Genomic DNA, 113596 nt, shown 5'->3' with positions numbered 1-113596 from the left:
CACCGACATCCGCGCCTACACCCAAGGCAGAGACGCCACCTGCCGCTGGCCCGGCTGCACCATCCCCGCCACCAGGTGCCAACTCGACCACCGCATCGAATACCACCTCGGCGGGCCTACCAGCCCAGATAATTTAGTCAACCTCTGCCAACACCACCACAACATCAAAACCGACCGCAGAATCCACTACATCCTCGACCCCATCACCGGAACCATCGCCTGGCTACACCGAGACGGCACCTACCAACTAGACCACCCCACCGGACCACTAACCACACACCACACCCACTGGAACCACACCTGGGCCCAATACCTCACACACCAACAACAAAAAGAGGGAAGGGCTAGAGGGTAGGCCGGAGCCCCGCGGTGTGTGACCAGGAGAACGGTCGTGCCAGGCTTTTGCATGCCGTTTTCCTCCTCAGGGATGATGTTGGACGGAGGCCACGGTCGCTAGACTTAAATAGGTAATTTCCCATTTACAAGGAGAATTTGTCTCATGACTGATGCTGCGGCTCGCGCCGTTGACTTGTTTAAGCAATACGGAAGCGATGACACAGCCGTCGTCGCTCTTGATCATGTATCCATTGAATTTGGCAAGAACGAATTTACTGCGATCATGGGCCCGTCGGGTTCCGGTAAGTCGACGCTGATGCACACCATGGCTGGTCTCGATTCAGCGACTTCCGGATCAGCATTTATCGGTGATACCGATATGTCGGCGCTCAACGACAAAGACATTACGGCGCTGCGTCGTGACCGGCTGGGCTTTATTTTCCAGTCCTTTAACCTTGTGCCCACGCTGACTGCGGCGGAAAACATTACGCTGCCCACGGATATTGCGGGCAAGGGCGTCGATAAGCAGTGGTTTGAGGAGGTTACTAGCCGCCTTGGCCTAGCGGAGCGCCTGGAACACCGCCCAGCTGAACTGTCTGGCGGACAGCAGCAGCGCGTGGCCTGTGCTCGTGCATTGGTTTCTCGGCCGGAAATCATCTTTGGCGATGAGCCAACGGGCAACCTGGATTCGAATTCTTCGGCCGAGGTGCTCGATATTCTGCGAACCGCGGTGGATAAGGACAACCAAACAGTGGTCATCGTCACACACGATGCCAAGGCCGCCTCGTATGCGGACCGGGTGGTTTTCCTTGCTGACGGCAAGCTTGTGAATGAGTTGCACAATCCGACGATGGAGGCCATTCACCAGGTAATGGCGGAGATTGAGGGCTAAATGGCACGCGGAAACGCAATGCGCAGAGTATCTCTGCGTAATATTGTGGCGCATAAGTTGCGCCTTGGGCTGACGATTCTCGCGGTAGTTTTGGGCACTGCGTTTATTGCCGGCTCGTTTATGTTCACCAATTCGCTGAAGTCGACGTTTGACTCCGCTGTGGATAATCAGTTCCGCGGCGTGGATGCAGTGGTGAGCCAAAAGGACGACAATGGCGCGAAACTGGATGACAAGCTGCGTCAGAAGCTGGCTGACGATAAGGATGTTAAAAACATCAATATCGCGGATTCGGAGACCGTTGTCGCGGCCGATGAGAACTCGGAAGCCTATCAAACCCAGGGCGGCACGGCCAGTGTTGTCCCGTTCTATCCAGAAGACAAGGTCGTTGGCGGCGCCGATGAACTGAAGGAGGGCGAGGAGCCTAGCGGTAAGGACGAGGTCCTCATCAACTCTTCCGCGGCCGACAAGTACGACATTTCCGTGGGCCAAAAGCTGACTGTGGTTCACCCCGATGAGCAGGATACGGTTACCGTTTCTGGCATCTCGGAGCCCGCGGTAGACCAGGGCGAGAGCATCGTGCTGAGCATGGCTGAAAAGGATTACCTGGAGCGCTACGGTGAGCCGAGCCAGCTCAAGGTTTCTGCAGCCGATGGAGTGGATGCGAATGCCTTGGTGGATCACCTGAACGAGAAGTATGAAGTCAAGGCGGAGTCGGGTGAGCGCCTGGCTGAGGAGACTTCGGAGATGATGTCTTCTGCCTTGAAGTTCATCAATTACTTCCTCATCGCGTTCGGCCTGATTGCGCTGCTGGTGGGCACCTTCATTATTGCGAATACTTTCTCGATGATTGTCGCGCAGCGCACTAAGGAGTTCGCTCTCTTGCGTGCGCTGGGTGCTTCCCGTCGCCAGATTACAAACTCGGTGGTGGTGGAGTCTGCCATTGTTGGTGTTCTGGGGTCCATTGTTGGCGTGGTTGCCGGTATGGGATTGGTCGCAATCATTAAGGCAGTGATGAGCGCGCAGGGAATGCCTCTCGATGGCGGCTTGGGCCTGAGCGTCTCGGCCATCGTAGTTCCAATCATTTTGGGCACTATCGTGACGGTTGTATCTGCATGGGCGCCGGCACGGCGCGCGGGCCGCGTGCAGCCGGTTGAGGCCATGCGCACTACCGAATCTGCTTCCGGAACTTCCCTGAAGGTACGCACGATTTTCGGTGCCATTATCTTGCTGGTAGGTATTGTTGCGGCGTTGGCAGGCGTGCTTTCCGACGGCGAGACGAACGTCCGCGCCATCCTTGTCGGCGTCGGCGCATTCGGTGTCATCGTGGGATTCTTCCTGGCCGGCCCTGCTTTGTCGCTGCCTTTGGTGCCGACGGTGGGCAAGGCAATCGGTGCACCGTTTGGCGCTATTGGTTCACTGGCGGCGACTAACTCGCGACGCAATCCGCGCCGCACCGCCGCCACTGCCTTCGCGCTAACTTTGGGCGTGGCTCTGGTGACCGCCATTGGCATGCTCGGCGCAACGATGAAGTCTTCCGTGGCCGATACTGTGGAGCAAAACATCACTTCTGATTACCTGCTTTCCGGCCCTAGCTCCGGTGAGTTCCCGACGCCGAAGGACACGGGTAAACGCGCGGCGGAGGCCGAGGGCGTCGATAAGGTGATTACCGTCGGTATGGCTCCGGTGGCCGTCGATGGTCAGGCATCGATGGACTATGGTCCACAATTCCAACAAACGATGACTGCGGATGGAGATCCGTCGTCGATGATTGCGCTCGATATGGTCGAGGGCGATGCCAACTTGGAGAAGGGCTTCATTGCTTCCGAGGACTTTGCCAAGGAACACGGCTGGAAGGTAGGAGAGACCTACAAGGTTACTTCTGCGGAAAAGGACAAGAAGGCCGATGCCAAGCTGGTCGGTACCTTTAAGCCCACCGATGTGGTCCAGAATATGGTCCTTTCGCAGGATGTGGCGGAAAAGGTCGCACCGAAGAAATCCTTTACCGTCCAAATGGTGGGCGTCTTGGGCCAGGAAGACTATGACAAGGAAGAACTGCGCCACAACCTAGAGGACTCGGTCAAGGATTTGGTCGTGGTTCAGGTTAATTCTGGCGAGGAGTATGCGGGCCAAGCCGCCGGATTCATCGACCAGATGCTTTCCATCCTGTATGGCCTACTTGCCCTAGCGGTGATTATTGCCGTTCTGGGTATTGTCAATACCTTGACCCTGGGTGTTATTGAGCGACGCCAGGAGATCGGTATGCTGCGTGCCGTGGGTACGCAGCGTCGCCAGATCCGCACGATGATCACTCTTGAGTCGGTGCAGATTGCGCTCTTTGGTGCGGTGATGGGCATCCTTATCGGCCTCGGCTTGGGCTGGTCCTTTATCAAGATTCTCGGTGATGAGGGATTGGATTCCGCGCAGATTCCGTGGGCGATGGTGCTCATTATGCTGGTGGGCTCGGCCATCGTCGGCATTATTGCGGCAGTATGGCCGTCGAACCGTGCGGCAAAGACACCGCCATTGGAGGCAATCGCAGACTAGGTATACAGCTAATGGTCTCATTCTTCGCGCGGAGAATGAGACCATTTTGCTTATATGCCGTGATAAATGCGTGCCGCCCAGATGGTGCCGCGCCAGGCTAAAACGATGCCGAGGCCGATGGTCCAGAAGAGATATTTGCTAAGCCGCCACCACTCCTTGCGTTTGATCATTTCTCCCAGTTCCTTCGCCAATGTGGACCAGGTGGACAGGCCGCCGGCTAGGCCGAGGGCGAGGAAGGGGTGGATAAGGGGGGCGTCGGCAAGCTGGGCGAAACCATAGGCCAGGCCAAGGGCTAGGGAGCCCAAAATATTCGCCACGAAAGTGCAGTAGGGGGCGGGCACAAGCCGAGTAAAGCCATAGCGCAGGCTGCCACCAACGAAGCCGCCGAGAAGGACCCAGATAAGATTCATCGCAGCTTGTCACCTGCCAGGTAGCCGCCCACGCAGCCGATAATGGTGGCTAGGGCATAGACTAAAGCGATGGTCCAATGGGCCTCGGAAGTCAGGAAAGCGAAGGTGGCAAAGCTAGTGAAACCGCCGAGCACGCCGGTGCCCCAAAAAGGGCCGGGGCGGAAGTAGCCCATGAGCGCGCTGCCGAGAATATTAATGATGAGCAGCGGGATCATGCCGCCGCCGAGCGCTACGGAAAGCAAGTATCTGGCAGCCGCACCGAGCGCAGCGCCAGCACCCACGACGAGGAATTGAGGCATGCGGCCTATGTTACTTCCAGTTCATCCCTTGGGACTCTACGAACGCGCGCACCTCATCCACTGGCTTATTGAGCTTGGGGTCGAAGGCTAGGTAGGCCTTGGTCTCGCGGGCCACAAGGCCGGAGAGGAGGAGCAAGCCAATGAGGTTCGGGATGGCGATGAGACCGTTAGCCAGATCGGAGAAGGTCCAAGCGAGCTCGAGTTCCGAGACGGAGCCGACAAAAAGGAGACAGGCGAAGAACATGCGGTAGGGGATGGAAGCTTTGCGCCCGCACAGGGATTCCAGGGAACGCTCGCCGTAATACGCCCAGGCCATGATGGTGGAAAAGGCAAAGAAAATAATGGAGAGCGAAACGATGGTGCCGCCCCAATCTCCCGGCAGTACGCGGGAGAAGGCCTCGGCCGTCATGATTCCGGCCTCGTCGCGGCCCATATCCCAGGTGCCGCCTACAACAATGACCAAGCCGGTGATGGTGACCACGATGATGGTGTCGATGAAGGTCTGGGTCATCGATACCAACCCCTGGCGCGCTGGGTGCGGGGTCTTGGCGGCCGCGGCGGCGATGGCGGCGGAGCCCATGCCGGACTCATTGGAGAAAATGCCGCGGGCAACACCGTATTGAATGGCCATCATGATGGTGGAGCCCACGAACCCGCCACCTGCGGCGGTGCCGGTGAAGGCATCGCTGAAGATCATGGCGAAGGCTGCGGGGATCTCCGTGGCGTGCGAGAAGATCACATAGAGCCCGCCCAGGACGTAGACGATGATCATCAACGGGACGAAGGCGGCGGTAATGCGCCCAATAGCCTGGATTCCGCCGAGGAGTACGGATCCCACCAAGACGAAGAGGATCGCGCCGGTGGCCGCCGGGGCGATGCCGAACGTCGATTCCATATTGGTGGCCACAGCATTGGCTTGGGCGAGGTTGCCGATGCCAAAGGACGCGCAAATTGCAAAGATGGCAAAGAATACTGCTAGTACCGAGCCGAGTGGTCCGGGGATGCCACGCTTCAGGTACTGCTGCGGCCCACCGGACATCTCGCCCTTGGAATCCGTGGTGCGAAAACGCACGCCCAGGTAGGCCTCGGTGTACTTGGACGCCATGCCCACGAGGCCGGTAATCCAGATCCATACCAGTGCGCCAGGGCCGCCGATGGACAACGCGGTGGCCACGCCCACGATATTTCCCACTCCCACGGTGGCGGCAAGGGCGGTGGTCAGCGCCTGATAATTGGAAATATCACCCTCAGTGGAGTCGTCGCCGGAGTCGCTGGCGAAGACGTGGCGCAGTGCGCGGCCGAGTGCGCGAAACTGGAGTCCGCCCAAACGAATGGTCAGCCACAGGCCGGTGCCCAACAGGAGGGGAATGAGGATGAACGGTCCCCACACCACGGTGCTGATGGCGGAGAGGATGGAATTAAGCGAGTCCATTCTGTAAATCTAGCGAACTATAGAAATGGAGTAAATTTGCCCATACCCCCAGCCGGGGGAATATTCGTCCTGCGCAACTACGGGAGAGCAGGCAAGCTGGGATGGCATACCACCCCAACCCTTCAAGGAGTACGCCATGGCCCACGAGCGCGCCGGCACGCTGGCACGGCCCGCGGATCTTATTGATATCGCAGAATTGGTCACCGCCTACTACACCCGTACCCCGGACGCCGATAACCCGGATCAGCAGGTGTCCTTCGGTACCTCAGGCCACCGCGGCTCCGCGCTGGATCGAGCCTTTAATGAGGCTCATATCCTAGCGATTACCCAAGCCATTGTGGATTACCGCGCGGAACAAGGCGTTGCTGGGGCGATTTTCATCGGCCGCGATACCCACGCGCTGTCCGAGCCTGCCATGGTCTCCGCCCTTGAGGTGCTGCTGGCCAATGGGGTGGAGGTTCGCGTCGACGAGCGCGGCCGCTACACGCCGACCCCAGCGGTCTCCCATGCCATCCTGACCCACCCTGGCGCCGATGGCATCGTGATTACCCCGTCCCATAATCCTCCCCGCGATGGCGGCTTCAAGTACAACCCGCCTACCGGTGGCCCGGCCGACGCTCAGGCCACGGATTGGATTGCGGGCCGCGCGAACGAGTACCTGCGCGCTGGGCTGGAGGGTGTGAAGCGGACGTCTGTCGCGGGCGTGCTGGACGAGCGCTGCGTGAAGCACGACTACGTGCACAACTACGTGGCTGACCTGAAGAACGTGGTGGATATGCAGGCCATTAAAGAATCCGGCCTGCTCATCGGCGCCGATCCCATGGGTGGCGCTTCCGTGGATTATTGGCAGGCCATCGCTGACCATTACGAGCTCAACGTGACCGTGGTGAATCCGGAGGTGGATTCCACTTTCCGCTTTATGACCTTGGATACGGATGGAAAGATCCGCATGGATTGCTCCTCGCCGGATGCTATGGCCTCGCTTATTGACGCCCGCTCTAAGTTCGACCTTGCCACCGGCAACGACGCCGACGCGGACCGCCATGGCATTGTCACTCCCGATGCCGGACTCATGAACCCCAATCACTACCTCGCCGTGGCTATCGAGTACCTCTTTAGTCACCGCCCGCAGTGGGGGAGTGCCGGTGTGGGAAAGACCCTGGTGTCTTCCTCCATGATCGATCGCGTGGTGAAAAGCCTAGACCGCGAATTGGTGGAGGTGCCCGTCGGCTTTAAGTGGTTTGTACCGGGGTTGCTCGAAGGCACCATTGGTTTCGGTGGCGAGGAGTCTGCCGGGGCGTCTTTCCTGCGCTTCGATGGCTCCGTGTGGTCCACCGATAAGGACGGCATCATTATGGATCTACTCGCCGCGGAGATTACCGCCGTCACCGGCAAGACTCCGTCCCAGCGCTACGCAGAACTGGCGGAGAAATTCGGCGCCCCAGCCTATGCCCGCACCGACGCCCCCGCGAACCGCGAGCAGAAGGCCATCCTCAAGAAGCTGTCTCCTGAAAAAGTTTCCGCCACGGAGCTAGCAGGCGAGGACATCGTGGCCAAGCTGACGGAGGCACCCGGCAACGGTGCGGCCATCGGCGGCCTGAAGGTAGCGACGAAAAATGCCTGGTTCGCCGCTCGTCCTTCCGGCACTGAAGATAAGTACAAAATCTATGCCGAATCTTTCTTGGGTGAGGAACATCTCAAGCAGGTGCAAGCGGAAGCACAGGCAGTTGTTTCCCATGTATTAGGGGTTTAACGCTACACTCAACCTCGTGAGTAGCAAGATTAATGGGAAGCTGGTGCTTGATGTCATCAGCTTCATTGCCCGCTTTGGCATGGCCTGGGTGTGGATTGACGCCGGCGTGCATAAGCTTGGCAAGACCCTAGACATGACCCAGGCCATCAAGGGCTATGACATCTTTACTCCCGATTGGGCCGGCTACCTCGCCATTGTCATTGGTCCGCTCGAAATCATCGGTGGCGTGCTGCTGCTGCTCGGGCTATTCCTGCGCCAGTCCTCCATCGTGGCTACCTGCGTGATGCTGCTCTTTATGGTGGGCATCGCACAAGCTTGGGCCCGTGGACTGGATATTGACTGCGGCTGCTTTGGCTATGACGCCCAAAACCCTGACCGAGGAATGGATTATGCGAAGACGCTGCTGCGCGACGCCGCATTTCTATTCCTGACCCTATGGACCATCAAGCGCCCCTTCACTAAGTTTGCCCTTCACCCCTAGCAGGTGGGCAAGGTAGGCTGATCGAGTCCGAAGAATTGCAAAGGCAAGGTTCAAATGAGCAAAGTAACTGACCCGAACGCCAAGGGTGGCAACGGTTTTATCTGGGGAGTCGGAGTACTCCTCGTTATCATTGCCGTAGTTATCGGCTACATCGTGTGGAATGGCAAGCAGTCGTCCACGGATTCTGTCGATGCCCTTGACGCCAAGGACGTAAATATGTCCATGGAGTACAACGACGGTGCTATTACCCTTAAGTCTGAAAGCGCCAAGAAGGGCACCCCTGAGGTGGATCTCTACGAAGACTACTCCTGCCCGCACTGTGCCGAACTGGCTCAGGCCACCGACGGTGACATGCAGAAGGCCATCGAAGACGGCAAGCTGATCGTCCACGTGCGTACCCTCAACTTCTTGGATGGCGAGGATATTGAGAACCAGGAGGGATACTCCACTAAGGCGGCAGCCGCTATGTCCGAGCTGGCCAAGTCTGGTGATATCAAGACCTACTGGAACCTGCGTGACTACATGCTGCAGAACCAGCAAAAGGTGGCTACTTCGTGGGATATCAAGGATATTGCTGACGCCGCCAAGGAGTTTGGCGCGGACGATGATGTCGTTGATTCCATGAAGGATGTGGACGTCAAGCAGGGCAATAAGGTGGCGAAGACCAACTACGACAAGCTGGATAAGGAAACCGGAACCGTATCTTCGCCGCGCATCATCAAGGATGGCAAGGATGTTCCATCAGAAAAGGATCAAAAGGCCGGCAAGAACCTGGGTGACTGGGTAGAAATCGTCACCAAGTAGCAGGCGATTTGGAGAGTTAAATACCCTCCATGTATATTTAAGCGAGTTGCAGCCCACAGGGTTGCACCTCGTTTGAGGGGCTATGGCGCAGCTGGTAGCGCACCACACTGGCAGTGTGGGGGTCACGGGTTCGAATCCCGTTAGCTCCACAATATAGGGGAGAGGAACATTAGTTCCTCTCCTTTTTCTTGTTGCGGTGGGCTAGAGCTCCGCTAGATCCTCATCGAGCATGCGCTGATCGATGGCGATGCCCACGGCCGCGCCGCTGCCCATCGCTTGCGAGACTTGGTCCGGTGAGCTGACCACATTGCCGGCCGCCCACAGGCGCGATACCGAGGTCTGGCCATGCTCTACGCTGACCCACCCGTTGGCTGATTCGCAGCCAGCATCCTGCAGCAGTGCGTCATTGGGCAGAAAATCGGGCCCAGTAAAGCATGCTTCGTAGACGTCTTCACCAGTAGTGCTTTGCACTACTACGCCGGTTGACGATGTCTCCTCTGGCCGGAGCTGTGTCACTTTCGCATCGTTTACCTTTACGCCTAATCCGGCGAGTTGAGTGCGATCAAGATCGGTGAGCTCAAGGCCATTGGGGTAAAAGGTCAGCGTGTCCGTCCACGTGGACAGCAGCTTGCTGATCCGGATGGTAAAAGGCGGATTCGCGCCGCCGATGAGCGCAACCTTCTTTCCGGTGACTTCGTAGCCATGGCAGTAAGGGCAGTGAAAGACCCTGGTGCCCCACAAATCGCTCAGGCCGGGAACTGCAGGGAGCTTGTCCGTGAGCCCCGTCGCGACGAGAACGTGGCGGGATTCAAGAACCTCGCCGCTGCCAAGCTTTGCTTGCCAAGGCTCGCACTCAGAATCCCGGGTGAGTTTCTCCACCGAGCCCTGGGTAATGGTTCCACCGAATTTCCCCACCTCCGCGTGGCCGCGCTGAAGCAGTTCGGCGGGAGCCGCGCCATCGAGGCCAAGGATGCCGTGGGCATGTTCGCTGAAGCGATTCCGGGGAGCGCCGGAATCGATTAACCGAATTTTTCGGTTAGCGCGGGCCAAGGTGATGGCCGCAGCGGTGCCGGCAAAGCCACCGCCGATGATGATGACGTCCGAGTACATTGCTCCTCCTTTATAGGAAGTGGGTAGCATGGTGCGCAGCCGAGTATATGCAGTCAACATCGAAGGGGCTCGCGCGCAGAATGACTGATGATTCCACCGAGTTCTTTACACGCGAAGCGATCTATGGGGCGTCGCCTGTACGGGCGGTGGGCAGGTTCTTTGTAAAGTATTTCGACTTCCGTGGCCGTGCGTCCATGAGTGAGTTTTGGTGGGTTTTCGGTTTCCTCGTGCTGAGTTCTGTGGCAATCGGCATTATCGATCGGCACTTTGGCGTGGATTTTGAGACTATTGCCGAGGCGGTACTTGTGATTCCAGTCGTTTCTTTGATGTGCCGGCGGCTGCACGATTCCGGGAGGTCGGGGTTGTTATGCCTGATTGGGCTCATTCCGGTGTTCGGTGGAATCGCCTTGCTCTTTATGATGGCTCTGCCCACGCGCGAGTACGCGGCGCTTTAAAAATTTCCTTGCCAGATTAGGCTGGGCGGCATGCAGACTTTTTCAAAGCGAGTACGCGACAGAGATCAAGCAGGTGCCGAGGCTGCCGGGCTGCGGTGGCTCGGGGAAGCCACCGACGCGGTGGTCAACGTCGTGAGCTCCGACGGGCTAGAAATCGTTACCGAGCGCGTGGACGAGGTCATGCCTACGCCGGAGGCGGCGCGGACATTTGGTGCGGAGCTGGCGCGCATGCACCGTGGGGGAGCCGAAGCGTTTGGCGCGCCTCCTACCGGGTGGGAAGGCAAGAACTTCATCGGCAGTATCGAACAGGACTGCATCCCGACGGATAATTGGGGCGAGTTCTATGTTGAACAGCGAGTGCTGCCCTTCGCGGAACTAGCGGGGATTAGTGCAGCGCAGTTGGACTTGGTAAGGCGTGCCTGCGATGCCATCGCCGCGCGCAGTTGGGATGTGGCGCCGGCGCGCATCCACGGCGATCTATGGGCGGGCAACCTGCTTTTTGGAGCGGATGGCGGCATCATGATTGACCCCGCCGCCCATGGTGGGCACCCGCATACGGATTTGGGGATGTTGGCGCTTTTCGGGGCACCGTACCTTGAGGAGATTTTCCGGGGATATGGTGCGCCTAAGGACATCGAAAAATGGATTCCCATGCACCAGCTGCATCCGTTGGCAGTGCATGCGCTGACGCACGGCGCCAGCTATAACCGGCCGCTGGAGCGCGCGGCGGCCGCTACCTTGGAGGCGCTGGGCTAAAGGTTCGGCCCCTGCGGCATGATGCGCTTATGGGCACCGCGGCGCCATAAGGTTTCGATGCGTTCGCGGGCGGCGTCGGGAACCGCCTTGCCCTCTAGGTAGTCATCGATGTGGGCGTAGGTGACGCCGAGGGCCTCTTCGTCAGGAAGCTGAGGCTTATCGTCCTCCAAGTCCGCGGTGGGAACCTTTTCCCAGGTAGAGCGCGGGGCGCCGAGGTGCTCTAGGAGGGCGGCGCCTTGGCGCTTATTGAGGCCGGCCAAAGGGAGGAGATCTGCCGCGCCATCGCCCCACTTGGTAAAGAAGGCGGTGACGTTTTCCGCCGCGTGGTCGGTGCCGATGACTAGCGCGCCTACCTCGCCTGCGATGGCGTATTGGGAGATCATGCGCAGGCGCGCTTTGGTATTGCCGCGGTTGAAATCGGTGACGTCGGCAAGCTGCAGCGCATCCGCCACCTGTTCGTCGAGGGCCAGGGTGGCCGGCTTGATATCGACGGTGGCGCGGTGATCGGGCTGGATGAAATCCAAGGCAATCTGGGCATCGTCCTCATCGGCCTGCACGCCATGGGGCAGGCGCACGGCCCAAAACTCCGCGCCGTCGACGCGGTCCACCGCCAGCTGCGCAAGCTTTCCCGCCAAGGTGGAATCCTGGCCGCCGGAAATTCCCAGCACGTAGCCTTTAGCACCGGTGGTGCGCAGGTAGTCAACCAAGAAATCCACGCGGCGTCGCACTTCGGCTTCTGGATCGATAAAGGGGCGCACACCCAGGGCCTTTATGATGGTTTGCTGCAGGTTTTCGGCATCGTTCGACATGACGTTCATGGTAGCCGCCTGACACAATATTGTGCTGTGAATAAGGAAGTTTATGTCAAGGTAGTAGCTGGAATAGCGGCCCTGGGCGGGCTGCTATTTGGATACGACACCGGCGTGATGTCTGGTGCCTTGCTTTTTATTAGTCCCGCATTCGACATGAGTGCCCACCAAGAGGGTTGGGTGACCTCGATGCTGCTCGTGGGTGCTGCAGTAGGTGCGCTGACGGCGGGGCGCATCGCCGATAGATATGGACGCCGCTTCACGCTGATTGCAGGCGGCATCATTTTCGTGTTGGGGTCCATCTGGTGTGCGCTTTCCGGCTCGGTGGGAATGCTGGCCGCGGCGCGCACCTTTTTGGGCTTTGCCGTGGGTGCAGTGTCCATCGTGTCTCCCATGTACATCGCGGAGATCGTGCCCGCCAAGGTGCGCGGGCGCATGGTCTCGCTCAATACCCTCGCGATTGTGGTAGGCCAGTTGATGGCCTACCTGGTCAATTCCGCGCTGGCCTCTACCGGCAGCTGGGAGTGGATGCTGGGCCTAGCCGCGGTGCCGGGCCTAGCGCTGGCGCTCGGAATGGCTTTCCTACCAGAGACGCCGGTATGGCTGGCCACTAACGGGAAAATGCCCCGCGCCCAAGAGATCGCCGGGCGCGCCGGGATGGATATTTCGGATCTGACCTCGCAGGAGACTGCGCGAAAGTCCAGCGGATCCGAATGGAAGGCTCTGAAAGCTCATCGGTGGATGCAAATTACGGTGTTGCTTGCCATGTTGATGGGGCTGACGCAGCAGATTACCGGCGTCAACGCCATCGTGTACTTCGCGCCGACCATGATGAACCAGGTGGGGATATCCACTGCCAACTCGGTTTATACCTCCATCGTTATCGGCACGGTATCCGTGCTGGCTTGCTGGGTGGGGCTGAAGGTCGTGGACCGCATTGGGCGAAAGCGATTGTTGCTGATCGGCCTGACCGGCAACGTGGTCTCGCTGTTTATCCTCTCCTTTGCCTATTCTCATGCGCAGGACTCCACTGCTATGGCCATGGTCTCGTTGGTATTCATGGCGCTGTTTATCGCCTTTCAGCAGGCGGCAGTGTCGCCCACTACCTGGCTACTCATCTCCGAGCTGGTGCCGCTGCAGGTACGCGGCCTAGGCATGGGCATTGCGGGGCTCTCGCTATGGGCCACCAACTGGGCAGTGGCCCAGTACTTCCTGCCGCTAGTGGAGTGGCTGACCGGCCCAGTGGCGTTTATCGTCTTCGGAGTCTTCGGCCTCATCGCCATCGGCTACACCAAGGTTTTGGTTCCAGAGACTATGGGACGTAGCCTGGATGAGGTAGGCGAGGAAATGAAGTCGCGCTACGAGCGCGAGTCCGCACCCGTGAAGCCTTAGTGTTTTGGTATTGACGGCCGTGTGAGGTAACATTTTTCCTCGTGTCATGGCTGGGGATTCCCAGTCCGTGCTTTACTTATTCAACCGCATGTAGATTGCGCATAACGAAAGGAGCGCCCGATGAAGGTCCGTAAGTCCCTTCGGTCGCTGAAGAAGAAGCCGGGCGCCCAGGTTATTCGCCGCCACGGTAAGGTCTTCGTGATCAACAAGAAGGATCCCCGTTTCAAGGCTCGTCAGGGCTAATTGAGACGCGATTCCATCCGCTCCCTCCGGACTCCCGGAGTGGGGCGGATTTTTTCATGCGTGAGCTCCGGCACAAAGGATAAATTCTTTTAAATCCAAGTGAACATAAAGACAAATGTATGAATATAATTATTTTGTCTATCCATGCCGTGAGAAAGAAGAATAATGTCCCAGCGAATCGTTGCCGCGCTCACTGCCGCCGCACTCGGATTGTCTGCCCCAGTGGCGCATGCTGCAGAGCCACAGTGGGAATCCTCTGCGCCGGAGTCCCTTGGTATCAATGACCCGTCCTGTGTGCCTTCAGGGGACATCACTGAGCCCGTTGTGTTGCTGCATGGAACCTCGAATAATGCTTCCGTGTGGGGAAACTTGGTTCATCTCCTGCAAGATCAGGGGGCGTGCGTGTGGGCCTTTGACTACGGCGCCGATGATGTCACCTTGCAGAATATGATTCCGAGCGTCAAGGCAATTGCTGACTTGGATGATTCTGCTGCGGAAATTGCAGACCAGGTGGACTATGTACGCGAGGTCACTGGCGCGGAGAAAGTGAACTTGGTGGGCCATTCCCAGGGTGGTATGCACATCAAGACCTATACACAGATGCACGATGGGGCGGACCATGTGTCCCATGCAGTGGCGCTGGGTGGTAACTTCCACGGCACCACGCTCAATGGGCAGGGGGAGGCGCTCTCTAAAATCATTGCCTTCGCGCCCCGCCTCGCCGCCTTCTTGGCTAGCACGGCCGGCACCCAACAGGTAGTGGGGTCGGAGTTTATGCAACGGCTGAACGCCTTGCCGGACACCGCGCCAGGTGTGCTCTACACCTCCATCTACTCGCCGGCGGATATGACGGTAACTCCGAATAGTTCCTCGCAGCTGGCGGCCGTTGACGGCGCCGATGTGGTCAACCTCGACCTTGGCGAAGTCTGCGGCGTGGCCCCTCGTCACGACAAGCTGCCGACCGACCGGACGGTGTTGAGTCAGGTCATTTTTGGGCTAAAGCGTGCCCCGGGGGAGGGGCCGGACCCGGCGACCTGTGCCTCTGGTGAGCCTTCGACAGTCGGCTCTTAAGGTGACATGCCAGCCCTAAAATGTGAACTTTGACACATAAAATGGTGAACTCCAGGTAAACCTGCAGGAATTCCATTGGTGTAGTTTCATGGCTGTCCGTAGGTGTGGACAACATGTGGGGCCTGGGGGTGTGCCATCCTGGGAATACCACGGCTGTAACTACTACATATTGTGTTAGTTGCGGGCATTTCCCCCAAAGTATAGTGTCGTTGATGTTGCTCAGAGCGGCGCAGGAAGCGCCCGCATAGGCGGGAAAACGCGCCCCGCTCTGACGAATTTTTCAATGCAGGAGCTTTAAGGATCTATATGTCTATCACCGTTTACACCAAGCCAGCATGCGTCCAGTGCAATGCCACCAAGAAGGCCCTCGACCGCGCCGGTCTCGATTACAACTTGGTCGATATTTCTGTTGATGATGAAGCCCGTGACTACGTCATGGCACTGGGCTACGTTCAGGCCCCGGTAGTTGAGGCTAATGGCGAGCACTGGTCCGGTTTCCGCCCTGACCGTATCAAGGGCTTGGCTTCCGTAGCGGCATCCGCCTAAGAGGTAGGGGAGGCCAGTAGCCATGTTGGTCGTGTATTTTTCCTCCGCGACGGAAAATACGCACCGGTTCGTGCAGAAACTGGGCTTTCCCAGCGCGCGCATTCCGCTGCGCCGCACGGAGGAGCTCCTCAAGGTCAACGAACCTTATGTCTTGGTGTGCCCCACCTATGGCGGGGGCGCTTCCATCAGCCACCAAAACTCCCGGCCCGTGCCAAAGCAGGTTATTAAGTTCCTCAAAGATGAGCACAACCGCAGCCTCATTCGCGCGGTAATCGCGGGTGGCAATAGCAATTTTGGTGCCGACTTTGGCAAGGCTGGTGACGTCATCAGCGCCAAATGTAAAGTGCCCTATGTGTATCGTTTCGAGTTGCTGGGAAACGAAGACGATATAAAAATTTGTCGTGAAGGCTTATTGGCTAACGCCGCCGAGCTTGGGCTCGAGGCCGCGGCCTAGCGCCTACCACGACTTAAATAAAGATCCTGATTTTTAAGAAAGGCCTTGTCAGCTGTGAGTACGCAATTGGGGAAGACCGTCGCCGAGCCAGTAAAGCCAGAAGAGCAATTGGATTACCACGCTCTGAACGCGATGCTGAATCTCTACGATGCTAATGGCAAGATTCAGTTTGAAAAGGACCGCGAGGCCGCTAACCAATTCTTCCTGCAGCACGTTAATCAAAACACGGTCTACTTCCATGATCTGGAAGAAAAGATCGATTACCTGATTAATAACAAGTACTACGACCCGCAGGTCATTGAGCAGTATGATTTCTCCTTTATTAAGGAGCTATTCAAGCGCGCTTATTCCTATAAGTTCCGCTTCAAGTCCTTCCTGGGTGCGTATAAGTACTACACCAGCTACACGCTGAAGACCTTTGATGGCCGCCGCTACCTCGAGCGCTTTGAGGACCGCGTGTCCATGACGGCCCTGTTCTTGGCGGACGGCGACGCAGGCTTGGCCGAGCACCTCGTAGACGAGATCATGACCGGCCGCTTCCAGCCGGCTACCCCGACCTTCCTCAACGCCGGCAAGGCCCAGCGCGGCGAGCTCGTCTCCTGCTTCCTGCTGCGCATCGAGGACAACATGGAGTCCATCGGCCGCTCCATCAACTCCGCGCTGCAGCTTTCCAAGCGCGGCGGCGGCGTGGCCCTCCTGCTGTCTAATATCCGCGAGTCCGGTGCACCAATTAAGCACATTGAGAACCAGTCTTCCGGCGTCATCCCCGTGATGAAGCTGCTGGAGGATTCCTTCTCCTACGCCAATCAGCTCGGTGCCCGCCAGGGTGCCGGCGCGGTCTACCTCAACGCGCACCACCCGGACATCATGAACTTCCTGGATACCAAGCGCGAGAACGCGGATGAAAAGATCCGCATTAAGACCCTCTCGCTGGGCATCGTCGTGCCGGATATCACCTTTGAGCTGGCTAAGCGCAATGATGATATGTACCTCTTCTCGCCGTATGACGTCGAGCGCGTCTATGGCAAGGCCTTCGGTGACATCTCCGTCACCGAGCACTACGAAGAGATGGTGGAAGACCCACGCATCCGCAAGAAGAAGATCAACGCCCGCCACTTCTTCCAGACCGTGGCCGAGCTGCAGTTCGAGTCCGGTTACCCGTACATCATGTTCGAGGACACCGTAAACCGCGCGAACCCGGTGAAGACCTCGTGGATCAACATGTCCAACCTGTGCTCGGAAATCCTGCAGGTCAACTCCGCATCCGAATTCAACGCGGACCTGACCTACGAGGAGCTGGGCAGCGATATTTCCTGCAACTTGGGTTCCCTGAATATCGCAATGACCATGGATTCGCCGGACTTCGCCAATACGGTGGAAACCGCCATTCGTGGCCTGACCGCCGTGGCGGATAAGACCTCCATCGATTCCGTGCCGTCCGTGCGCCGTGGTAATGACGAGTCCCACGCCATTGGCCTGGGCCAGATGAATCTGCACGGTTACTTGGGCCGCGAGCATATCGAGTACGGCTCGGAAGAGGGCCTGGACTTCACCAACGCCTACTTTGCGGCCGTGCTGTATGCGGCGCTGCGCGCCTCCAATAAGATCGCCCGCGAGCGCGGCGAGTACTTCACGGAGTTCCCGCAGTCCGAGTATGCCTCCGGCGAATTCTTTGACCGCTACGATCCGGAAGAGTTCAAGCCGAAGACCAAGAAGGTGCAGGAGCTTTTCGACGCCTCTTCGATCCACACCCCGTCCGCCCAGGACTGGGAGGATTTGAAGCAGGACGTGGCCAAGTACGGCCTATACAACCGCAACCTGCAGGCGGTGCCGCCGACGGGCTCGATTTCCTATATCAATAACTCCACCTCGTCCATCCACCCGATTGCCTCCAAGATTGAGATCCGCAAGGAAGGCAAGATCGGCCGCGTCTACTACCCGGCGCCGCACATGGATAATGACAACCTGGAGTACTTCAAGGACTCCTATGAAATCGGCTACGAGAAAATCGTCGATACTTATGCCGTAGCCACCAAGTATGTGGACCAGGGCCTATCGCTCACGCTCTTCTTCAAGGACACCGCGACCACTCGTGAGGTCAACCGCGCGCAGATTTATGCGTGGCGCAAGGGCATTAAGACCTTGTACTACATCCGCCTGCGCCAGATGGCGCTGGAAGGTACCGAGGTCGAGGGCTGCGTATCCTGCATGCTCTAAACCGCAGGTAGGGCGCCTCGCTGCACGTCGCGGGGAAGGACGTGCATCGAGGCGTTTAGCCGTTTTCGGCCCTAGTGCGGTCGAGAATGGTGCGGGAGGTTTCTTCGGCGGCGTCGGCAAGCCCGGCATCAATGGCGCGGGCCAGTTCCATGTGCAGCTGTGTGGTGCCGCTGATGGGGTCGCGTTTGCGGGAGCCGAAGACGGACTTGCCCTTGAGCATCGCCACTAGGGAGGGGGCGAGCGCGGCGAGCATTTCATTGCCGGAGGCCCGCAGGATGAGGGTGTGGAAGCGCAGATCGGTTTCCAATTCTTCGCCTACGCGCGGAGACGGGGTGGATTCCAGCTCGGCCAATCGCGCGGCGAGGCGCAGCAATTCCGCCCGCTGCTGGGCGGTGGCGTTGCCGGCAGCCAGACGCGCGGCCACCGGTTCGATGCCAAGCCTTAGCTCGTTGAGCCGGGCCACTTGCTGCCCGCACGTTTTATCGTTGTCTAAGCGCCAGGCAATGATCGCTGGGTCATATACCGCCCACTTCTCCATCGGTAGCACCGTGAGGCCCACGCGGCGCCCAGAGCTCACCATGCCGAGATGCTCCAAGGCACGCATGGCCTCGCGGGCCACGGTGCGGGAGATGCCAAAGCGCTTTTCGACGTCCCCCAGCCGGAACCGCTCGCCCTCCGCGAGGTCTCCGCGTACTATATCCGCGCCGAGTTGATCCACCACGGAACCGAGTAGGGGAGGGGTAGCGCTCATGGTGGGGGAATCCTCTCTGTGCAGGCACTCGGAATAGCTGGGATCAGTATAGGCATGAGGCATCCACCACAATGATTTAGAGGGCGGGCGAATTGGGTATGCTGGGGAGCTAAAAGTGTCCGTTTTGAGTATTGGAGTGACGCCGCGTGTCGCACGAGTATGATGACTACGTTTCTAGTCATGAAAAGCCAGTTAAGGCCATTAACTGGAATAGCATCCCGGATGAAAAGGACCTCGAGGTATGGGATCGCCTCACCGGTAATTTCTGGCTGCCGGAAAAGGTCCCCGTCTCCAATGACCTGCCTAGCTGGAAGACGCTGACGGAGAAGGAAAAGGAAACCACCATGCGGGTCTTTACCGGCCTGACGCTGCTGGATACCATCCAGGGCACCGTGGGTGCGATTTCCCTCCTTCCGGATTCCCAGACTCTGCATGAGGAAGCGGTCTACACCAATATCGCCTTCATGGAGTCCGTGCACGCCAAGTCCTATTCCAATATCTTTATGACCCTGGCGTCCACGCCGATGATCAACGATGCCTTCCGCTGGTCCGAAGAAAACGAGAACCTGCAGAAGAAGGCCAAGATCATCTTGTCCTACTACAAGGGCGATGATCCGCTGAAGAAGAAGGTGGCGTCCACGCTGCTGGAGTCCTTCCTGTTCTACTCCGGCTTCTACCTGCCGATGTACTTCTCCTCCCGTGCGAAGCTCACCAACACCGCCGATATCATCCGCCTGATCATCCGCGATGAGGCTGTGCATGGTTACTACATTGGTTATAAGTTCCAGCAGGCGTATAAGCAGCTGGATGAAGAGCACCAGGCAGAGCTGAAGGAATACACCTTCGACTTGGTCTATGACCTCTATGACAATGAGATCGACTACACCGAGGATCTCTACGATGACCTGGGCTGGACCGAGGACGTTAAGCGCTTCCTGCGGTACAACGCCAATAAGGCACTGAATAACTTGGGCTTTGAGGGGCTCTTCCCAGCCGATGAGACCCGCGTTTCCCCGGCTATCTTGTCCTCGTTGTCGCCAAATGCCGATGAGAACCATGACTTCTTCTCTGGTTCGGGTTCGTCCTATGTCATCGGCAAGGCTGAGGACACCACGGATGATGACTGGGATTTCTAAGCATTCCCGCTGATCAGCGTGGTCTTGCAGCACACCTTCTGCTCGAACTCAACCGAAAGGTTGATAACGAGCGGGGGTGTGTTTTTGCGTTTTGGGGCCGCACAATTCGGCGCGGCTGTGACATATAGCACGGTGTATTTCTGGCGAAAACCGTAGGTGGAAATAGTGGCCGCGCCACGTGCAGGGGCAATGTGGCAGATGTGGTCAATGGTGAGGCGTGTCTTCGCATCCGAGTATTGGGGGAAGCTGGAAAGAACAGGGGAAAATGGCCTAATATAAGGCGAGTAAACCTAGGTGTAGGTGGAGTCTGTCCACAGACACTTTGTTATTCAGGAGGATTTTATGACCGCTGTGGCGCCACGGGTCGACGATTACGTCGCCCCCACACGTCCAGAGCCAACCGGTAACGCGAAGACCGGTTCAAAGGCTTGGGTATTTCTAACCACCACCGACCACAAGCAGCTGGGCATCATGTACTTGATCATGTCCTTCAGCTTCTTCTTCCTCGGTGGCTTTATGGCACTGTTGATCCGCGCGGAGCTGTTCACCCCGGGTCTCCAGTTCTTGTCCAATGAGCAGTTCAACCAGCTGTTCACCATGCACGGCACCGTGATGCTGCTGCTGTTTGCGACCCCAGTCGTGTGGGGCTTTGGTAACTACATCCTGCCGCTGCAGATTGGTGCGCCGGACGTGGCCTTCCCGCGTCTGAATGCCTTCGGCTTCTGGGTTACCCTGCTGGGCGGCATCGTCATGCTGTTGGGCTTCGTTACCCCAGGTGGTGCGGCTGACTTCGGCTGGACCATGTACATGCCGCTGGCTGATGGTGTCCACACCCCGGGCATCGGCGCGGATATGTGGATTGTCGGCGTGGGCGCTACCGGTGTCGGTACCATTGCCTCCGCTATCAACATGATTACGACCATCCTGACCCTGCGCGCACCGGGCATGACCATGTTCCGTCTGCCGGTCTTCAGCTGGGCTGTGTTTACCGCATCCGCCATCGTGCTCATGATTTTCCCACTGCTGACCGCTGCGGCACTGGGCGTTCTGTATGACCGCAAGCTGGGCGGCCACATCTACGATTCCGCTAATGGTGGCGCCATCCTGTGGCAGCACCTGTTCTGGTTCTTCGGCCACCCTGAGGTCTACGTCTTGGCACTGCCATTCTTCGGCGTTATCTCTGAGGTCGTTCCGGTCTTCTCCCGCAAGCCGGTCTTCGGCTACATCGGCCTGGTCTTCGCACTGCTGGCCATCGGCTCCCTGTCCATGGCTGTGTGGGCACACCACATGTTCGTCACCGGCGCTATCCTGCTGCCGTTCTTCTCCTTCATGACGTTCCTGATTGCGGTTCCAACCGGCGTTAAGTTCTTCAACTGGGTGGGCACCATGTGGAAGGGCCATATCACCTGGGATACCCCGATGATCTTCGCCATGGGCTTCATGACTACCTTCCTGTTCGGCGGCATGACCGGCGTTATGCTGGCATCCCCGGCCCTGGACTTCCAACTGGCTGAGTCCTACTTCCTGATTGCACACTTCCACTACACCCTGTTCGGTACGGTTGTATTCTCCGCCTTCGCCGGCCTGTACTTCTGGTTCCCGAAGATGACCGGCCGCATGCTGGACGAGCGTCTGGGCAAGATTCACTTCTGGTTGACCTTCATCGGCTTCCACGGCACCTTCCTGGTTCAGCACTGGGTCGGCAACATGGGTATGCCGCGTCGCTACGCTGACTACCTGGAGTCCGATGGCTTCACGGTCTTCAACCAGATTTCCACCATCTTCTCCTTCGTTCTCGGCGCTTCCGTTATCCCGCTGGTGTGGAACGTATTCAAGTCCTGGCGCTACGGCGAGATCGTCACCGTGGATGACCCATGGGGCTACGGCAACTCCCTCGAGTGGGCAACCTCCTGCCCGCCGCCGCGTCACAACTTCGTGTCGCTGCCGCGTATCCGCTCCGAGCGTCCGGCCTTCGAGCTGCACTACCCACACATGGTTCAGCGCATGCGCGAAGAAGCACACGTGGGTAGCCACTAAAGCGATATAACTCGCTAAAGCACTCCTGACTTAAGCCGCCTCCCAGCCCGCCAAAGGCCGTGGGAGGCGGCTTTGGCGTATCTTATTTGCCCTACGTGCGATAATGGGCGGCGTGAGTACCCAAGCTGATACCTATGCCGTCATTACCACCACTGGGCCGGACAAGCCCGGGGTCTCGGCGGCCTTTTTCCGCGTGTTGGCGTCTTATAGCGCCGCGCTTGTCGACGTCGAACAGGCCATCTTTTCCGGCCGCATCACCCTCGCTGCCCATACCCGCATTCCCCGTACGCGCGCCGAGCAGATTGAACAAGGTTTGCGCAATACCTTGAGCATCTACGGGCAGCAGGTATCCGTGGACGTGCGGGAGGAGGAATCTAGCGCGCGAGCTCGCTCCACGCATGCGGTGGTCCTCATGGGAACGGAAGTAACCGCCCACCACGTAGAGGAGGTCGCCCGCGTATTGGCCAATTTCGATGCCAATATCGATCGCATCCGCGGGCTTTCCACTTCTCCGCTGACCGGGCTGGAGCTTTTCTTGTCCCTCCAAGGTTCCGCGGCACCCGTTCGCCAGGCGCTAGCAGAGCTCGCACAGCAGATTGGCATCGACATTGCCATCGAGCCGGCGGGTCTGGGCCGGCGTTCCAAGCGTCTCGTTTGCTTCGACTGCGATAGCACCCTCATTCAAGGCGAGGTCATCGAGATGCTGGCCGCGCACGCCGGCAAGGAGGAAGAGGTTGCCGAAATCACGGCCCGGGCTATGCGCGGCGAATTGGACTTTGAGGAGTCCCTGCGTGAGCGCGTGGCCGTTTTGGCCGGCCTGGATGCTTCCATCATTGATGAGGTAGCCCGCGAGATTCAGCTGACCCCCGGCGCCCGCGAGACTATTGCCACGCTCAACCGCATCGGTTATCGCACCGCTGTGGTCTCCGGTGGCTTCATTCAAGTCCTGGAGGGACTAGCCGCAGAAATGCAATTAGATTACGTCCGCGCCAATACCTTGGAAATCGCCGATGGCAAGCTCACCGGCCGCGTAACCGGCAAGGTGGTTAATCGCAAGGCCAAGGAGGAATTCCTGCGGGAATTCGCCGCAGATTCCGGGGTAGGCATGCGCCAGACGGTCGCCGTGGGCGATGGTGCCAATGACATTGATATGATTATCGCCGCGGGACTGGGCATCGCCTTTAACGCTAAGCCGGCGCTGCAAGAAGTGGCGGATACCTCGGTAAATCACCGGCGGCTGGATGAAGTACTACAGATTTTGGGAATCCCGGCCGAGGAGGTTGTGCGTGGATAAGTTTGAAATCGCCCACCAGCGCTTGGTAGAAGCTTGTGACTCGCGCTCGTGGCGCGATGACCCAGAAAACCCTGACGAGCCCTCCACCATCCAAGCGATGCAGATTGCGCTTAACCTGCCAAAGCAGGAGCCGCCGGCGCGCACGGAGGTGCTGGAGGCGGCCGCCAGCGCCGTTGTGGCCGTGTGCTTGGACGAGCGCGCGGGGGAGGACGGGGCCTTCGCCCACGCCCTGGACCAGTGGTACGGCCACCGCATCCGCAAGATCGCCCGCCGGGCCCGCAATAAGGCCTGGCGCGATGTGCAGAGCCTGCCCGGCGTGACCGTGGCGGACCGTGCCCGGGCCTTCGCGCCTTCGGCTGTGGGGGAGGTGGATCCGCTCATCGGCAAGCTGCAAATCGGTCACACTGACCTTGCTTATGATGAGCCGGGAGCCCCGCTTGGCGATGCCCCCGTTATCTACGTCGACCGCAGCCTCGACATGTCTGCGGGCAAGGCCGCAGCGCAGGTGGGCCACGGTTCGATGATGCTCGCCGCGGCGATGTCGGTGGGAGAGGCCCGTGCCTGGGCCGACACCGGTTTTAAGCTTTCGGTTCGTGAGGTGTCCGGAAAAGATTTTCGCACCGCCTGTGCGCAGGACGGCGCCGTGATCATCGTAGACGCCGGCTTTACAGAGATTGCGCCGGACTCGGCTACCGTGTGCGCCCTGCGGCGACTAATCGCTTAAGCGCGCCGCGCACCGTATCCGGGTCGGTGGTTTGCCAAAAGCGCGGCATGGAGGCCTTGAGGAAGCTGCCGTAGCGCTTATACTCCAAGCGGTTATCGAGCACGGCCACCACTCCGCGGTCGGTCACGTGGCGCAGCAGGCGGCCTGCGCCCTGTGCCATGAGCAAGGCGGCGTGGTTGGCGGAAACCTCCATGAACCCGGAGCGGCCCGCAGCATCGGCTGCCTGGGCGCGCGCCTGCATCAGGGGATCGTCCGGCCGGGGGAACGGAATGCGGTCGATGATGACCAGCGAACAGGCCGGCCCCGGCACGTCCACGCCTTGCCACAGGGTAAGTGTGCCGAAGAGGCAGGAGTTTTCCTTCTGGGAGAATTTTTCTACCAGTGCGCCGATGGAATCCTCGCCTTGCACGAAGAGGTCAAAGGGGATGCGCGGCTTGAGGGCGGTGGCCGCCTCTTCCGCGGCGCGGCGGGAGGAGAACAGACCAAGCGTGCGCCCGCCGGCGGCCATAATGAGCTCGTAGACCTCATCGATGGTTTCTTTGGGCAGGCCATCGCGGCCCGGCGCGGGTAGGTGTTTGGCGGTGTACAGGATGCCGGATTTGGCTGGGTCGAAAGGCGTGCCCGCGTCCAAGGTGTCGTAGGTGCCGCTCGGCATGCCCCACTGCGCGGCCATGGCATCGAAGCGGCCGCCGAGGGCGAGGGTGGCCGAGGTCAGCACCACCGTCTGCTCCCCAAAGAGGTTCTCGCGCAGCATGTGGGCGATGGATAGGGGCGCCACGGCGAGGGTCTCGGCGTCGCTGCGGGGATCGCGCTCGAGCCAGACGACGTCATCTTGCTTGGCCGGGTCATCGGTGGCGAAGACCTCCAGCATGCGCGCTACGGCTTGCGCGAGGTCGGAGAAGTGGTTGCTCAAGTTTTGGCGCTCGGCGTTTTTCTCCGGATCGTCGGTGGCTTCGCCTTCTGGTGCGCGAGAAATGAGGGACTTAACGCGCAGGAATTCGTCGGCAAGCGCGCGCAAGTGGCCCTGTGCGGTTTCATCTAAGTCCGTCCAGCGGCCTGGCTCTTGGATTTTCATCAGGTCATCAAATTCTTCGGCCAAGTCCGCGAGGCTGCCGGCATTGCCCAGCGACTTCGCGCGGTTCGCGGCCATCTTGATGGCGCGGGTAGTAATCTCCGCTGTGGACACCGAGGTGATGCGGCCGTCGAGCTCGTGGGCCTCATCGATAATAGCGACGTCGTGCTCCGGCAAAATATTTGCCTCAGAAACCGCGTCGATGGCGAGCATGGCGTGGTTGGTGACCACGATATCGACGTCGGCAGCCGCCCTGCGAGCCTCTTCCGCAAAGCAATCCGGCCCGTGCGGGCAGCGCGAAGCGCCCAAGCACTCGTTGGAGGTTACCGATACCGCCCGCCACACCACGTCCGGCACGCCCGGCTCTAGATCATCGCGGTCACCAGTGTCAGTTTCCTGCGCCCACTCGTGGATACGGCGCACGGCCTTGCCGCGGTGGGAGATCTCGGATTCGTCGATAAGTGCTTCCGGATCATCCGGGGTAGCCGCAATCTTATTCATGCACAGGTAGTTATTGCGTCCCTTCATGATGGCGAAGGTGGGCGTACGCTCCATTACAGGGGCGAGCGCCTCAGTAAGCCGCGGCAGATCGCGCTCCACCAGCTGGCGCTGCAAGGCTAGGGTAGCGGTAGAGACGATGACGGTGGACCCCGAGTTCATCGCATGCCGGATAGCCGGGACCAAGTAGGCCAAGGATTTACCGGTACCGGTACCGGCCTGCACTGCCAGGTGGCGCTCCTTTTCGAGCGCAGCCGAGACGGCGGTGGCCATGCGCACCTGGCCTTCGCGCCGGCTGCCGCCCAGCGCGTCAACGGCCTTGCCCAGCAGCGTTTCCGTGTCGAGGTTTAGGGGCTCATCTGCGTGCTCACTCACCCCACACAGTCTAGCGGCCTACTTTTTAAAGCCCACCATCCGCGTGGGTACGGCCGCCTCATCGCGCGAGAGCGCCAGGCCTTCCCATGGCAGAGTCTTGCGGGCCTGATCCAGATACTCGCGGGAGGCATGCAGATCCGGCAGTCCGTCGACGATGTGGCCATCGCGCATGAGCGGAATGGTCATCTCGCGGGTCTCGAGCTGGCCGGTATCCGGCGCCGGTGCCTCAAAGGGGTAGACGATTTCCTCCACGGCGACGCCGGAGGAACGGTAGGTGCGTAGCGCGCGCTTGGCACCGCCGACGGATTGCTTGGAAGTAGAGCGCTTGGCCACTGGGATGCCATCTACCTCCACTACCTTGTAGACCATGCCGGCTGTAGGCGCGCCGGAGCCGGTGACCACGGACGTGCCGACGCCGTAGACATCGACAGGATCGCCGCGCAGGCCAGCGATGGCAAACTCATCGAGGTCAGAGGAGACCACGATATTGGTATTGTGGTTGCCCAAATCATCCAGCTGCTTGCGTACGCGGCGGGTGACGGCGCCCAAGTCACCGGAATCTATGCGGACCCCACCTAGCTGCGGGCCACCTACTTTCACTGCGGTTTCTACGCCCTTGGTGATGTCATAGGTATCGACCAGCAGGGTGGTCTCTACACCCAGCGTGTCGATCTGGGAGCGGAAGGCGGCCTCTTCATTCGGGGTACCATCCGGGTTGGTATGCGCCAAGGTCCAAGAGTGCGCGGCAGTGCCGGAGACCGGAATACCGTAGCGGTAGCCAGCCTCCAAATTGGAGGTGGCTTCGAAGCCAGCCAGGTAGGCTGCGCGGGCGGCGGTTACCGCCGCATACTCGTGGGTGCGGCGCGAGCCCATCTCGATAATCGGGCGGCCATCGGCAGCCGTGACCATGCGGGAAGCAGCCGAAGCCACTGCGGAATCGGCGTTCATGATGGACAGGATGACGGTCTCCAAAACCAAGCACTCCCCAAAGGTGCCGCGCACCGTCAGGATGGGGGAGTTGGGGAAATAAAGCTCACCCTCGCGGTAGCCGTCAATCTGCCCGGAAAAGCGGTAGTGACGCAGGTATTCCTTGGTTTTGTCATCCAGGAAGTCCATCTCTGCTAGCTGATTGGCTGAAAAGCGAAAATCCTCCACCGCACGCAGGACCCGCTCGGTGCCGGCAACCACGCCGTAGCGGCGCTCATTGGGCAGACGGCGGCCGAATACCTCGCAGGTGACCTGGCGGTTTGCCGAGCCGTCTCGCAGCGCGGCCTGGAGCATAGTGAGCTCGTATTTATCCGTCAGTAGAGCAGTGGAGCGATCATTAGGAATAGCTTTGTCATTCACGGGAGTGATAATACCCACTGACTAGGTGTTTTTCAGAGGTTTAGATTCTTTGGGCCTAGATTGTCCGCAGCTAGATTGGGCTGGCCCACAATAAATCCCCAAAAGTGGTTAGGCTAGAAAGCATGAAGGCGCAATTTCCCGTAGTCCGCATGAGCTCTCCTATGGCTACGCCCGAATTGGATGAAGAACTCGACGTAGATGTGGCCACGAGTGAGAACCTCCCGTGGATGTGCATCGTGTGGGATGACCCAGTCAACCTAATGAGCTACGTGTCTTACGTATTCCAAACCGTTTTGGGATATGACAAGAAGCGAGCCAATGAACTCATGATGCAGGTCCATACTGAGGGCAAGGCTGCCGTCTCCAGCGGCGAGCGCGACAAAATTGAGGCAGACGTGAAAAAGCTCCAGATCGCGGGTCTGTGGGCAACGATGCAGCAGGCAGGTTAAATATATGCAACCGTGGAAGAAAAAGAAGTCCCTCATGCGCGCGCCGAAGATAACGGCCGTTTTTGAGCCAATGGAGCGCGAGGTATTAGGTGATCTCACCGCTACCGTCTCCGAGGCGATCATCGGGCGCGCGCAGTCCGCACCTAAGGATGAGCTAGCAGAGATGCTGGACATGCCTACCGGCCACACCGAAGCCCCGGACGATCCCTCTCTGGCCCGTCTCTTTCCGGACTTTGAGATGCCCGGCGATGAGGAATACGAAGGCGATGCTTCTTTGCTGCGCTCGCTGCACGAGAATGACATTGCGCGCGCCAAGCTAGAAAACCTTCAGGTCATCGGTTCGGCCCTTGGCCCCACCGGCGGGGTAGAGGTCACCATCAGTGAGCAGGAGGCCCAAGCCTTTGTTGCCGGCCTTAATGATTTGCGCCTCTATGTTGCGGCAGGCGATGTTTCCGATGAAAACCTGATGTTGGACCGCGACAGCCTCGTGGAATGGTTGGCTTTCTGCCAAGATTCGCTGCTGCAGGTGCTGATGGACTAATGCTAGACGGCATGAGCATCGGGCACTATAGCGGTGCCGATACTGGAGTCACGGTGCTCTACTGCGGGCCGGGTGGCGCGCTCGGCAGCGTCGACGTGCGCGGCGGCGGCCCTGGCACCCGCGAAACAGACCTTTTGCAGCCGCATAATACGGTCGAGCGCGTCCACGCCGTGGTGTTGGCGGGCGGTTCCGCCTTTGGCTTGGCGGCTGCCGACGGCGTAATGAATGAGCTGGCGCACGAGGGGATTGGCTTCCCTGTCTTTGGCGAGGATAAGCCTGGCCCGCGCGTGCCCATCGTCCCCGGAGCCGTCATCTTTGACCTCTTGGTCGGGCCTTCCCGCCCTGGGCCGAAAGAAGGCGCAGCCGCGCTGCGAGCTGCCCTTGCGGGCAACGATGAATCCATGGGGTCGGTGGGAGCCGGCGTGGGGGCTACCGCTGGCAAGCTGCGCGGCGGGTTTGGCCTCGCTTCGCGCCGAGTGGGTGAGTATGAGGTCTCCGCCGCGATGGTCGCCAATCCCGTAGGCGAGGTCATCGATCCGCAGTCCGGCCGGCTGTACGGCGCGCCGGGTCGCACTCCGGTCAATGCTGCCGCCTACCGCGCCTTGCCGCACCCAGCGGAGTCCAAGCTCAATACCACCATCGGCGCCGTGCTTACCGACGCCCCCGTAACCACCGCCCAAGCCCAACGACTGGCAATGACTGCCCACGACGGCATCGCTCGTGCGGTGCGGCCTGCCCATTCACCGCTAGACGGCGACACCATCTTTGCCTTGTCGACCGCGCAGCGCCCAGCTGAACTCAGCACGCAGGAGATCACCCAGCTATGCGCCGCGGCCGCCGATGCCGTGGAGGAGGCTATCGCCAACGCGGTTACCGCCGCCGATCCCGGCCTAGGCTTGAGCGCGTACCGCGATCTGCTGGACTAAGATAAAGCGCATTATGACTTCAGGCGGAATATCTAACTACCGGCCGGCGCCCTCGGGGCCGGTCAATCGCGGCGATTCCAAGAATTACACCCGCAGCGGCCGCATCACCACCGGCTTTTCCATAGCCTTTGGCTTCCTTGTCGTGGAGTGGGCAGTCCATATTGTCAACGCCTTCCTCTTTGGCGGCCAGCTATCCAATTACGGCATCCGCCCGTTAGATTTCAACGGAATTTGGGGGATTTTTTCCGCTCCACTGCTCCACGCGAACTTTGAGCACTTGATGTCTAACTCGGTGCCCGGCGCCATCTTTTGCTTCCTCATCGGTCTTTCCGGCCGCAAGGCCTGGTGGGAGGTCACGCTGATTACCACGCTGGTGGCTGGCCTCGGAACCTGGTTTATCGGCGGTCCCGGTACCTCGCATATCGGTGCCTCCAGCTTGGTCTATGGCTGGCTGGCATATCTGATTGTGCGCGGAATTTTTAACCGCTCACTCCTCCAGACCATCTTGGGCATCGTGCTCGGCTTCGCTTACTCCGGCTTGGTATGGGGCGTGTTGCCCGTCTACGAGGGCGTGAGCTGGCAGGGCCACCTCTTCGGCGCCATCGGCGGAATCCTTGCCGGCATGACCATTACCTCGGACGACCCAGTTAAGGCAGTGAAGCGTTAATGCCAACTGCAACCTCTCCCATCGGCATTTTTGATTCCGGCGTGGGCGGGCTCACCGTGGCCCGCGCGGTGATGGAACAGCTGCCGCACGAATCCGTCATTTATACCGGCGATACCGCTCACAGCCCTTATGGCCCGCGGCCCATCTCTGAAGTCCGCGCCTTTTCTCAAGACGTGGCCGATCGGCTGGTGGAGCGTGGCTGCAAGATGTTGGTCATTGCCTGCAATACCGCCACCGCCGCCTTCTTGCACGATGCGCGCGAGCGCTACGATATTCCCATCGTGGAAGTCATCCGGCCTGCGGTGCGCCGCGCCATGTCCACCACGCGCAACGGAAAAATCGGCGTCATCGGCACTGAAGGCACCGTCAAATCCGGTGCCTATCAGGATCTCTTCGCGCTCAACCCCAAGGTGCAGGCCTTTGCCACCGCCTGCCCGGATTTTGTTCCCTTTGTCGAGCGCGGCATTACCGCCGGTCGCCAGATCCTCGGCGTTGCCGAGGGCTACCTGGCCCCGCTGCAGGAACAAGGGGTAGACACGCTGGTTCTAGGCTGTACGCATTATCCGCTGTTGACTGGGATCATCCAGCTGGCGATGGGAGATAATGTCTCGCTGGTGACCTCTTCGGAGGAGACCACCAAGGATGTGATGCGGATCCTCACGGAAACGGATATGTTGGCCCCCGCAGAGAATCAGCCGGTCCACACTTTTGAATCCACCGGAGATCCGGAGGCTTTTGCCCGCCTTGCCAGGCGCTTTCTCGGCCCCCAGATTGCATAAGGAAGTGGAATTTCTCCCCCGTTTGCACGTTGAATACGCATGCGGGGTGATTTCATGGAACTATTGAGCCCATGAAGCTGACCATCCTAGGCTGCTCCGGTAGCGTCCCCACCGCCCAAAATCCCGCCTCCGGCTATTTGCTGTCCTTCGATAATGCGCCGTCCATCGTCCTCGACATGGGCCCTGGCACCTTGGCGCAGCTGGAACAGCAGCAGGATCCTTGTGATGCGCACGTGGCCTTTAGCCACCTCCACGCCGATCACTGCCTTGATTTTCCTTCCTTGATGGTGTGGCGCCGCTTCCATCCCACGGCGCCGGCGGCTTCGCGCAATATGTGCTTCGGGCCGAAGGCTACGCCCACGCACCTGGGCCGCCTGTCCTCCGATGAGGTCGATGGCATCGATGACATGTCCGATACCTTCGCCTTTAGTGCCTGGGAGCCGGGCGAGCGCCAGCTGGTAGATGACGTCTATATCACCCCCTTCGCGGTAAACCACCCGGTAGAGGCCTATGCCTTGCGCGTGGAGCACACGAAGACGGGCCAGACTATTACCTATTCCGGTGACTCTTCGTATACGCCCGCGCTTGTCGAAGCCGCCCGTGGCGCCGATATCTTCCTCTGCGAGGCGGCCTGGGGCGAGACCTCTGAGGGTAAGGCGCCGGACATGCACATGTCGGGCGCGGAAGCCGGTAGGGCGGCGCGCGAGGCGGGTGTGAGCAAGCTGGTGCTCATCCACATTCAACCGTGGGGCGATGCGCAAGCTACTTTGGAGGCAGCCCGCTCCGAATTCGACGGCGAGATTGTCCTCGGCGCCGCGGGGATGGAGTTCTAAGATACGCTGGACGGCATGACTGAATTTACTCGTGCCGATGGGCGCGCGCTGGACCAGATGCGCAGCGTCCGCATTACCCGCAATTTCACCACCAACCCGGCCGGCTCGGTGCTGGTGGAGTTTGGCAATACCCGCGTCATGTGCACCGCATCCGTGGAATATGGCGTGCCGCGCTTCAAGCGCGATTCGGGCGAAGGCTGGCTTACCGCCGAGTACGCCATGCTGCCTTCCGCGACCCATGACCGCATGCCGCGCGAATCCATGAAGGGCAAGGTCAAGGGCCGCACCCATGAGATTTCCCGCCTCGTCGGCCGCTCCCTGCGCGCCGCGGTGGACCTGGAGGAGCTGGGCGAGAACACCATCCAGCTCGACTGTGACGTCCTCCAGGCCGATGGCGGCACCCGCACTGCCTCTATCACCGGCGCCTATGTTGCGCTTGCCGACGCCATCGCACACCTCAAGGCCGAGGGCGTTGTCCCCGGCGAGCCGCTGCTCGATCCCATCGCTGCGGTCTCGGTTGGCATCATTGATGGCGAAATCTGCCTCGACCTGCCCTATGAGGAAGACTCCCGCGCCGAGGTCGATCTCAACGTAGTAATGCAAGAATCCGGCGACTTCGTAGAAATCCAGGGCACCGGTGAGCACGGACTCTTTGGCCGCGAGGAGCTCAACGAGATGCTAGACGTAGCGCAGAAGGGCTGCCGTGAGCTCATCGCCGCACAGAAGGCGGCGCTGGGGTGGTAATTCTCGTCGCGTCCAATAATCCGAAGAAGCTCGCCGAGCTCGAGCGCATCCTGGCCGATGCCGGTATCGAGGGCGTCGAGCTGCGCCCGCTTTCCGCCGTGGAACCCTACCCAGAGCCGGTAGAAGATGGCCGCACCTTTGCCGATAACGCGCTCATCAAGGCCCGCGCCGGCGCGGCTGCGACCGGCTTTGCTACCGTCGCGGATGATTCCGGCCTAGCCATCGAAGAGCTCAACGGCATGCCCGGCGTGCTTTCCGCCCGCTGGTCCGGACAGCACGGCAATGACCAGGCCAATAATGACCTGGTCTTGGCGCAGATGGCCGATGTCCCCGATGAGCGCCGCGCCGCCGCTTTCGTCTCCGTCTGCGCGCTCGTGACTCCCGATGGCACCGAGCACGTGGCCGAGGGCCGCTGGGAGGGCAGCTTCCTGCGCGAGCCGCGCGGGGACAACGGCTTTGGCTATGACCCGCTCTTTCAGCCAGAAGGCGAGTCCCGGTCGGCTGCGGAGATGTCCCCAGAAGAAAAGAACGCGGTCTCGCATCGCGGCCGCGCTCTAAGTCAACTGGTCCCCGCCATCGCGGAGCTGGTTCGCAGTTCCTAAAGCTGGAACTCCTCCTTAATCTCCTTGCGGCGTTTGTGCTCCATCCAGAAGGACAGGAAGGGCACCACGCCGGCAAGGGCGGTGGTAAAGAGCTTGCCCACCGGCCACAGGGCGCGCGGGCCGAGGATGAGGATGGACAGCAGGTAGGTCATGTACGCGATGCCGTGCACGATCGCGATATAGGTGGCCCACTCTGGGATCTCCATGCCGATGAGGTATTGGCAGACCATGCGGATGACCAGGATAATCAGGAAGACACCGGTCACGGTGGCCGCGATGGAGAAAAACTTCAAGGGGCCGCGGATACGGGCCTGGCGGGCGGGGTGAACTTTATTGGTCATAATCAGCTTTCTTCATTCTCGCCGCGCCGGCGGCGCGGGGTATTCATGGCGTTAAACGTTTCCACATCTATCTGCGGCCGCTGGGGCAGGAAATCATCATCGATTTTGGTTTCCGCCTGCGGCTGAGCGGGGGATTCAGCCGGGGCCTCAGTGACGGTGCTATCCATGTCGCGGGCTTCTTCCTCGGCCGCGAGGCGCTCGTTTTCATAGCGCAGCGTGGTGCGATAGGCGTAGACCACGAACACGGCGAACAGTGGCCACTGGAAGGCATAGCCCAAGTTTTGGAAGGTGCCCGAGCCGGAGCGGAAGCGCGTCCATTGCCAATAGGCCAGGAATAGGAAGAGCACGACGAAAAACGCGATGAGGAGGATGTGCCACCACCGCACCTGCATGCGCTTGTTCTTCTTTTCCTCTTGAGTGCTCACGCGTTCCACCCTACCCACCAGCGGCCGGAAAACAGAACACCCCTGGTTTCTGGATTGACGGCGTGCCGTGTACACTATGGCAAGTCCCCCGCGCCCGTGGCGGAATTGGCAGACGCGCTAGATTTAGGTTCTAGTGTCTTATGACGTGTGAGTTCAAGTCTCACCGGGCGCACAATCGGCGCCGTCGGCTCGCAGAGTCGGCGGCGCTTTCGCATATCACCGCCCGCATAGTCGTCCTAAGATGGTCATCATGAAAAAGCTGCTTTCCACCCTTATCGCCGTCATTCTCATTGCCACCGTGGCTGCCGCCGCGGTGTTCATTTGGCAGGTACGGGAACCGGTGGAGGTGGAGACCGAATCGAGTAATACCAAGGTCATCAAGGCCGTGGAGCGCGAAGAGCAGGTGGTGCTCGTCTCGCTGGGTATCGAGGGCCTATCGGAGGAATCCGCCACCAGCAAGCTGTGGAATTGGCAGGTCCCGGGCAGCGAGCGCACCCAGTACATCAAGTACTCCTACCGCGCGAAGCTCGGCATCGAAGGTTCCCAGGTGCGAGTGGAAGAAGAATCCCCGCACCACTTCCGCGTGGAGATCCCGGAGTTCATTTTCATCGGGCACTCGGATGAGAATTTCGAAACCGCGGTGGAGGACAACGGCGCGCTGAGCTGGATTACCCCGGATATCGATAAGGCGGAAACCATCACTAAAATCCTCAATGAGGACAAAAAGAAAGAGGACATCGCCGATAATCGCGATGTCCTCCAATCCCAGGCCAAGCAGTTCTACACCGGCATTATTTCCGGCGTGGACCCAGAGGCCGAAGTGGACTTTTCCTTTCGCTAACTAGTCCACCTCGGTGAACTTGCGGTCCCACGAGGAGCGGACTGGGTTGGCATCGGCCAGCAGGATATCGAAGCGGTCGTTGGCAATTTCTACGATTTCGCCCAGCGCGGTGCGGTACTCCTGCTCCGGGGAGTTGGCCAGGCGGCGCACGCCGGCATCAATGACGCGGTCGACGGTGTCATTGGTATCCAAATAGGCCACAAACGGCATATCAAAGCGCTCGCGGTAGGCGGCGGAAAGCTCGGTGATGCGCTCGGTCTGCACGTCATCCAGGTCGGTCAGACCGAGGGAGCCGCGGTCGGCGGAGATGGTGGCGGCCTCGTCGGCGTCGGCAAGCAGCAGCTTATCCATGGCCGGGTAATCGTGGATGAGGGCGGCGCGGCGGGAATCATCCGCGGTTAGCACGGCCACCTGAATGGCCGCGCGCAGTTCATTAACATCGCCGAAGGGCCGCGACTCCCACGCCAGCTCCAGCGGCCAAGTCTCGTTATTAAACAGAGGGCGCAGCGCGGAGACGAATTCCTCGCGGGAGGCGGCATTGAGCTGCTGCAAGCTCACGCTCTTGCCGACGGCCCGAGACACCTGCGTTCCCTGCTTGCCCCCTGTGTGGAAGAACAAAAGGTTGAGCACGATGGCGGTAATGGCGCCGATGGACATGCCAGAAGAGACGAAGGTTTGCGCCCACTCCGGGAAGGCGGTGGCGATATCCGGTTTGAAGGTCACCAGCATGGCCAAGCCCAGCGCGGAGGTGACGATGACGGAGTTGCGGCCATCGGAAAGATCGGCCTTGGCGATGGTCTGCAGGCCCACCCACGCCACGTTGGCAAAAAGTGCCAGGGAGGCGCCGCCGAGAACGGGGGAGGGGATGGAGGCCACGACCGCGCCGGCCTTAGGCAAAATGCCCAGCACCATCATGAACCCGGCGGCGGCAACGGCCACCCAGCGCGACTTCACGCTGGTCAGGCGCACCAGGCCAACGTTTTGGGCAAAGCAGGTATAGGGGAAGGAGTTCATCACGCCGCCCACCAGGGTGGACAGACCATCGGCGCGAATGGCACGCACGACATCATCGCGGCGGATGCGCTTTTTTACAATCTCACCGGTGGCAAAGACGTCACCGGTGGTCTCCACCATGGTGATGATCATGACGATGATGAGCGAGAAAATCGCTACCAGGTCAAACTTCGGCATACCGAAGTAGAACGGGGTAGTAATGCCGAGGGCGGGGGCGGAGGAGACCTCGTCAAAGGAGGCGTCGCCAAGCACGAGCGCCACGCCAGTGCCTAAGACTAGGCCGATGAGCACGGCCAGGGTACCCAGGAAGCCGGAGGAAAAACGCTGCACCAAGATGATGACTGCGAGCGTGCCAAAGCCATAGAGCAAGTCGCGGGTGGCCGGCACGCCCTCGGCGTAATTGACAAAGTCATTGGCCGACACCCCAAGCAGCGACGTACCCATGACCAGTAGAACCGAGCCGGTGACCACCGGCGGGAAGAAGCGCAGCACCTTGCCAAAGACCGGCGCCGCAAAGAAGGTAAAAAGGCCGGCGACAATAATGGCGCCATAAATGGTTGGCAGCGAGGCCACCCCGCCCGCGCCGTCGGTCGCGCCCAAGCCAATGGCAATAATCGGGGAGACGGCCGTTGTAGTCACGCCCTGCACGATGGGCAGGCGCACGCCAATGCGCTTGCCGACGCCCAGGGATTGAATGATCGTCGCTATGCCACAGGTCAACAGATCCGCATTAATGAGGTGGATGGTGGTTTCCGCATCCAGATTGAGCGAGCCGGCAATAAGCAGCGGGACGATGACTGCGCCGGCATAAAACGCCAGCACATGCTGTAAACCCAAGGCAGCTAGTTTGGGGGCGGGTGGGACGATATCTACTGGATGCTTGGGCTGCGAAGCCACGAAGTCCTCCTTTGTGCGGAAGCGAAGCTGAACGGGATTAACAGTAGAGGTTCGTGCAGGTAGGGACCAAAATCTTAGGGTGATGAGGGACACGTTCGGGGCTAGTTCACCCCCGATAAAAGACGTACGTGCGTTCTGCATGAAATCACTAACCAGCTAAACAACACGACCGGTTTATTACTTGGCTTTCAAACGTTTGCGAGACTTGTTATTACCAGGGAATTGGTCAACAATTGAGGCCAGAGGGGCTTGGTGCTGTGGCTCGAAGAAAGCGGCATTTATCCCCTGCTAGAAATTCGCCCGAAAGAAGGGAATTATGACTACCGCAACGCAGCCTCAACAGTTTGAAGCTTGGAAGGGTTTTGAGTCCGGTCCGTGGACCGAGGGCATCAACGTCCGCGACTTCATCCAGCGCAACTACACGCCGTACGACGGCGACTCCAGCTTCCTGGCGGGCCCGACCGAAAAGACCAAGCGCGTCTGGGAGACCCTGGAAAAGAACTACCTGTCCGTCGAGCGCGAAAAGCGCGTTTACGACGTCGACACCCACACTCCGTCAGACATTGACGCTTTCCCGGCCGGCTACATCTCAGAGGACGACGACGTCATCGTCGGCCTGCAGACTGATACCCCGCTGAAGCGTGCCATGATGCCATTCGGTGGCTGGCGCATGGTCAAGCAGGCTATCGGCGAAGCGGGCAAGGAAGTAGATCCTGAGGTGGAGAAGATCTTCACCCGTTACCGCAAGACTCACAACGATGCGGTCTTCGATATCTACACCCCGCGCATCCGCGCTGCTCGTTCATCACACATCATCACCGGCCTGCCGGATGCTTACGGCCGTGGCCGCATCATCGGCGACTACCGTCGTGTTGCACTTTATGGTGTGGATTACCTGATCGAGGAAAAGCAGGCTTCCCGCGATTCTGTCGCAGATGCTGGCTTCTCTGAGCACTGGGCACGCTACCGCGAGGAGCACTCTGAGCAGATTAAGGCCCTGAAGAAGCTCAAGAAGATGGCCGAGTCCTACGGCTTCGACATCTCCCAGCCGGCTAAGACCGCTCACGAGGCAGTGCAGTGGACCTACTTCGGCTACCTGGCTTCCATTAAGTCCCAGGATGGCGCCGCAATGTCCATCGGCCGCCTGTCCGCCTTCTTCGATTGCTACTTCGAGCGCGACCTTGCCGCAGGCATCATCACTGAGGAAGACGCCCAGGAAATCATCGACTCCCTGGTTCTCAAGCTGCGTATCGTTCGCTTCCTGCGCACCATCGACTACGACCAGATTTTCTCCGGCGACCCGTACTGGGCAACCTGGTCCGACGCCGGCTTTGGCAATGACGGTCGCCACATGGTCACCAAGACCTCCTTCCGTCTGCTGCAGACCCTGGTGAACCTTGGCCCATCACCTGAGCCAAACATCACCATTTTCTGGGATCCGAAGCTGCCAGAGGGCTACAAGGAATTCTGCGCCCACATCTCCATTGAGACCTCCTCCATCCAGTACGAGTCTGACCGCCAGATTCGTGAGCAGTGGGGCGACGACGCCGCAATTGCTTGCTGCGTTTCCCCGATGGAAGTTGGCAAGCAGATGCAGTTCTTCGGCGCTCGTGTGAACGCCGCAAAGGCACTGCTCTACGCCATTAACGGTGGCCGCGATGAGGTATCCGGCAAGCAGGTTGTCGAAGGCTACGAGCCCATCAAGGGCGATGGCCCGCTGGACTTCGATGAGGTCTGGCAGAAGTACGAGGAGATGCTGGACTGGGTTGTTGGCACCTACGTTGAGGCCCTCAACATCATCCACTACTCCCACGACAAGTACGCCTATGAGGCAGTCGAGATGGCGCTGCACGATTCCAATATCGTCCGCTCCATGGGCTGCGGCATCGCCGGCCTGTCCATCGTTGCCGACTCCCTGGCTGCTATCAAGTACGCCAAGGTCACCCCGGTACGCGACGAGACCGGTCTGATTACGGACTACATCACCGAAGGTGAGTTCCCGTTCTACGGCAACGATGATGACCGCGCCGATGATATCGCCGCTACCATTGTCCACACTGTGATGGAAAAAATTAAGGCCATCCCGATGTACCGCAATGCCATCCCAACCCAGTCCGTGCTGACCATTACCTCGAACGTGGTCTACGGCAAGGCAACAGGCGCCTTCCCGTCGGGCCACAAGGCCGGCACGCCGTTCTCCCCAGGCGCTAACCCTGAAAACGGTGCTGACAGCCACGGCATGGTTGCTTCCATGCTGTCCGTCGGCAAGCTGGATTACAAGGACGCCTTGGACGGCATCTCGCTGACCAACACCATTACTCCTTCCGGATTGGGCCGCACCCCAGAAGAGCGCATCAATAACTTGGTGGGCGTTCTGGATGCCGGCTTCATCATGGAGAAGTAAAAACCACCAACCCTCAACCATCCCGAAAAGGAGAAAATCATGGCAACCCCAACTTTCGAAGACCGCATGTCAGCAATGAAGGCAAACCGCGATGCACACCAGATGAACTCTGGTCTGTACCACGCAAACATCAACGTGCTGGACAAGTCCACCCTGGAAGATGCCGTTGAGCACCCAGAGAAGTACCCGAACCTGACCGTTCGCGTCTCTGGCTACGCAGTCAACTTCGTTAAGCTGACCAAGGAGCAGCAGCTCGACGTTATCTCCCGCACCTTCCACCAGGGTTCCTAATCATGGCTGATGGCGTTACTGGTGTCGTTACCCTCTCTCCTGAAGAGGGAGAGCGAGTCCGCGGCGCGGCCGCGGGCCTGGGAAACGACGTTCAATTCGATGACATTACCCGCCCCGAACTCATGGAGGCGCGCCGTACCGGCGATATTGCCCTCGTGCACTCTTGGGAGCTCGTGACCGCCGTCGATGGCCCGGGTACCCGCATGACGATGTTCATGTCCGGCTGCCCACTGCGCTGCCAGTATTGCCATAACCCAGACACCTGGGAGATGAAGACCGGCACGCTAGAGCGGGTCGAGGATGTGGTCAAGCGCATTAAGCGTTATAAGCCAATCTTCAACGCTTCCGGTGGCGGTCTCACCATCTCCGGTGGTGAACCCCTCTTCCAACTTTCTTTCACGCGCCGCGTGCTCAAGGAAGTTCACGATGCGGGCATCCACACCACCATCGATACTGCCGGTTATCTCGGTGCGCGTTTGCGTGACGAGGACCTGGATAATATCGACCTCGTGCTTCTCGACGTCAAGTCGGGTGACGAGGAAACCTATCGGAAGGTCACTCAGCGCGAACTCCAGCCCACGCTGGACTTCGGCGACAGGCTGAACAAGATAGGCAAACCGGTGTGGATCCGCTTCGTGGTGGTGCCAGACCTCACGGACTCGCCAGAGAACGTGGAAAATGTGGCCAATATCGTGGCGCGTTGGAAATCCAACGTTGAGCGCGTTGAGGTCCTGCCTTTCCACAATATGGGCAAGGACAAGTGGGATAGCTTGGGCATGAACTACCAGCTAGCTGACACGAAGCCACCAAAGCCGGAGGATGTGGAGAAAATCCGCGACGTCTTCCGCTCGAAGGGCTTGGAAGTCTACTAGCCTGGGAGGACATGACCTCCTATCGCCGCTTCGGCCACACAATTAAAGAGCACCACCTAGAAGTCCCGTGGGATTATTCCAATCCCCACGAGACTTTTGGGCTCTACGCCCGCGAAATAATCCCGCCCGGCGGAGAGGACCTGCCCGCATTGCTCTACCTGCAGGGCGGTCCCGGTTTCCCGGCGCCTCGGCCATTGGCGCCTACGGGGCTGATTGGCAAGGCGCTAGAGCGCTACCGGGTTATCCTCATGGATCAGCGCGGCACCGGCCGCTCGCACCGCATTGATGCGCTTAGCCCGGCGGCTGAGCGCACAGCCAAGCACCTGGCGTTGCTGCGCCAGGACAATATCGTCCGCGATGCCGAGCGCCTGCGCGAGCACCTCGGACTCGAGAAGTGGTCGCTGTTCGGGCAGTCTTTTGGCGGCTTTTGCATCACCGCCTACCTATCCCAGGCGCCCGAGCGCGTCGAGCATGCTTTCTTCACCGGCGGCATCCCCACGTTGAAGGGTGCGGACGAGCTCTATCGCGCTACCTTTAGCAAGCTTAAGGCCCGCCAGCAGCGTTTCTACCGCGAATTCCCGTGGGCACAGGGCCGTATCGAGGAGATCATTTCCCACCTGGACAATTCAGATGAGCGGCTTCCAACTGGCGAGCGCCTGTCCGCGCTGCGCTTTCGTACCATCGGCATCGAGCTCGGCCGCGGCACCGGCTTTGATTCGCTGGCCTATCTGCTGGAAGAGCCTTTCCGCACCGTGGCGGGGGAGAAGCGGTTGCGGGGTGATTTCCTGGCGGACGTCGGCCAGCGCGTGAGCTTTGCGGACGCTCCGTTGTACGCCGCAATACATGAGTCGATTTATGGCGGCGCCGGTGGCCAGGCCGCTACGAACTGGGCGGCGCACCGCGTGCGCGAGGAATTTCCGGAGTTTGCAGAGGCGGGCACCTGGCTGACCGGCGAGCACATTTTCCCCTGGCAGTTCAACGAGGACCCGGCCTTGCACGCGTTTGCCGACGCCGCCCATGACCTCGCCCGCCACGAATTCTCCCCGCCCTACGCGTTGGGCGAGGTGCCGTCTACGGCCGCGGCCATCTACGTCGATGATATTTTCGTCCCGCTCGAGGAGTCCTTGGCTACGGCCGCGCACCTGGGAGATCTGCGGCCGTGGATTAACAATGAATTCCAGCACAACGGCATCCGCGAGGATGGTGCGACCATCTTGGGGAAGCTCTTTTCGCTTATCGACGATCACTAGCATTTCGCTATTTCCTATGCGAAAATATTAGTGATCATCACGACTTTTAGGGAGACTCAATGATTGCCACCATAGTAATAGTCCTTATCCTGCTGATTATCTTGGGAACGCTCTTCGATGGTTATTTCATCGTTCGTACTCGCGAAGCTGCCATTCTGGAGCGCTTGGGCAAATTCCAAAAGGTGGCACATGCTGGCCTGCACTTTAAAATGCCGTGGATAGACCGCGTGCGCGATAAGATTTCGCTGCAGGTGCGGCAGCTGGACGTGATGGTGGAGACCAAGACGAAGGATAATGTCTTCGTGCAAATCCCTGTTGCCGTGCAGTACGAGGTAGTCCAGGGCCGCGAGCGTGAAGCGTACTACATGCTCTCCAATCACGAGCAGCAGATTGTGGCCTACGTCCAGGACAATGTTCGTTCCTCCGTAGCGAATATGAACCTAGATGATTCCTTCTCCTCCAAGGACACCATCGCCCGCAATGTTGCGGCCTCCCTGCGCGACAATATGGCCGAGTATGGCTGGAATTTTGTCAATACCTTGGTCACCGATATCCGCCCTGACTCCCGGGTGCGCGAGTCCATGAACTCCATTAACGCTGCGCAGCGCGAGCGCGAGGCGGCCGTCGCCCAGGCGGAGGCTGAGAAGATCCGCGTGGTGAAGGAGGCCGAAGGCGCAGCCGAAGCGAAGAAGCTGCAGGGTCGCGGCGTTGCCGACCAGCGTAAGGAAATCGTCGAGGGCATTGCCCAGCAGTACGAGATGCTTCGCGACGCCGGCGTGGAAGAATCCCCCGAAGCCCTCATGCTGGTCTCCCAGTACCTCGACGCTATGGTCGACGTTTCCCACAATGGCCAGGCGTCCGTTCTTTATATGCCCTCTAACCCGCAGGGGATGGGCGATCTTTTCAGCGGCATGCGCGACGTGCTCATGGCCAACCGTGCCCTCGACTCCGCCGAGGAGCCGTCGCAACGCCGTCGCCCGCAGCCTAAGAAGCCTTCCCGTGCCGAGGAAATCGAGCGCGAATCTAAGCGTCAGGCCGAACGCGCTAAGCGCGAAGCCATCGCCGCTTCCCAGCGCGCTGAGCAGCAACGCTCCGAGAACCAGCAGGCAGAGCCGCACCCGCAGCAGGGCCAGCACTCCACCGCGCAGCCCCAGGCTGCACGCGAGTACTTCCAGCAGCTGCGCGAGCAACTGAAAAACGAGGACTAGTCCTGAGCATCGATAACCTCTTTGATGCCTATACCGCGCAGCGTGGCATAACCCGCCGCGCGGAGGTGATCCCCGATCACGAGTGTCAGGTCTTCGCCACCGACGACCATCCTGACTCCGACCGTGATGCGTTAAGCGCCGCGCGCGACCTTGTCCACGACGTCCTTGTGGTCGATGACACGCCAAGTAGCGCTACCTCGCAGAGGCAGCGCTAACGAACCCAGCGGACCTTGCCATTGACTCGGGCAAGGCGCCCGCGCAGCGGTGGGGCATTTGGATCATCTTGGTTGACCCCGTTGTGGTAAGGGCAGCACACGGTCAGGTTTTCCATGTTGGTCAACCCACCGTGTTTCCACGCCTTGAGGTGATGGATCTGGGCCTTGTCCGCCGGATGGTTGCACGGTGGCCACGGGCAGGTAGGATTTTCGGCGGCGGCCATCTGTCGCTGTTTCTCGGTGGCGTAGCGCGATGTGCGATATAGGTTGACTGGGCCCTTGACGGGGTGGATAAGGGTGGCTAGGCCGTGCTCGGTGAAGGTGCGCTCAACGAGCTCGGCGCCGGTAATGGTGGCGCCATTGCTAAGGCGTAGCGTGACTTCGTCGCCGTCGCCGTCCAGGATTTGGTCTAGGGCGTTGAGCGGGATGATGACGTTAGTGGTGGTGCGCGCGGAAGGTGCGCCGGTGCCGCGAAGGAGGTCGCGGAGGGAATCGAGTGGGCGGTCGGGGTCGAGCGCGGCGTCGAATTCAGCAAGGAAGGCCGAGGGCGCGGTAATCCGCATAGTCCACGGGCCGTTCGGCCGGCGAAGGAGCTGGACGCCTTCGCGGGGTGGCATGCGGCGCGGGCGAAGTTCGCGCAGGCGCTGCTTGGCGCGGCGGGCGATGTCAGAAGCCGGACCACGCAGGCGGCACAGCTCCACGCGTAGGTTCCACGCCTCACGCTTAGTGCGCACCCGGGAGACGTACTTTTCAATCAGCTTGAGCGTTACGAGGTCGTGGTGTCGGGCAGCCGCGGCTGCGTGGCGTTGCTTGCGGCTGAAGCCGGTCGGGCCGAAGTAGACTGCGGCCAGCGCGCGGAGGTCGCGGGCCTCGACATCCGGCAAGCCCAGCTCGACAAGGGCGCGCTCAGACGCGCCGTGGGCCTCGGCGAGGATGTCCATCGCCGAGGCAATATGGGTGGCATAGGCCTGCAGTGCGTTCATGGTTGCAAATTTAAGCAGAGCCGGTGGGCGAGCCGAGGCGAAGACGTCCGCAGCCTGTGGATAACTTGTTTAAGCGTCAACTGCCCCAGTGGGCCGCAATGGCAAAGAGATACGAAACGAGCATGCGCTTAATCTCTACGACCACGGCGTCAAAGTCGCCTGGGTCGCCCGCAGTTGCGTAATTGAGTTGCGAGACCACACTGTGGATAAGGAAGCCGGCCAGGTCAATGCGTTCGTCATCGCTCATGGACGGCGCGAGTGGGGAGAGGATTTCTGACAAGGGGAAAAGCAGCTGCCGCTCGGTATCTGCGGCCGTCGCGCGGGTGGCGGGGGTGGATTGCACGGCATGCCACACGGCGCGCCGGGAGGGATCGTCGCGCCACATACGCGCCAGGTGATCGATGGTTTCATCCAACACATCGGGCCATTGCACGTCCGGGGCGCGGCGGGAGAAGCGCTCGATTTCGGCCCGGCTGGCGGCCGTGTCTTGGCGGTCGAGCTCGCAGACGAGCACGTATTTATTGGCAAAGTACTGATACAGCGTGCCGATGGGCACCCCGGCGCGGTGGGCGACCTCGTCGACGGTGAAGGATTCAAAGCCGACGTCGACAAGCACGGCGCGTGCGGCCTGCAGAATGCGCTCGAAGCGCTCGCGACTGCGCGCCTGCGCTGGCCGACGCCGCGGTAGCAGAATCTCTCCCACGTGCTAGCTTAGCCCCTTCATCACGCGGGCGACGTGGCCGGTGGCCTTGACGTTGTAGTGCGTTTGGCCGATGGTGCCATCCGGCTCGACCAAGAAGGTGGAGCGGATTACGCCCTGGACGACCTTGCCGTAGTTCTTCTTCTCGCCAAACGCGTCGTAGGCGGTCATGACAGACTTATCCGGATCCGAAAGCAGCGGGAAGTTCAGCTCGTGGTCCGCGCGGAACTTCGCCAGCGCCTCCGGCTTATCTGGCGAGATGCCTACGACGGCAATATTGAGATCGTTGAGCTGTTCCAGGGAATCGCGGAAATCGCAGGCTTCCTTGGTGCAGCCTGGGGTATTGGCGCGGGGGTAGAAGTAGACCAGTACGCGCTGGCCTGCGTAATCGGCGAGGGAAACGGTGTTTCCGGCGTCGTCGGCAAGCGCAAAGGCAGGGGCGGTATCTCCAACGTTCAAACGGTTTTCAGTCATAGTTTCCACCTTACTTACCGCCCGGGCTGCACGCTTTTGGGCCGGCGGGGTAGAATGACCCCGTTAAGAGCGAACCTAAGTTAAGAGGAGAACTTCGTGGCACGCAATATTGAAGACATTCAGCGCGATATCGAGCGCACCCGCCGCCAGCTGGCCGGCACCCTGGACGAGCTGGCACAGCGCAGCAAGCCGCAGAACTTTGCCAACGAGGCTAAGACCGCGGCTACCGATAAGCTGCAGGACCGCAACGTGCAGATGGCCTTGGGCGGCGTCGGCGCCGCTGTGGTTGGACTGATTGCTTTCTCGGTCTTCCGCTCTCGCCGCCGCAAGAGCGACCTGAAGGAGCTGCAGCGCCTGCTGTCCGAGCGCCACTAATTGTGAAGTCCCCGCACACCGCGGGGACTTTTTTCGTAGGCTGGGTTGGGATGAAGACACCAATCCCTTTTTATTTGCAGGAAATCCTCACCAAGGTGCGCGATAATCGCGACGGTGCCGTGGCGGATTATATTCCGGAGCTGGCCAAGGCAGAGCCCGAGTATCTCGGCGCCGCGATGTGCACCACCACCGGCCACGTCTACTCTGCGGGCGATGATGAGGTGGAATTTACCCTGCAATCCTTGTCCAAGCCTTTTGTTTATGCGCTGGCTCTCCAGGAGCTTGGTCTTTCCGCGGTGCGCGAGATTGTGGGTATGGAGCCTTCGGGCGAGGCTTTCAACGAGCTTTCGCTCAACCGCGATGATCACCGGCCGGTCAACCCCATGATTAATGCGGGCGCGATTGCGGTCACGCAGCTGATTAATGGCGTGGATTCGGAGCCTGCCGCGCGCGTGGAGCGTCTGCGCACCTATTTCTCGCGGCTGGCGGGGCGCGATTTGCTTATCGACGACGCCATGCGCTCCTCCGAGCTCGATGTCAGCGAACGCAACCTCTCGCTGGCGCACATGTTGCGCAACTACGACATCATCCAGGACGAGGCGCACGATGCGGTGTCAACGTATGTTGAGCAGTGCTCGATTGTGGTGACGGTACGGGACTTGGCCGTGATGTCGGCAACGTTGGCGAACGGTGGCGTGCAGCCGGTGACGGGCGACAAAATTTTGGACGCGGACGTGTGCCGGTTGACGCTATCGGTGATGAGCTCGGCCGGCATGTATGACGGCGCCGGCCGTTGGATGGCCGAGGTGGGTATCCCGGCGAAGTCGGGCGTCTCGGGTGGCCTGCTGGGCACGCTGCCGGGCCAGTTGGGCGTGGCGACATTCTCGCCGCGGCTGAACAAGGAAGGCAACTCAGTGCGCGGGGTGGATGCGTTCAAGCTGCTGTCGAAGGACATGGGTCTGCACCTGATGTCTACAGACGAGCGCTATGGCGTGAACCCAGTGCGCAAGGTGGAGCAGGATGCGGAGCTGACCGTGATCTACCTGCAGGGCCTAATCAACTTCAACGCGGCCGAGACCATCTTGTACGAGTTGATGGAGTCGGATTTTGGCGAGGGCACGGTGGTGCTCGAGCTATCGCATATTACGGGCACGAACCGCATGGGCCGGCGCATGCTGAAGGAGGGGCTACGCCGAATCCGCGAGTCTGGCTTCGATATCGCCATCGTGGATCCGGATGGAGAGCTGGAAGATCGCACCATGTCGGACGGAACCGAGGTGCCCAAGGGCGAGCCGGAAGACTACGCGATCAACGGCGAACCCGTTTAGGTTTGGGTTACCTTACCTAGTCAGGTTAGGATGTCCTATGTAAGGCCCTTCGCGTTAGCCGCGAGGGCATCCAACGATCAAGGACTGAAAATGGCTCATACTCCCCTTAAAGTGATGGCGGTTGTGGCGGCGTCGGCAATGGCGCTGGTCGGCTGCGGTGCGGCCGAGGAAGTAACTGGCGGCTCCAGCGGCGATGCTGAGTTCTCCTTCACCGATATCATCGGCCGTGACGTGGAACTGGATAAGGCTCCCGATCGCGTGATTTTGGGCGAGGGCCGATCGCTTTTTGCTACCGGCGTTCTTAATACCGATAATCCGCTGGACAAGGTCGTCGGCATTGGCACGGATCTTAAACAGACCGTGCCGGATTACTACGCGGCGCTGGAAAAGGAACTGCCGTCCGTAAACGAGGTTCCAGAGATCGGCGGCTTTGCCAAGGGCGATGTCACCGTAGAAAAACTCGTGAGCCTAGACCCGGACCTCATTGTGCTCTCGCTGGATCAATACGATGCCTCCCGCGAAGCTGGCCTGACCGACAAGATGGATCAGGCTGGCTTGAAGTATGCGGTCACCGACTTCCGCCGCGACCCGCTGGAGAGTACGCCTAAGACTATGGACATCTTCGGTGAGATCTTTGGCCAAGAGGACCGCGCTGAGGAATTCAACGCGGATTGGCAAAAGACGGTGGATCTGGTTGAGGACCGCGCGAAGCAGGTAAAGGACAAGCCAAGGGCCTTCGTCTGGCGATCGGCCGGTGTGTCCGATTGCTGCGGCTCCTGGAACGATTCCAATATCTCCCAGCTGGTCAACGCGGCCGGCGGCGAGAATATTGCGGATGAAATCATCCCGGGCGAATCCGGCACTATCACCCCGGAGAAGGTTTTGGAATCTGACCCGGACATGGTTATTGCCACCGGTGGCGATTGGTCTGAGATGAAGGACGATGAAGGCCACCCTGTCGGATACGCTGCAGTGGGTTACGGCATTGATGAAAAGGAAGCCAAGGGCAGCATTGCGAAGCTTCCGGAGAAGCAAGCCGGCTTCGATAAGCTGCGTGCGGTCAAGGAACACCACTTCCACAGCATGTGGCACCAATTCTATAATTCGCCGTTTAATTACCTAGCGCTGCTGCAGATCGCGGAGTGGATTGACCCGGAGGCGTATGCCGATGTGGACGTCGCCAAGCAGTGGATGGATGCGCAAGAAAAGTACTCGCCGGTTTCCGGCGAGGGAACCTTCTTTAGCACCAACTAATGGAGGGCGCAGAGGTAGCCGCGCTGGCGCGGCAGCACAAGAAGTTAACGTGGCAACGCATCGGCATTGTTGCGGGCCTGACCCTGATCGCAGCCGTGGCTTTTATTATCAGCAACTTCGTGGGTGCGATCGATATCAGCCCGGGCGAGGTTATGAAGGGCATAGTCAATCCCGCGGGGCTGGATGACCAGACGCGCACGGTGCTATGGCAGCTGCGCCTGCCTATGGCCGTGATGGCCGTGCTCATTGGCATGGCGCTGTCTATGGCTGGCGCGGAGATGCAGACCATCCTTAATAACCCGCTAGCCGAGCCCTTCACGCTGGGCATTTCGGCGGCCGCCGCGTTTGGCGGCGCCAGCTCCATCGTGCTCAAATGGCAGCTGATTGCGCAGCCGCAGTTCAATCTCGCGTTGGTGGCGTGGCTTTCGGCCGCGGTAGCCACTGCGATCATCGTGATTGCGGCCGTTATTCGCGGCGCTAAGGCGGAAACTATGGTGCTGCTGGGCATCGGCCTGGTGTTCTTCTTCCAAGCCATGCTGGCGCTTATCCAATACCGGTCTTCGGCCGAGGCGCTGCAGCAGATTGTCTATTGGTCCATGGGTTCTCTGACTCGCGCCAACTGGGCGGCCAATGGCGTGCTGGCGGCCGTGCTCATTATCGCCCTGCCTATCCTGTGGGTGCTGGGCTGGCGCCTGACGGCCTTGCGGCTTGGCGACGCCCGCGCTACCGCCATGGGCATCAATACCTCGCGCCTGCGCGTAGTGGTGCTTATCGTGGTCTCGCTGGTCGCGGCGACGACCGTGGCCTTCGCAGGCATCATCGGCTTCATTGGCTTGGTGGGCCCGCACATCGCCCGCATGCTGGTAGGCGAGGACCAGCGTTACTTCCTGCCGGCCTCCATGGCGGCGGGTGCTGCCGTGATGTGTGCAGCGCATGCGGTGAGCCTGATGATTAAGCCGGGCCTGGCCATTCCCATTGGTATCGTTACTTCGCTTCTGGGCGTGCCATTCTTCATTGCCATCGTTATGACCCGAAGGAGGGCACTGTGGACGTAGAACTGACTATTTCCGGGCTGAGTGCGGCCTATGGCAAACACTGCGTGCTGGAGTCCGTGGATGTGGAAAAACTCCACGGCGGGCAGCTGGTGGGATTGTTGGGGCCGAATGCCTCCGGCAAGACCACGCTCATTAAGTCCCTGGCCGGCGTGCACCGCGGCTGCGACGGAGACGTGGATTTCCGCGTCGATGGCACGGCCCCGCGCGGCAAGCGCCGCCGGCAGCTCATCGGCTACGTGCCGCAGGATCTCACGAGCACGGCCGCGCTGCGGGCGTTTGAAGCCGTGCTGATCTCTGCGCGCCGTGAAGCCTGCGAGGACCCGATTACGCGCACCGGTGAGGTGCTGCACTCGCTGGGGCTGGACGCGATTGCCTCGCGCTACCTCAACGAGCTTTCCGGCGGCCAGCGCCAGCTGGTGGCGGTGGCGCAGATGTTGGTGGGCAACCCAGGCCTGATGCTTCTCGACGAACCTACCTCCGCCCTCGACCTCCATCACCAGATCTTTGTCTTGGATGAGGTCCGTGCCAAAGCGCAGCGCGATGGCAGCCTGGGACTTGTGGCCATCCATGACATCAACCTGGCCGCGCGCATGTGTGACCAGCTGGTGGTGCTTAAAAAGGGTCATATTCGCGCTCAAGGTAGGCCTGCGGACGTTCTCACGGGGGAGCTCGTGGAGGGCGTGTATGGGGTAGAGGCGGACGTCGTCCAGCATGGCGGCGCTCCACTCATTGCCCCGTTGCGGGTGAGATAGCACAGGGCCGGGTAATCACCCGGCCCTGTTTTAGTGGTGAGCCATCAGGCGTCTGGTTTCTTGGCGCTGTGAGCACATAAGTCATGCGCAGCGCGGTGACAGGGACTGGCTCGTAAAAAGAAAAATCTCGAGGTATCGTTCTAAGAACAACGCCTCGAGATTTATATTGTGCGCCATCAGGGAATCGAACCCCGAACCCACTGATTAAGAGTCAGTTGCTCTGCCAATTGAGCTAATGGCGCATTGTTGACTTCCTGCCGTGTGGCTCTCTGTGCAACGAGTAGATACTCTAGCAGCCATTCTTTAAAAGTGTAAAATCGCCTGGTCAAAGCGGTTTTTGAAGGGTGTATAACAAATTGGTTAATGCCTGAAGTGGCTTCTGGTAATTGGCGAAGGGAGACGCTAATCTATGTTGGTCTTTGAAAGCAGCAATTACGTGTCTAAGGGCAACTCAGTGAAAAATTCCCTCCCTATCGCGCGCCGTCTCGTAGCGGCCGCAGGCGTTGCGTGCATTTCCCTAGCCGCCGCCTCCTGCTCCTCTGATTCCTCAGCCGAGAATCAGGCTGCCGACCAAGAATCCACCGCCGCCGCACATGCGGATGGAGACAGGGACGGCGGCAAAGAGTCCGAGAAAAAGAAAGGCGGCCTTGTAGCCTCCGTAAAGGACGGGGCGACGGATGTAGATCCGTCCAAGCCAGTCACCGTGGAGACCACGGGCAAGCTCAAGAGCGTCACCATGACCAATGAAATGGGCGTGGAAGTTAAAGAAAAGCTCTCCAAGGATGCCAAGACGTGGTCTACGGCGGAGGACCTGGGCTATAACCACACCTATTCCATCGTGGCCTCCGATGTAGATGGCAACAAGAAGAACCTCAGTTTTTCCACTCCGCAAGCAGCGGGTGTTGCCGAAGTCTCGCTTTCCCCTATCCCGGATTCTGAAGTCGGCGTCGGTCAGGTTATTGGGGTGAATTTCGGTGTGCCAATTACGGACCGGAAGGCGGCTGAAAAGACCATTACTGTGAGCACTAACCCCAAGGTGGAAGGTGCTTTCCACTGGGTCAATAACCAGGAGGTGCGCTGGCGTCCGAAGGATTACTGGGAGCCGGGCACTAAGGTTGAAGTAAAAGTGGACCAGTATGGCAAGGACCTAGGTGGGGGAATCTATGGCGGTGAAAACGCCAAGACGAATTTCACCATCGGTGACCGCACGGTGGCCATTATTGATAACGTCACCAAGACGATGAAGGTCTTTAAGAATAAGAAGTTCTTGCGTGCCATCCCGGTCTCGCTTGGCCGCGATTATCAGTACGATACGCCCAATGGCCGCTACGTTATCGGCGATGAGCACCCGCAGCTAGTCATGGACTCGGAGACCTTCGGCCTAGCCCATGACGCTGGCGGCTACCGCACGACTGTGGACTGGGCTACCCAAATGTCTTATTCCGGCATCTATGTCCACTCCGCTCCGTGGTCCGTGTGGGCACAGGGAAATACCAATACGTCCCACGGTTGCGTCAATGTGACGCCGGAGGCTGCGCAGTGGTTCCAGGAGACGATGAAGCGTGGCGACGTGGTGCGGGTATTCAACTCCTACGGCGAGACGCTTAATGCGTTGGACGGTCTCGGTGACTGGAATATGTCCTGGGATGAGTGGTCGAAAGGTAACGCGGACGCTAATCAGTAGCGCCTGACGTCCGCACAAGGCACAAGCGCATGGCTACAGTGGTGGCCATGCGCTTTTCTGTTTTGGACCGCGGAGCAGCCGGCCCACTGGATCAGGTGGCCGAACACGCCCGGCACGTAGAGAAGTTAGGGTTTCAGCGCTTTCTAGTGGCCGAACATCACGGTGTGCCGGGAATACCAGCGGGTCAGCCGGGGATGCTCGCGGCGCACGTTGCGGCCCAGACGCAGCGCATTCGGGTGGGGACGGCCGGCATTATGTTGCTCAATCACCCGCCGTTTCTGGTGGCCGAGCAGATTAATTTCCTCGAGGCGCTGTATCCCGGGCGCATTGATATAGGGATTGGCTCCTCCGTCGGGTTTACCGCGCCGGTGCGAAAGGCGCTGCGCCAGGGGGAGCCGGCCGAGGTGAAACAGCGCTTCGAGGCGGAGCTAGCCACACTCTTGCGCTACCTGCGCGGCGAAGAGGCGGTGACGGTCAGGCCTGAGTATAGGGGCACCCCGCTCTATGTTTTGGCGGGCTTTCGCTCGGCAATGGTGGCGGCAAAGTTGGGGCTTGGTGTCATTCTGGGCGGTCCTGTAGCCACGCAGGAGGCCGCTGCGCGAGTGTATCGCGAACATGCGCTTGCCGACGCCCCGCCCATTATCTCTTCGCTCAATATCGCCGTTGCCGAGACGTCCGCGGCCGCCCGTGATCTCTTGTTGCCGGAAGCCTATGCGAAGGTGCGAGCGCAATCGACCGGCGAGTTCGCGACCTTGCGGCCAGCGGGCGAGCTGGACATGGATGCCCCCACGGGGCAGCAGCGCCGGCGCATAGAGGAGGCGTTGGCCCATGACGTATGGGGAACGGTGGAGGAAGTGAGGGAGGAACTAAGGGGCGTCGGCAAGCGGCTAGGCGTTAGTGAGTTTGTGGTCACCGGAGATATGCCAGATGTTGCTGGTCGGGCTCGTTCGGAGGAGCTGCTGGCGAGCCTGCAGGTAGAAAACTGAAAAAGCCCGAGCGCAAGGCTCGGGCACTTGGGGTGGCTGACGGGACTCGAACCCGCGACACCCAGGATCACAACCTGGTGCTCTACCAGCTGAACTACAGCCACCATCGCTGCGTGAAAGCAACGAGATATAGGTTAACTCACGCCGCCTAAATTACAAAAACGCCTGGTAATCTGCGGTGGTTTCGGCCTTGATCTCCTCCGCCTCGGGAGAGGTGGGGCCCTCGTCGGTGCGGAAGACGCTGCGGCGGTAGAAGTCCAACTCGCGGATGGATTCGATGATGTCCTGTAGTGCGCGGTGGGCCATGCCCTTATCGGGCTGGTTGAAGTAAGCGCGCGGGTGCCATCGGCGAGCAAGCTCCTTGATGGTGGAGACGTCGATCATGCGGTAGTGCAGGGCGCTGTCGAGCCGCGGCATATAAGCGCGGATGAAGGTGCGATCCGTGGCGATGGAATTGCCGGCTAGGGGAGCGGGGTGCTCGGGATCGCAATGCTCATTGATGAGCGCGAGTACGGCATCCTCGGCTTCTCCGATGGAGGTGGTGGACTCGCGGATTTCCTTATCCAGCCCGGACTTAGCGTGCATCTGCGTGACAAAGGAATCCATCTGTGCCAGCTCATCCTCGGTGGCGTGGACGACGAGGTCGATGCCTTCGCCCAGGATGTTGAGGTTGCCATCGGTGATGACGGCAGCGACCTCAACAATGACGTGGCGCTCGGGATCGAGGCCCGTCATCTCCAAATCGATCCAGACGAGGCGGTCGTGTTTTGCGGCTATCTCGGAATGTGGCATGCGGCCCATTCTACTCCCGCGTGCTTTTACCCCTGTATGGGGTACGAACCGGGCTGCCCTGGAGGGGCGATTGCTACTGGACAACGCAACCTTTTAGAAAGTGTGGCACTGTGCTGCATAAAATTAATCGGTGATTTGCCTCACTCGGATATGTGAGTTAGGGCATACTCTGGTTAATCGCTCTTCATTCGGGAGGCGCGACAGACTTAGGAGAGACCAGATGGCAAACTTTCTCGATGCCCTCAATACCGCAATTTGGTCCCCCGTCTTGGTGTTTTTATGCCTCGGCGCGGGTATTTATTTCACCGTGGTGACACGCGGCCTGCAGGTGCGCTGCATCCCGGACATGCTCAAGCAGATAGTTAACGGAGAAAAGTCCGCAGATGGCGTTTCTTCCTTCCAATCCTTGATGGTCTCGCTCTCCGGCCGCGTGGGCGTGGGCAATATCGCCGGCGTGGCCACAGCCATCGCCTTTGGTGGGCCAGGCGCCGTGTTTTGGATGTGGGCAGTGGCGCTTTTGGGCTCGTCCACCTCGTTCATCGAATGTACGTTGGCTCAGATTTACAAGGAAAAGGATCAGGACACCGGTGAGTACCGCGGAGGGCCCGCGTACTACATCGAAAAGGCCTACAAGCACACTAAGGCCGCGCCTTTCATGGTGGTCTATGGCATCGTGTTTGCCGTCGCCATGATCTTGGCTACCAGCTACTTCTTGCCTGCCATCCAGGCCAATGCGGTGGCCGCTGCGGCCGATACCGCGTGGGGAATCAACTCCACCTGGGCGGCCGTCGTCCTCGCAGGCATCCTGGCCATCATCATTATTGGTGGCGTCAAGCGTATTGCGAACTTCGCCACCATTGTCGTGCCCTTTATGGCGCTCATTTATATCGTGATTTCCGTGGTGGTCATGTGCATGAACTTCTCCCAGATTCCGGAGGTCTTTGGGCTCATCTTCAAGTCCGCATTCAATATGGAAGCCGGATTCTCCGGCATGTTGGGCGCGGCCATCATGTGGGGTGTTAAGCGCGGCATCTACTCCAATGAGGCCGGCCAGGGTACCGGCCCGCAGTCCGCTGCGGCCGCCGAGGTTTCCCACCCCGCTAAGCAGGGCTTCGTGCAGTCTTTCGCGGTGTACGTTGATACGCTTTTTGTCTGCTCGGCCACCGCGTTCATGATTATTTCTACGGATATGTACACCGTCTTCCGTGGCAGCTCCGAGGACGGCGAAGTGGTCTACAACGGCTCGCTTCCTGGTGGCGTCGAGGTCGGCCCCGGCTACGTGCAGTCCGGCCTCGATAGCGTCTTTGCCGGTTGGGGCCCAACCTTCATTGCCGTCTCCATTGCCTTCTTCGCCTTTACGACGGTCCTGGCGTACTACTACATGTCCGAGGTGAACTTGACCTACTTCAACCGCTGGGTCCGCTCCCGCACGGCCCGCCGTGGCCTGATTTGGGTGCTGCGCGCGCTGATTATTGTTTCCGTCGTGGTTGGCGCCACCACCACTCCGGGTGCGGCGTGGGCGCTGGGCGATATCGGTGTCGGCACGACGGCATGGCTCAATATCATCGCCATCCTCTTCCTGCAGGTTCCTGCCATCAAGGCACTCAAGGACTACGAAAAGCAGAAGAAGGCCGGCAAGGATCCGCAGTTCGACCCAGAAGCTGTGGGCATTAAGAACGCGGACTTCTGGGTCGAGCGCAAACGAGCACGCGGCGAGGGCAGCGTGCTCAAAGACAAGGACTTAGAAGGCGCCGGGGCCTAGCCCATCTTGGCGTAGAAGCTGCCTACCAGCGGTGCAATCACCGGGGTGGGCAGCACCTGGCTGAGGGTATTCATCGCCTTAGACAGCGGGCCGGGCACCACGCGGCGCTGATTGCGGCGCATGGCCTCGATGGTTTCTTGGGAGCACGACTCGTAGGTGGTCCACAAAAAGTCCGGGACCACCTTGTCCACGATCGACTGGTCTTCCTCTGCGATGGTGGCCTCGCGCACGGGGCCGGGGGCGAGCAGGGTGCACGAGACGCCGGAGCCCTTCAGCTCGTAGTGCAGGGCCTCCGTAAACGCATTGACGCCCGCCTTGGTGAAAACGTAGGTGGCGTTATTAGGGATGGGGATATTGCCCGCGGCAGAGCCGACATTACAGATAGCGCCGCTGCGGCGAGGCAGCATCTGTTCCAAGGCGGCTCGCGTGAGGTGGTGGACGGCAGTTCCGTTGAGCTCGAACTGTGTCGTCTCGTACGACCAGTCTTGGTCCATGAAGGGGCCGAAGCTGGCGATGCCGGCGGAGTTGACCAGGATCGACACCTCGCGGGTGGCGATGGTCTCGGCCACGCGGGCGACGTCGTCAGCCACCGCTAGATCCGCCGGCAGGGCAATGGCCTCGATACTATGGCGCTGTTCGAGCTCGGCGGCGATGGACTCCAGGAGCTCGCGGCGTCGGGCCACAAGGATAACGTTATAGCCTAGGGCTGCGAAATCTTGCACCATGGCCTTGCCAATGCCTTGGCTGGCGCCCGTAACGAGGGCGTAGGACGTTCGGGAAGGAGCGGGAAGTGACATGGTTAAGCCTTTCCGGAGTGGGGGCATGGTGAGTCCTAGCGTAAACAAAAAGCCCTGAAGCGGCGAGAAACTCGGCGCCTCAAGGCTTTCGCGCGGTGCCCCCAGCAGGATTCGAACCCGCGACACATGGGGTAGAAACCCACTGCTCTAATCCACTGAGCTATGGGGGCTTACAACGCACTTATAGTAGCCCACGAGGGCGGCGAAACCTAAGCCAGGGTGCGCTGCGGCGAGCGCAGGATGTCCACCAACTCTTGGGCGGCTGCGGTCAGCTCGCGATCCGTGCGGTAGGCCACGATGGCGTAGTAGCGGGGTAGGTCATCAGCAATCGGGCGGGTGATGATGCCGTGTGGCTGCACAGCGGGTGCGCAATTGGGCACGATGCTGACGCCGAGGCCACTGGAGACCATGGGAATTGCGCTATTGAGGCTGGCGACTTCCTGGGTCTTTTCCGGCTTGAGGCCCGGGCGGCTATTCCATAGGTCTTGATAGAACTCGGCTAGTTCAGGAAGTTCGCGGCTGCGCGGTGGGACAAGCCATGTTTCCTTCTTCAGGTCAGCGAGGGAGACGGGGGGTTCCAACTCGGCGAGGCGCTGGGGAAGGGCGACGGAGTAATCGAACGTGGCCACCTGGTGGACGGTGAGCTCGGGGGAGTGGCGGCGAATGAAGGCCTTCGGATCGGACGTCGGCAAGAGCGCTAGGTCCACCTGGCCATCCAGTAGGTGCTTGATAGCGGTAGCCGGCTCGGCGTCATCCAGCGAGATATTGGCGGTGGGGTAAATCCGCTTGAGCTCAGCGAGGGCGGCAGGGGTAAATTCCCAGTTCAAAATGGCGCCGGAGGCGAGGGATACGGTGCTGGCCTTGTCGCCGGTGATTTCGCTGATATGGCGCTGGGTTTCGCTCAACAACGCATCAACCTTGACGGCCGTTTCGTAGACATAATCGCCAGCCTCAGTGGTGGAGACACCGGAGCGACCGCGTGAAAGTAGCTGAGCGTTTAGCTCCTTTTCTAGCTTCCGGATGGAAAGGCTCAGAGATGGCTGGGTCATATCGAGGGATTCGGCAGCGTGCGTGAAGGAGCCATGGTCTACAACGGCGCGAAAATAAAGAAGTTGACGGGTGTCCATAAGGTCCATGATGGCACATGTAAAGACAAAATGGGTGTTATGTGAGTAACTAGGTCGCGCTATACAATGCGCACTATGGCGAATGAGCAGGTTAACAGTGTGAACGCGGCGGGTAAGAAGCCCCGCCCTTCCTGGGGAATTTATATCGCAGCGATGCTTATTGCCGGCCTGATTGCCGGTTTTATTTCGCTGTTCCTTTTAGCCGATTCCCTGGCGGCCCTGGGTATCCCGGATCCCGGTCGCATAACTACCTTTGGCCTGCCACTTTTTCGTGGCATGGCGTGGGTGCTTATGGCTTTGTCCGTGGGCTCATTTTTGGCCTCGTCGTTCCTCATTGCACCGCGCGGGGACAATGCCACGCTTATCGATGCCCCCTTGTCCGTCGACGGCCACATCGCCGCGCGCACCGGTACGTGGGCTTCCTTTGGTGTGGCGGCCGTGGGTCTCGTGGAAATTCCACTCATTATGTCCGACCTCACCGGCGCGCCCTTTTCCCAGGTATTCGAGCCTTCCATCATGAAAATGGCGCTGACGGAAATTTCCACCACCATCGTGTGGGCAATCTCCGTACTCATCGCTCTCGTAGTGGGCATTCTCGGTCTCGTGGGCCGCGGCTGGTCCATGCAGCCGGTCCTGCTTTTCTTGTCCATAATGCAGGTCGTACCAATTGGCATGGAAGGCCACTCCGCGGCGGGCGGCGACCATGATTACGGCACCAATTCGCTCCTGTGGCATTTGGTCTTTGTCATGCTTTGGGTAGGCGGGCTTATGGCGCTTATCGCCCATGGTCGGCGCCTTGGCCCCAACCTCGCCTTTGCGGTGAAGCGCTACTCCGGCATCGCCTTTATGGCCATTGTGGTGCTTGCTGTTTCGGGCTTGATTAACACGCTCATCCGCATGAATGTCTCCGATCTGGTGGATTCTGCGTACGGAATCATTCTGATTACCAAGTTCGTGCTGACGATTTTGCTGGGCATTTTCGGCCTTGCTCACCGCGAGCTCACCATCCCGCAGCTGGGCAAGAATCCGCGCCTTTTCCTTCGTATTGCCATCGTGGAAGTAGCGGTCATGGCCGCCACTATTGGCGTAGCCATCACGCTGGGCCGCACTGTGCCCCCGGCGCCGCGGGATCCCAACCTCAACTCGATGCAGATTCTGATGGGATATGAGCTGTTTGAAAAGCCCACGGTGCTCAACGTGTGGACCATGTTCCGCTTTGACATCATGTTTGGCACCATTGGCCTGCTTTTGGCTGCGGCCTATGGTTACTGCGTCTACCGCGTACACAAGCGTGGCCTGACCTGGAGCAAGGGGCGTACTGCGTGGTTTATGTGCGGTGCGCTGGGCCTGACCCTTGTGATGTCCACCGGCCTAGGCCTGTATATGCCGGCGATGTATTCCATGCACATGTTGGTGCACATGATTTTGTCGATGGCAATACCGCTCCTGCTCGTCCTGGGTGCGCCATTGACCCTGCTCATGGAGGCCTTTGAGGCGGGACCGAAGGGAAAGCCCAGCCTGCACGACTATGCGCTGGCGGCCACCCAGTCCAAGATCGTCGCGTTTATTACCAATCCGTTTGTCAACCTCGTGCAGTACCTATTTTTCCTCTACGTGCTGTATTTGTTCCCGGGCCTGTATCAATTCGCTATCTCCGAGCACGCCGGCCACCTCATTATGAACTTCACGTTCATCATCTCCGGCTGCTTCTACTTCTGGGAAATCATCGGGCCGGATCCGCTTCCCAAGCGCCACTCCACCCCGTTCCGATTGGCCGTGTTGTTCCTTTCCATGCCATTCCACCTCTTTGCCGGCGTGTACCTGATGCAGCTGCAAAGTGTGTTGGGTGCAGACTTCTACCAGTATTTGGAGCTGCCCTGGGATCAGGATCTGCTCCAAGATCAACGCGTGGGCGGCGGCATCGCGTGGGGCTTTGGTCAATTCCCGCTGGTTATTGTCTTTGGCAAGCTCTTCCTGGATTGGCTCAGCGATGATCGTGCTACCGCCCGCCGCCACGATATGCAAGCGGATGCGGACGATGATGCCGAACTGGAACGCTATAACGCGATGCTGCAGGATATGGGCCACGGCGATGAATCGAGCTTCCGCGGGCGCTAGCCTGTGGATAACCGGCCCAAAATCGCCCCCAAACCCGAGTTTTGCTGACGGGTACAACAAGTTATTCACAGGGTAGTGGTCGCCGGCATGGTGTGGCTTGCGCGCCGGTATCAGGATGTGGAAGCGAGCGAGGAAAACCGAACTCGCCTATCCAACTATCCAGCAAAGGATTTTCTAGCACCATGTCCCAATACCCAATTACCTTGACCGGTCGCCTTACTCGCGATCCCATCCTGACCAAGACTTCAACTGGGGCCTATAAGGCCAAACTGCGCGTAGCTTCCTCGCGCCGAATTCCGGACCGTCAGGTCGATGCCGGCGCCAATGATCCGGAAGGACACAACTCCAAGGCCCCGCAGTGGCGCGACGTAGACCACCTCTACATCGATGTCGAAATGTGGAATCAATTCGCCATCAATGTGCGCAAATCCCTGGCTAAAGGCATGCCGCTGGTCATCGTGGGCTCCTTAGTGACAGAACAATGGCGCGATGACCAGGGCACCGATCACTTCCGCACATTCATTAAGGCGCAGTATGTGGGCCTGGATCTGAACCGCCACGTTATCGGTACGAAGCGGCTCGCTCCGCAGTACAACCAGGAAAATATTGCGGTCCCAGAACTGGGGGACAATGCCATCGAACCGGACGTGGACCACAGCCTGCCGCCGCAGCAGGCGGGGCAGGGAGATACCGCTGCCGATACCGCAGCGGACCGCTATCTAGCCGAACGATCCGCACCTGGACGCGGTGGGGAAGAAGATACTTTCGACGTCGAAGTGGAAGAGGAGGCTGCCGAGGCAGAATCCGCCCCAGTAAACGCTTAAGCGTTTCCTCCCCGGCTTGATCGCCTCGGGTGTACCTGACCCGAGGCACTTGGGCGGTGGTTCTGATGTAGTGTTTGTGTAGATAAATACGTCTCCCAAATTTTTGCAAAGGGGTAAAAGTGGGCGAATTCATCTACACGATGAAAAACGTGCGCAAGGCAATTGGCGATAAAGTCATCCTTGACGATGTAACAATGGCGTTCTACCCAGGTGCCAAGATTGGTGTGGTCGGCCCTAACGGTGCCGGTAAGTCCTCCATTCTGAAGATTATGGCCGGCCTGGACCAGCCTTCCAATGGCGAGGCTTTCCTGGATCCGGGTGCCACCGTGGGCATCCTGCAGCAGGAGCCGCCACTCAATGACGAGAAGACCGTGCGCGGAAACGTCGAAGAGGGCTTGGGCGATATCTTTGAAAAGAAGCAGCGCTTCGAGCAGATCGCCGAGGAAATGGCCACCAACTACAGCGATGAGCTCATGGAAGAGATGGGCAAGCTGCAAGAAGAGCTGGACGCCGCCGATGCTTGGGAGGTTGATTCCAAGATCGAGCAGGCCATGGAAGCTTTGCGCTGCCCGCCTTCCGACGCCCCAGTGACCAACCTTTCTGGTGGCGAGCGCCGTCGTGTAGCGCTGGCTAAGCTCCTGCTCACCGAGCCGGACCTGCTGCTGCTCGACGAGCCTACGAACCACCTGGACGCCGAGTCCGTGCAGTGGTTGGAAAAGCACTTGGCCGATTACCCGGGTGCTGTCTTGGCCGTGACCCACGACCGTTACTTCTTGGACCACGTCGCGGGCTGGATTTGTGAGGTTGACCGCGGCAAGCTCTACCCGTATGAGGGTAACTACTCCACCTACCTGGATAAGAAGCAGGAGCGCCTGGAAGTTGCTGGCAAGAAGGACGCGAAGCTGCGCAAGCGTCTGAAGGACGAGCTGGAGTGGGTACGCTCCGGTGCGAAGGCTCGCCAAGCCAAAAACAAGGCTCGTCTGGAACGCTACGAGGAAATGGCTGCAGAGGCCGAGAAGTACAAGAAGCTCGACTTCGAAGAGATCCAGATTCCAACCCCGCCGCGCCTGGGCAATAAGGTCGTGGAGGTCAAGGACTTGCAGAAGGGCTTTGATGGCCGCACCTTGATTAAGGGCCTCTCCTTCACCCTGCCGCGCAACGGCATCGTGGGCGTTATCGGCCCGAACGGCGTGGGTAAGACCACCCTGTTTAAGACCATCGTTGGCCTGGAGCAGCCGGATTCCGGTTCCGTCGAGGTGGGCGATACCGTCAAGCTGTCCTACGTGGACCAGAACCGTGAGAATATCGACCCCGAGGCAACCGTGTGGGAGGTCGTCTCCGGCGGTCTAGACTACATCCACGTGGGCCAGAACGAGATGCCTTCGCGTGCCTACCTGTCCGCCTTCGGCTTCAAGGGCCCGGATCAGCAAAAGCCGTCCAAGGTGCTCTCCGGTGGTGAACGCAACCGCTTGAACCTGGCTCTGACCCTGAAGGAAGGCGGCAACCTGATCCTCCTTGACGAGCCGACCAACGACTTGGATGTGGAAACCCTCGGCTCGCTGGAAAACGCGCTGGAGAAGTTCCCGGGTTGTGCCGTGGTCATTTCCCACGACCGTTGGTTCCTGGACCGCACCTGTACCCACATCCTGGCCTGGGAGGGCAATGTGGAAGAAGGCCAGTGGTTCTGGTTTGAGGGTAACTTCGGCGACTATGAGAAGAATAAGGTCGACCGCCTCGGTGAAGAGGCAGCTCGTCCTTCTCGCGTGACCCACCGCAAGCTGACCCGCTAAGTAGCTGAAGCCTTTATTGAGGAGAATGATGGCAACCCCAAGTGTGCACACGTATCGTATTCAAACCCGCTGGTCGGACTTTGATATGTACGGCCACATGATGAACGCAAACTACATCGAGCTCGCCCAGGAAGCGCGCTTGGCCTTTGCGAAGGAGCATATCTATTCCAAGGGCCTTGACTTCATCGCATTCGTGCGCCACCTCGATGTGGACTTCCTTCGCCCGATGGAGTTTAAGGACACCACTACGGTGGAGGTAGAAACTACCATTTCGCAGATTGGCACGACCTCGTTTACCACTACCCAGCAGGTCAAGGATGACCAAGGGGAAGTCGCGGCAACTGTGGAGTGCGTGCAGGTAGTCATCGACCGTCAGCAGCAGACTCCTCGTCCGCTGACGGACCAGGAAAAGGATATTCTGCAAAATACCGCCGCTAACTAGCAGCGGAGCAGAGCACAGATTAGAAAGGCAGGGCCCGAAGGTATGGTCACCGAGACTCTAGAAATTGGAAGCGGTGGACCTGGCCTTCGGGCCCTTGTCACGCGCGCAGTTGGCTTGGACGCGGGTGCTTCGGTGCGGCTGCGCCAGCTGACTGACGACGTCGTCGATGTCTTTGTCACCACCCCTTTCGAGGTGGTTGCCTCCCGTCGCGTGCAGGGCGTCGTTTCCCGCGATGGGGCAGTGGTTTCTGCTGCCACCCTTGCCGAGCATCTCAAAGAGCATGAATCTAGCGGCACGTTAGATTTGGGTCCAGCCCGCGATCCATCCTGGCCGGGAGCCTTGCCGCCGGCGACTGGCTACAGTGTGGTCGATACCTTGCCGGTCACCGTTGTTCGTGAACTTTCCGATAAAGGTCAGCAATTGACCCGGCAATTTTCTGGCCCCATGGGCCCGCCGTCCAGCCTCTTGAATCAAACCGTCGTTACCGTAGAAAGCGATGGCGCCACGGTGGAAATTCCCATGCGCATGATTTTTGCCTGCACCAATCTGGGCCTTATTCCTGGATTTTCCGCCCCGATGGACGTGCCACGCCACTTGCGCGTGGCTCAGCTGGGCCGCTGGGTGCGTCTCGACGCCCCCTTCGGCAGCATTTATCGGTCCACCCGCCTCTCGCTGTTTTAAGCCCATCCATCTACCGCAAGACTCGGCGAGGGCCTCCTCCTCGGAGAACATGGACCCCCAAAAGCGGTCCACCTTTGGGAGGGTGAGGAGTGGTGCTTATCTCGCAAAACACTCGTCTAGCAGGACAATAACGGTAGTCATATAGGTTCGTGCTTTTTCGGCTATGTGAGTTTTAGATTAGACACCCAGCTAAACGTGTGCTGCGTTACTCTAGAAATGTAAAAGTAATTTCCTGCACCTACAAGGAGACGGTGTAATGCGTATTGCGGTACCAAAAGAAATCATGAATAACGAGAACCGCGTGGCTCTCACCCCTATGGGAGCGCAAACCCTCGTTGCTGATGGCCATGAAGTGTTCGTTGAAACCGGTGCCGGTGAAGGCGCATCCTTCCCCGATTCTGCCTACAAGGATGCCGGTGCCACAATTGTGGACTCAGCGGAAGAGACGTGGTCGCAAGCGGAACTGCTGCTCAAAGTCAAGGAGCCACTCGAGTCCGAGTACAAGTACCTACGCTCGGACCTTACCGTCTTTACCTACCTTCACCTCGCTGCGGACCGCCCGCTGGCGGAGGCACTGGTCGAGGCCAATACCACCTCGATTGCCTATGAAACGGTCACCGACCGCCACGGTACTTTGCCGCTGCTGACTCCAATGTCCCAGGTGGCTGGTCGCCTTGCCGTTATCGAAGGCACCCACCACCTGCTGTCCACCCAGGGCGGCCGCGGTTTGCTGGTCTCTGGCGTTCCGGGCACCCAGCCGGCACGCGTCGTCGTGATCGGCGGCGGCCAAGTTGGTGCCTCCGCCGTTGCGATGGCCCACGGCCTGCGCGCCGAAGTCACCGTGCTGGACCTTGATCCACACGTCTTGCAGCGCTTCGATGACCAGTACGCCGGTGGCGTGCGCACTCTGATCTCGGATCCGGCCACCATCGAAAAGGAGCTACAGGAAGCCGACCTCGTCATCGGTGCCGTGCTCATTCCAGGTTCCGCTGCGCCGAAACTGGTGCGCGAGGAGACCGTGAAGAAGATGAAGAAGGGCGCTGTTCTCGTGGACGTGGCCATCGACCAGGGCGGTTGCTTCGAAAACTCGAAGAAGACCTCCCACGATGATCCCACCTTTAAGGTGCACGACACCTTGTTCTACTGCGTGGCTAATATGCCAGGCGCGGTGGCTAATACCTCGACCCGCGCGCTATCGTCTGCGACGCTGCCGTATATCCGCGCGGTAGCCAAGGACAACTTGGATGCCGCCATCAAGCGCTTCCCAGGCCTAGAAGGCGGCGTGATGACCCGAGGCGGTCGTCTGGTGTCCGAGCCTGTGCGCAAGGCCTTTGACTGGGAAGACTAAGCATCGGGTCTTCATAGTGTGGGCTAGATAAACCACAAGCCCGGTTCCTCGCTAAATAGCGGGGGCCGGGCTTGTCTCGTGCGCGGGGAAGACGGTGCGGTTATGGTGCCTTGTTGATCATCATGGCGGCCACGCGCTGCATGTGATCCCAGATCATCTCGCGATAGGCCGGTGGGATGGTTTCCTCGTCGATCTTGGCGAGGGAGTTACCCATAAGCTCTAACCACCGGTCATGCGCGGTGATATCGATGGGGTAAGGGGCGTGGCGCATGCGCAGGCGCGGGTGGCCGCGGTTTTCAGAGAAGAGCTGCGGGCCACCCCAGTATTGCGCCAAGAACCAGGTAAGGCGCTGTTCTGCGCCTTCCCAGTCGTTATCGGGGTACATCGGGCCAATGACATCGTCCTCTTTGACCTGGGAATAAAAGCCGTGGACGAGGCGCTCAAAGGTCTCCATGCCACCGATGGCCTCATAAACAGAATCCATTTACTCTTCTTCTTCCTTGCGGGGATCGGTAATGCCGATGCCGTGTGGGTAGGGCGTGGTAATACCTTTAGTGTGCATGACATTGAGCACGCGGGACTGTAGAAAACGCTGCACGTCCCACTGCTTGCCCGGCAAGGTCTTGGTCGAGACGCGGAAGGAAACATAATCCGGCTCAAAGCCAGACATGCCGTCCACACGGGGCGTGCTGAGGATGAGCTTGCGCACCTTATCGTCCTGTGCGGCTTCTTTCACTGCGTCCTCAATGACTTCGCCAGCAACCTCTGGGTCATTAGAAAGGCCTACTGGAATCTGGATGCGGGCAACGGAGTACTCATCGGAGTGGTTGGCCACCTGGAGAATTTCACCGTTGCGCACGTACCACAGGGCACCATCGATATCGCGGACCGTGGTGATGCGCAGGGAGATGGACTCGACATCGCCAAAGACGCCATTGCCCAAATCAACCACGTCACCAATGCCGTACTGGTCCTCAATGAGCATGAAGATGCCAGAAAGGAAGTCCTTCACCAGCGCCTGTGCGCCAAAGCCGAGGGCGACACCGATGACACCGGCGGAGGCGATAAGCGGTGCTACGTTGACCTCTAACTCATCCAGGATGGCAATAACGGCCCACACCCAGACGAAGATGGCGGCGGCGGAACGGGCTACGCCGGCAAGTGTCTTGATGCGGGAGGCGCGCCGGGTCTCGCGGGTTTGGCGCATGGCCTCTTCTTGTTGGCTGAGCTCGGGGCGATTGGCGCGGCCCTTGAATTTCCCGCGCAGGCGCTGCTTATCTAGCCCGGAGGACTTGATGCTATTTTCGGCCACTTTGTTGATAACTCGGTGGAGGAGCCAGTGGGCGATAATGGCCAGGATAAGGATGATAGCGATGCGAATCGGGCGCTCGATAAGCCAGCTTTGTACCTTCTCGTCATTCCAAAAATTGGACACGGACTCGATGGCCGAGTCCGTGGTGGAAGCGGCGGATGCTAAGAATTGCGTATTCATCATTCTTTCTTAGTCGAGGACAAAATGAACTGCGCCCATTGTAAGGGCAGAGGCTGAAAGTGCGATGAGTCGTGGGTGTCTGAGAGTGTGAAAATAAATACCCATCTCTCGGTTGGAAATGAACAGCTTGGTCTAGACTGTGGTGCTATGACTGAACGCAGCACGCAGAACCTCGCTCAAGGCTTTACGTCCCGTTCCATCCATGGCGGCTATCACCCGGATCCGCACATGGGCTCTATTAACGTGCCCATTTATGCCTCAACCACGTTTGCACAAGACGGCTTGGCGCAGCTGCGCGGCGGATTCGAATACGGCCGCGTGGCCAATCCAACCGTGCGTTCGCTGGAGCGCACTCTAGCGGCGCTGGAAGGCGCGGAGTATGCACGCGTGTTTTCTTCCGGCATGGCCGCTGCCGATACCTTGATCCGCATCCTGGTGCGTCCAGGAGATCACGTCATTTTGGGTAATGATGCCTACGGTGGTTCTTACCGTCTGCTCAATGATTTCACCGAGTGGGGCGTGGAGATGTCCATCGTGAACACCAGCGATACCGCCGCGGTTGCGGCCGCGGTCCAAGAGAATACCAAACTCATCTGGCTGGAAACGCCCACTAATCCGGCGCTAAATATCACCGATATTGCCGCGGTGGCCAAGATTAAGGGCAACGCGCAGGTGCTGGTGGACAATACTTTTGCCACGCCCTACCTGCAGAACCCGCTGGAACTCGGCGCGGACCACGTGCTGCATTCGACCACCAAGTACCTGGGCGGGCATTCCGATGTACTGGGTGGCGCGGTAGTTACTAATGACGCCCACGTGGACGAGCGTCTGCTCTACTTCCAGGGCAATGTGGGTGCGGTGAGCTCGCCTTTCGACGCCTACTTAACCGCCCGTGGCATCAAGACGCTGTCGGTGCGTATGGACCGCCATTGCGCGAATGCGCAGCGAGTAGCGGAATTCTTGCAGGCGCGACCCGAGGTCAAACAGGTGCTCTACCCAGGGCTCAAGGAGCACCCGGGGCATGAGCTGGCAGCACAGCAGATGCGTGGCTTTGGCGGCATGATGTCCGTGCGCTTCCACAGCGCGGAGCATGCCAAGCAGATCTGCCTCAATACGCGGCTTATCTGCCTGGCAGAATCGCTGGGCGGAGTGGAATCGCTCATCGAGCATCCAAAGAATATGACGCACGTATCCGCGGAAGGGTCCGAGCTGGTGCCGCCGGAGGATCTGGTGCGCATCTCCATCGGTATCGAGGACATCGATGACCTGCTCGCGGACTTGGAGCAGGCCCTCGACGCGCTATAGGCCGCGGCACTAAGCCATGGCGCAAGTGCGGTGGCTAGGAGCGCACCACGGCAAGGAGGGAACCGGCGGCCTTGTCGGTTTCCTGCAGCATGAGCGGGTCTGTGCCCGGCATGGGGGAAATGGTGGTGTCCGGCCACTGGGAATAGGTGGGGATGCCCACGATATGCAGGCGTGCATCCAACTCGCCGTCCGGGTGAATGGTGCGGCGTGTGGCCCCATCCGTTTCCGGCGAACCGGTGGGTTGGCCGTGATCGGGGAAGGGGCGCACGCGGGCGGAATCCACCAAGCAGCGCGTCATGGCATCGCCGGCGGTGCGGATATCGGGGCGGTGCATAAAGGCGTCGACAAGCGTGGGCGCCGAAGCCGAGCGCGGGCCGGAGGTCAAGGTGAAGTGATCGGCCTCGATGGACACGGTGGGGTGATCGCCTAGGAAGTGGGCCAGGCCGGCGTCGACAAGCGCGAGCAACTGACGCACGCGGAAGAGCGGCGGGCCGGAGCCGATCATCTGGCCAAAGGACATGACCTGGCCGTAGCGGCCGGTGCGGGACTCGCGGGTGTAGCGGCCCTCTGCGCCGAGGATGGAGGCTGGCTTGCGCGATTGCGAAAGCGACCACAGCGCGGCCTTGATAGGGGAGTCGTGGCCGACGGCGGCCTCCCGAATATCGCCTTCCATGGACTGGGCAATGTGCTCAGTGAGCTCAGCGATGTCCCCGGTAAACCCGGCAATCTGGTACATGAGATCGTTCATGTCCCATGGCTCGGTGACCATGGGCGCAATGGCCGCGCCCAGCTCATCGGGGGCGGCGGCATCGATGGCCTCGAGAATCTCTGCGCGCGGGCGCAGGAGGGAATCCGGGCGCACGCGCTCCAAGGTGGTGATATAGGCCTCGTAGCTATCGCGCGCGATGGCAGGCCAGACCTGGGCGTCAAAGTCGATGTCCTGGGTGCCACTGAGCTCCGCAATGACATTTTTCAGGCGGCGGCGCGGCATGGTAGGCGGCAGCTCGCCGTACTCGGACTTGGGGTGGTAGGGGTAGCCGCGGCCAGAGGAAATGATGAAGTTGGGCTCCTGGCCGCAAGGTTCATAGCGCAGGCCGGAGCGTGCGGAAGGAGCCTCCACGAATGTGCCGCCGCGCTCGATGGTGGTCAGCGCCATGATGTCATAAAAACCCATGCCCAGACCGCGCACCAGCACGTCCTCGCCGCCCGGAATGGCCGCGTAGTCCTGTTCTACCGGGTTATTGGGGGCGATCCAGTTCAAACCGGAAGCGGCCAACTGTTTTTCTTGCTCGTTGTATTCCGGAACCATCCAGCCATAGGCCAGCACCGTGGCATCGGCGCGCACCTCGGAGCCATCGGCTAGGTGGAGGACGTCTTGGTGACCGCCCTCTTTGATGGTCTCCAACCGGCTGAAGTGATTCACGGTGGAAATACTCTTGGGCAGACGTGCAATGACCACGTCATAGACCCAGCGCAGGTACTCGCCATACAGTGCGCGCGAAGGGTTGGATTCGGGGCGGGTAGCCGCGAGTTCCTCGCGGTAGTCCTGGGCAATATGTGCGGCCGGTGGGTGCTGCTCAAAAAGCTCGCGCTTGGCGGCGGAGATATTCTCGCCATCGCCGCGCAGCAGCTGGATCCACTCGTACTGAATGGGGCCCTCGAGCACAGGGGCATCCACGGTGGAGCCGGGCTCGGTAAAGAGGGTGACCGCGCCGGCGCGGGTGTTCATACACAGGGTTTTGGTTTGGTCCGTTTCCCAGATGCGGCCGGCGCCATGTTGGGCGTCATCGATGAGGTGGACGGTAATGGGGTCGCTGGAATCGTCCATGCGGGCGGAGAGGCGTTCCAAGATGGAAATGCCGCGCGGGCCCATTCCGACGATCGCGATTGCTGGAGTAGACATACCTCCTATCGTGCCACATTCAGGCCCTTTCAGGATCATTGGACCTGGCAGTAAGAGCAAAATAGACCTTTCAGTCTACCGTGACCATTTTGTTAAGCCGTTTTGGCAGGTAATACGGTAGACCGCCCAGTCTTGTATTTTGAGGTATGGGTGTGGTCTAATGGGCGAGTACTACTTAAGACTTAAAGGAACTCGAGATTTTATGAAGCAACTTTCTCGGCTCCTGCGGCCCGTGGCCGCGGTCCTGGCCAGCGGCGCGCTAGCTCTCTCGCTTACCTCGTGCGCCTCTACTTCCCACGCCGCGGAAGATGGCATGGTCACCTATGTCGAGCCCAATATGTTCAACAACCTCTATCCACCCTCCGGCGGCTATTACCCCAATGGGGGTGTGCTCAATAACATCACGGACCGCCTGCTCTGGCAGGACCCGGATACCCTCGAGCTGCACCCGTGGATTGCGGAGGAGATGCCCAAGGCAAACAAGGACAACACCGAATTCACCTTCAAGATTCGCAAGGGCGTGACCTACTCTGATGGCTCCCGCCTGGATGCTGCGAACGTGAAGATGAACTATGACCTTTATGCCCTAGGCGACGAAGATCGCATGCTCACTCCATCGGAGCAGCTGCCCAACTATGAAAAGTCCGAGGTTATCGATGACTACACGGTGAAGTTCTACTTCAGCGAGCCTTCCCCAGGCTTCCCGCAGTCCACCTCCGTGATGAACCAGGGCCTGCTTTCTAATGACACCCTGGATTTGGATGACACCGGCTTCGCGCCGGGCAACGCCACCGCGATTTCCGGTTCTGGTCCCTTCGTCATTGAAGAAGAAGAGCTGGGCACCAAGCTGGTGCTCAAGAAGCGCGAGGATTATGACTGGGCGCCCCCGGCCCGCAAGGACCACCAAGGCCCGGCCGATATTGAGGGCATCAATATCGTGCTCGCGGCCGAAGACTCCGTGCGCGTGGGCTCGCTTGTAGCCGGCCAGTCCGATGTCGCGCGCCAGATCGAAGCCCCCGATGAGAAGCACCTGAAGGATCAAAACCTGCAGATTTTCGCCGCGCCCACTCGTGGCGTGAACAATAGCTTCCACTTCCACTTCCGCCATCCACTCTTGGAAGACAAGCGAGTGCGCCAGGCCATCATCCACGCCATTGACCGCGATAATATCCTGGACACCCTCTTTTCTGATTCCTACCCCAAGGGCACATCGATCCTGGCCAAGACGGCTATTGGCTATAAGGATCAGTCCGCGAACTATGCCTTCGATCCGGAAGAATCTAAGCGCCTGCTCGATGAGGCCGGTTGGCGCCCAGGTGAAGATGGTATTCGCGAAAAGGACGGCAAGCGCCTGTCCGTGACCTTCAATGAAGCCGTCCCACAGCCGCGCTCTAAAGAGATGTTCACCAAGGCCCAGGAGATGCTCAAGAACGTCGGCATCGAGGCCAACCTCAACCCGGGTGACCGCTCTGCGCAGCAAAAGGCCATGAAGGACCAAGACACCGTGCAGGTACGCCACACCATGACCGGCCGTGCCAATGTGGACACCTTGGCCACGTGGCTGGATGGCACCGGGCGCAATTCTTTCCTCAACTATGACGAGAAGACCGATAGCTTTGGCGATGAGAAGCTGCAGAAACTGGTGGAGGACTACTTCAACCTCAGCAGTGAAAAGGATCGCCTCGCCATGACCGGCCGCATGCAGGACTATCTGTCCGAACAGGCCTATATCCTGCCCATGTTTGAAGAGCCGCAGGTCTATGGTTTCCAGCCCTATATCGAGGGCTTTAGCACCGAGGCCATTGGCCGCCCGTCGTTCTATGCGGTAGACATCAACCCCACAGAAGGGGAGGACTAAACCATGAGCCTGAAAACTATTGCCCTGCGCATCGGCCAAGCCGTGCTCGTCATCTGGGCAACCTTCACCCTTTCTTTCATCCTCCTAGCAGCACTGCCTGGTGACGCCGTCGCGACCCGCTATGACAACCCCAACTTGGGGCTCAACGCCGAGCAGCTGGCCACCATCCGCGAGGTTTATGGTGCCGATGAGCCGATCTTAAGCCGCTACTTCAGCGCGCTCGGCGGATTCCTCACCGGTGATTTCGGCTTTTCCGTCGCCACCGGTACCGCCGTATCGGAGATGCTGGCGGATGCCCTTCCTTCCACGCTGGCGCTGGCGGTCTTCGCCTTCCTCGTAGGCGTGGTCTTGGCTTTCGTGGTGGCTATTGTCTCCACCTTGGGCCCATTTTCTTGGCTGCGCAGTTTCTTCCGCAGCTTGCCTTCCGTGATGGTTTCCCTGCCCACCTTTTGGATCGGCATCATTTTGATCCAGATATTCTCCTTTGGCTTGGGCTGGGTGCCGGTCATCGGCGCGAGCGACACCCAAAACCTCATCCTGCCGGTAATTACCCTGGGTATCTTCGTGGCCGCGCCGCTGGCGCAGGTGCTGCTGCGCTCCATCGATGAGGTCATGGATATGTCCTTCGTGCAGGTCGTGCGCGCCAAGGGTGCTAGCGGCGCCTGGTTGTTGTGGCGCAACGTCTTGCGCAACGCGTTGCTGCCGGCGCTGACCATGGCTGGCCTTACCTTTGGTGAGCTCGTCGGCGGCTCAGTGGTGACGGAAGCGGTCTTCGCCCGCCACGGCATTGGCGCGCTGACCGTGGATGCGGTGGCTAACCGTGATACCTCGGTGCTGCTGGCCATCGTGGTGCTTGCCGCCGCCGTCTTTGTCCTTATCAATCTGATTGTGGACCTGCTCTACCCAGTGCTTGACGTGCGCCTGCGCGAGCGCGAGCACGAGGCTGCGCCTAGCTCCGCCACCGCTGCCACCACCGCCGGTACCACCGCAACGAACGAGAAGAAGGTCCAAGCATGAAGCTTAAATCCACACAGCTGAAGCTCACCCCGGGCACCATCATCTCGCTGATTGTGCTGGGCCTGGCGGTGCTCTGCGCCCTGTTCCCCCAACTATTTACCTCCCAGGACCCTAACCAGGGCGGGGACACCACGGCACTGCTGCAACCCAGCTTCCAACACTGGTTTGGCACCGATGCCGTCGGCCGCGATCTCTACACCCGCGTGGTCTATGGCGCGCGCCAATCTCTACTCGGCGCGCTGCTGGCCGTCCTTTTCGGCCTCATCGTCGGCACCATCTTGGGCATCATCGCCGGAGTGCGCCGCGGCTGGGTCGATGCCGTCATCATGCGCATCGTGGATGTGCTGCTGTCCATCCCCGGACTCTTGCTCTCCCTGTCCGTCATCATCGTGCTCGGACACGGCATTTTCAATGCCGCCATCGCCGTAGGTATCACCTCCGTGGCCACCTTTGCGCGCCTTGCACGTTCCCAGGTGCTCAGCGTCGCCGGCTCTGATTTCGTCGAGGCCGCCTATGGCTCCGGCGGTTCTTCCTTCCAGGTGCTCGTGCGCCATATTCTTCCCAATTCACTCACTGCGGTCTTCGCTGTAGCAGCCCTGCAATTTGGCCTGGCCATTTTGCAGCTAGCCACCCTAGGCTTCCTGGGCTATGGCGCACCGCCCCCAACCCCGGAATGGGGCTTGCTCATCTCTGAATCGCGCGATTACATCGCCACGGCCGGCTGGTTGACCATCGCCCCGGGCATTGTGATCGTCGCCGTGGTCCTCGCGGCTAACCACCTCAGCCAGACACTGCGAAAGGCGGCCTAATGTCCCTGCTTAGCATTAGTGATCTATCCATTACCTACCGCACCGCGCACGGTGAGGTAGAAGCGGTAAGCGGCATTGAGCTCGAGGTAAACCCTGGCGAAATGACCGCCATCGTTGGCGAGTCCGGTTCCGGCAAGTCCACCTCCGCCATGGCCGCCATTGGCCTGCTGCCAGACAATGCTTCGATTGTCTCCGGCACCATTACTTTCGACGGCCGCGACGTGACCCAGTATTCCCAAAAGCAATGGCGGGAACTGCGCGGACGCCGTATTGGACTTATTCCGCAGGATCCCAATAACTCGCTTAACCCGCTCAAGACCATCGGTGCCTCGGTGGAGGAAGGCATGGCCATCCACGGGCAGGGCGATAAGACCTCCCGGAAGAAGCGTGCACTGGAGCTCTTGGAGCGCGTGGGCATTGATGATCCGCAGCGCCGCTATCACCAGTACCCGCATGAGCTATCCGGCGGCATGAAGCAACGCGTGCTCATTGCCGCGGCCGTGGCGCTGGAGCCAGAACTCATTATCGCCGATGAGCCTACGTCCGCGCTCGATGTCACCGTGCAGAAGAGCATTCTGGATCTCTTGGATGAAATGCGCGAAGAGCTCACCATGGGCATCCTTTTCATTACCCATGATCTGGCCGTAGCGGGCGACCGTGCCAATAACATCGTGGTGATGGAAAAGGGCACCGTCCGCGAGTCGGGCGTGGCCGCCCGTGTCCTCACCGATCCCCAGCATGCCTACTCCAAGCGCCTGCTTGCCGACGCCCCCTCGCTCACCACCCCTACTTCCTCCCAGGCCGCATCTCCTGTGCGGGCAGCCGCGCCCGCGCACCGCGAAACCTTGCTCGAGGTGGAAGGGTTGAGCCAACGCTTCGGGGATTTCTCCGCGGTGGAGGACATCAACTTTTCCGTGGCCCGCGGCACCACCCATGCATTGGTGGGGGAGTCTGGCTCCGGTAAGACAACCACCGGCCGCGCCATTTCCTTGTTGAGCACGCCCACCTCCGGCAGTATTCGCTTGGGCGGGGAAGACATTAGCTCCGCCCGTGGCAAGCGCCGCCGGGAGCTGCGCCGATCTATCCAGATGGTCTACCAAAATCCCTTTGGCTCGCTCGATCCGCGCTTGAGCATTGGCGATACCATCGCCGAGCCGGTGCGCAATTTCACCGGCGCTTCCAAGCGTGATGCGCGTGCCAAAGCACGCGAATTTCTTGATTTGGTGGCCTTGGATTCTTCCATGGCTTCCCGCCGTCCCCGCGAGCTCTCCGGTGGTCAACGCCAGCGCGTGGCCATCGCCCGCGCCATGATCATTGAGCCCGATCTCGTGGTGCTTGATGAGGCCGTGTCCGCGCTCGACGTCACCGTGCAGGCGCAGATACTGCGCTTGCTCGACGAGCTGCAGCGCGAGCTGGAGCTTACCTATATCTTCATCTCCCACGATCTGGCGGTAGTCAACCAAATTTCCGATACCGTCTCCGTGCTCTCCCACGGTACGCAAGTGGAGTCTGGACCTACCGCGCAGGTCTTTGCGCACCCAGAAACCGAGTACACGCGCCAGCTCATTGACGCCATCCCTGGCTCCCGCTATCGTGCCGGAGACTTAAACTTGGGGCTATAACCGCGCCCCAGAAAGGTTGGACTGAGAATATGACCGACATTATTAATGAACTCTCCCACGCCAGCGCCGAGGTGCAACAGCTGCGCCGTGCGCGCCACGATGCGCAGGACAATGCGCAACTGAGCTTTAGCGCTTTGCTCGAGCCAGCAGAACCAGGCGAGTTCTCCTATACGGAGCGCTATGCCGTAGCGGCTTTTACCGCTGCAATCTACCGGGCAAGCGAGGCTGCGGATTTCTACTTCGACTTGCTGGAAGATGAGGCCGACGAGGACCTTGTTGCCGCCGTGCGCGCCGCGAGCCAGCGCGGTGTGTCCACCGGCCCGTATCACCAGGGTGATTTCCTTATCTTCGGCGATACCGCCGCGGAAGCCGCGCTGGGCACGCGCCTAGCTGCGGCCTTCGATTGGGCGCACCTTCTGGCTTTCCACCCCAAGGATGCCTCCCCGCAGGCGATAGGGCACCTCGATGCCGCAGGATGGTCCGCTACGGAGATCGTCAGCCTGTCCCAGCTGGTGGCATTTTTGGCCTTCCAGCTGCGCGTGGTCCACGGCCTGCGCGTGCTTTCTGGCGAGGATCCCGCATCCCACCCCGCAGCCCAGCGCGCCGCCGGCGTGGCCGATCCGGGTTGGGAGGTAACCGCGAACACGTTGCAGCCCAATACTGTGCTGCCGGACCACTTTGTCAACCACTCCCTGGGCTGGAAGCCCTGGGTGGAGGCGCTGGCGAAGGAGGATTTCACCGCGGTGCATACTGATGCTCTCATCAAGCCAGAGCGTATCGATTCCGAGTACTTCCGCTTGCTCGCCCGCGACCCTGCGGCCTTGAAGGCGCGCACGCTGACTGACCTGGACATTTTCTATAACACCGAAGGTGGGCTCTCCCGTGCGGACCGCGAGCTCGCCGCTACTGTGGCTTCGCGCTACAACGGCTGCGAGTACTGTGCCTCCGTGCACCAGGCGCGGTGCGTCCAGGAGGGCGGCGACCGTGAAATCGTAGACCGCCTCTTGGACGAGGGCATCGACGCCGATCTTGGCTCAAAGGAGTGGGACCTTATCCGTCGCGCCGCCGTGGCGCTGACGGAAACCCCCTTCGCCTTCGATGCGGCACTATGCGCGGACCTGCGTGCGGCCGGATTCGATGATCAGTCCATCTTGGACCTCATCTACGCTTCCTCCTTCTTCAACTGGGCTAATCGCTTGATGCTCACCTTGGGCCAGCCGGACGTGCCTAAGCGCTTCCGTTAATCGGCTACCGCCGGTGACTGCTCCGGTGCGGCGCTTAAAGCAAAGGATCCCTATGATGGGGCGGCATGACTGATACAAAGAATGCCACCGCACCAGCACACGCGGAGAGCGAAACCCCGCAGAAGGTCGCCGTTGTCACCGGCGCTACCGGCGGCATGGGCCGCGAAATCATCGCTGACCTGGCCGGTGATTACCATGTGTACGCACTGGGGCGTAGCGCGGCGGATCTGCCCGAATCGGACTCCATTACGCCGGTAGCCATCGACCTCGTCGCCGGCCTCGATGAAGGCATGAAACTGCCGGAGCTGGACCGCGTGGACGTGCTCGTCCACGCTGCTGCACGAGCTACCAAGTACTCCGTGGAGGAAGCCACGCCGGAAAATTGGCGCGCGCACATGGACCTCAACGTGCATGCCCCTGCAGAACTGACCCGCGCCTTGCTGCCGCAGCTGCGCAAAGCGGAAGGCACCGTGGTCTTTATTAACTCTGGCGCTGGACGCCACAGCTACGGCGATAACGTCATCTACGCGGCGACCAAGCACGCGTTGTATGCACTCGCCGATGGACTGCGCATCTCTGAGCCGGGAATCCGCGTATCCACCGTGGCTCCAGGGCCTACCGATACCCCGATGCTTAAGGGGTTGCAGGATTATGATCCCTCCCAGGTTATTGCCCCGGCTGAGGTGGCTCGTGCCATTCGTACCGTGGTAGAGGCAGGCCCCACCACTCAGCTGACGGAAATCCAGGTCAGGCCGCGAATCGAGTTACATCTGCGCAAGTAGGAACGCAAGTAGTGGTAATGGACATCACACATTAATGGGTTTGGTTTCCAGGGGTGTCCATTACACTCGGGGGCTGTGAATTCCCAAAGCCGAAAGCGGCCCGCCTATCTCCGTATCTCGGATGCCCTACGCGATAAGATCGAACGCAATGAATTAGAACCCGGTCAGCGTTTTCCTACCGAACGCGAATTGGTCCGGGAATTTCATGTTGCGCGCATGACCGTGCGCCATGCTTTAGACATATTGGAGGTAGAAGGCCTCATTGACCGCCGCCGCGGGCGCAGTGGTGGCACCTACGTGCGCACGGTTCCCCCTACACTGAGCCTGACCAACAAGGACAATATCGTCACCCAGCTGCGCGAGCGCGGGCACGACACCGCCGTACGCGTGGTCTCCGTTAACAAAGCCCACGTGCCCAAGCATGTGGCAGCGGTACTGGGTGTTAGCGATTCCACCTTTGCGTGGGATATCAAGCGCCTCTATACCGTCGATGGCAAGCCCGTCATCCTTTCGCGCTACACCATCCCGGTAGATATGGCTCCCGATCTCAATCAGCACGATCTGCGTGAGCCCATCATGGAAATCCTGGCTGGCTACAACCTCAAGCCCGTCTTTAAGCGCGAGAGCATGCGCGCCGCTACCGCTCGCACCGAAGAGCAGAAACTTTTGCACGTGAGCCGATCGCATCCGCTGCTTCGGTTCGTGCGGCTGTTAAAGACTAAATCGGGCGCGGTCTTTGCCTATATTGAAGAGTCGCTGCGCTCTGATATCGCCAACGTCGAGGTGGTCCTGGGTGAGGATCCCGCGCCGCAACCCCTACCGGGCCAGGGCAACGGCGCGGGAAAGCCGGCTTAGCTAGCGTCTACCTGGCGGTTGCGCAGCGCGCGGGACACGCGGTCACGCTGCTCGGTGACCGTGCGGCGCAGACCACCCGGCAGCTCCTTCTTCAAGAAGGCATCGGCGCGGTCCAGGCCCTTGTGCGTGATATCCCAGGAAGGGAAGAGACCCGTCACGGTGGTCAGCGCCACCTCGGAGGACTGGGAAGACCATACCTTTTCTGCGATGTCGAAGAACTCCGCGGTGGGCAGGAATTCATCGCTATGCGGGTAGAGCAGGCCTTCCAGCTTGGAAGTGAGCTCGCGGTTGGTGAGATTTCCCGCCACGATTTCTTCCCATACCGCGCGCTTGTTCTCGGCGGTTGCCACGGCTGCGCGGGCACGCAGCGAAGAGTAGTAGCCGGTGGCCGAATTATCGCGCTCGAGTTGCGCATCCGCGGCAGCGGGGACGTCCTCTATCGCGCCATCGGCGGCAAGTGCCGCCAGTGCGGACCAGCGCAGTCCCGCATCCGCGGAGGACTCGAGCACGCCGCGCAGATAGTCGCGCGCACTATCGTGCAGGCGAATCTTCGCCAGTGCCTGGGTGCAGATGATGGAGCGCTGGACATCGGGACTGTGGGCGCCGTCAAGGAGGGCGTCGGCAAGCAGGGTGCTCTGGGCGGCCCACTGTGGATCGGCATAGTTCTTCAGCGCGCTAGAGGCCTGCAGGACAATGCGTTCGAGGACGGCGAGCTCCGTCTCCGCCTGCATGCCGCGGGCAACCAGCTGGATGAAATCGCGGGCCCGCATAGTGCCGGCGCGGGTCATCTCCCAGGCGGTGGACCAGCACAGGGTGCGGGCCATGGGATCGGCGAACTTATCAATATTGTCCAGCAGGAATTGCAGGGAACCCGCGTCCAGCTCGATGAGGCAATAGGTCAGGTCATCGTCGTTGGGTAGGAGGAAGTCAATGTCTGCCAACTGGCGGCCGATGAGCTCTGGAATCTCGGTGGTAGCGCCATCGATATCCATCTCGATGCGATCGGTGCGCACCACCTTGCCGTCCTGCAGGTTATACAGGCCTACCGCCACGCGGTGGGTGCGCAGGGTATCGCCGGCCTGGGTGAGGTAAGCATGGGTAATCGTGCCAGACTCATCCGCATTGAGCGCCACGCTGAGCGTATTGATGCCGGAGGTCTTGAGCCACTGTTGCGCCCAGAAGGAAAGATCGCGGCCGGAGGCCTCTTCTAGGTGGCGCAGCAGATCATCAAAGGTGGCATTGCCCCATGCATGGGCGGCGAAGTGGCGGCGCACACCGGCGAGGAAGTTGTCGCGGCCGACATAAGCCTGCAGCTGCTTGAGCACCGAAGCGCCCTTGGCATAGGTGATGCCATCGAAGTTTTGCTCCACCGTTTCGATATCGCTGGCGTCGGTGGAAATCGGGTGGGTGGTCGGCAGCTGATCCTGCTGATAGGCCCAGGATTTTTCCACATTGGCAAAGGTCACCCACGCGGTATCGTATTCGGTTTCCTCCGCCTGGGAGATGGCGGCGGACCAAGTGGCGAAGGACTCGTTGAGCCACAGATCGTCCCACCACTGCATGGTGACCAAGTCACCGAACCACATATGGGCCAACTCGTGTAGGACGGTATCGGCGCGGCGCTCGTACTTGTAGTGCGTGGCCTGGGAAGTAAAGACGTACTCATCGCGGATGGTAACGCAGCCGGCATTCTCCATCGCGCCGGCGTTGAACTCCGGCACGAAGATCTGGTCATACTTGCCAAAGGGGTAGGGGAAACCGAAGTTGCGGTGGTAGAAATCAAAGCCCTGCTTGGTCTCGGTAAATAGGCGCTCGGCATCCAGTGCGTGGGCGAGCGAAGCGCGGCAGTAGATGCCGAGTGGCACCTCGAGTTTTTGGGCCGGCTTGCCCTCTGGGTGCGCGGTTAGCTCGCCGTGCCAGGTATCGGTGACCTCGTGGTACGGGCCGGCGCACAGGGCTACCAGGTAGGTGGACAACGGATAGTCAATAGCCGTGCTGGCTACATCGCCTTCCCAGCTCACGGGGCCATTGCTAATGATGGTCCACTCTTCGGGCGCCTTGAAATGCAGCGCGTAGGTGGCTTTCATATCCGGCTGGTCAAAGCAGGCGAAGACGCGCTTGGCATCGGCGGTTTCGAACTGGGTATAAAGGTAGACCTTGTTATCGGCAGGGTCTACAAAGTGGTGCAGGCCCTCACCGGTGCGGGAGTACGGGATCGTGGCGGTGACTTCCAGTGTGTAATCGGCTACCTGGAGGCCAGACAGGGGAATGCCGTAGGTGGGGTTATAGGAATCAGTGGGCAGGGGATTGCCGTTGAGGCGTACCTCCTGGATTTCCTCGGCGCGTAGATCGATAAAGGTGGAGCCGATCTCTCGCGAGGTAAAGCTCACCTTCGTGGTGGACAGGAAGTGGGTGTCTGAATACTTGAGGTCTAAAGTGACATCGTAGTGGTCCACCTCGATCATTCGGGAGCGCTGGGCAGCTTCCTCGCGAGTCAGGTTTATAGAGGTCATAGCCTATATTCTCCTTCTAAGCTGAAAAATAGTTCTGCATCCACAGTAGTCGTGCACCTAGGCTGGTGGGGCAAACTTTTTCAATCAAAGGAGTATTCATGGCTGATGCAGTAAAGTTCTGGTTCGACGTATCCTGCCCCTTCGCTTGGGCTACCTCGCGCTGGATTAAGGAAGTGGAAAAGGTACGCGACATCGAGGTCGAGTTCGAGCCGATGTCCCTCTCCGTGCTCAATGACGGCCGCGATCTTGACTCCACCTACATGGACATGATGAAGGCTAACTGGGGTCCAGCCCGCGTCTTTGCCAAGGTCAAGGCCGAACGCCCTGAGAAGGTAGACGAGCTCTACACTGCGATGGGCACCCTGGTTCACGCCAAGGGCAATGGCGGGCGCACCGGCTTTGGCGCTTATGATGACATCATCGCTCAGGCCCTAGCGGAGGTGGACCTCCCAGCAGAGTTCGCCGAGGTAGCCAATACCGAGGATTATGACGAAAAGCTGCGCGAGTACCACCACAACGGCATTTCTTCTGTGGGTGATGAGGTAGGCACCCCGGTTATCAAGCTGGGTGATACCGCCTTCTTCGGCCCAGTCATTACCCGTATCCCTACCGGTGAAGAAGCAGGCGAGCTTTTCGACGCCTCCCTGCGCCTTGCCCAGTACCCCTACTTCTTCGAGCTCAAGCGCTCCCGCACCGAGATGCCGCAGGTGGAGGAAAACTAAGCGGTCTTTTTACGTCGGCGCAGCTGAATTGCGGCGCCGACACGCAGTGCGATGGTCAGTGGGGTCAAGATGAATGCCGGCAGACCTGCGATATTGATAGAGGGAAGTTCCATGCCGGCCCGAAAGTCGTCCCACGCGACTAGCGCCCAGGATGCCCACGAGGCTCCAGCGAGAAGCGCGATAATGCCGGCCGCAATCGCGCCCCCGTTGGCCCGCGGGTTCCCGCGCACCTTTTGTGCAATCCACCACACACCCAGGCCTAGGTGAGCCAAAGTGGCAAGAATGCTCGTGATAAGCGGGAGGAGGAAGCCTCCGGCGCCGGAAACCTGAACACCAAGCAGGATGATGCAGGCGAGAAGGCTCCCGCCGTAGAGCGCGAGGACCGGTTTGGTTATAGGCATGACTTTCCTCCTTTATAGCGATAGTGGTTGCCCGCGAGCTTATCAAGACAATGTAATACGAAACAGGGTGGGCGCTAAGCCTCCTCAAGGCGCGCCGGGCCGGTAGGATGTGGGCCATGCGCGTATATCTAGGAGCAGACCACGCAGGTTTCGAAACCAAGAACCTGATTGCTGAACACCTCACCAAGCAGGGCCACGAAGTCATTGACTGCGGAGCCCATACCTACGATGCCGAGGATGATTACCCGGCATTTTGCATCGAAGCGGCACAACGCACCGTCAATGACCCAGGCTCCCTGGGCATCGTGCTTGGTGGCTCCGGCAACGGCGAGCAGATTGCCGCCAATAAGGTCAAGGGTGCTCGTTGCGCACTGGCGTGGTCCGCAGAGACCGCCCGCCTTGCCCGCGAACACAACAATGCCCAGCTCATCGGCATCGGTGGTCGTATGCACACCGAGGAGCAGGCACTGGAAATCGTCGATGCTTTCCTGGACCAAGAATGGTCCCGCGCGGAGCGCCACCAGCGCCGCATCGACATCTTGGCGGAATACGAGCGCACCGGCATCGCCCCAGAGCTGCCGGAGGCCTAAGCCACGAGGAATAAACGCCGCGGACCAAAGCTGGTTCCGCGGCGTTTATTTGTGTGGTTCGGCCGGCTTGGCCGAGGCGCTAAGGCTTAAGCGTCATTCATGTCATTCGGGTGCGGACCGCCGCGCCCCTCTTCGCCCTCATCCAGGGCGGTAATGGCAGCCATCTCGTCCTCGGTGAGCTCGAAGCCAAAGACGTCGAAATTCTCCGCGATGCGCGATGACGTGGCGGACTTAGGGAAGAGGATGACGCCATTCTGCAGGTGCCAGCGGATGACGACCTGCGCTGGGCTGACATCGTGCGCCGCAGCGGCGTCGGTGACCTCGGGCGCGTCCAAGATATCGCTCTTACCCTGGCCCAAAGGCCCCCATGCCTCGATAGCTACGGTGTGGGCGCGGAAAGCATCCAGCTCGCGCCACCGCTGCAGGTAAGGGTGAAGCTCAACCTGATTGACCGCCGGCTTGACGTCGGTCTTGAGCTCCAGCTCCTCCAAGTGTTCCAGCTCAAAGTTGGAGACGCCGATGGACTTTGCCTTGCCCTGCTTCTGCAGCTCAATGAGCTGCTGCCAGGCCTCGACGTAGGTTCCCTTCGCCGGGGTGGGCCAATGGATGAGGTAGAGATCCACATACTCTAGGCCGAGCTTTTCCAAAGACTCATCAAGTGCTGCGGCGGCATCGGTCTGGCGGTCATTCCACAACTTGGTGGTGATAAACAGCTCCTCGCGCGGGATGCCGGAGTTGGCAATAGCCTTACCTACGCCTTCTTCATTGCCATAGATTGCGGCGGTATCGATATGGCGATAGCCCACCCGCAGGGCCTCGGCTGCCAGCTCTTCGGTCTTGTCCGGGTCCATCTGGAATACGCCAAAGCCCAGCTGCGGGATGGTATTGCCGTCATTAAGAGTGATGTTAGGTACGCTCATGCGCCCCAGACTACCTGCCTACTGCAGCGGGCCGAGCGTGATGAATTTATTCCACGTCTCCCACTCATCTTGGAGGCGGGCGCGCTCATGGGGTGGGGTAGCGGTGCCGTCGATAAGCGCGGCATCAATCATGCGCACGCCATTGTCAAAGAACAACGCGGCGTGCCCCGAGGCGCCATGGCGCAGCACCGGAACCAGGTTCAACCCATCGAAGGACAGGCGGGCATTGGGCCGCACATCCAGCCCGGCAATGGCGGCGAGGGTAGGAGCCAAGTCAATAGGGGAGACCAGCTCGTTATTCTCCCCGCTTTCCGCCACACCCGGCCACAGCACCGACATTGGGGCATTTCCGCCCAGCAGGGAGCAGACGGCAATGACGCCTTCAACCTGGTCGAGTTCCTCCAGGCTGGGCTGTTCTAGGAGGCGAAAGACGTCTTCACCGGCCGGTTGCGTGTCTTCGCGGACCTCATAGCCCACCCCAGCAAAAACCTCGCTGATGCGCGTGGTGGCCTGGCGCTGCGGGTACTGGCCGGTCAGGGTGCCGCGGCGGGAGTCCGCATACGTTTCCGAAGGCACCCACGTGTTTTTAAACCGAACGCCGCGCAGTGCGGTCTCAGGCGCATGGTCAAAGGTCGCAAGAGTGATATCCATGGACTCAATTCTATGCTTGCCGACGCCCCCTTCGGCCAACTTTGCCCACACAAATCACCGCCGCGGTATTAATCGAGCTCTAGTCCCTCGATGCCGTGCACCGTCACGGTCTCTGAGAGCGGCGCGCGGCCCGGAGCCGTGTTAAAGACTGGGCTAGATTCATCGGCCGTACCAAAGGTAATGGCGGTGACCAGTTTGTAGTCCTCATCCACGCCGAGGAATTTACGTGCGGTTGGCGCAATCAGGGAAATCATGCCTTGCGGGATGCCGTGATAACCATGTGCCTCGAGGGAAAGCAGGAAGTTTTCGGTGTAGGTTCCCTGGTCAAAGGCGGCGCGGATGCGGTCGCCCATCGGCGGGATAAAAAGCAGTACCGCATGGGGTGCGCCAAAGAAGCGCAGGTTTTCGCGGATGAACTCTACGCGGCCTTCTTTATCTTCGCGCTTAATGCCAAGCAGCCCGTACATTTTGGCGGCCAGTTCTTGGGAACGCTGGGGGTGGATGCCCTCACCGTAATCGGTGGTGAAGTCTGGGCTAAGGCCGTTGGTATCGAATTCCTTAATCAGCGCAGCGCTGAGCTCCTTGAGCTTTTCCCCTCCCACCACGTGCACGTGCCACGGCTGGGTATTGGAGTTGGACGGTGCGGATTGAGCATCCTCCAAGACCTGCTTGATGTCTTCTACCGGCATGGGTTCCGGCAGGAACGCACGGGGAGAATGGCGGTTGCGGATAAATTCGGAATACTTATTGGTTGAAGTCATGCGCGCCACCCTACACTTCGCCGCATGTGTCCGCCGTAAACCATGTGGGTCCAGCGGGGATGGGCGGGACTGGAGTAAGTGGAAAACGAAAAATCGCCCACCTGAACGATGGGCGAAAAATGGAGGGAATGACGGGAATCGAACCCGCGTCTTCAGCTTGGAAGGCTGAGGTATTAGCCACTATACGACATTCCCACAGCGCGCTATTGAACGCTGCGCCATACTTTAGCGCACGCGGGGGCAAAAATGAAAATAGGGAACTAGGGTGGCGCTTGAGCCGTTGTTACAAGAGGAATGGCCCTACCAATAGAAAGCGATGATCGTAGTGGAAATTTTGCTCCTTGTGCTGGCAGTGGGCGGAGGCGCGTGGTTTATGTCTTCGCGCAACTCCCAAAAACGCCGCGAGGAACGAGAAGCGCAGCAATTGGCTGATGCACAAGCTGACGCTCGCCGGTGGATTGAACGCCTGGGTGGCCAAGTAATGCAGATTTCAGGCACAGACTCTGCCTCCCAACAGGCAATGGCCGATGCGTCCGAGCGTTTCACGGCAGCTAACTCGGCGATTTCACGCGCCACCACCGCAAAGCAGGCGAACCTAGCGCGTGAGTCCGCTTTGGAAGGCATGCATTATGTGAATGCCGCGCGCGAGATTATGGGCATGAACCCGGGCCCAGAGCTGCCACCGCTCGAGGGGCAGCGCGCCGCCGGCAAGGTGACGGAAAAGCGCACGGTGGAAGCGAATGGCCAGCAGATCACTGCTTCGCCGTACGCCTCCGCGGATACCCCGAACTACTACCCAGGCGGAACCGTGGCCGGCCGTCCGGTTCCGGCGGGTTGGTATTCCCGTCCGTGGTGGGCGGATGCTTTGCAGACCGGCGTGTGGATGGTGGGCTACTCCATGATGTTTAATGCCCTATTCTCCGGTATGTCTGGCATTGGCTATTCCGCGGCCGCTGCTGAAAGCGGCGACTGGGGTGGCGGTGAAGGCATGGGCGATGCTGGCGACATGGGTGGTGACGCTGGCGATGCTGGCGGCGCCGGTGACATGGGCGGCGGCGATGACGGCGGCGGCCTGTTTGATGGCCTTGGCGATGGTGATGGCGGCGGATTCTTTGACGGAATGTTTGATTTCGATTTCTAGCCGCATGGCTGTCAAAAGTGGCCTCTGTGCTGCGTTGATTCCATTAGGTGGGGGTCCGTTTAGGAGATTTAAAACGGACACGGTACACTGTCTCAGGTATGCAACGCAGCCAAGGCAACTTGGTGGCCTACATACGGGGCGTGGCGCAGTTTGGTAGCGCACCTGCTTTGGGAGCAGGGGGTCGCAGGTTCAAATCCTGTCGCCCCGACGTATGGGGGTCTGGAAATGCCCTAATAAGGATTTCCGGACCCCCTTTAAGTTTATGTACGTAAAACAATGAAGCCAGGGAGATTCACTCGTGAAGACCACCGTAGACAAGCTGAGCGATACCCGCGTTAAGCTCACCGTCAACGTTCCGTTTGCGGAGCTGGACCAGGAAATCGATCAAGCTTACGCGGCAATCGCGCAGCAGGTTTCTATTCCAGGTTTCCGTAAGGGCAAGGCACCGCGCCAGCTTATTGATGCTCGCTTCGGCCGCGGCCCCATCCTGGAGCAGGTTGTCAATGACATGCTGCCTTCCCGCTACGAGCAGGCAGTCAAGGAAAACGATCTGAAGGTCATCGGCCAGCCGGACGTTGACATTTCCAAGATCGAGGACAAGGACTTCGTGGAGTTCACCGCAGAGGTTGATATCCGCCCTGAGTTTGAGATTCCGGACTTCTCCAAGATCTCCGTTACCGTCCCGGCCCTGAAGGCTGACGAAGAGGACGTCGACAAGGCTCTGGAGGAGCTGGCAGAGCGCTTTGGTGAGCTCAAGGACACCAAGCGCAAGATGAAGACCGGCGACTACGCCATCATCGACATCACCGCTGAAATTGACGGCGAGAAGATCGAAGACGCTTCCACCGAGGGCCTTTCCTACCGCATCGGTGACGATGACCTCATCAAGGGTCTGGATACCGCCCTGCGCGGCATGAAGACCGGCGAGGATAACGAGTTCACCTCCACCATCCAGTCCGGCGAGCACAAGGACGAAGAGGCCACCATCAAGGTCCACGTTCAGCAGTCCAAGGAGCGCAAGCTGCCGGCTATGGACGATGAGTTCGCTCAGATGGCTTCTGAGTTCGACACCATGGACGAGCTGCGCGAGTCCACCAAGACCCAGGTGGAGGAGACCAAGAAGGCTGAGCAGGCTGCACAGATCCGCGATGAGGTTCTGAAGTCCGCACTGTCCGAGGTTGAATTCGAGCTGCCGCAGTCCGTAGTTGACGAGCAGGCTCACTCCCAGCTGCACCAGATCCTGGGCCAGCTGGCTCACGATGAGAAGGCACTGGCTCAGCTGCTTGAGGCACAGGGCACCTCCCGCGAAGAGTTTGATAAGCAGACTCGCGAGCAGGCAGAAGAGTCCGTACGCACCCAGCTGTTCCTCGACGCTGTAGCAGAGAAGGAAGAGCCGGAAGTTTCCCAGCAGGAGCTGACCGACCACATCCTGTTCACCGCTCAGTCCTACGGCATGGACCCGAACCAGTTCATCCAGCAGCTGCAGTCCAACGGCCAGATCGCTAACCTCTTCTCTGACGTGCGCCGTGGCAAGGCACTGGCTGCCGCTATCTGCCGCACCACCGTCAAGGATGAAGAGGGCAACGACGTGGACGTTGACCAGTACTTCGGTGAAATCGAAGAAGAGGACGCTGCAGAAGCTTCCGAGGAGAAGTAATCTCCCGCTTGTAACGCGCTGCTGCCACATGTGTGGTGGCGAGCGCGCATGAAACCCCGGATTCAGGTAACTCAAGGATGAGCCTGAATCCGGGGTTTGTGTCATTGTGAACGCCCTCTAGGAGTCTTTGAGTACTTCGAAGAGGGCGTGATGTGTGTTGGCTGGGGATACCGCTAGCCGTTCTTGGCTCTAAAGGCCTCGTCGGTCAACTGCAGGAAGCGCATAACGTAATCCTTGACAAAGTCTGCGGTACGTTGATTGAGATGTCCGGACTCTTCGAAAAGGGTGGGGGATTGGCCCAGAAATACTTCGGGCTGACCAGGGAGCGGCATGTCGAAGTAGGACAGAGCGAGGCGAAGGTTCTTCTGTGAACTGTAGCCGCCCATGCGGCCTACAGAGTGGCTAATGATACCTGCGGGAAGGTTCTTCCACGCCACATCTGAGTTGGGTTTAGAGCCGATGTCCACTGCGTTTTTGAGGCAGGCAGGGATAGTGCGGTTGTTCTCTGGCGTAATGAAGAGGATCCCGCTCGAGTTCTTGATGGTCTCGCGAAAGGTGGTGTACTCAGCCGGAGTGGGCTTGTCCGTGACGGCGGGGTCATCGTAGTCGAAGTCATAGAGCGGCAAGTCACGGATTTCCACGATGTTTGCCTCGTAGCCTTCAGGGATCATCGTGAGCACCTCGTGTGCAATCTTGCGTGCAAATGACTCTCGGCGCAGGCTGCCGACGATAACGCTGATACGTGGGGTGGTCATGGTAAACCTTCTTTCTTAGTTGGGTGTAGGGAGACGTGGTCAAGGGAGAAAAGGCTTGCAGCCAAAGGCCGGTGGTGGGCCGGCAGCGTGGGCGGCGGTGAGGAAGCCATCTACTTTGTCTCCTTCTTCATGGCGGAAGTACAGTTCGATGAGTCCTAGAAGCCCCCCGAGGACGGCCTCTCGTGCGGCGGATGTATTCAACAGCCGCATGGCTGCGGGTTGGTTTCCTTCGCGGATGGCTTCAAACAGCGCGATGGTCTCAAGCCAGCTTCCTTGGTCCGGTCGCGGAAAAGTTTTAGAAATCCCAGTCATCATCACTCGTTTCTTCAGCAGTACCAATGACATAGGAGGAACCAGATCCGGAGAAGAAGTCATGGTTCTCATCTGCTCCGGGGGCTAGGGCCGCGAGGATTTCTGGGTTCACTTCCGTTTCTTCGGGCGGGAAATAATCCGGGTAGCCCAAATTCATGAGTGCCTTATTGGCGTTATAGCGAACGAACACGGCTACATCATCCATGAGTCCCAAAGGCTCATATAGCTCGCCGGAATAGTCCAGCTCTAGTGCATAAAGCTCTTCTAGCAAAGAAATGGTGAAATCATGCATCTCCTTCTGCCGTAGCGGGGTCGTGGATTCCAGACCGCGCTGATATTTGTAACCCGAGTAGTAGCCGTGCACTGCCTTGTCACGCAGAATGAGGCGGATCATGTCTGCCGTATTTGTCAGGGTGGCGTGGACAGAAAAGTGCAAGGGAAGATAGAAACCCGCGTAGAGAAGCAGCGAGGAAAGCAACGTCGATGACACCTTGCGTTTGAGTGGATCCGGCCCAAAATAGTGCGCGAGAACTTTCTTGGCGCGTGCCTGGAGAAGGTCGTTATTCACCGCCCAGCGGTATGCTTCATCAATTTCCTTTGTACTGCTCAGGGTAGAAAACACTGAAGAGTATGAACGGGCATGGACTGACTGCATGAAGGCGATGTTGGTATACACGGCCTCCTCGTGTTCGGTGCGGGCATCTTGAATCTGACAGATTTCACCCACGGTGGCCTGGACAGTATCCAGGGTGGTGAGTCCCGTGAACACCCGCATGGTGAGGTTGCGTTCCTCGGGTGTCATCTTCTGCCACGCCGGGAGATCATTAGAAAGCGGGACCTTCTCTGGCAACCAAAAGTTGGCGGTTAGACGGTTCCACACTTCAAGATCCTTGTCATCGCTCACCCGGTTCCAATTGATGGCGCGGATGCGGGCTGAAGGATCATGCCGGTAGCTCGGCGGAGTAACTGAAATGCTGGTTAGTTCAGCACTATTCGATGTTGACGACATAGCTTCTTTCTTTCTCAGTGAATGGTTGTGGACAAGGGGGGGAGGACCGTGCTCCTACAAAGCACAGGAGACGCAGCCTTCGACCTCGGTTCCTTGGAGCGCGGATTGGCGTAAACGGATGTAGTAGAGGGTCTTGATTCCGGCTTTCCAGGCATAGATTTGTGCCTTGTTGATGTCCCGCGTGGTGGTATCAGCGGTAAAGAACAAGGTCAGGGAAAGCCCTTGGTCCACGTGTTGGGTGGCCATGGCGTAGGTGTCGATGATTTTTTCGTATCCCACGGCGTAGGAGTCATCGAAATACTCCAGGTTGTCGTTGGTCATTTCCGGCGCGGGGTAGTACACGCGCCCCAAGCGGCCTTCCTTGCGTATTTCAATTTTGGAGGCAATTGGGTGGATGGACGCGGTGGAGTCATTGATGTAGGAAATTGATCCAGTGGGTGGAACTGCCTGCAAGTAGGCGTTGTAGATGCCGTCTTGCATCACTTGATTCTTGAGCCGTAGCCAATCCTCGCGTTGAGGGATCTGCACGCCTGCTTCGTGGAAGAGCTGTTTTACGCGTTCAGTGGCTGGCGCCCAGTCTTGGTCGATGTATTTGTCAAAGTAGGCGCCAGTGGCATAGGTGGATTCTTCGAAGCCTGTGAATCGTTGACCTTTTTCAACCGCGAGTGCATGGGATGCGCGGAGCGCATGGTAGGTCACCGTGAGGAAATAGATATTTGTAAAGTCCAGTGCCTCGGCGCAGCCATAAGGAATACGCTGTGAAGCAAGGAAGCCGTGGAGATTCATTTGGCCCAGACCAATGGCATGCATGGAAGCATTTCCGTGAGCGATGGAGGGAACAGCTTCGATATTCGTCAGGTCTGAAACCTTCGTGAGGGCACGCACTGCGGTTTCGACGGTCTCCCCGAAGTCCGGCGATTCAAAAGCCTTCGCAATGTTGAGCGAACCTAGATTGCAGGAAATATCCTGGCCAAGGCTGGTGTAGTCACCCGAAGCTCCGTAGGTCGATGGCGTGTTGACCTGGAGGATTTCGCTACACAGGTTGGACATATTGATATGTCCTTTGAGGGGATTAGCGCGGTTGACCGTATCCTCAAAGAGGATGTAGGGGTATCCGGATTCAAACTGAAGCTCAGCCAGCGTGGTGAAAAACTCGCGGGCCTTAATGGTCGTGTGAGAGATTCGCGGATTGGCAACCAGCTCGTCGTAGTACTCGGTGATGGACATGTCAGACATGGCTACGCCGTACTCGCGAGCGATGTCATACGGGCTAAAAAGATGCATATCCTTGTTCTCTTTGGCCAGACGGAAGGTTATATCTGGAATAACAACCCCCAGCGAAAGAGTCTTGATGCGGACTTTCTCATCGGCATTTTCCCGCTTGGTATCCAGGAAGCGAAGAATATCTGGATGGTGCGCATGCAGGTAGACGGCTCCAGCGCCCTGCCGGGAGCCCAATTGGTTGGCATAGCTGAAGCTATCTTCGAGAATCTTCATGACTGGGACTACGCCGGAAGCCTGGTTCTCAATCTTTTTGATCGGGGCTCCGGATTCGCGCAGATTGCTCAGCAACAGGGCCACTCCACCACCGCGCTTTGATAGTTGCAGTGCAGAGTTCACGCAGCGGCCAATGCTCTCCAAATTGTCTTCGATTCGCAGGAGGAAGCAGGAGACCATTTCGCCGCGCTGGGCTTTGCCTGCGTTGAGAAAAGTAGGGGTGGCGGGCTGGAAGCGTCCGGTCATGATGTCATCCACCAGCTTTTCTGCGAGCTCTTCGTCGCCCTGTGCAAGGTATAAAGCTGTGGTGGCGACGCGTTCTTCGTAGCCTTCTAGGAATCGGGAGCCATCAAAGGTTTTCAGTGCATATGAAGTGAAGAACTTAAATGCGCCGAGGAAGGTGCGGAACTGATGCTTAACTCGATGTGCTCTGTCGTACATGGCGCACAGAAAGGCGTCATCATAAAGCTCAAGGAAATCCCGCTCGTAGTACTCGTTATCAACCAACCATTCCAAGCGTTGCTTGGTGGAATCGAACTGATGCATGCGGGGAGCGACATGGTGCGTGACATAGTCTTGTGCTGCCTGAATGTCCTTGTCAAACTGGATTTTTCCAGAAGCGTCGAACAAGTTCAGCTGCGCGTTGAGTGCGTGGTAGCTCTTGCGCTTGCCGACACCGCCGGCATTGTCTGCTGAAGCGGTGCGGGGCGTAGCGCCAATAGTCTGTGTGGGGGTGGCATCAAGAGGCCACATTGTGTTTTCCAATCTGTGTGATGCGGATGTGTTCTTCATCTTGTGGGGGATTAATGGGGTGTCATCGTTAGCTGCTTTTGCTGCTCCCAAAACTTCTGAAGGCCCTGCTTTACGGCGGCGATGTCCTTCTGGGTGCCGAGAAGCTCGAAGTGATACAGCTCCGGTACGTGGCACTTGGCGGAAATGATGCGTCCGGCGACGCAGTAAGCACTTCCGAAGTTGGTATTCCCTGAGGTAATAACGCCCCGGATAAAGGAGCGGTTGATTGGGTCATTGAGGAAGTCGATGACCTGTTTGGGGACTGCGCGTTTGAGCGAGCCGCCGCCGTAGGTGGGAACGATGAGTACGTACGGGTGTGAAACCTGGATCATCCCGGTTTTCTTGGGGCGCAGTGGAATGCGCACCGCGGGTCTATCTAAGCGTTCGACGAATCTTTTCGTGTTCTCTGAAACGCTGGAAAAGTACACCAAATCTGGTGAGTCTGACATGGCAATCCTGCTCATCCTGGCCTTAGCCATAAGTGGGGTAGGTGATATTCGAAAAGACTAACTACGCAATGCCGTAGTTGCAACTACGGTCTAACGTAGTTTTGAAAAGGGCAGGTGAGAGCAGGATTAATGCAAAGGGGAATGTCTAAAGGTTGTGGTGTGCTACAAACACTGCGTCGGTAGCTGGGCGTCCAAGTACTACCCACTGAGTGCCGCCGGCCACCTGTATTTCGAGAGAATCTGAAAAGGGCGCTCCCTCGCGCGTGCTAAGAACAGCCCCAGTGACAATGCCGCGCTCTTCAAGGAACTTCAGCAGTTGTGGGTCGGAATCAGAAATGCGTTCCACGGTCACCCGCGATTGTGCACCGCTGTCGGTGAGGCGATGCGCACTGGGGATGGTGATCTGTCCATCAACCGTAGGGATAGGATCGCCGTGCGGATCCCTAGTGGGGTAATCAAGGAACTTATCCACACGTTCTATGAGCATGTCAGACACCGCGTGTTCGAGATTTTCGGCTTCATTATGGACTTCGTCCCAGGTGTAGCCCAATGCTTGAACCAAAAAAGACTCAAGCAATCGGTGACGGCGCACCATGACCAATGCGTACTGCCTGCCAAGTTCGGTTAACTCCACAGAGCCATAGGGCGTGTGTGACACGAGCCCTTGCTTCGCCATTTTGCGCACTGCATCGGAAACCGAGGAGAGCTTGAGTCCCAGCTGTTTCGCTATAAGCGTGGCGGTAACGGGCTCGGATGACCATTCCTTTAGCCCCCAGATAGCTTTCAAATAGTTCTGGGTACTGGTGGACAGCTCGGAAACAGACATGAGTAAATGTTAACCCAGCTTCCGTGTGCGCCTTTGGCGCTGTGGCCCAACGCTCATAGCGAACAGAGGCCAAGTTTGAGAGGAATGCCGGTAAGGTGGGGCCAGTTAAAGCATTCTTCACTTGAAGGAGAACCACTAATGTCTGAGAAGATTTCAATGAACTCGTCGTCTACGGGTATGAATCTGAGCGATAGCGTGTACGAGCGCCTGTTGCGCGAGCGCATTATCTTCCTGGGAACCCAGGTCGATGATGAGATTGCGAACAAGCTGTGCGCCCAGATCCTCCTGCTGTCCGCCGAGGACCCCACTCGCGACATTTCGCTCTACATCAACTCCCCGGGTGGCTCTGTCACTGCGGGCATGGCTATTTATGACACCATGAAGTACTCGCCGTGCGATATTGCCACGTACGGCATGGGCCTGGCTGCCTCCATGGGTCAGTTCCTGCTTTCCGGCGGCACCAAGGGCAAGCGCTTCGCGCTGCCGCACGCACGCATCATGATGCACCAGCCTTCTGCCGGTGTTGGCGGTACCGCTGCGGATATCGCCATTCAGGCTGAGCAATTTGCTCAGACCAAGCGCGAGATGGCCGAGCTCATTGCCGAGCACACCGGACAGACCTTTGAGCAGATCACCAAGGACTCCGACCGTGACCGTTGGATGACCGCCCAGCAGGCCAAGGACTACGGCATTGTTGACCACGTCATTGAGTCCGTCAACGGCCCGCTGAGTAACTAGGGAATAAGGAGAAAATCACTATGAATCAGTCCCAGATGCCAAGTTCCCGCTACGTTCTGCCGTCCTTCATTGAGCAGTCCGCACAGGGCACTAAGGAAACCAATCCATATTCCAAGCTTTTTGAAGAGCGCATTATCTTCTTGGGCACCCAGGTGGATGACACTTCCGCAAATGACATTATGGCCCAGCTGCTGGTTCTGGAGAGCCAGGACCCAGACCGCGATATCACCATGTACATCAACTCGCCCGGTGGTTCCTTCACCGCGTTGATGGCTATCTATGACACCATGCGCTACGTTCGTCCCGATGTGCAGACCGTGTGCCTGGGTCAGGCTGCTTCCGCCGCCGCTGTGCTCTTGGCTGCGGGTGCGCCGGGTAAGCGTGCCGCGCTACCTAACTCCCGTGTGCTCATTCACCAGCCGGCAACTCAGGGTACTCAGGGTCAGGTTTCTGATCTGGAGATTCAGGCCGCCGAGATTGAGCGCATGCGCAAGCTGATGGAAACCACCCTGTCTGAGCACACCGGTCGTACCGCTGAGCAGATCCGCATTGATACGGATCGCGATAAGATTCTGACCGCTCAGGAAGCCGTTGAATATGGCATCATCGATACGGTCTTTGATTACCGCAAGCTCAACGCTTAATTTGGAATAACTCATTCTAGGTAGCCCCTGCCGCTCAACCGAATTCCGGTTGTGAGGCAGGGGCTTTCAGCATTGTAGGGCAGGGAAGGGGCAATGCCCGGTAATTCTTGCTGCACCCGAATGGGGTAAGTCTCTCTGCGCAATATCTGCAGGTCGTTAGGTTTATTTCTATCGTGCGACACTAAACTTATAATGACTGATTTGTGATTTAGGCCTCCAAGTGGTCAGATATTTTTATGGAGAAACACACATCTGACGCGGTGGCCCAGGCTGCTACGCCCACGCCGCAGAGCGGCGAACGTACATTCTTTGGCCACCCATGGGGCTTGGCCAACCTCTTTGGCGTGGAAATGTGGGAGCGATTTAGCTTCTATGGCATGCAAGCTCTTGTCTTGCTTTACATGTATTACTCCACTACCGATGGTGGTCTCGGCCTCGACCGAGCGGACGCGACGTCTATTGTGGGAGCCTACGGTGGCTTGGTCTACATGGCCTGCTTATTGGCTTCTCTTGTTGCTGACCGTGTCTTGGGTGCAGAACGCACACTGTTTTACTCGGCCAGCATGGTGATGCTTGGCCACATTGCTTTGGCATTTGTTCCCGAAATAACTGGTTTGGCTATTGGCCTCGTCCTTATTGCCATCGGCTCCGGCGGTGTTAAGACCACCGCGCAGGTCGTGCTTGGTGCTATGTACAGTCGCGATGACCCGCGCCGCGATGGTGGCTTCTCCATCTTCTATATGGGCGTTAATATCGGCGCGCTTGTTGGTCCGCTGCTCACCACCGCGCTGTGGGGCTGGCAGGGTTTCCATTGGGGTTTCGGTATTGCAGCAATTGGCATGGCGCTCGGCCTGATCCAGTATTCGCTCATGCGCAAGACCACCATTAAGGATGCGGGGCACGAGGTTCCAAACCCGGCTAGCCGGAAGCAATTGCTCATGGGTGTGGTGGTAGTTGCAGCCATCATCGTGGTTATGGTGGTGGCATTGGCTACCGGCGCTATTCAGGTTGATTGGCTGTCCAATATTGTCACCACGGTTGCTCTGGTTGCAGCAATCTATCTGTGGGCACAGATGTATACCTCGAAGTTGGTGACCCGGGAGGAAAAGAACCGCCTGTTGGGGTTTATTCCGATGTTTATTTCCGGTGTTTTGTTCTTCGGAATCTTCCAGCAGCAGTTTACGGTGATGACGATTTATTCGGATGTGCGCCTGGACCGCCACATGTTTGGCTGGGAAATCCCGCCATCACTGGTACAGTCCATTAACCCGATCTTTATTGTTATTTTCTCCGCTGTCTTCGCAACGATGTGGACGAAGCTAGGGGATAGGCAGTGGTCCACCCCAGTAAAGTTCGGCGTAGCCAATATCGTCATCGGCATCTCCTTGTTCTTCTTCCTTCCTTTCTCGGGTGCGGAAGCGAACTCCACCCCGATGTTTGTCATCGTTTTCATCCTCTTCCTTTTCACCATGGCGGAGCTCCTTCTTTCGCCGGTGGGCAATGCGCTTGCCACCAAGGTGGCGCCGGTGGCATTCCCGTCCCGCATGATGGCGGTGTGGATGATGGCGGTGGCTATGGGTACCTCGCTGGCCGGCTCCTTGGCTAGCTTCTATAACCCGGATGATGCAGGCGCGGAGAATACCTTCTTCATCTCCCTTGGTGTTGTATCCATCGTGTTGGGTGCCATCCTGCTTGTTCTAAGCCGCTGGGTGGTAAAGAAGTTCTCTACCTTCCGCTAGATGCTGTAAAACACCCTTAAATGGGAGGTATGTCGGCGTGATGTTGGCATAACTCCCTAAGTGGTTTTTATCACTCGGGTTAAGCAGGGGAGGTGGGGGCATTTAATTGGCATTAGCTGGGGAAATTTTATCCCTTTGGAATTCTCTTGGGCTCGATTCTGAGCCCCAGCAGGTTAACAAAAGGTTAACCAAAGGAAATGTTAAAGAAAAGCAATTGTCTGCGGATAGGTGCAGGAGTAATCTGCATTTCGTCCGCGACGTGTGAAGGCGCCGCAGATGCGTACCGTGTTCATCTTTTCTTTCCAAGGGGCCAACGCTGTGACAGCGACTCTGATTATCCTCGGCATTGTGGTGGTGACCGCCCTTGCCTTTGACTTTACGAACGGATTTCATGACACTGCCAACGCGATGGCTACGTCCATTGCCACTGGTGCTTTGAAGCCTTTTACCGCGGTAGCCATCTCCGCAGCGCTTAACCTTGTGGGTGCCTTCCTTTCGGTCAATGTTGCTGCGACCGTGGCAAAGGGCATTGTTAACCTTGATTCCTACGACCTGTCTGGCGCCGCCGCTGATACCGACGGCCAGGCACTGTTGATGGTCGTCTTCACTGGCCTTATCGGCGGCATCATCTGGAACCTGTTCACCTGGTTGCTGGGTATGCCGTCCAGTTCCTCCCACGCCTTGTTCGGTGGCCTTATTGGTGCCGCCTTCGCTGCGATGGGCTCGGCTGGCGTGGAGTGGTCCTCCATTGCCGGCAAGATCATTATCCCGGCCGTTGCCTCGCCTATCATCGCGGCGCTGGTTTCGGCGTGTGCCACGTTCCTTATCTACTGGGTAACCAACACCATCCCGAATAAGGCTAAGAACGAGCACTTCCGCCACGGTCAGATCGTCACTGCGTGCCTGGTGTCCCTGGCGCACGGCGCTGGCGATGCACAGAAGACCATGGGCGTTATCTTCCTGGCGCTGGTTGCCTCTGGGCATGCGGTTGCAGACGCCCGCATTCCAACCTGGGTTATCGTTTCTTGTGCTGTGGCTATCGCGGCCGGCACTCTGTCCGGCGGCTGGCGCGTTATCCGCACCCTGGGCAAGGGTCTGGTGGAGATTGAGTCCCCACAGGGCATGGCCGCTGAAGCTACTTCTGCAGCCATCATCCTCACCTCTGCTACCGGTGGTATGGCACTGTCCACCACCCACGTGTCCACCGGTTCCATTCTGGGTACCGGCCTGGGGCGCCGCGGTGCTGAGGTTCGCTGGGGTGTTGCCATGCGCATGGTGTCCGCATGGCTCATCACCTTGCCGTGCGCTGCGTTCGTGGGCTTTGCTACCTGGTGGTTGGCACACGGCGTCTCCTCCTTCACCAACGTCGCAACCGGTGCCATCGTGGACTTCGTCTTGCTGCTGGCAATGGCCGCGCTCATTGTCATCCGTTCCCGCATGAACCCGGTGGATGCTTCCAACGTCAACAACGACTGGGAACCAAACTCCGAGTCCGTGGATTCTTCCATGGGTGCGGGCTCTGACCGCAAGGAGCCAGTTGCTGCCGGCGCCGCACCAGTGTCCGCTACCAATGCGGAGGATGCCTCCGCGCCGTCTACTGTTCAAGAGGAGCGCTAAACCATGACTGCTGCAGAAATCTTCCAGTCCCTCATTCACGTTGCAGGCTTGGCGTTGGTCTTCGGCGCTGGCATTCCGCTACTTTTCTCCTTGGGCATGCGGTGTATGACCGGTGACCCCATTCGCGACGACAACGGCGTCGTTGTTGGCGATACCCCTGCAAGCCCTCAGATGAAGGTGCTTGGCTGGACTGTCTATGCGGTGCTGGCCGTAGTTATCCTGGTGGCCATCATGTGGATTGCCCGCGATACGCTGGACCACTACTTTGGCTTCACGCCGTTTGGTGACCTCTAAGTCATTGTCCTTCCTTGGGGGTAAACCTCTAATGTGGCGTGCGACACACTTTCTTTAAGTTAACAAAAGGTTAACTTAAAGCGACCAAAGGGTTGCCTAACGAGGGTATGTCGCGTATATTCCTCTGTATCAAACAGAGAGAAAGCCACATGGAGGTGTGAGAAATGAACATGATGCGTTCTTTGATGGACGGCATCGCTGATGCGTTCAAGAGCTCCACCACTGGTACCGGCCTGGACACCATTTCGGAAGCTCCAGTTCGTGCTTTGGTGGCAGAAACCCTGCTTGACGCTGATAAGACTCCTGCTACGACCAAAGACGTTGCAGAGGCACTAGAAACCGTTACCGGTCATGCACCGGATGAACTTGAGATGCTCGATGCAGAACTTTTCCTGCTCGACTTCGACTGGCTGCAGTAAGCAGCAAATGAATGAAATCCCCACGAGGCCCCTTGCCGCACACTGTGTAGCAAGGGGTCTCGTGCTTTGTGTACATGGGGGCGTCGGCAAGCGCGGCTAATCGCGCGGCGGCAGTATGGCCTCGGGGGTCTCGGGCAGGATCTGGCCGCCATCGATGACCAGGGTTTGGCCGGTGATGTAGCCTGCCTCTTCCGAGGCCAGGAAGGCTGCCGCAGTGCCAATATCGCGCGGGGTGCCCAGGCGGTGCAGCGGTACTGACCGCGTCATTTGATCGAGGTACTCCTGGCCTTGGGCCGCGAGGCCCTCGGTGAGGATATTGCCTGGGAGGACGCCGTTAATGGTGATGCCATCGCGGGCCACTTCCAGCGCGGCTGAACGCATAAACCCCTGCTGGGCGGCCTTGGAGGCGCCGTAGTGGGCCCAACCCGGAAAGCCCGTGTGTGAGCCGGTGATAGATGTGGTGATGACGATGCGCCCATAGCGGCGTTGCTTGAGGTAGGGGAGTGCCTCTTGGACCACCTTGAAGGTGCCGTGGGTGTTGATGGCAAACATCGCCTCCCACTTTTCATCGGTCATCTCTGCCAGCGGACAGTTGGGAAAGACCCCGGCATTGGAGCACACAATGTCGAAGCCGCCGTGCTCGGCAGTGACCTGGCGATACAGGTCCTTAACCGAAGCGCGGTCGGTGACGTCCACGCGAATGGCGCTGGCACCCAACTCCTTAGCGGTAGCGGTGGCGTGGTCGAGGTCTATATCGGCGATGACAACGGTGGCGCCGGCCTCACGCAGCGAGGCGACGATGCCGCGGCCAATGCCGGAGGCGCCGCCGGTGACGATGGCTACCCGGCCTGTGAGATCGAACATGATCCTCCTGTTCCTAAAAGGGGTGGGATGAGGGTGATTTCACCTTCTAGTTTAGGCCGCAGGAGCAGGAAAGGCCTGGGAAATTCGCCACGCGGGAGGGAATGAATGAAGGGCCTGTCGGGTTGATTTACTAAGGTAGAAACAGATGAAGATTAAGCCGCTCGGAAGGGTAGAATCGTCCTTCCAACTGTGGATAGCGGTACGAAAAGCGAGTGTGAAAGAACTTAATGGCACGTATGCAAGAAAGCGCTGACCTGCTCAAGTGTTCCTTTTGTGGCAAGAGTCAGAAGCAGGTGAAAAAGCTCATCGCCGGCGGCGGTGTCTACATCTGCGATGAGTGCATCGAGCTATGCAATGAGATCATCGAAGAGGAACTGGGCCAAGAGCAGGCGCAGGAATCCTCCGATGCGGAGGTGCGCCTGCCTCGACCCTCGCAGATTTCCGCCTTCCTTGATAAGTACGTCATCGGCCAAGACAAGGCCAAGCGCGTCTTGTCTGTGGCAGTGTATAACCACTACAAGCGCATCAAGGCCGAAGAGTCGGCCGCATTGGAGGCCCGCCGCAAGAAGGCCGAGGGCGATGAGGTGGAGATTTCTAAGTCCAATATCTTGATGTTGGGCCCCACCGGTTCCGGTAAGACCTACCTAGCGCAGACCTTGGCCCGGCTTCTCGATGTCCCCTTTGCCATCGCCGATGCCACCAGCCTCACCGAGGCCGGCTACGTGGGTGAAGACGTGGAAAATATCCTTCTGAAGCTGCTGCAAGCCGCGGATTTTGACGTGGAGCGTGCCCAGCGCGGCATCATCTACGTCGATGAGGTGGACAAGATTTCCCGCAAGTCCGAGAACCCGTCCATTACCCGCGATGTCTCCGGTGAGGGCGTGCAGCAGGCGCTGCTGAAGATCCTAGAAGGTACTGTGGCGGCCATCCCGCCGCAAGGCGGCCGCAAGCACCCGAATCAGGAGTTTATCCAGCTGGATACCTCCAATATCTTGTTCATTGTGGCCGGCGCCTTCGCAGGCCTGGATCAGGTCATTGCGGATCGCGTGGGCAAGAAAGGCGTGGGCTTTGGCGCCAACTTGGATACCAAGGACGAGCGCGAAAAGGTTGACCTTTTCTCCCAGGTGCGCCCCGAGGATCTAGTGAAGTTCGGTCTTATCCCAGAGTTCATCGGCCGCCTGCCGGTCGTGGCCACGGTGGATAACCTGGACCGTGAATCTTTGGTCAAGGTGCTCACCGAGCCCAAGAACTCCCTGGTTAAGCAGTACAGCCGCCTCTTTGAGATGGATGACTGCGAATTGGACATCGAGCCGGCGGCATTAGACGCCATCGCGGAGCTCGCCTTGGAGCGCAAGACGGGTGCGCGTGGCCTGCGCGCCATCATGGAAGAGCTTTTGGTCCCGGTCATGTACGACCTGCCGGACCGCGAGGATATTGCCACGGTGCACATCACGCCGGAGTGCGTGACCGAGGGAGCGGATCCGCAGTTTAGTTATACGGATGAGGCAAAAGAATCTGCCTAGGCCTTAGCTGCCACAGCGCCTACTGGCGGGCTGTGGCAGGGTAGGGCGTGGACCGGAAGGCCCGCGCTATTACTCCTCGTTGTAGATATCCTGCGGGGAGGCCTCGTCGCCTTCCTTGGTATCGAACGAGGACGAGGTGAGGTAAGACTCGTGGCCTGAGTCCGGAATATTGGCGGTCAAAAACGCCAGCACTGCATCGACGGTGAGCCTATGCATGCCGTCGATATTTTCTTGGGTATTGAAGTTTACGCCCAGCATGTTTTCCACCATCACCTGGTTGGTCACGCGGTAGACCGTCAACGAGGAAATCAGGGTGAAGATGTCATTGGCGGAAATGCCGGGGCGGAAGGCGCCGGCGTCTTGGCCCAAGAGCAGCAAGCGGTCAAGGTGGAGGGCCACCCCGGCGACGTCGGCAATAGCCTGCTGTGCCGGGTCCACAATCTGCTGGTTAGTTTCCCATACCAGCATGCGGATGGCCTCCGGGTTGGCTACGCGCTCGCGGAAGAGCCAATCCACCAACTTGCGCACGCCTTCGACCGGAACTGCGGTATCGATTTCCAGGGCATCCTCAGGCGGATTGAGACGCTGCGCGGCGGTGCTCAGCGCACGCAGGTACAAGCCCTTCTTATCGCCAAAGTGGTAGTGAATCATGCGCTTGGACATGCCGGATTCTTGGGCGATGGTCTCTAGCTTGGTTTCTGTAAAGCCAAAGCGAGAAAACTGCTTGATCGCAATGTCCACCACGGAGTCAATGCTGACGGATTCCGCGTGGGCAGCGTGAGGAGAATCCGCCTGGTCTGCAGCCTGCAGTGGGTCAGTATTCTCAGTGCTCATTGCGTAAGTCCTTAATCCTTTGCGGCGCGGCGGTGGCGCGGTGAACTGATGTCTAATAGTGCGGGAGTAGGCAATCCCTATGCATTCTGGGTGTGCAGCGCGGGGGAGTATCCCGCATTTCCTTTTCCCATCATGCCCGATTAATCACCCCGTGCGGGAGTTTCTGGCCCATTGGGGGAGCTAATTTGGAGTTAAATGGGGGTAATTTAACGCAAGTACCCTAGATATTCCCTCCAAAAGAGGGGGCCAGATTCACAGCGCGGATGCTGGAGGTGGGGCTAAGCTCGGTGGTGGATTACATTCCGTGGCGGTGCGAGCAATCTGGCTCGCGTGTGCCGCCCATGTCGCAGCCATTGAGGAGGCTTTACATCATGACTCAGCCCGTCAAGATCACTGTCACCGGCGCCGCCGGCAACATCGCGTATTCGCTGCTGTGGCGCATCGCTGCCGGCGATGTGTACGGAAAAGACACCCCGGTAGACCTAGCATTGCTGGAAATTCCCGCTGCGGTGGAAAAGGCCCAAGGCGTAGCCATGGAGCTCAATGACTCCGCCCTGCCGTTGGTTAACTCGATTACGGTTACTGATGATCTCAAAGAAGCCTTCGAGAACACCTCCGCCGCCTTTCTTGTAGGTGCTCGCCCGCGCAGCAAGGGAATGGAGCGCGCCGACCTGCTGGAGGCTAATGGCGCCATCTTCACCAAGCAGGGCAAGGCCATCAATGACTACGCCGCGCGCGATGTCCGCGTGCTAGTCGTGGGCAACCCGGCTAATACCAATGCCCTCATCGCGGCGAATAATGCCCCGGATTTGGATGATTCCCAGTTCACTGCCCTCATGCGCCTGGACCACAACCGCACCCTGAGCCAGCTAGCACTGAAGACCGGAAAGTCCACCACCGATTTCAACAAGGTGGCGGTATGGGGCAACCATTCTGCTAGCCAATTCCCGGATATTACCTACTCCAACGCTGAGGTGGACCAGGACTGGTACCGCGAAGAAATGATCCCCAAGGTGGCCAAGCGCGGTGCGGAGATTATTGAGGTTCGCGGCAGCTCCTCGGCTGCTTCGGCGGCGTCGGCAGCCGTGGACCACATGCATGACTGGATTCATGGCACCGAGGAGTGGCGCACCGCGGCGGTGCCATCGGACGGATCCTACGGCGTCGACAAGGGCCTTATTTGCGGATTCCCCACAGTCAGCCGCAATGGCCAGTGGGAGATCGTGCAGGGGCTGGAGCTTAGCGAGTTCCAAAAGGAGCGCATTGAGGCCTCTGTGGCCGAGCTGCGCGAGGAGCGCAAGGCCGTGGCGGACCTGCTCTAGAACGTGCTCGGTGCGCACCTCGTACTCGGTGCGCACCCTGCCTGGCTGAGCCGGTTGACGTGCAAGGTAGAATCGGCCAGGTGACTGAGCAAAATAATGAGCAATTAGTTGGTACCAACCGCGCCGATGCGCTGCCTAAGTCGTGGGAGCCGCAGGCCGTAGAGAAGGACCTCTATGAGGGCTGGGTAGAAAAGGGCTACTTCACTCCGGATGCGAATTCGGAGGCCGAGCCCTATTCCATCGTGCTGCCGCCGCCGAATGTGACCGGTCAGCTGCATATGGGCCACGCATTGGACCACACGCTGATTGATTCCATTATTCGCCGCAAGCGCATGCAGGGCTACGCCACCCTGTGGCTGCCCGGTGCCGATCACGCCGGCATTGCCACCCAGACCAAGGTCGAGGCCAAGCTCAAGGAGACCGAGGGCAAGAAGCGCTGGGATTATGAGCGCGAAGAATTCATTGGCAAGGTCTGGGAATGGAAGGAGCAGTACGGCGGCACCATCCAGAACCAGATGCGGGCCATCGGCGACTCCGTGGACTGGTCCCGCGAGCGCTTCACCTTGGATGATGGCCTCTCCCGCGCCGTCCAGACCATCTTTAAGAACCTCTACGATGAGGGCATGATCTACCAGGCCAACCGCCTGGTGAACTGGTCGCCGGTGCTAGAGACCGCCGTCTCCGATATCGAGGTCGTGTACAAGGACGTCGAGGGCGAGCTGGTGTCCATCCGCTATGGCTCGCTCAATGACGATGAACCGCACCTCATCGTGGCCACCACCCGTGTAGAAACCATGCTGGGCGACGTCGCTATTGCCGTACACCCAGACGACGAGCGCTACGCCGACTTGGTGGGCAAGGAGCTGCCGCACCCGTTCCGCGATGACCTGACGCTCAAGATCATCGCCGATGACTACGTGGACATGGAATTCGGTACCGGCGCGGTGAAGATCACCCCGGCCCACGATCCGAATGACTACGCGATGGGCACCCGCCACAACTTGGATATGCCCACCGTTATCGATACCACCGGCCACATTGCCAATACCGGCACCCGCTTCGACGGCCTGTCCCGCGAGGAAGCACGCGTGGAGATCCGGGAGGCGCTGCGCGAGCAGGGCCGCATTGTTAAGGAAATCCGCCCGTACGTCCACTCTGTGGGCCACTCGGAGCGCTCCGGCGAGCCCATCGAGCCGCGCCTGTCCCTGCAGTGGTTTGTGGACGTAGCCAAGATGGCTAAGGCCTCTGGCGACGCCGTGCGTGAGGGCGATACCACCCTGCACCCGCAGTCGCTCGAGCCGCGCTACTTCGAGTGGGTCGATGACATGCACGATTGGTGCATCTCCCGCCAGCTGTGGTGGGGCCACCGCATTCCTATCTGGTATGGGCCAGAAGGCGAGGACGGCCAGCGAGACATCGTCTGTGTCGGTCCTGATGAGGAGCCGCCGGCAGGATACGAGCAGGACCCGGACGTGCTGGATACCTGGTTCTCCTCCGCGCTGTGGCCATTTTCCACCCTGGGCTGGCCAGAAAAGACCCCGGATCTGGAGAAGTTCTATCCCACCAACGTGCTGGTCACCGCCTATGACATCTTGTTCTTCTGGGTGGCCCGCATGATGATGTTCGGCACCTTTGCCGGCACCCACACCCCGGAGCTTTTGGGCGAGGGCACCGATGGCCGCCCGCAGGTTCCGTTCAAGGACCTGTACCTGCACGGCCTGGTCCGCGATGAGCAGGGCCGCAAGATGTCCAAGTCCTTGGGCAACGGCATTGACCCGATGGATTGGGTACGCGATTACGGTGCGGACGCCCTGCGCTTTACCCTTGCCCGCGGCGCCAACCCTGGCGTGGACCTGCCGCTGGGCTCCGATGCCGCCGCGGCCGCCCGCAACTTTGCCACCAAGCTTTTTAACGCCACCAAGTTCGCGCTCATGAACGGCGCTGGAGTGGCCACGCTGCCGAACCGCGCGGAGCTTAGCGACGCCGACCGGTGGATCCTTGACCGTGCCGAAGAAGTCCGCGCCAAGGTGGATGCCTACCTGGATGATTACCAGTTTGCTAAGGCCAACGAGCTGCTCTACCACTTCACCTGGGACGAGCTGTGTGACTGGTACCTGGAGATTGCCAAGACCCAGATCCCGCGCGATGGCGTAAGCGAGCAGGGCCGCAATACCCAGATCGTGTTGGGCCGCGTGCTCGATGTCGTCCTGCGCCTGCTGCACCCGACCATGCCTTTCGTCACCGAGGTGCTCTGGAAGGCGCTGACCGGCGGCGAGTCCATCGTCGTTGCACCGTGGCCTACCGTTGCCGATACCAATGGTGGCGCCACCAAGGATGAGGTGGCCGCCCGCCGCATCGAGGACGCCGATAAACTCATCACCGAGCTGCGCCGCTTCCGCTCCGACCAGGGCGTAAAGCCTTCCCAGAAGGTGCCGGGACGCCTCGACTTCGCCGCGGCGGATCTCGCCGGCCAAGAGGAACTGGTGCGCAACCTGGCCAATACCACCGCCCCGGGCGAGGATTTCGATCCTTCCGCCTCCATCGAGGTGCGCCTTTCCCAGGCCACCGTGGAGGTCACCCTGGATACCCACGGCGCGGTGGACGTAGAAGCCGAACGCAAACGTCTGGAGAAGGACCTGGCCAAGGCCAATAAGGAACTGGAGCAGACCGGCAAGAAGCTGGGCAACGAGAACTTCTTGTCCAAGGCACCGGAAGAAGTGGTCAATAAGATTAAGGAGCGCCAGCAGGTCGCCCGCGAAGAGGTCGAGCGCATCACCAGCCGTTTGGAGGGGCTGAAGTAGTGGCGGACAAGGACAAGGAGACAGAGGACTTCGAAATCGTCGATGCCCTAAAAGAAGGAACCGACGGTGGCCCGGTGGAAATCACCGAGTCCGGCCTGACGCTCAACTTGGGCATGGGCAGCGAGGACGAGTACAACGAGGCTGCACCACAAGAGGTGTCGGCCGAAGAGCTGCGCGCCCTCGCGGAGGTAGAAGAAGAGCTCAACGAACGCTGGCCGGAGACCAAGATCGAGCCTTCGCTTGATCGCATCGAGATGCTCATGGATCTGCTCGGCCATCCTGAGCGTTCCTTCGACGTCATCCACATTGCCGGCACCAACGGCAAGTCCTCTACCGCGCGCATGGTGGATTCGCTCCTGCGCGCCTTCCACCGCCGCGTCGGCCTTGTCACCAGCCCGCACCTGCAGCGCGTTACGGAGCGCATCGGCATCGATGGCCAGCCCATCCACCCGCGCGATTATGTGCGCATCTGGCACGAGATCAAGCCCTTTGTGGAGATGGTCGATGCCCAGTCGGACGTCCCCATGTCCAAGTTCGAGGTCCTCGTCGGCTTGTCCTATGCCGCGTTTGCCGACGCCCCCGTGGACGTCGCTGTTGTTGAAGTCGGCCTCGGCGGCCGGTGGGATGCCACCAACGTGGTCAACGCGGACGTCTCCGTCATTACCCCGGTGGGCTTGGACCACACGGATTACCTGGGCGACACTCTCGCAGAGATTGCCGGTGAAAAGGCCGGCATTATCAAGCCGCGCGAGGATGCCGATGATCCGCTGACTCCAAACGAAAACATTGTGGTCATCGCGGAACAGGATCCGGAAGCAATGCGGGTTATCCTGCAGCAGGCCGTGGACGTCGAGGCGGGCGTCGCCCGCTCCGGCTCCGAATTTGCCGCCCTCGAGTCCCGCATCGCCGTCGGCGGTCAACAGGTCAACATCCAGGGCCTTGGCGGCCTGTACGAGGACATTTTCCTGCCCCTGCATGGCGAGCACCAGGCCAAAAATTCCGCTGTGGCTCTTGCTGCGGTGGAGGCTTTCTTCGGCGCCTCGGCCGGCCACCCGCTGGATGTTGCGACCGTGCGCAATGGTTTTGCCCAAGCTATTTCACCCGGCCGCCTGGAACGCGTGCGCACGTCGCCGACGACGTTTATTGACGCCGCCCATAATCCACATGGCGCCAAGGCCCTAGGTGCTGCATTGGACCGCGATTTCGACTTCGCTCGCCTCATCGGTGTGCTGTCCATTTTCGCGGATAAGGACTCCATCGGCATCCTCACCGCACTTGAGCCTTACCTCACCGAGGTAGTCATCACCCAAAACTCCTCGCCGCGCGCCCTCGATGCCTACGACTTGGCAGAGACCGCCCGCGATATCTTTGGCGAAGAGCGCGTGCACGTAGCCGATAGCCTGCCGGGCGCCTATGCCCAGGCCGTGGAGCTTGCCGAGGACGCCGAGGTCCAATCCGGCTCCGGCATCATCATCACCGGCTCGGTCGTCACCGCTGGCGATGCCCGCGCGATGTTTGGAAAGGAACCTGCATGAGCCGCGACAATCACCACCCGCGCGGAGAGCACCAACCCCGCCCGCCCCGCCGCACCCGCGGCCGCGAAGAACAGATCCCGGAAAGCGAGATCGGCCCCCTCGGCATGGGCCAAGCCCCAGTCAAGGATCCGCTCAAAAGCTTTAACGGGATGGTCATTGCCAGCTCCCTGACCATGGAGGCGCTTGCCCTATCCTTCGCACTGCCGATGCTGTACAAGCTCTATGACGGCACCTTGTGGACCCCTTTCAACTACGGTTTCGTCATTGCCGCAGTGGTATTCCACCTCGTGATGATCGCGTTCATGAATAAGAAATGGGCGCTGTCCGTCATTGTGTGGGCACAGCTGTTGTGCGTCATTGTGGGCTTTATGGTCCACTGGGCGGTGGCCGCCATCTTCATCATCTTTGGCATGGAGTGGCTGCTGGCCGTCTACCTGCGCAGCAACCTCATCGCCCGCATGAAGCGCGGTTACCTCACCACGCAGCACCTCAACGAGAAATAAACTCGATACCTTCGGCTGGTGGGGCAGACGCGATAGACTAGCGCCCATGCGCACTCTCTGTCTCGTCCTTGCCGCACTCGCCTGCATCGCCGCGGTGGTAGCCCGCGCCGCTACGGGAACGCCATGGCTACCGCTAGTTGCCCTCATCATTGGCGGCGTTTTTCTGGTTTTGGCCCTGCGGAGCAACTTCGAGCCGGCCAAAGAAGCATCCTTCGAGGATTTGGATAAGGAACAGCGCGCGGAGCTGCAACGCCTGCTGGCTAATGGACAGTTTGGCGCCGCAGTAGGCCAGGTGCGCCTGTGGTTTCGGGGCACCTCGCAGGAGCGCGCCGAAGAGATAGTTAAACAACTCGCGTAGCCCTAGAACCCCACACTTTTACCCCAAAGGAATACCCCAGCGCGCGACGCATGCGTGCGGTTTCGGTACAGTGTGGGGCATGACTGAACGTACACTGATTCTCATCAAGCCGGACGGCGTAAAGAACGGCCACGTAGGCGAAATCATCTCCCGCATCGAGCGTAAGGGCCTGAAGCTGGCTGAGCTCGACCTGCGCGTTGCTGACCGTGAGACCGCGGAAAAGCACTACGAGGAGCACAAGGATAAGCCATTCTTCGATGACCTCGTCGAGTTCATCACCTCCGCACCGCTTATCGCTGGTGTTGTTGAGGGCGAGCGCGCCATCGAGGCATGGCGTCAGCTGGCTGGCGGCACCGACCCAGTCTCCAAGGCCACCCCGGGTACCATCCGCGGCGATTTCGCTCTGACCGTTGGCGAGAACATCGTCCACGGCTCTGACTCCCCAGAGTCCGCAGAGCGCGAAATCGCTATCTGGTTCCCGAACCTCTAAACTTCTGCGCACTTAGCGCATCATTCAGCCCGAGCCTGTAGGCTCGGGCTTTATTTATTGCTTGACCCATAAGGCCAAGCGTAGAGCCGCATACCGAGTATCCGGCCCTACCCTGAAGAAGTATTGAAACGGCAAAGCCGCAAATACGTATAGAGGCAGAACTTGAGCAGGCGTTTTGTTCTGGGGGTTGAAGGTGCTTAACGCGGCAGATCATTGCTGAGGATAATGCACGCGAGGTCATTCATCTTTCAGACTAGGACTGGAGTTCTCCTAATCGAAGGAGAGTAACTGGCGCAGTGTGTGGAAGGCTTCCTTTTGCACTCGATGGGTAACGGTACGGCCCGATTGTTGCTTGATTAAAAGACCGGATTCCCTCAATTTGCCGAGGTGATGAGATACCGTCGGTTGGCTCAGGCCGGAAAGCGCGGTCAGCTCCGTAACGCTCATCGGGCCGCAGCCCTCGTCGCACAATATGGATAGCAGGCGCAGGCGGGCTGGGTCAGCAAGTACTTTAAATTGCTGGGAAAAGCGGAGGGAGTCGCCCTGGCTGAGCGGGCCACTGCTCAGGGAACAGCACTGTGCATCCGGGGTGCTATCGGCATTGCTAGGGGAGGAGTCCATGCACACAGTATAAGGAGTCTGCCTCCCACTCCGTTATATTGACGAGTATCAATATGGGCGATTAAAGTACTGCTCGAATGTTGAGTTCCTCGTCGCACAAGGAGAGCCATGGCCGTTACGCAACGCCCAAAGTTGTCATTTCTCGATAGATTCCTTCCCGTTTGGATCATCATGGCCATGGCTGTGGGGCTATTGATAGGCCACTTCCTGCCAGGCATTGGAGAAGCACTGTCTGCTCTAGAGGTTGGCGGTATTTCTCTTCCAATCGCGCTGGGCCTGCTAGTTATGATGTATCCGCCCCTGGCTAAAGTTCGCTACGAAAAGACTCGAGACATTGCTGCCGATGGTCGCCTGATGGTGATATCTATCGTGCTGAACTGGGTGGTGGGGCCCGCGTTGATGTTTACCTTGGCGTGGATCTTTCTGGCAGACCAGCCGGAGTTGCGAACCGGCTTAATCATCGTCGGATTGGCGCGCTGCATCGCCATGGTTTTGGTATGGTCCGACCTTTCCTGCGCGGATCGAGAGGCCACAGCGGTACTTGTGGCTATCAATTCGATTTTCCAAGTAGCCATGTTTGGCGTCATGGGTTGGTTCTACTTGCAAGTTCTACCTGGATGGCTAGGCCTAGACACCACCTCTGTTGAATTTTCTTTCTGGTCCATCGTCACTGCGGTTCTTGTGTTCCTAGGAATACCCCTGCTGCTTGGCGTGCTCTCACGGGGGTGGGGAGAAAAGGTCAAAGGACGCGAATGGTTCGAAGACCGTTTTCTCCCGGCAGTCTCGCCTTTGGCGATGATTGGTTTGCTCTACACCATCGTGCTGCTGTTTTCACTGCAAGGCGAGCAGCTGGTAGCCCAGCCGACAGCCGTGGTGAGAGTTGCGATTCCGCTGGTTATTTACTTCGTTGGAATGTTTTTCCTAGCTTTGGGGGTGGCAAAGGTCGTGGGAATGAACTACGCGCAATCCGCTTCCGTTGCGTTTACCGCAGCTGGTAATAATTTCGAACTAGCCATCGCGGTTTCCATCGGTACATTTGGTGCTGCGTCAGCACAGGCCCTTGCCGGTACCATTGGGCCACTGATTGAAATCCCAGTGCTCGTGGGCCTTGTTTATATAATGCTCTGGATAGGCCCGAAGCTCTTCCCAGGAGACAAAAGCTTGCCAAGTTAGCGCCGGCCCACTTGATACAAACAGCGCACCCCAGTCGGCGTGATGGTGATGGTCCACTTTGCGGGCGCGGTGCGCAGGCCCATTCGGCTTAGCTTCACCAGGTCCGCCTTTGCCAAAGCATCGAGGTGCTCGCATAGAGGGTCGAGGTCTACCCGCATGAACTTCGAGAGGGCAGTGGAATTAATCGTGTTTCCCTGCACCGCGCCGGCGGCGACGAGGGCGATGAGGATGTCCGAGTGGGCGTCGGCAAGCTGCAAGCGAGCCTCCGTGACCCCGTCGAGCGGGTCCTTTTCCAGGATCTTGTTAATGCGGCGCCGGCCGATGCGGAAGGACTGGGAAAACATGCCCCATATACCCAGCGGCAAACCAAAGGCCCACCACGCGCCGGATAGGACACCGGCAACGGGCGGGGCCAGTTCTACCTCGGGTAGCAAGCCGGCTGCGCTCAGTGGAGCCATGACAAGTGGTGCCGCGATGGGGATAAATGGCGCGATATAAGCAATCGTGGGATAGTCACCATCGCGGATTTCCTCTTGTGCAGCGTTGATGCCGCGCGGGTAATTGCGGATGAGGTGCACCAACCCCAGCACCGCAAAAACGGCAAAAACACCGGCTCCCATCAACATATAATCCACGCCCGTGTTGGCGAAGCCAATGGCAAAGCCGGCCGGCACGCCAAAATAGAGCGCCGAGCGCACCGGGACTTCATTGCGCTGCCGATGCTGCGCCAGTTCGCGAGCGGGGATTCGTGCTAGTTCTGCCACCCCGCCAACATAACACCGCCTGCCAGCTTGCCCGCGGTTCTGTGACACAATGGGGGATAGCGCGTACGAGACGCGGCATAACTTCATATCCCACAAACTTTTTTAGCGCGCACTATGCCTCGTGCGGCGGCGGTACGGTCTCCGGCCGTGCCTGCGCCCGAGGCGGCGCCTCATACAGACGATGTACAGGAGTAAGCCCGAACATGGTGGCACAGAACTCTCAAGAAACAACTGAAAGCCTCAAGGCAGCGGCGTCTTTGGCCCAGAACCTGGATCGCAGCCAGCTCAAGGACAAAACCCGCGTGTATTCCCTGGCCAAGCAGCTGGGGCTTTCCTCGCGCGAGCTGGTGGCACAGCTTAAAGATATGGGCCTGAAAAAGAGCGCGCAGAGCTCCCTTTCCCGCGAGGAAGCAGGCCAGGTGCTGGACGCTGTAGCGAACGCCGCCGCGGTTGCCGACGCCCCCGCGAGCGACACCACCGCAGCACCGGCTGAAGATCCCGAGGACAAGGCCGCTGCGCAACCGGAAGAAACCCCGGACGAGGAACAGGAAAAGAAGCCAGCTAAGAAGCGTGCCAAGCGCGCCCGCAAGGCCACCCGTAAGTCCGCCGCTGTAGCGCCTGAAGAGCCGGCAGATGCCGCCGAGTCAGGGGAAGGGGAGCAGTCCGCGGAAGACGAAGAGCACCTGCGCCACCGCGTGCGCAAGAACGTGGACAATGAGATCTCCCAGATCGAAGACAAGGTAGAGGCATCGCTGGCCCAGGCCGCAGCCGAAACTGGCGCAGCCGCCGAGGACGCCGAGCACGCTGAAGCGGTACAACCCGAAGCAGCAGTACCTGCGGATGAGGCGGACGAAGCACCGGCTAGCGCGCTCGATACCGGAACGGTTGATTCGGCGAAGTTGCACGAGGCGCTGGCCGAGGCCGGCGAGGACTTCGAGGATGACTACTACGCCCCGCACATCGTCCCGCGCGCTGAATCCGAGGAAGACTCCGGGCACTATGACTTTGCGCCGATCTTTATGGCCCCGCAGCAGGACGAGGCAGCGGCATTCGCACCGGCAGTAGATGCAGCAGAGGAGGACTTCACCACCGACGATGCCGCACGCGATGACAATGAGGACGCGGCGGATTCCGCCGACGAAAGCCGTGAGCGCTCCGGCTCCGGCTCCGACCGTGGTTCCGGAAAGTCTGAGGGCCGCCGCCGTGGGCGCCGCGGCGCATCCCGTGGACGCGGCGCGGGTTCGAAGCGTGAAGAGCAGGCACACGAGCCCGAGCACATTGAAGAGCCGAAGGCGATCCGCGGCTCCACGCGCATCGAGGCGCAGAAGCGCCGTCGTGCCGAGCTGCGCGAAAAAGGCCGCACCCGCCAGCACATCGTCTCCCAGGCGGAGTTCCTTGCCCGCCGCGAAGCCGTGGAGCGCACCATGGTGGTGCGCGATAAGGAGCGCGAGGACGGCGCCGGCATTATCACCCAGGTGGGTGTGCTGGAAGATGACCTGTTGGTCGAGCACTTCGTGACCACCGAGTCCCAGGCCTCGCTCATTGGCAATATCTACTTGGGCCGCGTTCAAAACGTGCTGCCGTCCATGGAGGCGGCCTTCGTGGATATTGGACAGGGCCGAAATGGCGTGCTTTACGCCGGTGAAATCGACTGGCGCAAGACCAAGCTGCACGGGCGCGCCCGCAAGGTAGAAAACGCCCTGAAGTCTGGTGACCAGGTGCTGGTGCAGGTGGCTAAGGATCCCATCGGTCACAAGGGCGCGCGTTTGACCACCCAGATTTCCCTTGCCGGCCGTTACCTGGTCTACGTACCAGGCGGGCGCAGCGCCGGCATTTCCCGCAAGCTGCCCGCTCCGGAGCGCAAGCGTTTAAAGGATATCCTCGGCCGCGTGGTTCCAGGCGATGGCGGCGCCATCATCCGCACCGCCGCCGAAAACGTCCCAGAAGAGGCAATCGCTACCGACGTCAACCGCCTGCACAGCCGGTGGGAGGACATCGTGGCACACGCTAAGAAGGAGAAATCCTCCAAGGGTGCCAAGCCGGTGACCATGTATGAAGAACCAAACATGCTCATCAAGGTGGTGCGCGATCTCTTCAACGAGGACTTCACCGAGCTCATCGTCGATGGCAAGCGTTCTTTCAATACCGTCCGCGCCTATGTAGATTCCATGGCGCCGGACCTTGCGGACCGCGTGGTGCGCTACCGCGCCAAGGACCACGGCGGGCAGGATGCCTTCGAGGCCTACCGCATTGATGAGCAGCTGCATAAGGCGCTCTCGCGCAAGGTATGGCTGCCCTCGGGCGGCACGCTGGTTATTGACCGCACCGAGGCCATGACCGTCATCGACGTCAATACCGGCAAGTTCACCGGTTCCGGCGGCAACCTGGAAGAAACCGTTACCCGCAATAACCTCGAGGCGGCCGAAGAAATCGTGCGCCAGATGCGCCTGCGCGATCTCGGCGGCATGATCGTCGTGGACTTTATCGATATGGTCCTGCCAGAAAACCAGGATCTGGTGCTGCGCCGTCTGAAGGAAGCCTTGGGCCGCGATCGCACCCGCCACCAAGTCTCCGAGGTTACATCGCTGGGTCTGGTGCAGATGACCCGCAAGCGCCTGGGCACCGGCCTGGTGGAGACCTTCTCCACCGAGTGCGAGTGCTGCAACGGCCGTGGCATCATTATTCACCAGTATCCGGTGGACGAGGCCGAAGACGATCAGCGCTCCAAGCATTCTGGCCGAAAGTCCAAGGGGCACAAGAAGCACCACCATGATCCGCAGCAGCACCCGGCTGCGGTGGCGATGCATAAGCACGAGCTTGACGACGCCCCCGAAAGCTCCTCCAAACCCAAGCGCTTCAAGAAAACCCAGGCGCCGGTCTACGGTACCGAGAGCGAAGAGGCCGCCCGAGAATCTGCCAAGACTTCGTTGGAAGACCTCGTAGCAAACGTCGTTGTGGACGAGCGCGGTCCGGCTGAGTCGCAGGCCGAATCGGAAGAGCATAGCGGAGACCACGACCGCAGCAAGGAGCGCGGACGTGGACGCGGTCGCCGCCGCGCGCGCAAGCGCACTCAGACTGAGGTATCCGATATCGAGGCTATCGCGTACGCCGCGGCGGATAATGCTGCCGAGAGCGATGAGGTGCAGGAATTTAATTCCTACGTCCCCGATGCCGATACGGACGCGGACTCGGGTGCCGTTGCGCAGGCACACCCTGGTGCAGCGGCCGGCTCCAAGCGTGGCAAGAAGCCGCGGCGGGCGACCCGCCGGTCTAAGGCCACGCACACGGCTGCAGGCGGCGAGCAGAAGGCAGCGGAAAAGGAAGTTGCTCCGGAGAAAGTAACTGAAAAGACCTATGCCGAGGCAGTAGCCGAGTTTGAGGCTTCCCCGCGCCGTAAGCGCCGCACCCGCGGCAATTCCCGCTCCGATAGGCGCCCGCAGCCGCAGGATTTCGCGGTCTCTGGTGAGCAGGACTCTGCCGACGCCGACGGTAATGCCAGCGGGGCTAAAGACCAGCACGGACAGAAGACCTCGCGCGAAGAGCGCAAGGGACGCGGGCGTGGCCGCCGTCGTTCGGTGCGCACCCAGCAGGCCAAGCGTCGGACTACCTCGCGCGTGCCGCACGAGGTCAAGGAAAAGGCGCAGGAGCACGAACACAAGCAGGCG

At 59.4% G+C, this 113596-nt stretch carries 108 protein-coding genes and 7 tRNA genes (1 of these 115 only partly in view); 76 read left to right on the top strand and 39 right to left on the bottom strand.

Going from position 1 to position 113596, the window contains the following annotated elements; all coding sequences use genetic code 11:
• From QKD99_RS02135 to QKD99_RS02125, 3 genes are all read left to right on the top strand, one after another.
• Positions 1–355: HNH endonuclease signature motif containing protein (locus QKD99_RS02135; protein WP_347950582.1), on the top strand; the 355-nt coding region annotated here is incomplete at its 5' end.
• A gap of 144 nt (positions 356–499) precedes the next feature.
• Positions 500–1228, top strand: a complete 729-nt coding sequence (locus QKD99_RS02130; RefSeq protein WP_284768771.1) for an ABC transporter ATP-binding protein — start codon at positions 500–502, stop codon at positions 1226–1228.
• Positions 1229–3772 (top strand): FtsX-like permease family protein, encoded by a 2544-nt coding sequence (locus tag QKD99_RS02125; protein WP_347950581.1) that lies wholly within the window; start codon positions 1229–1231, stop codon positions 3770–3772.
• Between the two features lie 50 nt (positions 3773–3822).
• Here the strand turns inward: QKD99_RS02125 and QKD99_RS02120 are convergent, their stop codons facing one another.
• From QKD99_RS02120 to QKD99_RS02110, 3 genes are read right to left on the bottom strand one after another with little or no spacing between them, the layout of a single operon-like run.
• A complete protein-coding gene (locus QKD99_RS02120) occupies positions 3823–4182 on the bottom strand; it encodes a CrcB family protein (protein ID WP_239274294.1) in 360 nt (119 codons plus the stop codon).
• Positions 4179–4481, bottom strand: a complete 303-nt coding sequence (locus QKD99_RS02115) for a fluoride efflux transporter family protein (protein WP_269953659.1) — start codon at positions 4479–4481, stop codon at positions 4179–4181. The genes QKD99_RS02120 and QKD99_RS02115 overlap by 4 nt, the downstream gene beginning before the upstream one ends.
• Before the next feature lie 10 nt (positions 4482–4491).
• Positions 4492–5913, bottom strand: a complete 1422-nt coding sequence (locus tag QKD99_RS02110; protein ID WP_347950580.1) for a sodium:alanine symporter family protein — start codon at positions 5911–5913, stop codon at positions 4492–4494.
• Between the two features lie 136 nt (positions 5914–6049).
• Here QKD99_RS02110 and pgm point away from each other — a divergent pair, with 136 nt between their 5' ends.
• The 4 genes from pgm to QKD99_RS02090 all read left to right on the top strand — a co-directional run bounded on the left by pgm (position 6050) and on the right by QKD99_RS02090 (position 9100).
• Positions 6050–7666: a phosphoglucomutase (alpha-D-glucose-1,6-bisphosphate-dependent) gene (gene pgm / locus QKD99_RS02105; RefSeq protein WP_347950579.1), complete on the top strand. Its 1617-nt coding sequence runs from the start codon at positions 6050–6052 to the stop codon at positions 7664–7666.
• A 16-nt stretch (positions 7667–7682) separates the two neighbouring features.
• Positions 7683–8147: a MauE/DoxX family redox-associated membrane protein gene (locus tag QKD99_RS02100; protein WP_239278422.1), complete on the top strand. Its 465-nt coding sequence runs from the start codon at positions 7683–7685 to the stop codon at positions 8145–8147.
• Between the two features lie 54 nt (positions 8148–8201).
• Positions 8202–8951, top strand: coding sequence for a thioredoxin domain-containing protein (locus QKD99_RS02095; protein WP_284767060.1), 750 nt, complete (start codon positions 8202–8204; stop codon positions 8949–8951).
• Between the two features lie 76 nt (positions 8952–9027).
• Positions 9028–9100: transfer RNA gene (locus QKD99_RS02090), tRNA-Ala, on the top strand.
• A 52-nt stretch (positions 9101–9152) separates the two neighbouring features.
• Here QKD99_RS02090 and QKD99_RS02085 read toward each other — a convergent pair.
• Entirely contained in the window at positions 9153–10061 is a 909-nt protein-coding gene (locus tag QKD99_RS02085; protein WP_347950578.1) for an NAD(P)/FAD-dependent oxidoreductase, read from the bottom strand.
• Positions 10062–10141: 80 nt separating this feature from the next.
• On the opposite strand from QKD99_RS02085, the gene QKD99_RS02080 reads away from it, so the two are divergent.
• Together QKD99_RS02080 and QKD99_RS02075 are read left to right on the top strand one after the other, a co-directional pair.
• Positions 10142–10516 carry a DUF805 domain-containing protein gene (locus QKD99_RS02080; RefSeq protein WP_347950577.1) on the top strand — a complete coding sequence of 125 codons (375 nt, stop codon included), beginning with the start codon at positions 10142–10144 and terminating at the stop codon, positions 10514–10516.
• Between the two features lie 30 nt (positions 10517–10546).
• A complete protein-coding gene (locus QKD99_RS02075) occupies positions 10547–11272 on the top strand; it encodes a fructosamine kinase family protein (RefSeq protein WP_347950576.1) in 726 nt (241 codons plus the stop codon).
• Here QKD99_RS02075 and nadE read toward each other — a convergent pair.
• The gene (nadE, locus tag QKD99_RS02070) at positions 11269–12090 is read right to left on the bottom strand and encodes an ammonia-dependent NAD(+) synthetase (protein WP_347950575.1); all 822 of its coding nucleotides are present in this window, start codon (positions 12088–12090) and stop codon (positions 11269–11271) included. The two genes, QKD99_RS02075 and nadE, sit on opposite strands and share 4 nt — an antisense overlap.
• Positions 12091–12117: 27 nt before the next feature.
• Between nadE and QKD99_RS02065 the strand changes: the two genes are divergently transcribed.
• From QKD99_RS02065 to nrdE (QKD99_RS02040), 6 genes are all read left to right on the top strand, one after another.
• Complete coding sequence (locus tag QKD99_RS02065; protein ID WP_347950574.1) at positions 12118–13473, top strand: sugar porter family MFS transporter; 1356 nt, start codon at positions 12118–12120, stop codon at positions 13471–13473.
• Positions 13474–13593: 120 nt separating this feature from the next.
• Complete coding sequence (ykgO, locus tag QKD99_RS02060; protein ID WP_003847162.1) at positions 13594–13716, top strand: type B 50S ribosomal protein L36; 123 nt, start codon at positions 13594–13596, stop codon at positions 13714–13716.
• Between the two features lie 165 nt (positions 13717–13881).
• The gene (locus QKD99_RS02055) at positions 13882–14787 is read left to right on the top strand and encodes an alpha/beta fold hydrolase (protein ID WP_347950573.1); all 906 of its coding nucleotides are present in this window, start codon (positions 13882–13884) and stop codon (positions 14785–14787) included.
• Positions 14788–15093: 306 nt separating this feature from the next.
• The gene (gene nrdH, locus QKD99_RS02050) at positions 15094–15333 is read left to right on the top strand and encodes a glutaredoxin-like protein NrdH (protein WP_198491999.1); all 240 of its coding nucleotides are present in this window, start codon (positions 15094–15096) and stop codon (positions 15331–15333) included.
• Between the two features lie 22 nt (positions 15334–15355).
• The gene (gene nrdI, locus QKD99_RS02045; RefSeq protein WP_150850756.1) at positions 15356–15787 is read left to right on the top strand and encodes a class Ib ribonucleoside-diphosphate reductase assembly flavoprotein NrdI; all 432 of its coding nucleotides are present in this window, start codon (positions 15356–15358) and stop codon (positions 15785–15787) included.
• A gap of 54 nt (positions 15788–15841) precedes the next feature.
• A complete protein-coding gene (gene nrdE / locus QKD99_RS02040; protein ID WP_198491998.1) occupies positions 15842–18004 on the top strand; it encodes a class 1b ribonucleoside-diphosphate reductase subunit alpha in 2163 nt (720 codons plus the stop codon).
• A gap of 55 nt (positions 18005–18059) precedes the next feature.
• Here the strand turns inward: nrdE (QKD99_RS02040) and QKD99_RS02035 are convergent, their stop codons facing one another.
• Entirely contained in the window at positions 18060–18755 is a 696-nt protein-coding gene (locus tag QKD99_RS02035; protein WP_347950572.1) for an FCD domain-containing protein, read from the bottom strand.
• 146 nt (positions 18756–18901) lie between these two features.
• Between QKD99_RS02035 and nrdF (QKD99_RS02030) the strand changes: the two genes are divergently transcribed.
• From nrdF (QKD99_RS02030) to QKD99_RS02015, 4 genes are all read left to right on the top strand, one after another.
• Entirely contained in the window at positions 18902–19891 is a 990-nt protein-coding gene (gene nrdF, locus QKD99_RS02030) for a class 1b ribonucleoside-diphosphate reductase subunit beta (RefSeq protein WP_005323941.1), read from the top strand.
• 342 nt (positions 19892–20233) lie between these two features.
• Positions 20234–21928: a cytochrome c oxidase subunit I gene (gene ctaD / locus QKD99_RS02025; RefSeq protein ID WP_198491996.1), complete on the top strand. Its 1695-nt coding sequence runs from the start codon at positions 20234–20236 to the stop codon at positions 21926–21928.
• A gap of 103 nt (positions 21929–22031) precedes the next feature.
• Entirely contained in the window at positions 22032–23222 is a 1191-nt protein-coding gene (gene serB / locus QKD99_RS02020) for a phosphoserine phosphatase SerB (RefSeq protein ID WP_347950571.1), read from the top strand.
• Complete coding sequence (locus QKD99_RS02015; RefSeq protein ID WP_284788751.1) at positions 23215–23946, top strand: aminoacyl-tRNA hydrolase; 732 nt, start codon at positions 23215–23217, stop codon at positions 23944–23946. The genes serB and QKD99_RS02015 overlap by 8 nt, the downstream gene beginning before the upstream one ends.
• Here QKD99_RS02015 and QKD99_RS02010 read toward each other — a convergent pair.
• Together QKD99_RS02010 and QKD99_RS02005 are read right to left on the bottom strand one after the other, a co-directional pair.
• Positions 23912–25891, bottom strand: a complete 1980-nt coding sequence (locus QKD99_RS02010; RefSeq protein WP_347950570.1) for an ATP-dependent DNA helicase — start codon at positions 25889–25891, stop codon at positions 23912–23914. The genes QKD99_RS02015 and QKD99_RS02010 overlap by 35 nt on opposite strands.
• A gap of 18 nt (positions 25892–25909) precedes the next feature.
• Positions 25910–27238, bottom strand: coding sequence for a nicotinate phosphoribosyltransferase (locus tag QKD99_RS02005; protein ID WP_347950569.1), 1329 nt, complete (start codon positions 27236–27238; stop codon positions 25910–25912).
• A 122-nt stretch (positions 27239–27360) separates the two neighbouring features.
• Here QKD99_RS02005 and clpS point away from each other — a divergent pair, with 122 nt between their 5' ends.
• The 8 genes from clpS to rdgB all read left to right on the top strand — a co-directional run bounded on the left by clpS (position 27361) and on the right by rdgB (position 32779).
• Positions 27361–27687 carry an ATP-dependent Clp protease adapter ClpS gene (gene clpS / locus QKD99_RS02000; RefSeq protein WP_005323948.1) on the top strand — a complete coding sequence of 109 codons (327 nt, stop codon included), beginning with the start codon at positions 27361–27363 and terminating at the stop codon, positions 27685–27687.
• Between the two features lie 4 nt (positions 27688–27691).
• Positions 27692–28228, top strand: a complete 537-nt coding sequence (locus QKD99_RS01995) for a DUF2017 domain-containing protein (RefSeq protein ID WP_049377279.1) — start codon at positions 27692–27694, stop codon at positions 28226–28228.
• Entirely contained in the window at positions 28228–29154 is a 927-nt protein-coding gene (locus tag QKD99_RS01990; RefSeq protein ID WP_284811574.1) for a P1 family peptidase, read from the top strand. The genes QKD99_RS01995 and QKD99_RS01990 overlap by 1 nt, the downstream gene beginning before the upstream one ends.
• 13 nt (positions 29155–29167) lie before the next feature.
• The gene (locus tag QKD99_RS01985) at positions 29168–29821 is read left to right on the top strand and encodes a rhomboid family intramembrane serine protease (protein ID WP_347950568.1); all 654 of its coding nucleotides are present in this window, start codon (positions 29168–29170) and stop codon (positions 29819–29821) included.
• Positions 29821–30600, top strand: coding sequence for a glutamate racemase (gene murI, locus QKD99_RS01980; RefSeq protein ID WP_049377276.1), 780 nt, complete (start codon positions 29821–29823; stop codon positions 30598–30600). The genes QKD99_RS01985 and murI overlap by 1 nt, the downstream gene beginning before the upstream one ends.
• 71 nt (positions 30601–30671) lie before the next feature.
• The gene (locus tag QKD99_RS01975; protein ID WP_269953642.1) at positions 30672–31433 is read left to right on the top strand and encodes an MBL fold metallo-hydrolase; all 762 of its coding nucleotides are present in this window, start codon (positions 30672–30674) and stop codon (positions 31431–31433) included.
• A gap of 15 nt (positions 31434–31448) precedes the next feature.
• The gene (rph, locus tag QKD99_RS01970; RefSeq protein ID WP_005323955.1) at positions 31449–32177 is read left to right on the top strand and encodes a ribonuclease PH; all 729 of its coding nucleotides are present in this window, start codon (positions 31449–31451) and stop codon (positions 32175–32177) included.
• Positions 32171–32779, top strand: a complete 609-nt coding sequence (rdgB, locus tag QKD99_RS01965) for an RdgB/HAM1 family non-canonical purine NTP pyrophosphatase (protein ID WP_284844167.1) — start codon at positions 32171–32173, stop codon at positions 32777–32779. The genes rph and rdgB overlap by 7 nt, the downstream gene beginning before the upstream one ends.
• Here the strand turns inward: rdgB and QKD99_RS01960 are convergent.
• Together QKD99_RS01960 and QKD99_RS01955 are read right to left on the bottom strand one after the other, a co-directional pair.
• Entirely contained in the window at positions 32776–33120 is a 345-nt protein-coding gene (locus QKD99_RS01960) for a DUF3817 domain-containing protein (RefSeq protein ID WP_204611086.1), read from the bottom strand. The two genes, rdgB and QKD99_RS01960, sit on opposite strands and share 4 nt — an antisense overlap.
• 2 nt (positions 33121–33122) lie before the next feature.
• The gene (locus QKD99_RS01955; protein WP_347950583.1) at positions 33123–33512 is read right to left on the bottom strand and encodes a hypothetical protein; all 390 of its coding nucleotides are present in this window, start codon (positions 33510–33512) and stop codon (positions 33123–33125) included.
• A gap of 123 nt (positions 33513–33635) precedes the next feature.
• Here QKD99_RS01955 and QKD99_RS01950 point away from each other — a divergent pair.
• Together QKD99_RS01950 and QKD99_RS01945 are read left to right on the top strand one after the other, a co-directional pair.
• A tRNA-Leu gene (locus QKD99_RS01950) sits at positions 33636–33717 on the top strand.
• Positions 33718–33795: 78 nt separating this feature from the next.
• Positions 33796–34386, top strand: a complete 591-nt coding sequence (locus tag QKD99_RS01945; RefSeq protein WP_284844168.1) for a hypothetical protein — start codon at positions 33796–33798, stop codon at positions 34384–34386.
• Here the strand turns inward: QKD99_RS01945 and QKD99_RS01940 are convergent, their stop codons facing one another.
• On the bottom strand, positions 34387–36297 hold the full coding sequence (locus QKD99_RS01940) for a solute carrier family 23 protein (protein ID WP_284768747.1): 1911 nt from the start codon (positions 36295–36297) through the stop codon (positions 34387–34389).
• A 316-nt stretch (positions 36298–36613) separates the two neighbouring features.
• Here QKD99_RS01940 and pflB point away from each other — a divergent pair, with 316 nt between their 5' ends.
• From pflB to QKD99_RS01915, 5 genes are read left to right on the top strand one after another with little or no spacing between them, the layout of a single operon-like run.
• Positions 36614–38701, top strand: a complete 2088-nt coding sequence (gene pflB / locus QKD99_RS01935) for a formate C-acetyltransferase (RefSeq protein WP_336620593.1) — start codon at positions 36614–36616, stop codon at positions 38699–38701.
• A gap of 39 nt (positions 38702–38740) precedes the next feature.
• A complete protein-coding gene (grcA2, locus tag QKD99_RS01930; protein WP_005323969.1) occupies positions 38741–38992 on the top strand; it encodes an autonomous glycyl radical cofactor GrcA2 in 252 nt (83 codons plus the stop codon).
• A 2-nt stretch (positions 38993–38994) separates the two neighbouring features.
• Positions 38995–39864: a pyruvate formate-lyase-activating protein gene (gene pflA / locus QKD99_RS01925; protein WP_284816028.1), complete on the top strand. Its 870-nt coding sequence runs from the start codon at positions 38995–38997 to the stop codon at positions 39862–39864.
• 11 nt (positions 39865–39875) lie between these two features.
• A complete protein-coding gene (locus tag QKD99_RS01920) occupies positions 39876–41114 on the top strand; it encodes an alpha/beta fold hydrolase (protein ID WP_347950567.1) in 1239 nt (412 codons plus the stop codon).
• A 59-nt stretch (positions 41115–41173) separates the two neighbouring features.
• A complete protein-coding gene (locus tag QKD99_RS01915) occupies positions 41174–42322 on the top strand; it encodes an SPFH domain-containing protein (RefSeq protein ID WP_239278379.1) in 1149 nt (382 codons plus the stop codon).
• Positions 42323–42533: 211 nt separating this feature from the next.
• Here the strand turns inward: QKD99_RS01915 and QKD99_RS01910 are convergent, their stop codons facing one another.
• The 3 genes from QKD99_RS01910 to bcp all read right to left on the bottom strand — a co-directional run bounded on the left by QKD99_RS01910 (position 42534) and on the right by bcp (position 44694).
• Positions 42534–43520, bottom strand: coding sequence for an HNH endonuclease signature motif containing protein (locus QKD99_RS01910; RefSeq protein ID WP_294166167.1), 987 nt, complete (start codon positions 43518–43520; stop codon positions 42534–42536).
• A gap of 76 nt (positions 43521–43596) precedes the next feature.
• Positions 43597–44223, bottom strand: a complete 627-nt coding sequence (locus QKD99_RS01905) for a TetR family transcriptional regulator (protein WP_284767081.1) — start codon at positions 44221–44223, stop codon at positions 43597–43599.
• A gap of 3 nt (positions 44224–44226) precedes the next feature.
• Positions 44227–44694 (bottom strand): thioredoxin-dependent thiol peroxidase, encoded by a 468-nt coding sequence (gene bcp / locus QKD99_RS01900; RefSeq protein WP_284768741.1) that lies wholly within the window; start codon positions 44692–44694, stop codon positions 44227–44229.
• A gap of 96 nt (positions 44695–44790) precedes the next feature.
• Here bcp and QKD99_RS01895 point away from each other — a divergent pair, with 96 nt between their 5' ends.
• The 5 genes from QKD99_RS01895 (at position 44791) to QKD99_RS01875 (ending at position 49458) form a co-directional block, all read left to right on the top strand.
• Entirely contained in the window at positions 44791–45069 is a 279-nt protein-coding gene (locus QKD99_RS01895) for a DUF3618 domain-containing protein (RefSeq protein WP_005323988.1), read from the top strand.
• Between the two features lie 50 nt (positions 45070–45119).
• On the top strand, positions 45120–46397 hold the full coding sequence (locus QKD99_RS01890) for a glutaminase (protein ID WP_198491975.1): 1278 nt from the start codon (positions 45120–45122) through the stop codon (positions 46395–46397).
• Between the two features lie 90 nt (positions 46398–46487).
• Entirely contained in the window at positions 46488–47651 is a 1164-nt protein-coding gene (locus QKD99_RS01885) for an ABC transporter substrate-binding protein (protein WP_347950566.1), read from the top strand.
• Positions 47651–48706, top strand: coding sequence for an iron ABC transporter permease (locus QKD99_RS01880; RefSeq protein ID WP_250411906.1), 1056 nt, complete (start codon positions 47651–47653; stop codon positions 48704–48706). The genes QKD99_RS01885 and QKD99_RS01880 overlap by 1 nt, the downstream gene beginning before the upstream one ends.
• Positions 48697–49458, top strand: a complete 762-nt coding sequence (locus QKD99_RS01875) for an ABC transporter ATP-binding protein (RefSeq protein WP_347950565.1) — start codon at positions 48697–48699, stop codon at positions 49456–49458. Before QKD99_RS01880 ends, QKD99_RS01875 begins: the two co-directional genes overlap by 10 nt.
• Positions 49459–49627: 169 nt before the next feature.
• Here QKD99_RS01875 and QKD99_RS01870 read toward each other — a convergent pair.
• Positions 49628–49700: transfer RNA gene (locus QKD99_RS01870), tRNA-Lys, on the bottom strand.
• Positions 49701–49867: 167 nt separating this feature from the next.
• Between QKD99_RS01870 and QKD99_RS01865 the strand changes: the two genes are divergently transcribed.
• Together QKD99_RS01865 and QKD99_RS01860 are read left to right on the top strand one after the other, a co-directional pair.
• Positions 49868–51142 carry an Ig-like domain-containing protein gene (locus QKD99_RS01865; RefSeq protein ID WP_347950564.1) on the top strand — a complete coding sequence of 425 codons (1275 nt, stop codon included), beginning with the start codon at positions 49868–49870 and terminating at the stop codon, positions 51140–51142.
• Positions 51143–51171: 29 nt separating this feature from the next.
• Complete coding sequence (locus QKD99_RS01860; protein WP_347950563.1) at positions 51172–52128, top strand: MsnO8 family LLM class oxidoreductase; 957 nt, start codon at positions 51172–51174, stop codon at positions 52126–52128.
• 28 nt (positions 52129–52156) lie between these two features.
• On the opposite strand, the gene QKD99_RS01855 is transcribed toward QKD99_RS01860, so the two are convergent.
• Both QKD99_RS01855 and orn read right to left on the bottom strand, forming a co-directional pair.
• A tRNA-His gene (locus QKD99_RS01855) sits at positions 52157–52232 on the bottom strand.
• Between the two features lie 49 nt (positions 52233–52281).
• Positions 52282–52929 carry an oligoribonuclease gene (orn, locus tag QKD99_RS01850; protein ID WP_250411916.1) on the bottom strand — a complete coding sequence of 216 codons (648 nt, stop codon included), beginning with the start codon at positions 52927–52929 and terminating at the stop codon, positions 52282–52284.
• A gap of 211 nt (positions 52930–53140) precedes the next feature.
• On the opposite strand from orn, the gene QKD99_RS01845 reads away from it, so the two are divergent.
• On the top strand, positions 53141–54682 hold the full coding sequence (locus QKD99_RS01845; RefSeq protein WP_347950562.1) for an alanine/glycine:cation symporter family protein: 1542 nt from the start codon (positions 53141–53143) through the stop codon (positions 54680–54682).
• On the opposite strand, the gene cmrA is transcribed toward QKD99_RS01845, so the two are convergent.
• The 3 genes from cmrA to QKD99_RS01830 form a co-directional block, all read right to left on the bottom strand.
• On the bottom strand, positions 54679–55479 hold the full coding sequence (cmrA, locus tag QKD99_RS01840; protein ID WP_347950561.1) for a mycolate reductase: 801 nt from the start codon (positions 55477–55479) through the stop codon (positions 54679–54681). The two genes, QKD99_RS01845 and cmrA, sit on opposite strands and share 4 nt — an antisense overlap.
• 96 nt (positions 55480–55575) lie before the next feature.
• A tRNA-Arg gene (locus QKD99_RS01835) sits at positions 55576–55649 on the bottom strand.
• Between the two features lie 39 nt (positions 55650–55688).
• Entirely contained in the window at positions 55689–56606 is a 918-nt protein-coding gene (locus QKD99_RS01830; RefSeq protein ID WP_347950560.1) for a LysR family transcriptional regulator, read from the bottom strand.
• Between the two features lie 66 nt (positions 56607–56672).
• On the opposite strand from QKD99_RS01830, the gene QKD99_RS01825 reads away from it, so the two are divergent.
• The 6 genes from QKD99_RS01825 (at position 56673) to ald (ending at position 63809) form a co-directional block, all read left to right on the top strand.
• Positions 56673–58724, top strand: a complete 2052-nt coding sequence (locus QKD99_RS01825; RefSeq protein WP_225746518.1) for a cytochrome c oxidase assembly protein — start codon at positions 56673–56675, stop codon at positions 58722–58724.
• Between the two features lie 182 nt (positions 58725–58906).
• Positions 58907–59548, top strand: coding sequence for a single-stranded DNA-binding protein (locus QKD99_RS01820; protein ID WP_225746519.1), 642 nt, complete (start codon positions 58907–58909; stop codon positions 59546–59548).
• A gap of 119 nt (positions 59549–59667) precedes the next feature.
• Positions 59668–61338, top strand: coding sequence for an energy-dependent translational throttle protein EttA (gene ettA, locus QKD99_RS01815; RefSeq protein WP_225746520.1), 1671 nt, complete (start codon positions 59668–59670; stop codon positions 61336–61338).
• Positions 61339–61363: 25 nt separating this feature from the next.
• Entirely contained in the window at positions 61364–61780 is a 417-nt protein-coding gene (locus QKD99_RS01810; protein ID WP_225746521.1) for a thioesterase family protein, read from the top strand.
• 42 nt (positions 61781–61822) lie between these two features.
• Positions 61823–62461 (top strand): hypothetical protein, encoded by a 639-nt coding sequence (locus QKD99_RS01805; protein ID WP_225746522.1) that lies wholly within the window; start codon positions 61823–61825, stop codon positions 62459–62461.
• 256 nt (positions 62462–62717) lie between these two features.
• Entirely contained in the window at positions 62718–63809 is a 1092-nt protein-coding gene (gene ald, locus QKD99_RS01800) for an alanine dehydrogenase (protein ID WP_239278354.1), read from the top strand.
• Between the two features lie 100 nt (positions 63810–63909).
• Here ald and QKD99_RS01795 read toward each other — a convergent pair whose 3' ends face one another.
• Positions 63910–64293: a globin gene (locus tag QKD99_RS01795; protein WP_239273989.1), complete on the bottom strand. Its 384-nt coding sequence runs from the start codon at positions 64291–64293 to the stop codon at positions 63910–63912.
• Entirely contained in the window at positions 64294–65304 is a 1011-nt protein-coding gene (locus QKD99_RS01790) for a mechanosensitive ion channel family protein (RefSeq protein WP_347950559.1), read from the bottom strand.
• Between the two features lie 144 nt (positions 65305–65448).
• Between QKD99_RS01790 and QKD99_RS01785 the strand changes: the two genes are divergently transcribed.
• Positions 65449–66606, top strand: a complete 1158-nt coding sequence (locus QKD99_RS01785; protein ID WP_005327269.1) for a cystathionine gamma-synthase — start codon at positions 65449–65451, stop codon at positions 66604–66606.
• Between the two features lie 34 nt (positions 66607–66640).
• On the opposite strand, the gene QKD99_RS01780 is transcribed toward QKD99_RS01785, so the two are convergent.
• Entirely contained in the window at positions 66641–68509 is a 1869-nt protein-coding gene (locus tag QKD99_RS01780; RefSeq protein WP_347950558.1) for an FAD/NAD(P)-binding protein, read from the bottom strand.
• Between the two features lie 202 nt (positions 68510–68711).
• Between QKD99_RS01780 and QKD99_RS01775 the strand changes: the two genes are divergently transcribed.
• The 7 genes from QKD99_RS01775 to QKD99_RS01745 all read left to right on the top strand — a co-directional run bounded on the left by QKD99_RS01775 (position 68712) and on the right by QKD99_RS01745 (position 76696).
• Positions 68712–70367: a TIGR04028 family ABC transporter substrate-binding protein gene (locus QKD99_RS01775; RefSeq protein WP_225746528.1), complete on the top strand. Its 1656-nt coding sequence runs from the start codon at positions 68712–68714 to the stop codon at positions 70365–70367.
• A gap of 3 nt (positions 70368–70370) precedes the next feature.
• Positions 70371–71384: an ABC transporter permease gene (locus QKD99_RS01770; protein WP_347950557.1), complete on the top strand. Its 1014-nt coding sequence runs from the start codon at positions 70371–70373 to the stop codon at positions 71382–71384.
• The gene (locus QKD99_RS01765) at positions 71381–72193 is read left to right on the top strand and encodes an ABC transporter permease (RefSeq protein WP_005324024.1); all 813 of its coding nucleotides are present in this window, start codon (positions 71381–71383) and stop codon (positions 72191–72193) included. Before QKD99_RS01770 ends, QKD99_RS01765 begins: the two co-directional genes overlap by 4 nt.
• Positions 72193–73815 (top strand): ABC transporter ATP-binding protein, encoded by a 1623-nt coding sequence (locus QKD99_RS01760; protein ID WP_347950556.1) that lies wholly within the window; start codon positions 72193–72195, stop codon positions 73813–73815. Before QKD99_RS01765 ends, QKD99_RS01760 begins: the two co-directional genes overlap by 1 nt.
• Before the next feature lie 29 nt (positions 73816–73844).
• A complete protein-coding gene (locus tag QKD99_RS01755; RefSeq protein WP_347950555.1) occupies positions 73845–75059 on the top strand; it encodes an alkylhydroperoxidase domain protein in 1215 nt (404 codons plus the stop codon).
• 65 nt (positions 75060–75124) lie between these two features.
• Positions 75125–75841: an SDR family oxidoreductase gene (locus QKD99_RS01750; RefSeq protein ID WP_347950554.1), complete on the top strand. Its 717-nt coding sequence runs from the start codon at positions 75125–75127 to the stop codon at positions 75839–75841.
• 75 nt (positions 75842–75916) lie between these two features.
• Positions 75917–76696, top strand: a complete 780-nt coding sequence (locus QKD99_RS01745; RefSeq protein ID WP_284844189.1) for a GntR family transcriptional regulator — start codon at positions 75917–75919, stop codon at positions 76694–76696.
• Here QKD99_RS01745 and pepN read toward each other — a convergent pair.
• Positions 76693–79209 (bottom strand): aminopeptidase N, encoded by a 2517-nt coding sequence (gene pepN / locus QKD99_RS01740; protein WP_347950553.1) that lies wholly within the window; start codon positions 79207–79209, stop codon positions 76693–76695. The genes QKD99_RS01745 and pepN overlap by 4 nt on opposite strands.
• A gap of 98 nt (positions 79210–79307) precedes the next feature.
• Between pepN and QKD99_RS01735 the strand changes: the two genes are divergently transcribed.
• A complete protein-coding gene (locus QKD99_RS01735; RefSeq protein ID WP_225746537.1) occupies positions 79308–79931 on the top strand; it encodes a disulfide bond formation protein DsbA in 624 nt (207 codons plus the stop codon).
• Here QKD99_RS01735 and QKD99_RS01730 read toward each other — a convergent pair.
• A complete protein-coding gene (locus QKD99_RS01730) occupies positions 79928–80332 on the bottom strand; it encodes an MFS transporter (RefSeq protein ID WP_347950552.1) in 405 nt (134 codons plus the stop codon). The two genes, QKD99_RS01735 and QKD99_RS01730, sit on opposite strands and share 4 nt — an antisense overlap.
• Positions 80333–80448: 116 nt before the next feature.
• Between QKD99_RS01730 and QKD99_RS01725 the strand changes: the two genes are divergently transcribed.
• Positions 80449–80922 carry a ribose-5-phosphate isomerase gene (locus QKD99_RS01725; RefSeq protein ID WP_005327249.1) on the top strand — a complete coding sequence of 158 codons (474 nt, stop codon included), beginning with the start codon at positions 80449–80451 and terminating at the stop codon, positions 80920–80922.
• Between the two features lie 86 nt (positions 80923–81008).
• On the opposite strand, the gene QKD99_RS01720 is transcribed toward QKD99_RS01725, so the two are convergent.
• From QKD99_RS01720 to QKD99_RS01705, 4 genes are all read right to left on the bottom strand, one after another.
• Positions 81009–81842, bottom strand: a complete 834-nt coding sequence (locus QKD99_RS01720; protein WP_347950551.1) for an aldo/keto reductase — start codon at positions 81840–81842, stop codon at positions 81009–81011.
• A gap of 18 nt (positions 81843–81860) precedes the next feature.
• The gene (locus QKD99_RS01715; RefSeq protein ID WP_284767107.1) at positions 81861–82493 is read right to left on the bottom strand and encodes a hypothetical protein; all 633 of its coding nucleotides are present in this window, start codon (positions 82491–82493) and stop codon (positions 81861–81863) included.
• Positions 82494–82561: 68 nt separating this feature from the next.
• Positions 82562–83254, bottom strand: a complete 693-nt coding sequence (locus QKD99_RS01710) for a nitroreductase (RefSeq protein WP_284868896.1) — start codon at positions 83252–83254, stop codon at positions 82562–82564.
• A 120-nt stretch (positions 83255–83374) separates the two neighbouring features.
• Positions 83375–83449: transfer RNA gene (locus QKD99_RS01705), tRNA-Gly, on the bottom strand.
• A 121-nt stretch (positions 83450–83570) separates the two neighbouring features.
• On the opposite strand from QKD99_RS01705, the gene QKD99_RS01700 reads away from it, so the two are divergent.
• From QKD99_RS01700 to tig, 3 genes are all read left to right on the top strand, one after another.
• Positions 83571–84395, top strand: a complete 825-nt coding sequence (locus tag QKD99_RS01700; RefSeq protein ID WP_284766979.1) for a DUF1542 domain-containing protein — start codon at positions 83571–83573, stop codon at positions 84393–84395.
• Positions 84396–84529: 134 nt separating this feature from the next.
• Positions 84530–84603: transfer RNA gene (locus QKD99_RS01695), tRNA-Pro, on the top strand.
• A 90-nt stretch (positions 84604–84693) separates the two neighbouring features.
• Positions 84694–86052, top strand: a complete 1359-nt coding sequence (gene tig, locus QKD99_RS01690; RefSeq protein WP_005324044.1) for a trigger factor — start codon at positions 84694–84696, stop codon at positions 86050–86052.
• A gap of 173 nt (positions 86053–86225) precedes the next feature.
• Here tig and QKD99_RS01685 read toward each other — a convergent pair whose 3' ends face one another.
• The 6 genes from QKD99_RS01685 to QKD99_RS01660 form a co-directional block, all read right to left on the bottom strand.
• Entirely contained in the window at positions 86226–86807 is a 582-nt protein-coding gene (locus tag QKD99_RS01685; RefSeq protein ID WP_005324045.1) for an NADPH-dependent FMN reductase, read from the bottom strand.
• A 39-nt stretch (positions 86808–86846) separates the two neighbouring features.
• Positions 86847–87122 (bottom strand): hypothetical protein, encoded by a 276-nt coding sequence (locus QKD99_RS01680; RefSeq protein WP_347950550.1) that lies wholly within the window; start codon positions 87120–87122, stop codon positions 86847–86849.
• Positions 87103–88128, bottom strand: a complete 1026-nt coding sequence (gene nrdF, locus QKD99_RS01675; RefSeq protein ID WP_023020918.1) for a class 1b ribonucleoside-diphosphate reductase subunit beta — start codon at positions 88126–88128, stop codon at positions 87103–87105. Before nrdF (QKD99_RS01675) ends, QKD99_RS01680 begins: the two co-directional genes overlap by 20 nt.
• Positions 88129–88182: 54 nt before the next feature.
• On the bottom strand, positions 88183–90378 hold the full coding sequence (nrdE, locus tag QKD99_RS01670) for a class 1b ribonucleoside-diphosphate reductase subunit alpha (RefSeq protein ID WP_347950549.1): 2196 nt from the start codon (positions 90376–90378) through the stop codon (positions 88183–88185).
• A 50-nt stretch (positions 90379–90428) separates the two neighbouring features.
• Positions 90429–90896: a class Ib ribonucleoside-diphosphate reductase assembly flavoprotein NrdI gene (gene nrdI, locus QKD99_RS01665; protein ID WP_005324049.1), complete on the bottom strand. Its 468-nt coding sequence runs from the start codon at positions 90894–90896 to the stop codon at positions 90429–90431.
• A 115-nt stretch (positions 90897–91011) separates the two neighbouring features.
• The gene (locus QKD99_RS01660) at positions 91012–91692 is read right to left on the bottom strand and encodes a metal-dependent transcriptional regulator (protein WP_284815160.1); all 681 of its coding nucleotides are present in this window, start codon (positions 91690–91692) and stop codon (positions 91012–91014) included.
• Between the two features lie 138 nt (positions 91693–91830).
• Between QKD99_RS01660 and QKD99_RS01655 the strand changes: the two genes are divergently transcribed.
• From QKD99_RS01655 to QKD99_RS01630, 6 genes are all read left to right on the top strand, one after another.
• Positions 91831–92430 carry an ATP-dependent Clp protease proteolytic subunit gene (locus QKD99_RS01655; protein ID WP_049377226.1) on the top strand — a complete coding sequence of 200 codons (600 nt, stop codon included), beginning with the start codon at positions 91831–91833 and terminating at the stop codon, positions 92428–92430.
• A gap of 20 nt (positions 92431–92450) precedes the next feature.
• The gene (locus QKD99_RS01650; protein WP_005324052.1) at positions 92451–93074 is read left to right on the top strand and encodes an ATP-dependent Clp protease proteolytic subunit; all 624 of its coding nucleotides are present in this window, start codon (positions 92451–92453) and stop codon (positions 93072–93074) included.
• 236 nt (positions 93075–93310) lie between these two features.
• On the top strand, positions 93311–94813 hold the full coding sequence (locus tag QKD99_RS01645) for a peptide MFS transporter (protein WP_284766978.1): 1503 nt from the start codon (positions 93311–93313) through the stop codon (positions 94811–94813).
• A 318-nt stretch (positions 94814–95131) separates the two neighbouring features.
• A complete protein-coding gene (locus QKD99_RS01640; protein ID WP_049377284.1) occupies positions 95132–96430 on the top strand; it encodes an inorganic phosphate transporter in 1299 nt (432 codons plus the stop codon).
• Positions 96431–96433: 3 nt separating this feature from the next.
• Positions 96434–96724, top strand: coding sequence for a hypothetical protein (locus QKD99_RS01635; RefSeq protein ID WP_049377224.1), 291 nt, complete (start codon positions 96434–96436; stop codon positions 96722–96724).
• Positions 96725–96888: 164 nt separating this feature from the next.
• Complete coding sequence (locus QKD99_RS01630) at positions 96889–97143, top strand: hypothetical protein (RefSeq protein WP_049377223.1); 255 nt, start codon at positions 96889–96891, stop codon at positions 97141–97143.
• Between the two features lie 96 nt (positions 97144–97239).
• Here QKD99_RS01630 and fabG read toward each other — a convergent pair whose 3' ends face one another.
• Entirely contained in the window at positions 97240–98007 is a 768-nt protein-coding gene (gene fabG / locus QKD99_RS01625) for a 3-oxoacyl-ACP reductase FabG (RefSeq protein WP_284766977.1), read from the bottom strand.
• 227 nt (positions 98008–98234) lie between these two features.
• On the opposite strand from fabG, the gene clpX reads away from it, so the two are divergent.
• Positions 98235–99530, top strand: coding sequence for an ATP-dependent Clp protease ATP-binding subunit ClpX (gene clpX, locus QKD99_RS01620; RefSeq protein WP_297551979.1), 1296 nt, complete (start codon positions 98235–98237; stop codon positions 99528–99530).
• Positions 99531–99599: 69 nt separating this feature from the next.
• Here the strand turns inward: clpX and QKD99_RS01615 are convergent, their stop codons facing one another.
• Positions 99600–100364 carry a TetR/AcrR family transcriptional regulator gene (locus QKD99_RS01615; protein WP_347950548.1) on the bottom strand — a complete coding sequence of 255 codons (765 nt, stop codon included), beginning with the start codon at positions 100362–100364 and terminating at the stop codon, positions 99600–99602.
• Between the two features lie 371 nt (positions 100365–100735).
• Between QKD99_RS01615 and QKD99_RS01610 the strand changes: the two genes are divergently transcribed.
• From QKD99_RS01610 to ndk, 6 genes are all read left to right on the top strand, one after another.
• Entirely contained in the window at positions 100736–101686 is a 951-nt protein-coding gene (locus QKD99_RS01610) for a malate dehydrogenase (RefSeq protein ID WP_347950547.1), read from the top strand.
• Between the two features lie 80 nt (positions 101687–101766).
• A complete protein-coding gene (locus QKD99_RS01605; RefSeq protein ID WP_347950546.1) occupies positions 101767–104487 on the top strand; it encodes a valine--tRNA ligase in 2721 nt (906 codons plus the stop codon).
• On the top strand, positions 104487–106022 hold the full coding sequence (locus QKD99_RS01600) for a folylpolyglutamate synthase/dihydrofolate synthase family protein (protein ID WP_284815154.1): 1536 nt from the start codon (positions 104487–104489) through the stop codon (positions 106020–106022). Before QKD99_RS01605 ends, QKD99_RS01600 begins: the two co-directional genes overlap by 1 nt.
• Complete coding sequence (locus tag QKD99_RS01595) at positions 106019–106525, top strand: DUF4233 domain-containing protein (protein ID WP_200435305.1); 507 nt, start codon at positions 106019–106021, stop codon at positions 106523–106525. Before QKD99_RS01600 ends, QKD99_RS01595 begins: the two co-directional genes overlap by 4 nt.
• Before the next feature lie 46 nt (positions 106526–106571).
• Positions 106572–106883 (top strand): hypothetical protein, encoded by a 312-nt coding sequence (locus QKD99_RS01590; protein ID WP_284868383.1) that lies wholly within the window; start codon positions 106572–106574, stop codon positions 106881–106883.
• A 79-nt stretch (positions 106884–106962) separates the two neighbouring features.
• Positions 106963–107373 (top strand): nucleoside-diphosphate kinase, encoded by a 411-nt coding sequence (gene ndk, locus QKD99_RS01585; RefSeq protein ID WP_347950545.1) that lies wholly within the window; start codon positions 106963–106965, stop codon positions 107371–107373.
• A gap of 270 nt (positions 107374–107643) precedes the next feature.
• On the opposite strand, the gene QKD99_RS01580 is transcribed toward ndk, so the two are convergent.
• Complete coding sequence (locus tag QKD99_RS01580) at positions 107644–107994, bottom strand: metalloregulator ArsR/SmtB family transcription factor (protein WP_347950544.1); 351 nt, start codon at positions 107992–107994, stop codon at positions 107644–107646.
• Between the two features lie 108 nt (positions 107995–108102).
• On the opposite strand from QKD99_RS01580, the gene arsB reads away from it, so the two are divergent.
• Positions 108103–109167, top strand: coding sequence for an ACR3 family arsenite efflux transporter (arsB, locus tag QKD99_RS01575; protein ID WP_347950543.1), 1065 nt, complete (start codon positions 108103–108105; stop codon positions 109165–109167).
• Here the strand turns inward: arsB and QKD99_RS01570 are convergent.
• The gene (locus QKD99_RS01570) at positions 109164–109931 is read right to left on the bottom strand and encodes a hypothetical protein (protein WP_347950542.1); all 768 of its coding nucleotides are present in this window, start codon (positions 109929–109931) and stop codon (positions 109164–109166) included. The two genes, arsB and QKD99_RS01570, sit on opposite strands and share 4 nt — an antisense overlap.
• Before the next feature lie 203 nt (positions 109932–110134).
• Between QKD99_RS01570 and QKD99_RS01565 the strand changes: the two genes are divergently transcribed.
• Positions 110135–113596: the 5' portion of a translation initiation factor IF-2 N-terminal domain-containing protein gene (locus QKD99_RS01565; protein ID WP_347950541.1), read on the top strand. 411 nt of this gene lie beyond the right edge of the window; only the first 3462 of its 3873 coding nucleotides appear in the window; its start codon is at positions 110135–110137; its stop codon lies off the right edge, out of view.

This window comes from Corynebacterium sp. c3Ub_189 (genome assembly GCF_039907195.1).
Lineage (GTDB): Bacteria > Actinomycetota > Actinomycetes > Mycobacteriales > Mycobacteriaceae > Corynebacterium.
The sequence above is the reverse complement of the archived record's forward strand: the minus strand, read 5'-3'. Positions and strand labels throughout refer to the sequence as shown.

Coding starts and splice junctions, on each gene's coding strand:
- QKD99_RS02130 (WP_284768771.1), top strand. CDS start 500: ATGACTGATGCTGCGGCTCGCGCCGTTGACTTGTTTAAGCAATACGGA.
- QKD99_RS02125 (WP_347950581.1), top strand. CDS start 1,229: ATGGCACGCGGAAACGCAATGCGCAGAGTATCTCTGCGTAATATTGTG.
- QKD99_RS02120 (WP_239274294.1), bottom strand. CDS start 4,182: ATGAATCTTATCTGGGTCCTTCTCGGCGGCTTCGTTGGTGGCAGCCTG.
- QKD99_RS02115 (WP_269953659.1), bottom strand. CDS start 4,481: ATGCCTCAATTCCTCGTCGTGGGTGCTGGCGCTGCGCTCGGTGCGGCT.
- QKD99_RS02110 (WP_347950580.1), bottom strand. CDS start 5,913: ATGGACTCGCTTAATTCCATCCTCTCCGCCATCAGCACCGTGGTGTGG.
- pgm (WP_347950579.1), top strand. CDS start 6,050: ATGGCCCACGAGCGCGCCGGCACGCTGGCACGGCCCGCGGATCTTATT.
- QKD99_RS02095 (WP_284767060.1), top strand. CDS start 8,202: ATGAGCAAAGTAACTGACCCGAACGCCAAGGGTGGCAACGGTTTTATC.
- QKD99_RS02085 (WP_347950578.1), bottom strand. CDS start 10,061: ATGTACTCGGACGTCATCATCATCGGCGGTGGCTTTGCCGGCACCGCT.
- QKD99_RS02080 (WP_347950577.1), top strand. CDS start 10,142: ATGACTGATGATTCCACCGAGTTCTTTACACGCGAAGCGATCTATGGG.
- QKD99_RS02075 (WP_347950576.1), top strand. CDS start 10,547: ATGCAGACTTTTTCAAAGCGAGTACGCGACAGAGATCAAGCAGGTGCC.
- nadE (WP_347950575.1), bottom strand. CDS start 12,090: ATGAACGTCATGTCGAACGATGCCGAAAACCTGCAGCAAACCATCATA.
- ykgO (WP_003847162.1), top strand. CDS start 13,594: ATGAAGGTCCGTAAGTCCCTTCGGTCGCTGAAGAAGAAGCCGGGCGCC.
- QKD99_RS02055 (WP_347950573.1), top strand. CDS start 13,882: ATGTCCCAGCGAATCGTTGCCGCGCTCACTGCCGCCGCACTCGGATTG.
- nrdH (WP_198491999.1), top strand. CDS start 15,094: ATGTCTATCACCGTTTACACCAAGCCAGCATGCGTCCAGTGCAATGCC.
- nrdI (WP_150850756.1), top strand. CDS start 15,356: ATGTTGGTCGTGTATTTTTCCTCCGCGACGGAAAATACGCACCGGTTC.
- QKD99_RS02035 (WP_347950572.1), bottom strand. CDS start 18,755: ATGAGCGCTACCCCTCCCCTACTCGGTTCCGTGGTGGATCAACTCGGC.
- ctaD (WP_198491996.1), top strand. CDS start 20,234: ATGACCGCTGTGGCGCCACGGGTCGACGATTACGTCGCCCCCACACGT.
- serB (WP_347950571.1), top strand. CDS start 22,032: ATGGGCGGCGTGAGTACCCAAGCTGATACCTATGCCGTCATTACCACC.
- clpS (WP_005323948.1), top strand. CDS start 27,361: ATGAAGGCGCAATTTCCCGTAGTCCGCATGAGCTCTCCTATGGCTACG.
- QKD99_RS01995 (WP_049377279.1), top strand. CDS start 27,692: ATGCAACCGTGGAAGAAAAAGAAGTCCCTCATGCGCGCGCCGAAGATA.
- QKD99_RS01990 (WP_284811574.1), top strand. CDS start 28,228: ATGCTAGACGGCATGAGCATCGGGCACTATAGCGGTGCCGATACTGGA.
- QKD99_RS01985 (WP_347950568.1), top strand. CDS start 29,168: ATGACTTCAGGCGGAATATCTAACTACCGGCCGGCGCCCTCGGGGCCG.
- murI (WP_049377276.1), top strand. CDS start 29,821: ATGCCAACTGCAACCTCTCCCATCGGCATTTTTGATTCCGGCGTGGGC.
- QKD99_RS01975 (WP_269953642.1), top strand. CDS start 30,672: ATGAAGCTGACCATCCTAGGCTGCTCCGGTAGCGTCCCCACCGCCCAA.
- rph (WP_005323955.1), top strand. CDS start 31,449: ATGACTGAATTTACTCGTGCCGATGGGCGCGCGCTGGACCAGATGCGC.
- QKD99_RS01960 (WP_204611086.1), bottom strand. CDS start 33,120: ATGACCAATAAAGTTCACCCCGCCCGCCAGGCCCGTATCCGCGGCCCC.
- QKD99_RS01955 (WP_347950583.1), bottom strand. CDS start 33,512: ATGCAGGTGCGGTGGTGGCACATCCTCCTCATCGCGTTTTTCGTCGTG.
- QKD99_RS01945 (WP_284844168.1), top strand. CDS start 33,796: ATGAAAAAGCTGCTTTCCACCCTTATCGCCGTCATTCTCATTGCCACC.
- pflB (WP_336620593.1), top strand. CDS start 36,614: ATGACTACCGCAACGCAGCCTCAACAGTTTGAAGCTTGGAAGGGTTTT.
- grcA2 (WP_005323969.1), top strand. CDS start 38,741: ATGGCAACCCCAACTTTCGAAGACCGCATGTCAGCAATGAAGGCAAAC.
- pflA (WP_284816028.1), top strand. CDS start 38,995: ATGGCTGATGGCGTTACTGGTGTCGTTACCCTCTCTCCTGAAGAGGGA.
- QKD99_RS01920 (WP_347950567.1), top strand. CDS start 39,876: ATGACCTCCTATCGCCGCTTCGGCCACACAATTAAAGAGCACCACCTA.
- QKD99_RS01915 (WP_239278379.1), top strand. CDS start 41,174: ATGATTGCCACCATAGTAATAGTCCTTATCCTGCTGATTATCTTGGGA.
- QKD99_RS01910 (WP_294166167.1), bottom strand. CDS start 43,520: ATGAACGCACTGCAGGCCTATGCCACCCATATTGCCTCGGCGATGGAC.
- bcp (WP_284768741.1), bottom strand. CDS start 44,694: ATGACTGAAAACCGTTTGAACGTTGGAGATACCGCCCCTGCCTTTGCG.
- QKD99_RS01890 (WP_198491975.1), top strand. CDS start 45,120: ATGAAGACACCAATCCCTTTTTATTTGCAGGAAATCCTCACCAAGGTG.
- QKD99_RS01885 (WP_347950566.1), top strand. CDS start 46,488: ATGGCTCATACTCCCCTTAAAGTGATGGCGGTTGTGGCGGCGTCGGCA.
- QKD99_RS01880 (WP_250411906.1), top strand. CDS start 47,651: ATGGAGGGCGCAGAGGTAGCCGCGCTGGCGCGGCAGCACAAGAAGTTA.
- QKD99_RS01865 (WP_347950564.1), top strand. CDS start 49,868: ATGTTGGTCTTTGAAAGCAGCAATTACGTGTCTAAGGGCAACTCAGTG.
- QKD99_RS01860 (WP_347950563.1), top strand. CDS start 51,172: ATGGCTACAGTGGTGGCCATGCGCTTTTCTGTTTTGGACCGCGGAGCA.
- orn (WP_250411916.1), bottom strand. CDS start 52,929: ATGGGCCGCATGCCACATTCCGAGATAGCCGCAAAACACGACCGCCTC.
- QKD99_RS01845 (WP_347950562.1), top strand. CDS start 53,141: ATGGCAAACTTTCTCGATGCCCTCAATACCGCAATTTGGTCCCCCGTC.
- cmrA (WP_347950561.1), bottom strand. CDS start 55,479: ATGTCACTTCCCGCTCCTTCCCGAACGTCCTACGCCCTCGTTACGGGC.
- QKD99_RS01830 (WP_347950560.1), bottom strand. CDS start 56,606: ATGGACACCCGTCAACTTCTTTATTTTCGCGCCGTTGTAGACCATGGC.
- QKD99_RS01825 (WP_225746518.1), top strand. CDS start 56,673: ATGCGCACTATGGCGAATGAGCAGGTTAACAGTGTGAACGCGGCGGGT.
- QKD99_RS01820 (WP_225746519.1), top strand. CDS start 58,907: ATGTCCCAATACCCAATTACCTTGACCGGTCGCCTTACTCGCGATCCC.
- QKD99_RS01810 (WP_225746521.1), top strand. CDS start 61,364: ATGATGGCAACCCCAAGTGTGCACACGTATCGTATTCAAACCCGCTGG.
- QKD99_RS01805 (WP_225746522.1), top strand. CDS start 61,823: ATGGTCACCGAGACTCTAGAAATTGGAAGCGGTGGACCTGGCCTTCGG.
- ald (WP_239278354.1), top strand. CDS start 62,718: ATGCGTATTGCGGTACCAAAAGAAATCATGAATAACGAGAACCGCGTG.
- QKD99_RS01795 (WP_239273989.1), bottom strand. CDS start 64,293: ATGGATTCTGTTTATGAGGCCATCGGTGGCATGGAGACCTTTGAGCGC.
- QKD99_RS01790 (WP_347950559.1), bottom strand. CDS start 65,304: ATGATGAATACGCAATTCTTAGCATCCGCCGCTTCCACCACGGACTCG.
- QKD99_RS01785 (WP_005327269.1), top strand. CDS start 65,449: ATGACTGAACGCAGCACGCAGAACCTCGCTCAAGGCTTTACGTCCCGT.
- QKD99_RS01780 (WP_347950558.1), bottom strand. CDS start 68,509: ATGTCTACTCCAGCAATCGCGATCGTCGGAATGGGCCCGCGCGGCATT.
- QKD99_RS01775 (WP_225746528.1), top strand. CDS start 68,712: ATGAAGCAACTTTCTCGGCTCCTGCGGCCCGTGGCCGCGGTCCTGGCC.
- QKD99_RS01770 (WP_347950557.1), top strand. CDS start 70,371: ATGAGCCTGAAAACTATTGCCCTGCGCATCGGCCAAGCCGTGCTCGTC.
- QKD99_RS01765 (WP_005324024.1), top strand. CDS start 71,381: ATGAAGCTTAAATCCACACAGCTGAAGCTCACCCCGGGCACCATCATC.
- QKD99_RS01760 (WP_347950556.1), top strand. CDS start 72,193: ATGTCCCTGCTTAGCATTAGTGATCTATCCATTACCTACCGCACCGCG.
- QKD99_RS01755 (WP_347950555.1), top strand. CDS start 73,845: ATGACCGACATTATTAATGAACTCTCCCACGCCAGCGCCGAGGTGCAA.
- QKD99_RS01750 (WP_347950554.1), top strand. CDS start 75,125: ATGACTGATACAAAGAATGCCACCGCACCAGCACACGCGGAGAGCGAA.
- pepN (WP_347950553.1), bottom strand. CDS start 79,209: ATGACCTCTATAAACCTGACTCGCGAGGAAGCTGCCCAGCGCTCCCGA.
- QKD99_RS01735 (WP_225746537.1), top strand. CDS start 79,308: ATGGCTGATGCAGTAAAGTTCTGGTTCGACGTATCCTGCCCCTTCGCT.
- QKD99_RS01730 (WP_347950552.1), bottom strand. CDS start 80,332: ATGCCTATAACCAAACCGGTCCTCGCGCTCTACGGCGGGAGCCTTCTC.
- QKD99_RS01725 (WP_005327249.1), top strand. CDS start 80,449: ATGCGCGTATATCTAGGAGCAGACCACGCAGGTTTCGAAACCAAGAAC.
- QKD99_RS01720 (WP_347950551.1), bottom strand. CDS start 81,842: ATGAGCGTACCTAACATCACTCTTAATGACGGCAATACCATCCCGCAG.
- QKD99_RS01715 (WP_284767107.1), bottom strand. CDS start 82,493: ATGGATATCACTCTTGCGACCTTTGACCATGCGCCTGAGACCGCACTG.
- QKD99_RS01710 (WP_284868896.1), bottom strand. CDS start 83,254: ATGACTTCAACCAATAAGTATTCCGAATTTATCCGCAACCGCCATTCT.
- QKD99_RS01700 (WP_284766979.1), top strand. CDS start 83,571: ATGATCGTAGTGGAAATTTTGCTCCTTGTGCTGGCAGTGGGCGGAGGC.
- QKD99_RS01685 (WP_005324045.1), bottom strand. CDS start 86,807: ATGACCACCCCACGTATCAGCGTTATCGTCGGCAGCCTGCGCCGAGAG.
- QKD99_RS01680 (WP_347950550.1), bottom strand. CDS start 87,122: ATGATGACTGGGATTTCTAAAACTTTTCCGCGACCGGACCAAGGAAGC.
- nrdF (WP_023020918.1), bottom strand. CDS start 88,128: ATGTCGTCAACATCGAATAGTGCTGAACTAACCAGCATTTCAGTTACT.
- nrdE (WP_347950549.1), bottom strand. CDS start 90,378: ATGTGGCCTCTTGATGCCACCCCCACACAGACTATTGGCGCTACGCCC.
- nrdI (WP_005324049.1), bottom strand. CDS start 90,896: ATGGCTAAGGCCAGGATGAGCAGGATTGCCATGTCAGACTCACCAGAT.
- QKD99_RS01660 (WP_284815160.1), bottom strand. CDS start 91,692: ATGTCTGTTTCCGAGCTGTCCACCAGTACCCAGAACTATTTGAAAGCT.
- QKD99_RS01655 (WP_049377226.1), top strand. CDS start 91,831: ATGTCTGAGAAGATTTCAATGAACTCGTCGTCTACGGGTATGAATCTG.
- QKD99_RS01650 (WP_005324052.1), top strand. CDS start 92,451: ATGAATCAGTCCCAGATGCCAAGTTCCCGCTACGTTCTGCCGTCCTTC.
- QKD99_RS01645 (WP_284766978.1), top strand. CDS start 93,311: ATGGAGAAACACACATCTGACGCGGTGGCCCAGGCTGCTACGCCCACG.
- QKD99_RS01635 (WP_049377224.1), top strand. CDS start 96,434: ATGACTGCTGCAGAAATCTTCCAGTCCCTCATTCACGTTGCAGGCTTG.
- QKD99_RS01630 (WP_049377223.1), top strand. CDS start 96,889: ATGAACATGATGCGTTCTTTGATGGACGGCATCGCTGATGCGTTCAAG.
- fabG (WP_284766977.1), bottom strand. CDS start 98,007: ATGTTCGATCTCACAGGCCGGGTAGCCATCGTCACCGGCGGCGCCTCC.
- clpX (WP_297551979.1), top strand. CDS start 98,235: ATGGCACGTATGCAAGAAAGCGCTGACCTGCTCAAGTGTTCCTTTTGT.
- QKD99_RS01615 (WP_347950548.1), bottom strand. CDS start 100,364: ATGAGCACTGAGAATACTGACCCACTGCAGGCTGCAGACCAGGCGGAT.
- QKD99_RS01610 (WP_347950547.1), top strand. CDS start 100,736: ATGACTCAGCCCGTCAAGATCACTGTCACCGGCGCCGCCGGCAACATC.
- QKD99_RS01595 (WP_200435305.1), top strand. CDS start 106,019: ATGAGCCGCGACAATCACCACCCGCGCGGAGAGCACCAACCCCGCCCG.
- QKD99_RS01590 (WP_284868383.1), top strand. CDS start 106,572: ATGCGCACTCTCTGTCTCGTCCTTGCCGCACTCGCCTGCATCGCCGCG.
- ndk (WP_347950545.1), top strand. CDS start 106,963: ATGACTGAACGTACACTGATTCTCATCAAGCCGGACGGCGTAAAGAAC.
- QKD99_RS01580 (WP_347950544.1), bottom strand. CDS start 107,994: ATGGACTCCTCCCCTAGCAATGCCGATAGCACCCCGGATGCACAGTGC.
- arsB (WP_347950543.1), top strand. CDS start 108,103: ATGGCCGTTACGCAACGCCCAAAGTTGTCATTTCTCGATAGATTCCTT.